Here is a 113,326-nt window from a genome sequence, read left to right on the forward strand (position 1 = left end):
TCAAACGCCTTGCGAACTTGCAGATCGATTGTGGGTGAAAAATTCCCTGGATCCCGAAGTCGAAAAACTACGTATCCCAAAATAGGTGCGGTTTAGGTGCGGTTTACCTTTTTTCTTTCAATAATTCTGGGCCCTGGGGGTACCTGGGCAGTTACATGATTTCTAAAAATTTCCGGAGAAGGCTTCGGCATCCAAAAGGCTCGAGACCCGATCGATCACCGCCGGCGGTTGCCGGCCAGCCCATTGATGGGCAGCCACCCGAAATTCTTCGAACGTCCGATCCATATGCAGCATTAACGCTACCGCCACTTCCAGGAGGTAAGGCTTGGCAACGAAATCGCCATGAACCCGCCAGACGACATGCTGCGCGACACTCAAGAAACCTTCCTCCCGATAGTTGTCCAGAATCGAATGGAAAAAGTCCAGATCATGCATGATCCGCCGCCACGAAACCGACCATCGGGTCGAGGAAGCGCTGTAGAGCGGCTGAACCGCCTGCAAGGTGTCATGGGCCAACTCCGGCGCCGCCTCGCGCAGGGCCCAGAGCCAGAGGAGGGCATTGATTGAAATACGGTAGCGTTTGAGGCGGTTCCTTTTGTTCCAGGCATACCATGGCAACCGCAACAGCGGATCATCGAATTCTTCGGTGGCGAAACGGAGGGATGCGGCAATCTGAGGGATCAATTCCTTGCGATGGCGTATTTCGGTGGGGGACGGATTGGCGCGCCAGGACTGTTCGAGGACCCGGGCCTCATCGGAATCGGCGGGATGTTCCATGAACTTGAGTTCCGTATCAACCTTGAGGAAAAAGCCAGGTGCAGATGGCCACCGAGGCGATGACCGCCACAACGTCGGACAACAGGGCAGCGGCCAGGGTATGGCGCATTCTGCTGACACCGACGGCGCCAAAGTAGACCGCCAGGACATAGAAGGTGGTCTCCGAGGATCCCTGGATGGTCGAAACCAGCATGCCGGTATAACTGTCGGGACCAATGGCGGGATCCTGAAGAATGGAGGTCATCAGACCGTAGGCCCCCGAACCCGACAGCGGTCGCAGAAAGGCCATCGGCAGGGCCTCGGCGGGAAGCCCCCAGGGGGTGGTCCAGGGGGCGATCCAGGAGACCAGGGCATCCATGGCAAGGCTGGCGCGAAACATGCCGATGGCGACCAGAATCGCCACCAGATAGGGGATGATCCGGACCGCTACATCAAATCCTTCGCGCGCCCCCTCGACGAAGGATTCATAGATCGCCACCCGCCGCCAGAGACCGAACACGAGGAGCGACACCATCAAACCGGGAATGATCCATGGGGTAAGTGTGCGTCCATAGGCAATGGTCAGGGGAATCGTTCCCACCAATCCCAGGAGCGCGACCATGGAAACCCAGGGGGAAACGCCCTGTCCCGTTTCCGTGAAGGATGAATCCTCCACCGTTGCGACGGTGGTTGGTTCCGGGCTTTTGGCGGATGATTGGGCAAGGGCGTGGGGGAGTGGAAAGAAACGTTGCAATCCCTTGACGGCGATGATGGCAAACAAGGTGGAACAAAAGGTGGCGAAAAGGGTGGTGGGCAGGATGGCGGCGGGATCGTTGGAATGGACCGAAGCCCGAAGGGCGATGACGCTCGTGGGCAGAAGTGTGACCGAGGATGTGTTGATCGCCAGAAACAGGGCCATGGCGTTGCTGGCGGTTCCCTTGTGGGGATTGAGGCGATCCAGTTCATTCATGGCGCGGATGCCGAAGGGGGTGGCGGCGTTGCCAAGTCCCAGGGCATTGGCCGACATGTTCATGATCATGGCCCCCATGGCGGGATGCTCGGGGGGAACGTCGGGGAAAAGGCGTACCATCAAGGGACGGATCAGCCGGGCCAGGAGGATCAACACCCCCCCTTTTTCCGCCACCTTCATCAGGCCAAGGAACAGCGCCATCACGCCGACAAGTCCCAACGCCAGCGTGACCGAAGAGGCGGCGGTATCGACCATGGCACTCGTCAGGAGTTCCATGGGGGCCTTGCCGTTTCCTTCGACCCACTGCCATTGTCGCACGGCGGCGGTGGCAAAGGCGACGAAAACCAGAAGGGCAAAAAGGGTATTCATGAACCAGGGGCGCCGCTTCCAGTGACGTTACGGTTTCTCTTTATGGGGGCGGTGAAGACTTCGAAGGTGGTTTCTTCGCGGCATCCTGATCGTCATCGGTGATATAAAAAACATCAAAAGAAAAAGGGATCTCAGGGCAATCCTCCGGCATTCCCGCGAAGGGGAGAACTCTTTTTTTTCAATAATTTATCGGTTCGAGACATCAAGGAATACGAGCGCGACAGAAAAATGGTGCCGGGAGAGGGAATCGAACCCACACGGGGTTACCCCCGCCAGATTTTGAGTCTGGTGCGTCTACCAGTTCCGCCATCTCGGCATTGGATGCAGACTAGCAAAATTGAATCCACGTGTCAATAAATTTTGGAAGCAGATGGAAAAAGGCAATCTACTGTTCAGAGGAAGGATGATTTCCGCCATGAAGGGGAGGTGATGGCCCACCATGAAACCGATTCAGCCATTATATGCGAAGATTGCCCCGGAAATCGACCTTAATGAGACACCTTCTCCATGTAGTTTTTCCAGATGACCGCCGGCAGGCTGCCACCGGTGACATCGTCCATGGGGGTGCTGTCATCGTTGCCCAACCAGACCGCCGTGGTCCGTTCGCCGGTGAATCCGACAAACCAGGCATCCCGGAAATTTTGACTGGTGCCGGTTTTGCCATGAATCGAACCCTTGCCAAAGGCTGCTTTGCGTCCGGTTCCGGAACGGACCACCCTGGCCAGAAGGTCCCGGATCCGGGCCAAAGGTTCCGGATCGACGAGGCGTTTGGCCGGAGGGGCCTGACGCCAGTACAGAAGTTCTCCCTGCATGTCCAAAATGCCATGAATGGCGTAGGGGGTGACCTTGTATCCATCATTGGCCAGGATTCCGTACAAGGTTGCCAGTTCGAGCATCGTCATTTCCCCCGTTCCCAGGGCCAGGGTATAATTGGCTGGCATCTGCCGTTCCAGTCCAAGTTGACGCAACCGGCCCATGTAGGTTTCAAGTCCCAATTGTTGCAGAACCTGGACCGCGACCGTGTTGCGCGACAGGATGAACGCCTGTTCCAGGGAAATCTCTCCCAGATATTCGTTGTCGATGTTGTTGGGCATCCATTCGTCGATCTCCACCGGGGAATCGTCCAGAACCGTCTCCCGCGTCATCCCTTTTTCCAGGGCAGTCAGGTAAAGAAACGTCTTCAGGGCCGATCCCGGCGACCGGACCGCCTGGGTGCAACGGTTCAACTGACTTTCCGAAAAATCGACCCCGCCCTGCATGGCCAATACCGCGCCGTCCCGTGCCAGGGTAAGGATGGCCCCCTCATGCACCTGCCTGGATCGTGCCTTGCGCAACTGCCCCATCAAGGCGGCGTGGGCCTCGTCCTGGAGGATGGGGTCGAGGGTCGTCATCACCCGGAAACGCCCCTCTTTGTGTCCCAGAATCCGGTCGAGTTCGGGGATGATCCAATCCCTGAGATACTGGTGTTGAATCGGTTGCCAGGTCAAACCACCCTTCTTGACCCCTCCATCCCGCGCCGTTGCCAATGCCTTGTCGTCGATGTATCCGAGTTGTTTCATCTTTTCCAGGACCAGACGTCCCCGGGCGCGGCTTCTCTCGGGAAATCTTTGCGGATGATAATGATTGGGTCCCTTCACCGATCCTGCCAGAAGCGCCGCTTCCATCAGGTTCAGTTCGTAAGCGTGCTTGGAAAAATAATTTTGCGCCGCCGCCTCGATGCCGTAAACCGTGTCGCCAAAATAGGCATTATTGAGATACATCTGTAAAATTTCATTCTTTGAAAAATAATGTTCCAACTTCAGGGACAATACCGATTCCCGAATCTTGCGGTAGAGGCTGCGCGACGGATTGAAAAACAAATTTTTGACCGTCTGCTGACTGATGGTGCTCCCGCCTCCCAGACGTCGTCCCTGAATGACCGAACGAAACAGGCTGGAAAATATACCCAGAGGATCCAATCCGCCGTGCGTGAAAAACCGCTGATCCTCGATGGCAACGAAGGCCTGCCAGACATGGGGCGGGAGACGGTCGAGAGGGATGGGCACCGTATTGACCACCGCGACCTCTTCGATGTTTCCCTGCTCCTTCTTCACGATCAACTGCAAGGAGCGACTGGTCACCTCGATCTGTTCCCGGTCGGGAAGACGTGCCCAGAGTTCCACAAAGGCCCGATGCCCCGACAGCGTCAGGAGGGTCAGCAAAATCAGCGTGAGCAGCGTCACCAGACATCCCAAAAGCCACGACCTCTTGGAAGATCTCTGAGTCGTCTGGGGCATCGCGAGGGAATCGGAAGGGGGGAGTGGTCGTGAATCGCTGGTGGTTCGGAGAAGGGCCTCCTCCTTTTGCCATTGGGCAGGTCTGAGTTTCCACGCCGCGTCAATCCGATCGATGCGTGCGAGAAGCCCTTTGAGTTCATCGCGGATGAGGGCGATTTCATCATGATCCGCCTGCCGCCACTGCGACAACAGCTGTTCCATGGCCTCGATCCGTTCGCCGACGTCCCGAGCCATTGGGGCGGAAAGGGGACCATCCCCGGAAGGGGATGGTCCGTCGGTTTTTGGACCGATGTCGCGACACTCATCCATCGAAACGGGGGAAATCAGGAAAAACATTAAAAAAAAGAGCCTGCGGCCCAGCCGCAAGCTCCATGGTACATCTCTTCATTTTTTGTCGTTCAAACCATCCACTCAACGGATGGAATCGAACTCGCGGGCCGTGGGGCCTTCGTTGGCGTGAAGTTCACGGACCAGATGAATTTCGACACGACGATTCTTGCCTTGACCGGCGGCATACTGATTGTAGTGACGCGGACGTTGCTCGCCATGGCTGGTGACCACAATCTGTTTGGGATCCACCTTGAATTTCCCAACCAGGATTTTCTTGGCGGCGGCGGCCCTTCTGTCACCCAGCGACGCATTGTAGGAGCTGGTGGCACGGGAATCGGCGTGGCCTTGGATTTCAATGCGGGTGCCACGATTGGCTTTCAATTCCTTGGCGACCTCTTCGAGTTTCTTGATGTCTTCCTTGGCAACGCTGGAGCTGTTGGTCTTGAAGAACAAAACCGCCTTGGCGGGCGAAGAGCAGCCGTCGCTGTTCACCCGGTCACCCCAGGGGGTTTCCGTGGGGCATTTGTCCATCGCATCGACCACCCCGTCGATGTCGGCATCGATGCGGCAGCCACGGGTATCCACCTTGATTCCCGGAGGGGTGTACCGGCAATCGTCACGATGGTCGGCAATGCCGTCCATGTCGCCGTCGGTATCACAGCCCATGAAGTTGACCGTGGCCAAGGGTGAAGTCCCCGGACAATGATCGACGGCATCGCCGATCCGGTCACCATCGGCATCGTGACCCATGGCCATATGATGGCCCAGATGCCCGTCGATCATGGCCATGTGTGCATATGCCGGGGCGCTGATGAAGATCGCAAGCGCTCCGCCTAACAGAGCTTTTTTCATATTTTTCAATTTACCTCTCCCTACTCTCCGAGATTCCCTTGGCCGGCCCCCATGGTGCCGGTTCGGGAATCTTATTAGACCGGGTTGTATCAATACAAGGAAATGTCTTTCCTCAACCTTCGATTCCTTTCCCGGATGCCGCCTGCCGGTCGAGATGCACGAACGGCAGGCGTTGCACCAGGTCAGGGACAAAAAGGCAAGATCACTTCGCGCTTGCCGTCACGCAGGCGGTCCCGCCCAACTGGCCGGGAAAGGTTTTGCTCAAACGATCGCGCACGTTCGTCGCTTCCTCGATATTGGCGAAGGGTCCGACACGAACCTGGGTCGCGACCTTTCCTTCGTTGAGGGAAACTTCGCGCATCAAAACGTTGAGGACATCCGCCTTTTCCAACTGCTCCTTGGCGATCAGGGTATTGGCCTCGTTGGCATAGACGCCGACGTGAACGAAACAGGGACCGTTACCACTCTGGGATGCCTGGACCTCTTCCTTTACCGGGGTCTCGATGGCCGATTGAGCCGGAGCGGCAGCCGCCTTGGGGGCTTCGGGAGGCGTCACCTTGGCGCTTTTGCCACCCTTGGGTTCGGAAGTCACGGGACGCTGCTTTTGCATCGGTACCACGGGGCAGGAGCTCTTGTCGATGGCGCACATCATGTCGGCAAGATACACGTTGCCCTGGTGGTCGAACCCTTCAAGGAACCCGGGATTGAAAAATTTCTTCATGTCGTCGGGGGCTTCGATGGCCAGCGCCAGGTTGCGCAGATAATCCAGCCCGTCGTTGCGGCTCATCAGGCCGTGATAAAGCTTTTTGCCCAGGGTGAGGCCCGCCTCGTGGAGGGCGCGGCGATAGAACCGCATGTACAGTTCCTCGCCGGTGAACACGCGGAAGCCCAGGTCGTCGGCATCCTTGGCAAACAACGGATGGTTGGCGTAGATGAGACCGGGGATCTCCATGTCGCCCAATTCATCCTTGCGATTGTACACCAGCTCGACGCTTTCCATCGACGGGGTGCTGCAATTGACCTTGCTCGTCAGGCTGTCTTCCGGTTTGGTCGGCTTCTTGGAAACGCCCATTTCCTTGAGCTTGTTGAACACATCCACCATCGTGGTGTTGTAATGGCAGACAAATCCAACCTTGAAGGCCTGCCGGTCGGCGGGGGACCCCACGGTCAGGAGTTCATTGAAATATTCAAGCTGCAACAAGGCGTGATCATTGATCTCCTTGGCAAAATTGACAAACCGGCCATTGTGCTCGGTCGATTTGGGAATGTTGGTCTTGAAGAATTCGAGGGGCCATTGAGCAAAATCTTCGCCCACTTCGGAGCCAATGTCGTGGGCCGCCTTGGCAATGTGTTGGCCAAGAACCTTCTCCGCATCCATCCGATCGAAGGAAGTCGTGAAGCAGGAGTTGAACTTCTGCTTCAGTTCGGGCGTCACGCCGAAATAAAACCGACCGATGGGAGAACGAAGATTGGCGCTCGGGGATTCGCCCGTCCGCAGAAAGGAGGCGAATTCCTGGTCGAACTGTTTCTCGCCATAAAGCGCTCCCTGCATGTCGCGCAGACGTCCGCCCCATACTTCACCGGCCTTGCAATAGGAGCCGGTGTCCTGTTTGATGAGAAAAGCCGTGTCCATCTTGGTGGCGACGATGGTGTCCACAACCGGATCGACCGTCCCTTGGACGTCATACGGAGGGGGTGCGCACGCTGCAAGAACAAACAATGGCAGCGCGGCCATTTTCTTGAGTACCGATTTCACTGGTCGTTTCATACTTCTCTCCCGTTTGTAGAATGATCTACTGCCTGTGTGCGTTTGTAATCCCCCGAAGGGGCGGCCCTGCCATTGATTCGTTCCTCCGCCAATATTGATGCAGATCGAATCGTTTTCAATAAAATCAGTCCAAGAAACAACTCCAAAATCCTTCCAATAGCGGCCTCTACACTTAAGCTGCAGTGATGATCGCAATTATTGGAAGCGTTTGCAATTCCATCAGGTACGCGCTCATTGCATGGCGCGAAACATCCGTAAATATTGAAAAGAAATACACACCCTAATGGCCAATGGCATCCCGTATCATTACGACCGCTTTGTCAAAACGACATCCCTCGTCCTGGTGAATAAATACTCAAAAAAGACGGGAGATGTAAATGAAAAATACTTGCTTCGGGTCAAATTTTTTTCTAATTTTCAATAACTAATTCACCTGCATCCACCCGATGCGCATACTCAAACAGGTTCACGATTCCCTGTCAAGGAGGAAATGTTTCCTTTGTGATTCTCCGAATAGAAGGTGAACGTTTGTGGCTTGTTATTTTCAATAATCATCATCTGGATTTCAATAACTCCCGCTTCGGTTTTCATACGGATTGCAACCATTTTCTTTATCCATGAAAAATCAAGAAGAGCATCTTTGCCAGAATGCCCCACATGCTGTACCGGGATATTTTCGGTTTGAAATCCGTCAGGCATGACAAGATTTTTTTCTTTTGACAGCCTTTCATTAATGATGCGATGAAGATGTGACCACAATTTGCAAATGATGTGCAGCATTTGAAAAATCATTCATATGCGTTAAAAAAAAACACAAATAAAATGATAAGAAATAAAGCGTCGATGGTGCATGATCGCTGTTTCTTTCTTTTTAATGATACGATAAAATGCCCGTGGAGGCTTGTCCAAAAGTGGTGGACAACAGTGCATCCATGACTGTCATTCCAGAATTTTTTGGCCAAGAAATGAATATCGTCGTCCATGAACAAAATTTCATGGACATTGAGGAGAAAAAAATGAATTTCTTTTTCAATGTTGGATTTTCAAAAAAAATAATAGGATCTTTTGCCTTGGTCTACTTGGCCTCGGTGGCCATGATCGGCATCATCCTGTTCAATCGGATCGTCGAAGATTATCGTCACGAAAAACTGCTCGCTTCCCAGATCATTCTTTCCCAGGGGGATGCCATTCGCCGTTCCATGGGGGAGGCCTGGAACAAAAAACATTTCAAGGATGAGTTATGGACGAGCGCGGAAATCTGCCGCAAGGAGACCACCCCGCAAAGCCGTCTGGAGTGCGCGAGAAAAACCAACCTTCACGCCATGATCCCGGTGATCGCCATGTTGCGGTCGAGTGAAGTCGCCGCCAAATCGAGCGGATTCACCATTCGCGCCGCCAAACGGACCCGACCGCGGGATCCCGATGCCCAGGCGACTCCGGCGGAACTCCGCATCATGGACCAGATGAAGGAGACTGGCAAAAGTGAACTTTCCATGGAGGATCCAGGCGCCGGGTTGTTCATCGTCGCCAAGGAGATCAAGGCGGAACAGGGGTGTCTTGTCTGTCATGGCAATGCCGGCACCAATCCCAATGGCGATGACAAGGATGTATTCGGTTTCGATCTGGAAAACTGGAAGATCGGTGACCAGGTTGGGGTCCTGACCTTGAGCGTTTCCCTGGATGAACTCGATCAGGCCAAGCGTGAGGCGATCATGAAGGTGTTGGGGTTGATTCTGGCCTCCCTGCTGGTCGGAGGCGGCATCTTCGCCACCATCATCACCCGATATGTACAGACCCCTGTCGAACAGATTTCGCAGGGGCTCAAGCGGTTTTCCAGCGGTGATCTGACCGCGAGGGTCCAGGTTTTCGCCAGAGACGAGGTGGGGCAGGCGGGTGCGGCGTTGAACCAGGCCGCCGAGAATCTGTCGGGGATCATCGGCAGGGTGCTTGATTCTTCCACGAAGGTTGCCAGCGGCAGCGAGCAGCTTTCGGCAAGTTCGGGACAGATCGCCCAGGGGGCGACACGGCAGGCGGCGAGCATCGAACAAACCAGTTCCGCCATGGAACAGATGACGTCCAACATTGCCCAGAATACCGAAAATGCCTCCCAGACCGAAGCCATCGCCAGCAAGGCGGCGAAAGATGCCAGGGAGAGCGGCGAGGCGGTTTCCCAGGCGGTAAAGGCGATGAAGGAGATCGCCGGAAAAATCAATATTATCGAAGAAATTGCGCGCCAGACCAATCTGTTGGCTCTGAATGCCGCCATCGAGGCGGCACGTGCCGGCGAGCACGGTAAAGGTTTTGCCGTCGTGGCGGCCGAGGTGCGCAAACTGGCGGAACGGAGCCAGGGGGCGGCGGGGGAAATCACCCAACTGTCCAACTCCAGTGTCCTCGTCGCCGAAACCGCGGGAGAACTTCTGAGCCGACTGGTTCCCGACATCGAGAAGACCGCCGAATTGGTCAATGAAATCTCGGCCAGTTCACGGGAACAGAATCAGGGGGCGGAACAGATCAACAAGGCAATTCAGGAACTCGATCAGGTCATCCAGCAGAACGCCGGGGCTTCCGAGGAGATGAGCGCCACAGCCAACGAACTTTCCGGACAATCCAACGAACTGATGGAATCGGTTTCCTTCTTCAAGGTTTGATGTTCCAGGACGATTGCATCTCCGGTCCAGGGGGATCATTCCCCCTGGCGGGGGTTCGGGGCCAAGTCCCGGAAGACCGGCAGGCAGTCCACGATGTGTACCGGCGCGTCGCGAACGACCCTCCGCTTCAAACGCTTTCCCTGAGAAAAAAGTAGGCTTTGCGCAAAAATCCGGTTTTCTTTCGTTCTTCGGTTTGCCCCCCTTCGCGCAGGCGCCAATCATTGAAATTTTGCCGGGCATCCAGCAGACCGACGGCGGCGGCCAGCTCGGGACGGGTTGCCAGATCGACGACCGGAGACGGGTGGGAAAAGGATCCCCTGCCGACGGGAGTGGCGAAAATGTCGGCGGCGCTTTCCTGGAACAGATGCATGCGTGCGCCGCCGCCGGTCAGAAGAATGCAATCCATCGGACCGTCCGTGAGTTGCGGATGGATCATTTTTTTCAATTCGAAGAAAATTTCCTCGATCCGGGCGCCGATGACCCGGGAGAGCCTGGGATCGTTCAAGATTTTCAATACCGCTTGAATGTTGGGAGCGCCAGGTTCCAGGCCGATGCTGGCGTGATGGCCGGCATCCGGGCGACCAAAGGAGGTCTTGACCCGTTCCGCCAGTGAGGGAGCCAGATCGAAAACCTGGGAAATGTCGCTGGTGATATGACGTCCTCCCATCGGCAGGCGGGCGGAATGGATGACATGGGTCCCCTTGCGCAGAACGACTCCGGTCGCGGCATGTCCGAGATCGATGAAACAGGTGATTGAATGTCCCGAGCCATCGGCAGTCGCGAGCGCCATGCTGGCGCTGACGTAGGAGGAGCGCAGATCCTCGACGTCCAAACCGGCATGGAGGACAGCGTCCAGCACATGATTGAAGGTCGATTGCTGACAGGTGACGACATGAAAATGTCCTTCGAGTCGATGTCCCGACAAGCCCAGAGGATTTTTGATCTCTTTTTTGTCGAGGAAAAATTTTTTCGGTAATTGATGGAGAAGATGCCGTCCCACCTGACGACTGTTTCGCGTCGAGTCCATAAGTTGTTCCAGATCCGATTCCATGACTTCTCCTCCGGCGATGGGGATGATCCCCAGGGCGGAGAAGGATTCGATATCTTTCGAGGACAGGCCGATCCGGATGGCGCCGATTTTTCCTCCAGCCATGTTTTCCGCCAGGGAAACCGCCTTGCGGATGCTTTGGCTCGTCAGGTCCAGATCGACGATCATGCTGTTGTTGTCGATGCCCAGGGATGGGGTGACTCCGATTCCCACGATCATGCGATGATGCTGGTCTTCGGATACCCTGGCAACGACACATTTGATGGCGTGGGATCCACAATCCAATCCGGCAATGAGGTCGGAATCGTTGGTGTCATGCATGGCTGGCCCCCTGGACAGGTGAACTTGGGATCATCTTTGCGGCATTTTCTTTCCTGACGGATGAGTGACTTTACATGGAAACGGGGTTTGAGGACAGGGGGCAGGGGGCGATGTCCGGATACCCGCTCGTTTTGCCGCGAAGCGAATTCCGGACGATCCCCGTTACGACCGCCTTGTCACGCCACCCAGGACTTCCGCGGCGATAACTTGAGCGAAAAATCACTGATTATTCAAACCTTGAAAAGAGACTGTCCGTTTGTCGCAACGTGGGTAAAGCTGTCGTGAAGGTTTGCCGATACAGTGCTCAAGATGCCGGAATAATGGTGTCCGCCATTATGGACGTCGTGCCAATCAGTTCTACAAAGAGAAGAAACGACCATGACTACTTCAAAGAAAACCCGAACTTCCCTTTCCATATTGGCCTGTGCCTCAATGATGGCCGGGAGTTTGGTCATTCCCACGGAGGTTCGCGCCGATGCCGCGACCGCGACGGTACTCGGGGGGGTGGCGCTTCTCAACTCGTTGTTTCACGCATCGCAGCCGGTCGAACCCGCGGGGGTCGTGGCCGCTCCCGCCGTGGCGGCGGCTCCAGCAATGCCCATGATGGTCGAACAACCCGCCATGGTCGCTCCGCTTTCCTTTGCCGCCCCCGTTCCCGTTCCGGTGATGCAACCCTATTCGGTTCCAATGCCGGTGGCGCAACCGGTTCCGGTGCCGGTGGCGCAACCGTATTCAGTCCCGGTGCCGGTGGCGCAACCGGTTCCGGTTCCGGTGGCGCAACCCTATGCGGTTCCGGTGCCGGTGGCGCAACCGGTTCCGGTGCCGGTGGCGCAACCCTATGCGGTTCCCGTACCCGTGGCGCAACCGGTGCCGGTGCCGGTGGCGCAACCGTATTCAGTCCCGGTGCCGGTGGCGCAACCGGTTCCGGTACCCGTGGCCCAACCCTATTCGGTGCCCGTTCCCGTGGTTCAGCCGGTTTCGGTACAGGTGACCACCCGTGTGGTCCAGCCCGTCGTCTCGGCATGCATTCCGGCGGCGACGGTGGTCTGCCGATAAGTTGGCACTGGGTTTACCATGAGTCGCCGGTGTCCACGGATGGGCGCTTTGCGACAGTTCTTGGCAGGGATGGATCCACCGGGTCCGGAGTGTTCGGGAAAATCACCACGCTTCCCCAACCCGGACGGTACCACGATCGGGAGGAGACGACAGGCCATGACGTCGATCGTGTTCGACGACATAGCCATGGATGATCGCCGGCAGCCAGGGAAAAGAAACGTTGCCGATCGTGATGTTGGCGTTTTGTGGGGATGGATCCCCACCATCCGACATGGATTCGTGATCGAATGCGTGTGGCGGCGGCTCCCGGGTCGTCGCCTTCCCGGCGTTCACGAGTCCCGAAAGCCTCGTTGATTGACGTGCATCGTCCGCGGGCAGGGCAAGATCCAAGGTTTGATCGAGGGACAGGCAGGACGGTAAACCGTTCGCGGCACCGGTGCAGGGGGGCTCGACCGGACCGCCCCGAGCCGTCCACCATGGAATCAACATCAGCCACGGGAGCAAGGAACAAATCAAGGGGAGAAGGCGATACCTTGAACAAGACATGATGAAATCCTTTATAAAACAGGCTTGATGCCGGAAATTTGCAGTGCCGAACGTGTCAATCGCCTCCACGGGTGTTTGACAGTGGGGACCCGGCACGATAACGTGTCAGGGGATTCCCGAGTGAATCAATCAACCCCGATGTCCGGTTCTTCTTCTATGGTGTGATCGGATATCCCATTTCATGACAAAGAGAAGGCAATGAACACTCCATCAAAGACTCGTCGCACCGTCTGGTTGCCGGTGTGTGCCGCCTTGCTGGCCGCAACCTGGGCCATTCCTCGGAACGTACACGCCGACGCCGTTACCGCTACCGTTCTCGGAGGGGCTGCCCTTTTGGGGAACATCCTGCATTCATCGAGCCACCATCACGGCTATTACGCCCCGCCCCTGGCCCATCCGGTCGCCCCCGTGTACGCGGCTCCGGTGGTCCGGCCAATGGCGGTTCCCGTCTATCCGGTGGCGCCCTATTATGTCTACTATCCCTACTGAGTCAACGTCGGGTCTCCTGGATCCAGGGGACTAAAAACGCCCTCTTTTTCTGCTCCGACTCAGGGTTGGACATCATGACCGGCGGACGGATGCCTTTTACGGGGAGGGAAACCTCCCCGTCCGGTTTTCCCCTGAGGAGGTCGGCCTTCGATGCGGGAAGGGAAGCCAACGATCCATGCTGTTTCATTTGCATAAAAGCCAGATGACCATCGAGGAGTTCCTGGCCCATCCCACGGCGCCATTGTTGATTGACGTTCGGGGGAGCCTGGAGTCCGATCCCACCATCCCCGGCTCGAAGCGGGTCTATCTTCTCGACATCGAGGAAAGAACCGAAGCCTTCGAAAATAAATGCGCTCCGCTTCTGGCGGGCCGGTCGCTGCTGCTGTATTGCAGCAAGGGCGAGGGAAGCCATTATCTGTTGAAAAAATTTTCCGGGAAATTTCGTGTTCAGAGTCTCAAGGGGGGGATGATTGGCTATCTGACGACGATTTCGCGGTTGCTTCATGAACATCCCTACCAGGACCCGGCAAACAAGGGCGACAACATGGTCAAGATCCTGGCGGCGTTGACCAATTGCCGCACCAGTCCGGTCACCTTCGCGAAAATCATCGACAATCTGCTGCGTCATTCACCCGATCCCAGGCTCAGGGCGCTGGTCCGTTGACGTTCATGTCCTGGAAGTTCTCTGGCCTCAAAAGGGAATTTCAAAAAGCGGGGGCCGTTTTTCGTCCGCCTCCATGTCCACCACCGCCGCAAGGCGGAATCCGATGTCGGGGCGTTTGGCGGTATGGCGTTCGAAGCCGCGATTGGCGCAGCGGAGCGCCTGCGTTCCATCCTTCCAGCCACCGCCGCGGATCACCCTGAAGGGGCCCTCCCCGGTGATGGCCGGGTTGTGTTCATCGTGGTTGGCATAGGCGTCGGGACGATAGGTGTCCAGGGTCCATTCCCAGACGTTGCCGTTCATGTCGCGCAAACCCAGGCGGTTGGCGCGAAGTCTTGCGACGGGATGGGTTGCGTGTGATCCCTTCTCGGCGCTCCAGGCGATCTGGCCAGGGTCGGCGCGGCCAGCGTAAACGATGTCGTCTCCCCGTTCACGACAGGCGAATTCCCATTCCGCCTCGGTCGGCAGACGGAAGCGGGCCTTTCCCTTGAACCGTTCGTTGAGGCTTTCGCTGATCACCTCGGCATCGATCCATGAGACCTGTTCCAATGGATGGTCATCTCCCTTTTGGAACAATGATGGGTTGACCCGCATGATCGCCTGCCATTGACCCTGGGTCACTTCGGTTTTTCCGAGCCAGAAGTCGGCGACGCAGGCCGAATGGAGCGGGCCTTCATCGTGTTCCCGCCCCTCTTTCCAGGGAGGGGAGCCCATCTGGAAACAGCCGCCGGGGACCCAGACAAATCCGATTCCGGTCACCGAATCGGTCCAGTTTTTTCCAGGAACCGGTTCTTCGTCGCCGCGACGGTCGGCTGTCGGGGGGACCAACCGTTCCCACTCGATGATCATGCTCCCTTCCGCCTCCCGGCATGACGGGAGGGCCAGGCTCCAGAGGAGGGCCAGAAACGACAGTCTCTGCAAAAAAAGGTTCATGGATGTTCCCCGCGAAGACGGGTCAGACGGATGGAGGCGGGTTCGGTCAGGAGTCCGTTCAGGGAGGGACGCCCCGGTTTCAATCGGGAAAGGGCATAATGATACCCCTCATCCAGCGCAACCCAGCCATCCCGGGCGTTTCCCCGGCTGCCATCCGCTTCGCCCAGCAATCCCTTGATCAGTTCGTAGGTGAAGGCCCCCTGTCGTCCGTGGTCGTTGGCGCCGGGATCCCCATTGAGCGCGGCGACGGCCCAGCCTCGGGTATCGGCGAAGAATGCGCGGTCCGGCATTTTTTTCTGCCCCAGGAGCCGGGTGCCGCAGGTCCCCTGGCCATGAAAACAGGTATCCAGAATCACCACGATTTCCCGGTCGGGCAGATCGCTCAGGAGGTTTTTGATCCGGCGCAGGGAAATCGCCGTTTGCGGGTTGATCGCCAACCCTTCGACCTGGGACGGGAGGAGCAGGCCATCGTCGAAGCGCGGCGGCTGACTTGCGACCCATGATGCCCCCAATCCCGAAAAATAAAAAAGCAACAGGGCGTTGGGATGGCTTTTACCTTTGTGCGCCAGCCAGTCCAGGTCGGCCTGGATTGTTTCCAGGGTCGCATCCTCGCCGATGCGCAGGCGGGCATGCTCCGGATCGGGGAAAAAGACTCCGCGTCGGGTCAGCAGGGTATGCATGTTGGTGGCATCCCGGTCGCCGAAATGGCGCGATTCGATATTCTGGTAACGACCGACGCCAACGAAGAGGGCAAAGGCATCCTCGCGTTTGAGCCAGGGATCGAGGGCCGGTTGCGCGGCGATCAGCGAATCCAGTTCCCGGGTTCGGTCGCCAATGTTGCCGCTTTTGGGCCAGGCGCCGTCCGGGAGTTCCATCGGTGGTGGTATGGCTCCCTTGGGATCGATTTCGGCGACCAGCAGTTGTTCCTTGGCCTTGATGAACAGCAATTCTTCGGGATATTCCTTGATCAGAAAATCGACCGCGTTCTTGATGGCGGACAGGTGCTTGCCGGAGCGAAATTCCTGCCATAGATTTTCCACCAGTGCCAGAGCGGCCTGATGTTGCCATTCCTTGGGCAGGCTTCCCGGAAGGTGTTCCCGGGAGAGCCAGTCGTAGGCTTCCAGATAACGGGCCATGCGTGACAGCGCCATGTATTTGGTGTGGGCCAGGGCCATGTTGCCCGGGTACTTTTTGACTCCTTCGAAGGAAAGAAGATGGGCTTCTTCGTCATTGCCCATTTCGAAACGCAGCCAGGCCAGATTGGCATGGACCTTCATCGCCAGACGGTCGGTGGGGGGGCGATCCCGTGTCGTCTTGTAAAGATTTTCCCATAGTTCCCGTGCCTTGGGCAGTTGTTTGTCAAGATACCACGCCAATCCGAGATTGAAATCGAGTTCGGGATCGGTGGGACAGAGATCATGGGCACGGCGGATCGCCGTCAGGGCGAGTTGCCGCTGCGTGTCGAAACGACCGATCCCTTTCAAGGCGATTTCCCGGGCGACGTTGCAGGAACCCGACAGTTCGGCCCCCCCCAATGAAGGATGGCTCAATGCCGTCATGAAACAAACAGCGAAAAAGGCCGTCCTGCGTGTGTACCGGGAGCGACCGAGGGCGCTTCGGTGGGGGACGTTCGCATCCGTGGCAACGGGTTCGGCGGCGATGGTTGACATGCGGTCCAGGGCATTCGTTGGCTGTTGGAACGGAATCAATGGTGTTTCTTAATGCTTGATGATACTCAATGCGAAATTTCATGCAAGATAACGGCCATATTATGGATATCCATGCGAGCCGGTCCGGGAGCAGGGGCGGATCGGGGAAAGATGTCGCTGCGAAATTTTTCTTTCAATGATCTTTTTCTGGGATCCGTGCTTCAAGATCGACAACAACGCTTTCGACGCGGTTGTCCCGAAGGAAAGTCAAGACAGGCCTGGGATTGCGATCCCTTGCCCGAAGGAGACGGACCAGGGAATGGGGGTGGGGCAAAGGGTGGTGGTCCAGGCGAAGGGGTTGATCGCCCGGTTTGAGCCCCCCCCTTTGCGCCGGCGAATCGGGGGTGACTGCGGTGATGACGATCCGCCCCGCCGTCGCCGATGAAGAAACCGCCTCCAGTTGAACTCCGAGAAGTTGCCGCGGTGTTTCCGTGGGAAGGGACGAAGTTCCCCAGACAAAATCGGCCCCCCGGTCCGGAAACGGCTGGTCTCGATCATTCCATGGAAGAACCGTCACCATCTCCGCCGCCAGCCCCATGGATGCCAGTTGATGCGGGATGCCATGTTTCATCAGGAGATGTCCCGAACCCGCCAGGGCGATGACCTGTCCCCGAGGATGACGCCGTACCCAATCGGCGATGGCCCCGGCCATGACCCCGTCCCACAACCGCTGGGCATCGATAAAATTTTCCAGGCTCCCCCCCCGGGCCATCATCGGATGGCTGTCGAACACCGCACGCAACCGTTCCCGATATTCAGGAAGCGCCGGGGCCAGGACAGGCAATCGATCCAGGAGCATCCGGTCCAGACTGTCAAATCCCCGGGTCCGCACCTGCGACACGACAGCGCGATCAATGTTCATGGCCAGCAATGGAACCTTTCGTTCACGGGCCAGACGAAGGATCGGCAGGTAGAGTTCGGCATCAAATCCCCAGGTGAAATACCACGAAACGGCATCAAGAAATTCATCCTCCGCCATTCCTCCCGCAACCCATCGGTCAAGTTGTGGCTGAAGATGGCCGGGAAACATTTCCATGGCCAGTGCCACATCCCTACCCCGATCCAGCATTTCACCAAGAATCAACCTTTGTACCTCGTGATGCCCCGGATCATCATGGGTTTCCCCAACCAGAACGATTCGCCGCGCCGCAAGGCGATCCATCAGTTGAACCTGTTCGATCCGGCGACTCCCCTCGATTTCCAGGATTTCTCCCGTTTCGATAAACACGCCACCCATGCCACCCATCCCCATGATCTGCAACCAGACCATCATCCCCATCAACGGAAGTATCGCCATGACCGCTTATTCCATCCAGGGTGCAAGGCAAGTCCTTGCCAAGGCATGAACCCGGTCTACCACCCGTGGATCGACGAATACCCGGGCCTGACGGCGGCGACTCAAGCCGAGAAAATGGACCAGGGGACTTTCCCGTTCCGCCGGACACACTTTTCCTTCCTGGGTGATGACATGGATGGGATCCGTCCCTTGGGAATGATCCAGAGGATGGATATAAGGGGAACGGTGGATCCGATCGACCCGTACCAACAAACGCAGCGGAATAGCCAAAATCGAGCCATCTTCCTGCGGCGTTGGAATCATTTCCTCCTCATGGTCCCTGAAAAAACGCTCGATCCGTTCCACCAGCGCCGCATCATGGATCAGATCGGTTGCCAATTCCGGCTCGCGACGCATCGGTTCCAGAGTCATCACCCCCGAGACATCCGCGGGGGGGAGAAAACCGAAGGACAACTGTCCCCGCTCTTCAAGCACCGCGGGCATCTTCCATTTCAATCGCCGATAGATCGGTTTCCTGTGACAATACATCCGACAGCGCCGCCGTAACTCCTCCTGGACGGCACTCTGCGGCAGCAACATGGACCACCGTCCCAGGGCATAATCGATCACCGTGTCGTCCAGGGCAAGGAAAACCTCCAAATCCGGGACCCTTCCTTGACGGGCTGACTCCAGAAAAGCGGTCAAAGCGGGCGGGGTCTCGGGAGGCGGTTGACCTTCAATGGCCCAGATCCAGTCGATGAGACCGAAGATATGTATGAGCAGGGTTTCAAAGGCACGAACCGTCTTGTGATCATAGACCTGACGATACATATGATCGCGGGCAAAAATATAGCTTTCCAGGGCTGCCGGTCCCTTGCCCAGATCGACACACAAACACCCCCGACCGTCCAGTGTTCGCACCTTCAGCGAATGCAACAGCCACTCCAGATCGAAACGGCCATAGGAGACCCCGGTAAAATGGGCGTCCCGCAACAGATAATCCATCCGATCGGCATCGAGCTGGCTTGCGATGAATGGCCGGCCCCCCAAATGATCACGGGGCGGTCCGGGATGCCAAATCTCCCGCAAGTCGTCCCGGAACGCCTCCCGGTCGAGCCCCAACCGGTTCCCATGGCGTTCAAACAATTCCTGTACCGGTGCCGCTTCCGAAAGAATACGCCAACCCCATGCCTCATGATCGGGCAGTCCCGGAAGTATCTGCTCGAAGACGTGCGAGTGCGGTCCATGGCCGACATCATGAAACAAGGCCGATACCTTGATCGCCAGAATGTGCGCCGGAGTCAATACGGCACCACCTCCCGCGATCGCCTGCGCGATCATTCGTTTCACCAGATGCAGCGTTCCCAGGGAATGGGAAAAACGGGAGTGTTCCGCCGAAGGGTAGACCTTGGCCGCGGGACCCAACTGCCGGATCCGCCGCAACCGTTGCAGTTGCGGCGTGTCGATGAGGTCCAACAGCAGCCCATCTCCCCAATCCACCGGGGCGCAATCGGGTCCCCAGTCCATGCGATGCAGGATGATCATGTCATGCACCGCATCGCGAAAAACCTTGCGGCTCATGCGGCGGGCAGATCGTTGAGGGTGGCCCAGGCCCTTTGATAACGTTTCATCCGCTCCCAATCCCGTTCCCCGGGAACATGATCGAGCCTGCGGATGTCCATGTTGTCCACCAGGTCCAACAATTTGATCTTTCGTGCCACCGGATCGGGTTTCAAGCGCAGGATATAGGCTTCGTAACTTAATTCGGGCCGGTGGGTCAGAAGGTCCAACACCGAAAGAACCCCGGCGGAAAAACCTTCCCGTTTCAGATCTTCCAAGGTCAACGGAGTGTCTTCCACCACATCGTGCAACAAGGCGATCATGCGTTCTTCCATGTCCCGCACCTGCATCATCAATCGCAGGGGATGCAGGATGTAGGGCTGACCGGCCCGGTCCACCTGTCCCTCGTGGGATTGGGCCGCCAGGGCCAGGGCCTTTTCCAGGGTTGACATGTCCCCACCTCTCAACTGATGGCCAGCATTCGTTCCAGGGCCAGCCGTGCCAGCCGCGCCTCTCGATCGGGAACGGAAATACGATTGACGACCCGTCCCTGGACCAGATGTTCCAGGGCCCAGCATAAATGTTGCGTGTCGATGCGAAACATGGTCGAACACATGCAGATGGTCGGACACAAAAAATGAACTTCCCGATCGGGCAGCTCGTGCTTCAGGCGATTGACCAGATTCAACTCGGTTCCGATGGCAAAGTGGCTTCCAGGAGGGGCCCGGCGAACCACATCCTGAATCTGTTCGGTGGATCCCAGTTCGTCCGCCAGGTCGCAGACCTCCATCGAGCATTCAGGATGAACCACGATGCGCACGTCGGGAATGCGTTTCCGGAACAGTGCGACATGGGCCGGTTGAAACATCTGATGGACCGAACAATAACCATTCCACAGGATCACCCGCGCCTGTCGCAACACCGCTTCCGAAAGCCCACCCAGAGGAAGGCCGGGCTGATAGAGAACGATCTCCTCCAGGGGAATGCCCATCCTCTTGGCGGTATTGCGTCCCAAATGCTGATCGGGAAAAAACAACACCTTGGAACGTTGCAAAAAAGCCCATTTCAATATGTTTGCCGCATTGGACGAGGTGCAGACGGTTCCGCCATGAGCGCCACAAAAGGCCTTGAGTTCGGCGGTTGAATTGACGTAGGTAACAGGCGTCACCTCCCGATTCATGTCGATGACCTGCCCCAATTCATTCCAGGCCGCTGTCACCTGGATCAGATCGGCCATGTCGGCCATGGAACATCCCGCCGCCAGATCGGGCAGAATGGTGACCTGGTTGGAACCGGAAAGAATATCGGCGACCTCCGCCATGAAATGGACGCCACAAAACACAATGGCCTCCGCCTGTGAACGCTGCGAGGCCAAACGTGACAGTTTCAGGGAGTCCCCGGTCAAATCGGCGAAGCGGTAGACCTCTTCCCTTTGATAATGATGGCACAAAATGACCAGCTTCTCTCCCATCCTTGCCCGCGCCGCCTGGATGCGTGTGTCCAGCTCCTGATCACTGCACCGATACAATGATTCGAGCGTGGGTTCAATGGCCTCGGGAGATGAATTCATGTCGATGAACCCTCTTGAAGATCCAACGGAATCACAAATGTCCAAAGAGAATCACGAAAAACATGGTAACAATCCCTGGAGCAAACTGAAAGAGTCCTTGCGCACCCAGGCGCTGTCCCTGGGGTTCGATGTCGTTGGTTTCGCCGCGCCAATCCCGCCACCGGGGACCGACCATCTGCGTCAGTGGATTGCCTCGGGACACCACGGTTCCATGACCTGGATGGAATCGAATCTGGAACGGCGTCTTGATCCGGGACAATTGGTACCAGGCACCGGAGTCGTGATGACCCTGGGAGTGAATTACCGTCCCGCCACCCCATCGACCGACCTTGAGACCGCACCCCATCGCCCGCGGATTTCCGCCTCCTGCCGCATCGATGATTACCATCAGGTGCTCAAACAACGCCTGCGGGACCTGGAACAGTGGCTGGAACACACCTCGGGACATCCCCTGTCGGGACGGGTGTTCGTCGATACCGCGCCGGTCATGGAAAAACCGTTGGCCATGGCATCGGGTCTGGGTTGGCAGGGGAAAAACACCCTGCTGGTCTCGCGACAATGGGGGTGCTGGCTGTTTCTCGGAGAATATTTCCTCCCCCTGGATCTTCCCCCCGACCCCCCCGCCACCGCGCATTGCGGGCGCTGTGACCGCTGTTGCACCGCCTGCCCGACCGGGGCCCTGGATGGTTTTTGGGGAATGGATGCCCGTCGGTGCATCGCCTACCTGACCATCGAATCGCGGGACCCCATCCCCCGCGATTGCCGCCGCGCCATGGGCAACCGGATCGCCGGATGCGACGATTGTCTGAACGTCTGTCCGTGGAATCGCTTCGCCACCCCCGTTCGCGAACCCTGTTTCCGTCCCCGACCTGCCCTGACTGGATCTTCGTTATTGGAATGGGCACACCTGGACGAGGCCTCTTTTCGTCGCCTGTTTGCCGGTACAAGTATCAGAAGAATCGGACGGACCCGCTTCATGCGCAATCTGGCGATTGCCCTGGGCAACTGGGGCACACATGCGGCGCTGACCGGCTTGTCGCCCCTTCTCAAAGAACCGGAGCCATTGATCCGCGGAGCCGCGGTCTGGGGTTTGTCCCGGATCGCCCAAGGATCCAAAGGAGACAGCCTATCCCCTTGCATTCTGGAATCCTTGAGCGCCATGGCACGGACGGAAAAGGACCCCCAGGTGTTGCAAGAAATCCAATGGGCCTTGTCTCCGGAAGAACATCAGGATCACGAATGATCCGCCGCCCTGTTTATCGGTTACAAGGGCACAAGGGCGGCGGATTCTGCCTCGGCCCGAAGGTTATATCTTTTCAAACGCTTCCGGCCCTTCTCCGCAAACCGGGCACCTCTTGGGCGGTGCATCACCTTCATGAATATGGTCGCACACACTGCATTTCCACTTTTTCATGCTCGTCTCCATCATCCAAGGATCGAGAAAACAACAAATATCCGACCAATGTCCCGCGTCGGCATGACTGGACCGAAACGGCAGGAAGCCTGCCACGATTCCAACATAACCGTTTCCTTCCCCGATCACAACATCCTTCGCACTCTTTTGCGGATCACCAATCGTATGCGGCAGGAGTCTTCCATCAACTGAAAATATCCTCTATTTTGTCAGCATCGGGAATTTTCCTGCACCACCTTTTCAACGTCTCCAGATCCGCCCCGGTCAACCTGGAATAGACAAAATCCGGAACCGGTGCAAAACGTTCTTGCAGCAAATCAAGAAATATTTCCTTTCTTTCCAATAGCTTACCTCGTTCCTCGCCAATTTGAATTCCTTTCTTTTGTCCTTCCAGCTTGCCAGCCTCCCAGGTGGATTCCACCATACTGGCCTGGAAATGCAAATCATCCTGATAGCGTTCGTAGGCCAGGCGTTCCGCTTCCGGAAGGTTCAGAACATCCAGCAATTCCTTGGCCTTGGACAAACCACGCGCGGTAAAGTTTTCTCGAATATCACCGGTCTTGAGAAAGTAGATCCACTCATCCAACGTATTACGCGCCACCTCGTCGAAACGGTTGACCTTGATCAGATAGAACTCGGGAAAAATCTCATGAACGCTTTGCCGGTGAAACAGATCTTTTTGCCCTTCGTTGAGTTGCAGTTCATCATGCGTATGCAGACCCATGAATGATGTAGTGCCATGATAGATATAGTCATCACCCTGACCAAGATCAAAATACAAAATACTGATGGAAATCAGCTTCGGAACCTTGGAATAAGGATCTCCGGCGTTCACATGTTCCGTGATGCTCCTGGCCGCACCAAAAATAAGACGCTGAAGATAATCGTATTCCCGTTCGTATTGCAGTTCAATCAAGATCAACTCCCCCCGGTTGTCCTTGACCTTCATATCCACGCGGTTGTACTTATCGAGTGGGTCCTCCTTGTTGCTTTCGCTCTCCAGGATCTCGACGATCCGGACATCCGTCCTGAGCAATTCACTCAGGAATCCTTCCAGAATATCAAAATTGGCCTTGCTGCGTAACAATCGCTTCAAAGCCCAGTCAAAGCTGATCAGACGGCGCCGTTTCATCCTGGTCTCTTCGTCCTTTCGCTTCGTTCGGCCATGACGTCCATGATTTCCCCCGATGGATGGCCAATTCAGGAGAAAAGGGAACGATCTGGTCAAGCGAAAAGTTTAATTCCATGCCCGGAATTGTCCCTCATTCCGGCAAAGTCGTCCACGGAAATCGGTACCGAATGCGGGAGCTATTGTTGCACGATGCCGACTGCCTCCAGATACAGGGTGTCCAGGAGTTCGAACAGGGCATTCTTGACCTGTGTGAACCGTTCCATCTCCGCCATCGCCTGCTTGAATTGCCCCTCGTTGGCGAATCGAACCGCCGCCCGCGCCACTTCATGCACCAACATGTGTTCTTCGCCCACCTTCTTGAATATTTCCATGGCGCCGAAACGCGCCGTTCCCTGGGTATCGTACCACTTGCCAAAATCGCATTCATGACCGCTGGCCACCTGGTCGGCAGTCAGGGAGGACCGACCGCGAATGACCATTTCCATGCGGCCCAACCATTTGAGATGGGCAGTTTTGATCAGTTTCACATCGAACGGTTCGGGAGTCAGCATGATATTCCGCGAAGATTCTTCAAGTTTTCTGCCGGGAATGGCCATGTCATCGATCAAGAGCGCCACATGATGAATGGTGCCGCCGATCAGGTCGAGGTTGCCAAGGGATTGTTGCAGTTTTTCATCGGATTCCTGAAGCGCCCGGCCAACGTCGAGGACCGATTCCGCCACCTGCCGCGACATGTTCTGTATTTCCAGATTGCGGCGCACGACATCCTCGGCGGAATGGGAGGCCTTGGCCGAACCATCGGCGATGGCATTGGTGCTGTTGGCCGCCTCCGCCGAGGCGCGTGCCACCTCTTGCGCCGCCACTTCCATCTCCCGGGCGCTGCGGACCACCTCGGCAGTGGCATCGGCGACATTCTTCATGGACCGGGCAATGCTGTTCATGGTGGCGGTCTGTTCATGCACACTTTGGGTGATTTCTTCGTTGGCTCGATTGATGGCGCCAATGATGTCGCCATTGGTGATGGTGGCGGCGTTCGCCTCGCGAATCCGCATCTGGATGCCATCGATCTGCCTGGAAATCATCCGGGTGGCATCACCGGTCTTCCGGGCCAGGTCCTTGACCTCGTCCGCCACCACGGCAAAACCTTTGCCCACTTCACCGGCTCCGGCCGCCTCGATGGCGGCGTTTAGGGCCAACATGCCGGTCTGGCGGGAAATGTTGTTGATGACGCCAATGACCTTGCCGATTTCCTGGGCAGCTACGGACAACGCCTCCATCACTCCCGCCACCTGATGCGATTGCTGGATGGCCTCATTGGATTTTTCACTGGCGGTTTGACACCTTTCTCGGACCTCGTTCAGCGAGTGGTGCATCTGACCAATATCGGTCACTACTCGTTGCACTGAATCATCGACCGCCTGAAGGTTGCCGTTGACGCCACTGATGTTGGAACTCATCTGTTCGGCAGCGGAGGCCATGGTGGAAACATTGTGCGACGCCTGTTCCGCCCCGGCGGCAATGTTGACCATGTTGGACGAAAGTTCCTGAGTCGCCTGTCGGACCGCCTCGACATGGGTGGTGGTATCGGTGGAAAGATGTCGTATGTGAACGACGTTTTTCCCGACCTGAACATGTTCGCGGATAATATCCTCGGCCAGTCGGTAATTCGCTTGTGAGTCGAAGGTCAACCCGTCCTTGGCCGCGACCAGTTCACTCATGGCGGCCCCCATGGAATGCAACTGCAAAACCTGCATCCGGGCCAGTGTGGCGAGACGATGGGCCATCACTTTGATATCGCGTCTGATTCGCCCCACCTCATCCAGTGTCCCGGCGGGAACGTCTACCGTTTGGCTCATGTCCCCTTCGGCAATGACATGGATGACCTTGGATACCTCCGTCAAAGGATCGCCAACCCAGCGCTGCAAAATCCAGCCGATCAACAAAAGAAAGGCGCCGATAACCCCGACCATGCCGATGAGAATCGACCAATCCGCCATCGCCACCCGTCGATCCACCGGCGCCAGTGAAATGGTCAACTGGAAAATCCCCCGCACCGCATGATCGCTTCCATGACATTGATGGCATGCCTCACGGTTGAGCAACGGTGCCAGAAAGGTTTGCACACGCTGGCCGTCTTTCCCGGTTTCGATAAAGGAAACAGTTTCCTGACTCTGAATGACCCGAGGCAAATGTTGTCCGATCTGGGGATCCTGGCGTGCCTGTCCTTCACCTTCATGTCTGAAGGCCTCTTCGCCGGAAATCTTGAGAATGCGAAACCGTTCCAATCCTTCGACCTGTTTAAGATTGTCCGAATATCCTCGGGCAATCTCCGCCGATCCCGCCAACATGATCGCTTGCAGACCGCGACTGGCGGTCGTGGCCACCTGCCGCATATGATCTTCGTTTTGGAGAATCAAGCTGTCTTTCAGATAGGCACGAAAAAAAACGCCAACTCCCAGCAGACTGACCATGCCGACAAGGCCCGCCATCAACATGACTTTCAGTCCGACCGATTCGTTTATTTTTTCGTATATTTTCATCATATTTGCTCCTGAAATACCCGAGACGGGCCGCATCCACGATCATGGCCCGGAGTCCCGAACATAAATACACGTTCATTCATAATTGTCCGAAGCACGTCAATCTACACTTGTTTGAATGAATGTCAATACGTCCCGAAATTCATGCCTGGGCTTCCGAAGGGGTGCCGTCACACGCCCAGCCGACCGGAATTACCCCTTCACCGATTCGTTCTGGGTGATGAAGGTATGGTAGGGAAGATCGAGGATATGGCGAAAGGTGATGATGACCGCGACCATGAAGGTCAAGAGACAGGCGCCGAAATATCCAAATCCATAATAGGAAAATCCTTGATTCATGGAGATGGTTGTCAATACGGTATTGGAGATCAGGAACAGGAAGCTGACCTGCAACGCCTTGCGACGGCAGTCGAAGTAGGAAAGAAGAATGTTCAGAAATAGAATGGAAACGTGATAAAATGCCCCCAACACTCCCAGGCGATACATTCCCATCTGTTTAAAGTTGATGTTGAACCATTCGAACATGTTTGGCGCGAGGAGGATGGCCAAAAGGCTGACCCCACCCTGAAGAATCAAAAAATTGCGTCCGCTCACATGAACCGCCTGAATCAGCTCCCGATGATTTTTGCAAATAGTGGCGAAATCGACATGTTGTTGAATATCGCGGTAGAATTTAAGATAGTGTTCGTAGAATCGGGTCTCCATGCTCAAAACGAAGGAGGCCATGGAGGGGACGATGGACAGATAGGCCAGAAACATGGCGCTGTCATAATTGGGATAGGAATGGAATCCCCCCGCCACCGTTTCCCGCTCGGGGGAAAACCACATGATCCATTTATCGGCCCATGCGGCCAGATTAAACGTCAATCCGACCAGCGCCAGATCCCAATAACGCCTGAAATATCCCAGAAAACCGAAAAAATCCTTCGCCTCATAGGGATATTCGGCAAAAACCCGGGCAATGATGCCGAAGAAGATGATCGCCAGGCCGGCATTGAAACCGAAAAACATGCCCACCACCCCAAGATCCCTGGCCAGAAACGGGTTGGCCACTGCCCCCAGCATCATTCCCAGGAAAAAGACCCGGATGACCATCTTGTAATCTTTCAAGGCGGTCACAAAAATGGTCACCAGCCAAATGCCGTTGATCAGAAAATAGTTGATGAAGGCGCTGACGGCGGTCATGAACTCCAGTTCGACATGGAAAAAATAAAAATAAAACGCCAGGGGAAACTGAACCGCATAGATCAGCATCAACCCTCCCAGAAGGGTACCGGGGGCCTTCCACACCTCCTTGAGGAAAATAAGATCCGAGACATAACGGGTGACTACCATGATGATGGGACCGGAAATCACCAGGGAAAAGGAAAAATTATAGATGACGGCGATACGAAAGGAAATCTGCTGTTCAAAAGTGGTAAAGTAGGAACCCAGGGAAAGTATTCCGGTCAAGGCGAGAATCGTGAACAACCAGGGACCGGTAGCCACCAGCGCCGAATAGCCGAATCCGCTCAGAAGGCCGATCAGGTTGTCCCTGGTCGTCAGATTGCGCAAGACAAAACCGATACCCGCCATGGTCCTACTCCCGCACCGGTTCGGAATCGGAGGGAAGGTGACACAACCGGGTGTAGAGTTCGCGGTAGGTCTGTGTCAACGTTCCCTGATCGTAATACTTTTTCACCCGCTGGCGGATGGCCTGGGAACACTGGCGCCACCAGGCGGGCTGGGTGAGGAGGCGCACCAGTTCGTGGGCGGTTTCCGAAGGACTCGATACCCGGGTCACCGCTCCGGCCGGTCCCAGGGGAGGATCCTCGTCGGGCATTCCAAGGATCATCTCCCGGCACGCCCCGACATCGGTGGCAACGGTTGGCACCCCGGCCGCTCCCGCCTCCAGAATCACCAGGGGTTGTCCCTCGCTGATGCTGGTCAGGACCAGGACATCGATTCGTCCCAGATAGTCCACCAGATTGACCCGTCCGGTAAATTCGATCATCTCCTGAAGATGAAAATGATGCACCAATCCCAGGCATTCCTCGTAATAGTCTTCATCCTCCTCGGTCGGTCCCATGATCATGGCGCGGGCGTTGGGCACCGACTGGCGCAAAATGGCGCATGCCTGGATGAACCCCTTGATGTCCTTGATGGGAACGACCCGACCGATCAGGGCGATCGTGGGTGGACGGGTCCCCTTGTCGGAAACCAGGTTTTCGAAACGGCGCCAGTCGATGCCGTTGGGAATCACCCGCATCCGGGAAGGATCGGCGCCGTCGGCCTTCTGGAAATCCTGGTTGCCGCCGTAGATGGTGATGATTTCCTCGCAGGCCTGGTAACAGGCCAGGGAATAGGCCTGAAACGCATGGATCCACAACTTGCGGCAATCGCTCTTGCCATGATCCAGTTGCAGGCCGGCGTTCGGATCCTCGTAAAGCCATTCGGCCATGGTGATTTCGATGCGGCGTTCGTTGGTGTAGATGCCATGTTCGCAGACGATGACCGGACGTCCGGTCTCCATGCGGGCCCGGGCAAGACACAGGCCGGCATAACCGGTCGATACCGCATGATAGACCCGCGCCCGCGGAAGATCCCGCAGAAGGATCGTGAACAGATTTCCCGACAGATAACGCCACGTCCAGAAAAAATCGAGAAACGGCCCCCCCGGCAACAGCCGGTCGTACAACCGCAACAGCAAATCCCACCCCGGTCTTGAGTTGAGCAACCATCCCGGCGCCAACTCCCGGCGAAAGGGGGCCAGGGTGGCAACGATGCGCCGCAATGGTTCAATCCCGCCCTCCTCCTGAAAGCCTGCCAATCCAGGCTCCAGGTCGGCAAACAAGGAAGACACGGATTTTCCGCGTCCCAATCCACCACGGGGAGGGGCGAGGAAAAGATGCGTGATGCCCGAGACATTTTTCGGAAGGTCATACCGCGTTTGCAATTTTTGATTGGGAGCAAGAAGGGCCAAAAGATGAAAACTGAATTCGGGCAGACTTTTGATCAACTCGTGTACCCATCCGGAGACCCCGCCCGCCACATAGGGATAGGTCCCTTCGACGATCAGGCAGATGTCGGCGGATGGGGTGGTCGCCACCTTTTTCTTGCCGAGGCCCCCGAGTATTTTCCCGGTCCAGGGAAAAGATGTCCGTGGCAACCCGTTCATGGCGTCGCCAGATGGACATCGATCTGGTCACGGATCCGCGCAGCCCTTTGGTTCAGTGCCACGGGATCGACTTCGAAAAACAAGGTCTTCGCGGACGCTTCGAGCTTCAGTTGTCGGTTGGCGATGTCCCGGGCCAGGGCATCGAGGATGTCTTCCTTGCCACGAATGATCGGAACGATATGGTCACGCGACAGTTTCATGAGTCGGCATTTCCCGGTCAGCGCCAGGACGTTGGTGGCCCGCTTCGCCCCGGTCAGCAACGACATTTCCCCGAAATACTGTCCCTCGCCCAGACGGGCAAGTTCCACCGCCCCCTTCTCGGGATCATCGAGGACCACCACCACCATTCCGGACAGGATGACAAACATTGTATGATCGGTATCCCCTTGATGAACGATGTATTCCCCTTCCGTGAATTCGATAATCCGCGCATTCCGGGCCAGGGCCGACCGCTCGGCGATGCTGATGAACTCGAAAATTTCAACCTTGTGCAAACCATCGCCCGTATATCGTCCCGACCACAGATCGACCGTTTCCCTGATTCTGTCCAGATGTTCCTCATTTCCGGAAAACAGAAGGTAATACCGTTCCGCCAGCCGGTTCAGTTCGTCGAAGCGGTTTAGTTTGTACAAGGTTTCCATCGCCCATGTGACCAACTGGTGGGAAACCTGACCCCGGTCCAGAACGGAGGCAAAAAAATCGGCGGCCTCGGGAAGGGCTCCGGAACGGACCAGCGTCCGCCCCAGGGCCGTGGCAATCCCCAGATCATCCGGGCGCAACGTCAGGCATTCACGATAACTGGCGATGGCCTTGCGGCGGTTTTCCCCCTCGCGAATCGCGTCCAGCAGTCCGGTAAAGGCAAAGTCGTCATAATGCCGCGCCACCTTCGACAGGACATTCCAGTCACGGGGATGTTTTTCGCGTTCGCGTTCCAGGTGCATGGCATCCTTCATGAACCTGTTTTCCACATGGGAAATGGCCGTGGCTGCCTGCACCCGAACCGAATTGTCGGGATTGTTGACCGCCTCCCGCAGGACCGGGGCGAAGGCCGGTTTGAACTGGCGTGTCATTCGGGCGATCATGGTTTGTTTCTGCTCGCGGCTGCCGTAGGAAAGGATGTCCATGAACGGCGTCAAGGCGGCATTGGCCCCTTCCCCCTGGTGTTCAAGGCGGGACATGAGTTCCATCGCGGCATTGATGGAGTCGGCGGGAAAAAGGCTGGCATACCATTCCTCGAACGAGGTCGCCGTCTTGCGATATTCCAGAAACAATCCCAGCGCCAGCAATACCCCCAGTATGCCCACGAACCCCATCGTGCCGACAGCCACTGGAAGAAGATAGAAAAAACCATTGAGACAGGGAGTGTCGCTCTCGCGATCCCGCCGCCAAGCCCAAAGAACAAGCAACGAGACCAAAAGGGCATGCAATCCCATCAGATGTACCGGAATCTTCAAGGGATCCAGGCCAAACTCCCAGAACATTCCCCAAAGAAGGGCCATCTCCAGCAAAAACACCAGCAAGGACAAAAACAAAAAACCCATGGCGCAGGAAAGATCACGCTTCTGGCCGGGATCTTCCTCCAGAGACTCCGCATCCATGGAAAGGTCCGTCGCGGTCATGCCCCTCCATCCTGTCCCTGTTTTTTTGCCTTGTGCAAGGTCTGGGTCGCAATGGTGAACCGTGCCCGGGGTACCGTCGCAAGGACATGTTCCGCCAGGGCCTGATCGAATTTTTTCAGGACGAATTTCATGTTTTCCGCCGGGGTCGCCGGCAGAAGCAGGGCAAATTCGAACCCTGGCGTTTCGTAGTCGAAGGCCATGTCGGTATTGCGCATGACGACGCTCGTCGCCTTGCCGATCAGACCGGGAATCATCCGTTGCTCATCCTGTTTCAAATCATCCGGATTTTCCAGGCGGACAATCATCAGGCTGACCTCGAAGTCGAGTCTCCGCCCCAGATTTGTCATCAAAGCCACCTGACGGGGAAAAAATCCGTAGGAAAACAGGCTGCTGTCCTGATTGATCACGCTGTCCGCCCGCGCCGCCCGCAAACGCAGCGCCAGACCATAGGAAGCCCCGGCCCATTCGCACAAGGCCTTGAAGTTTTCGATGGAAGTGACATTGAACTCCATGAACCCCAGATGTTCAATCTTGATCATCCCGCCGATGTCTCCGGTTTCCCGATGCAACAGGGGACCCGCCAGCACCCCCTGGTCATCGAGGATCTCCCGCTCCTTGGAGTTGTTGACCATGAGAAAACGTTTCTCCGCCACGATCGCCTGAAACAACGGATCCCGTGAAGAAAAGGATTCCTTGAAAGGATCATCCTCCTTCCATCCCGATTTGACCATGGCCACCAGATTCCGGTCTTCAAGGGTGTAGATGGAAAACTTCTCGGGACTGATCACGGAACGGATCATGTCGCGGGCGCCGGAAAGGACCATCGCCGGATCTTCGTTTTCCAACTCCTTGGCTGCCTTGAAGGAGGAGATGACGGTCTTGAGTTGTCCGGCGACCTGAATTTCCAGGCGTTCCTTGGCCTTGCTGACCTGTTGGTAGGCCTTGGTGATTGCCTGGCCCCGTTTTTCGGCGGCGGCCATCGCCTTCCACAAGGTGCTGCGCTCACTGCGGTGCCGATCCTGCAACAACCCCAGAAGCACCGCGCCAACCGCCCAGGACAGGGGTTGAATCGACAGTTCATACAATTGTTCAAAAGCATCCTGGCCATACCGTGCCTCGGGCAGACCGCCGGAGAGCACGAGGATGCTGGAGAAAAATACCGCGAGCAGCCCATGACTGGTGCCATACTGCACACTCATGAGCACCACCGCGATCCAGAACGGATGGGGACAGACCTCCGAAAAACGATCTCCCCCACCCATCGTCAGATCGAACGCCATGAACCCGCCGAAAAACAAGAGCAACTCCGCCCAGGCCGAGGCACGGATTCCAAGCAAAAACAAGGTCTTGCGTCCGGCAAGGTGGGGAAGTACCGGTTCGTCGTCTCCGCCCTTTTTCCCGGGGGGATCGGCAATGGCGGGATTTTTCCTGGATTGTCCCTGTTTGTGCTTCAATAGGTTTTTCAACGATCGTTCGCTCGTCATTTATTTGGGCGGCAGTTGCATTTCCAGAAGGTCATCCTCGACCCGTTTGCCATCGACCTTGTTTCCCGCATCCTTCTGCCGTGCCGCCATTTTTTCCGCCTCCTCCCGCGCCTTGGCCTCCCGTTCCCGGGCTTTGTTGACCTCATCCGCCTTTTTCATCGCCAGGGCGCGTTTCTTGAACAGGGTGGCGCACTGTCGCGATTGCTGGTTCATCCACAGTTCCTCCGGATCGGGAGGTCCCTCGGGAAAGACAAATTCTTGACGTACCCGATCGGCATACGTTTTGACTTCCCCACCCGGTCGTGCAACCGCCACCGAACCGGGTTCGGTCGGCAAATCGCTCTGGGTGATACCGAACATCGCCAGCCGGTCCAGATCGGTCCAGAGTTCCGATGCCTGGGACACGGTATCGTGAACAGCCTTCTGCGCGGTATAATAGATGCTCTCCCGACTCAGGAATCCCGAGCCCATCAAGGATTGGCTCGCCCGCCACAGCACCACCCCATCCTCGATGCGCACCAGTTGCATGTTGAACCCGACCGCCGGTTCCTCGCGCAACCCGTGTTGGTAGGAAAACTCGGAAACGCTCCCTCCAAGGACGGCATCCACGAACAATCCCCGCCCCACGTCACGGGCGATGGTGATGTCCGCCAGACGGTCCATATCCACCTTCAGGCCGATCAGTTGCCGCCGCATTTCGCTCTCTTCAAGGACGCAAAATCCCTGGTTCGCCATCAATTCCGTCGCAAACAACTGTGACACCGACAATCCGGCGGTCGGGCTGTTGCTCAAATTTTCGAACGGCAGCACCGCCACGATCAGCGGATCACCCTCCCTGAGGTCCTGATGGACGTAGGTCCGGTTGACCCCCATGGCACAGCCGAAAAGAACCAATCCAGCCAACGCAGCCCCTGTTTTCATCCAGAATTGGGACGATCCAGAAAACAAACGCAAATGTTTATTCATAGAGATGTCGGAACTCAGAACAGAAATTTGAGTGAATAGTCCAGTTGATCGGTCGTAACCCAATCCCCCAGTTGTCTTGAATAGGCTCTTTGCAAACTCAGTGCCGTTTTCAGGTCGGCCAGAGGCTCATAGATCATCGAAAACGCCATGGAGGGGCCATATTGATCGGTTTCTCGGTCATAAGAATATCCCGCGATCGAACTGTAGGTCAGGTAATCGCTCCACATGTCGAACCATGCGGCGCTGAGAAGATGATTTTCCTTTTCAGTGATGGGAAACAAGGCATATTCGGCGCCCAGGGCATTGATGCGATATTCCTGATGCTGCACCATTTCCTTGTCGAGACTATAGGATAATTCAAGATTGTTGCGGCTGAGAAAAGCATGACGCACACTGCCCAGAATGTGTATGCTTTCCGCCGCCCGATCTTCCCGACTCAGGCCATAGCGGTTGAGCGCCCCGGTCAACGAGGTGCGCAGCCGGTTTCCATGCCAGGTATCCTCCCGTTCCACTTCGATGCGGTCACGCCAACCATTGTCCACCAGGCCATTGGTGGTCCCCCCGAAGGGGCGGTGCCAGTCGCCCTTCACGGTCGTCAAGGCGGTCGGGTGATAAAATTCATGGGCCAGGGTCAATCCTGCCTGATCCTCTCCCGCCAGCACTCCGATACGGGTCACATCGGCGTTGGGCCAATTCAGGGACAGTTCCGCCTCTCCCGCCAACCATTCGACTACCTGATCGGCGGTCAAGCCGTCGGCATCGGTGACATTGTCGATTTCCAGATCGACCCGTCGCATCTTGATGTCCAGTTCCATGGCGTTGCTGGCGACCAGAAGGAGTTCAAGATCCATACTGTCCTGGCGTTCGTCGTCCTTGCTGGAACGTTTGTGGGCGGCACTTGTCAGAAGATAGGGCCCATGATTGTGATGCAACAACGCTTTGGCAAAGATAATGTTTGGTTCGCCGATGGCCTGGGACAATCCCCGGTCATACAGGGCCACGGCCTGACGCCACCGTCCGAGCTGGTCTTCCAGGGTTCCCAACTCTCCGAGAAATTCGACATTTTTCGGTTCCTCCGCGACCAGATCGCGCAGGCGCATGCGGGCGCCATACATCGTCCGGTTGGCAACCATGGTCTTGGCCTTGAGAAACCGCAGGCGGGCATCCTCGATCCGCCGCTGTTCGAGAAGTTCCGGAGTCGGCGGCGGCAGAGTCATGACAATGACGACCTCGGCGCCATTCGCGGTCACATGAAATCCCGTTCCTGCCTGACTGGCCCGCAACAACAGCGCGTCATAACCGTAACGGACGTCCCCCAGCCAGGCAAACAGACCCTGGATGGCCTCATCCAATCCCTGGGGGAGAAAGGGGCGTTCGAACACCATCACCAGTTCCCGCCCTTTGAGACGTTTGGTAAAATTGACCGTTTCCGTCCAGGAAAGAATGAGACGCGCCTCCTGGTCGTTGTGTTCGGAGCGGACGTGAACGGTCGCAACGGGTGGTTGTTGCGGTGGCGCGGTCTCGGGATCGGGAAGAACGGGTTCCATCATCGGAAGGACCATCCCTTCCGCCAATGCCGAATCAACGGTCGTGGCGCCGATCGTCCATGGAATGAACCAAAACAAACTTATGAAAACCATCAGATTGCGCATATCCAACCTTCACGCGGTGGCTCCCCCCGGATGTCGCCAACGCAATAATCGAGCCATGACATCTTGTCCTTCTTTTTTTTCCGGACGCCGCTGCGCTGCGCCACCTGGCCGGTCCGCATGAGAATGGGTACGCGATGATCGACTATGATCAATTGACAAAATCCCTCAAACACCTGGAACTACAGTTCGCCAACCATGCCGCGGCGCGGAATCGTCCCGAACTTTCCACTTTGGATCGGGAAGCCCTCGCCGAATCGGTCATCCAGAGGTTCGAGACCTGTTACGATACCTTGTGGAAAGACCTTAAGCGTTATTTGGTTGAAGTTCTGGGGTTGCCAAAAGTGCCCAACAGCCCGAAACCCATCATTCGCCTGGCGAGTCGGGAACAACCCGTCCCATGAAAGCAATCGCCCCGGGCCGATCCAGATCATCCATTGAAAAAACGATCAATCAGGTTATTCTGGCATTTTGTGGCATTCATCCCCCGCCATTCAACCGGGCCGACACGCCCTTCACGGCAAAGGTTAAAATCCCATGTCCGATCATGCAACAGGGAGACAATCCCTTCCCGGCATCCGCATCGTTGAACAACCGGTCCCGCCTCCCGCCGAAGAGAACGCCACGGTCCGATCGCGTCATGGCGGTCCGGACTGGGATGGCGAAGTGGCACGGGTACGGCGTTGGGCCGAGGAAGGCAACTGGGAGGAGGTTTTCAAACAACTCAAGACCATGTCCCAACGTTTCAAGAACACCGAAATCTACAAGGCCCTGGCCCAGCGAATTTGGGTCGCCCTCAAGACCGAAACCCCCGCCTCCGAATGCGTCCTGGCGTTGTTCCATCTGCTCAACACCCTGGGTCCGCGGCACGAGGTTGCGGGTCCGATTGCGGCGTTGGCCCACTTCATGGCCAAGCATCGCACCCCCGAACATCCCGATCGCGATCTGGCATTGGGACAGGCGCAGCAGATGTTTCATCGTGTTTGCGAGGAAAAAGGGATCGTCGGCGAAGAGGCGTTCAAGATATGGGTCACCAACACCCGCCTGGACGACCCCACCCATTACGTCCCCATCGTCATGCACTGCCTGGAAGTGATGGTCGGGGAGGACTGGTGGTTCGATCGCGAGCTGTTGCAACGCGAACTGGAACAGACGACCCACGCTGGAACCTGTTGAACAATCATCTCCAGACGGCCCTTCAGATGCCGACGGCAAGGTCGATCACGCGGTCACACTGGCGGCTCCAGGGAAAATCGTTCATGAACCGGTGTCCCGCCCCACCCCGACGGGCCGCCCCCTCGGTATCGTCAAAGACCCGTTCCAGTGCCGCGACCGCCTCCTCGACCGACGATTCACCCCAGTCCTCCATGAATTCTCCGGTAACGGGAGAGACCACCGGGGACTGTTGCCGCAGAATCAGGCAACGGTCCTCGTCGGCCAGATCCAGATGCCCCGTATTGGCCGACAGGATGACCGGGATGGCCATCGCCATGCATTCCATGGCCACCAGGTTGGTCCCCCCTTCGCAGCGATTGGGAAACAACGCGACATCGACCTCGCGCAACACCTCGGGCATCCGGGGATTGGCGACGAGTCCGACATCGAGAAAGGAACCGACCGGCAGATTTTGTCCCATCCACCGTTCCAACCCCGTCGTCCCTTCCTCGGGAAAACCCTCGATCCAACGTTCCGGGAACCGGCTGGATGGATCGACCCAACGGTTGCTCCACGCCGTCAGGAGAAAGGCCTCGGGATGCCTGGCATGAAAACGGCGAAAGGTCTCCACCACCAGATCCTGTCCCTTGCGAAACTCCAGTTTGCCGCCGGAAAAGATGACGAAACGGTCCTTGAGCAGGCCACGTCGTCCGGAAGGGTGAAACTGCGTGGTTTCCACCCCCTGCATGACGTAATGGACATTGTCGAGGCCGTATTTTTCCCGCAATACCCGTTCGTTCCAACGCGAGCCGACGATGATGCGGCGACAGTGCCGTGCCTGTTCGATGTTCCCCGGTTCGATACGGGCCGTTTCGAAGAAGGTGATTCCGACGGGAGGCAATCCTTCGAACCGGACGTCATCAAAAGTCAGGCGACCATCGGAATGAATCAGGGGAAGGGTATCGGCGGACCGGATGATGCGCTGGGGATGGAGGTGGCGCACCCGAAGAAGATCGGTCGAATCCTCCAGTACCGGAATCAACAACCGTGCCTGAAGGGGATCCAGATCCATGGCGCCCGGTTTTTGCAGGAGTCGCGGACGGAGTCCCTGCCTGAGCAACGCCAGGACCAGATTCAAGCCATAGACCCCCCAGCCGTGGTAATGCCCCACCGACCAGGACAGTGCCACCCCCCGGACGCCATTGGACATATCCGTCATTGTCCCCCCTCCCGAATGCCGACGAGTTGCCCGCAGGCGGCTTCGATATCCGCGCCGCGCCGGTCACGAATCACCGTCACCAACCCCGAACCGCCGACGATGTCCTGAAATTCGCGGATCCTTTCGGCGGACGAGGGGACGAACGAGGTTCCCGGCCAGGGATTGAAGGCGATCAGGTTGACCTTGGAGGGAATTCCTTTGAGAAATCGCACCAATCCCCGGGCATCCTCATCGCCATCGTTGACCCCGGCAAGCATCACGTATTCCCAGGTGATCCGCCGCCCCGTCTTCAGGGGATACTCCAGGACTGCCTGGCGCAAGGAGGCCAGATTGTATTTTTTATTGATGGGGACCAGACGGTTTCGCAGCTCGTCCTGAATCGCGTGCAATGAAATCGCCAGATTGACCCCAAGCTCCCGCCCCACCGTCGCCAATCGCGACACCACCCCGGCGGTGGACAGGGTGATCTTTCTGGAACCGATGGCCAGGCCGTTGGGATCCATCATGATCCGCACCGCCTTGAAGACAGCCTCGTGATTGTACAACGGTTCACCCATCCCCATGAGGACCACGTTGGTCACCCGCCCCCCCGAAACCGCAAGTTCCGAGCGCGCCAGAATGACCTGATCGACGATCTCCGCCACCCCAAGGTTGCGTTGCAAGGGCCTGGTCCCGGTGTGACAGAAAGGACAGGAAAGAGAACAACCCACCTGAGAGGAAACACACAAGGTTCCACGGTCGGACTCCGGAATGTAGACCATTTCCACGAAGGCGCCATCCGCCAATTCCAACAACCACTTGATCGTCCCGTCCCGTGACAGGCGCCGCGACCGGACCCGGGGACGGCACAGCGAAAATCGCTCGCCCAGCCGCCTGCGAAAATCGATGGACAGATCGGTCATCCCATCGATGCCGGAAACCCATTTGACATGGATCCACGACCAGATCTGTTTCGTCCGATAGGGTTTTTCGCCCCATTCGCCAAGAATGTCCAATAATTCTCCACGAAGGAGTCCTGTCAGACACGGGGTGGAATTCATTCATTCTGCTCCTTGGTTTTGCCGTCTTTTCGCCGTCGCCGCGCTTGTGGATCATTGCTGTGGAAAAAATTTGGACACCATACATGTTCCGCCATCGGTCCCATGGGAAGCCTTCCTGCTTTCGGGCCGCGGTTGTGAATAACTTGCCTGAACCCGCCTCTTTTGGATACACTCGGTCCACCATGGATCATGGGATGGGCGGTTGGGAAACGGCAAGCGTCTCCTGGCCAAGTTCCGTCGAACTTCCAGGCCCCTTTCGGGACGTGCCACGACAGACAGACTTTCTTTACCAGTGAAGGACCCGAACGATGTATTTTTCAACCCGAGCCATTGCCCTTTTTGCCTTTCTTGCCCTCGTTCTGGGATCGGTTCCCGCCACGATCCAGGCTGCGGGCTATCCCAAGGAATTTTCCGCCACCATCCAATGGACCATACCCACCGACCCGAATGTCCCTGGAGCCGCCGCGGGCAGTGAAAAAATCGTGGGCAAGGTGTATTCCGGCAAGGATCGCCTGCGCATCGAATCGACCACGGATGATCGGACCCGGGCGCTGATTCTGCTGACGGCGGAAAAGAAAGCCTGGACCCTGGACCTCAAGGATAAATCCTATCATGAAGGGGCCGGCAAGGTCGCCGTTCTTCCCAAACCCGACATCGATATTCTCCCTTCCGACCCCGACAGCCCCTGCGCCAGGAAAGAAAAAGTCACCTGCACCCGCGCCGGGAGCGATACCCTTGACGGAGTCGCGGTCGAAAAATGGACCATCTCCATCCACCAGAACAATCAGAAAGGGGAAATCCTCCTGTGGATCGATCCGGAACGCCGCCTTGTCCTCAAGCAACAACCCGGCCAGGGACCGCTCCATGCCCGGACGCTCCTTGGCGAGGTCGATCACGGCGGTCGTCCCACGGAAAAATGGACCATCACCGAAACATTCCAGGGACAATCCCATGTCATGGAACAGTGGGTTGACAAGGAACTTCGCCTGATTGTCCGCCAATCGGGACCGGCTGGGGATTTTCTGGTTGTGCAAGACATTGCCATTGCCCCGCAATCCCCCGCCCTTTTTCAGGTTCCGGAAGGATTCAAGCTGGTGAACCCCCCCACGCAACCGCCCCTCCCCGGAAAACGATAGCCCTTGGATTGGATGATTCGTGACGGATCCGGGCCGGGGATTTTGTTTCCCGTGGGGTTTCCGCTCCGGGGCATTGTTTTTGGAAAATGGTCATGACGCCCCCTCCTTCTTTCGTCCACCTGCACATCCATTCCGGTTATTCCCTTCTCTCTTCCACCATCCGCCTGGAAAGCCTCATCCAGCGCGCCATCGAGGAAGGGATGCCGGCCCTGGCCCTGACCGATCAGGGCAACCTGTTTGCCGCCATCCAGTTCTACTCTGCCTGCATCAAGGGGGGGATCAAGCCGGTCATGGGGGCCCAGGTGTATCTTGTCGCCGACCGCCGGGACACCTTGGTTCGGCCCGATCTTGAAGTTCGCCACCAGCTGATCCTTTTGTGCAAGAATGCCCGGGGATGGAAAAATCTGCTCTCCCTGATTTCGATCGGGCATCTGGAAGGAAGTCACGAAAAGCCGCGCATCGATCTGGAAACCCTCCGGCGCCACACGGGCGGATTGCTGGCATTGTCGGCGTGGCGCAAGGGGGAAGTGGGTCACCACCTGGAGGCGGGTCGGAATGTCGAAGCCCAGGAAGCGGCCATCCGTTACCGTGATCTGTTCGCCTCCGAAGATGAAGAAGCCCCCGGATTTTACCTCGAATTGCAACGTCATGGCCTTGCCGACGAGGAATACCTGATTGGGGAAACCATGGCGTTGGCGATGGAATTGAACCTGCCTGTCGTTGCCACCAACGATTGCCATTTCCTCGATCCTTCCGGTCAGCGGGCCCATGATGCCCTGACCTGCGTTGGCCTTGGCTTGACCTTGTATCAGGAAAATCGCGCCATCATCAACAACCGCCACCACTTTGCCGCGATGGCGGAGATGCGTCGTCTGTTTGCCGATATTCCCGAGGCCTGCGACAATACCCTTCAGATTGCTCGGCGCTGCAATGTCCGCCTGGAACTGGGACATACTGTCCTCCCCGATTATCGACCGCCCGAGGGCGAGGACCTTGCCTCATGGCTGCGACAATTGGCCGGAAAGGGGTTGGAGCGCAGGTTGGATCAGGAAACGTTGCCACGGACCCCGGAGGGGCAACGGGAAGAGGTGACGCTTCAGTATCGGCAACGATTGGAATTTGAACTGGATGTCATCATCCAGATGGGTTTTCCCGGCTATTTTTTGATCGTTTCCGATTTTATCCGCTGGGCCAAGAACAACGACATACCGGTCGGCCCCGGAAGGGGATCGGGGGCGGGTTCCCTGGTGGCCTGGAGCCTGGACATCACCGATCTGGATCCCATCCGCTATCAACTGCTCTTCGAACGTTTTCTCAATCCCGAACGGGTCTCCATGCCCGATTTCGATGTCGATTTCTGCATGGATAAACGGGAGCGGGTCATCGGTTATGTCCAGGAACGCTATGGTCACGACCGGATGGCGCAGATCATCACCTTTGGCACGCTCCAGGCACGGGCGGTCATTCGCGATGTCGGGCGGGTCCTGGAATTTTCCTACGGCCAGGTGGACAAGATCGCCAAATTGATCCCCAACACCCTGGGCATCACCCTCAAGGAGGCCATCGCGCAGGAAGAACGTCTGGCGGCGATGATGGCGGAGGATGCCGCGGTCCGGGAACTCATCGAACTGGCGATGCAATTGGAAGGATTGCCCCGCTCCGCCGGTACCCATGCCGCCGGGGTGGTGATGGCCAACGGTCCGCTCACCGACATGGTGCCGCTCTATCGCGATCCCCGCTCCAATATTCCCGTCACCCAGTTCAACATGGCCGATGTCGAAAAGGCGGGGTTGGTCAAATTTGATTTTCTCGGTCTCAAAACCCTGACGGTGATCGATACGGCGTTGAAAATGATCAACGCTCCCCTTCTGGCCTCGGGACGACCTCCCGTGGACATCCGCCACATCGATCTTGAAGATTCAAAAACCTTTCAACTGCTCAAGGAGGGCAAGACCCGGGGAATCTTCCAGCTGGAATCCTCGGGCATGCGGGAAATTCTCAAGAAACTGGCCCCCGACACCTTCGAGGACATCGTCGCCCTGGTCGCCCTCTACCGGCCCGGCCCCCTGGGCTCGGGGATGGTCGATGATTTCATCAATCGCAAGCACAAGCGAACCGAGGTCGTCTATCCCTGGCCGACCCTGGAACCGATCCTCAAGGAAACCTATGGTGTCATTCTGTACCAGGAACAGGTGATGAAGATTGCCCAGGTCCTGGCGGGCTACTCCCTGGGGAGCGCCGACCTGTTGCGTCGCGCCATGGGAAAAAAGAAAAGAGAAGAAATGTTGTCGCAAAGGGAAATCTTTCTCAAGGGAATCGAGGCCAACGCCATACCGCTCAAGACCGGGGATCACATTTTCGATCTGATGGAAAAATTCGCGGGCTACGGTTTCAACAAATCCCATTCCGCCGCCTATGCCCTGATCTCCTATCAGACTGCCTGGCTCAAGGCGCACCATCCGGTTGAATTTCTGGCGGCAACCCTCACCTGCGACATACTTGTCACCGAGAAGGTCACCCAGTTCATCCGTGAATGTCAGGCCATGCAGGTCCCCGTGCTGCCCCCGGACATCAATCGTTCGCACACCACCTTCACCGTCGAGGAGCAAAGAATCCGTTACGGACTCCTTGCCATCAAGAACGTCGGTGCCGGGGCCCTGGAAAAGATCATCGAGCGCCGCGACAAGGAAGGGGCTTTCCGCGGTCTGTACCATCTGTGTGAACATGCTGCCGATGCCGGCGTCAACCGACGCATGATGGAACACCTGATCAAGTCGGGGGCCTGCGATTGCCTGTCCGACAATCGGGCGGCCCTCCTCGAAGCGCTGCCCGACGCCCTGGCACGGGGCATGAAAAAACGGGAAAACCGTGACCTGGGTTTTTTGAGCCTTTTCGCGGCGGAAGAACAGGATCCACCCTTGCCACCAACCCCCCCTCTGGACAATACCCTTTCCCTTCAATTTGAAAAGGAATCCCTGGGATTTCACATGAGCGGCCATCCCATGGATCAATACCTGCCGGAACTCAAGGATTATGGCATCCGCGGCATCCAGTATCTGCACGAGCGGTTTGAATCGGGGAACGACATTCCCGGAACAATCCGCATTGCCGGTCTGGTCGGCGACCGCAAACTCCACCGCACCCGCAAGGGCGACCGGATGGCCTTCGTCACCCTGGAAGATCCCGAAGGACACCAGGAGGTCATCATTTTTTCCGAGGTCTATCAAACCTGCCGCGACCTCATCGAGGGCGATTCCATCCTTGTCGTCGCCGGCACCCTTGGCGCCGACGAGGAAGAACCCAAACTCATGGCCGAAGAGGTGACCGATCTTGACCATTACCGGCAACACCATGCCCGGGAGCTGCGTCTCGACCTGTCCCATTCCTGGCTTGAGGCGGCCAATCTGGATCATTTGTCACGGATTCTCAAGAATCATGCGGGGGGACGGTGCCGCGTCGTGGCCACCCTGAACCTGCCATCGGCCCGCGTCACCACCCGTCTTGGCCCCGAATTCAACGTCGTCCCGTCGCAACGCCTCCTGGATGACCTTGCCCGCATGTGGCCCGGGGAGGGGGCCTCTTTTTCAGGCCAGGTCACCGCCTCCCCGTCCCACTGAACACCAAGGCAGATACCGATCAGACGATCTCTTTGTAAAACAGTCCAGCCACTTTCGAATAAGCCGCGGGAGTAAGGTGAATTTCATTCAACCAATCCGTGCGGTTTGGCATCATCTCACGGATATCGAGCACCCTGACACGATCCGAGCGTAGCTTGATGAGTTCGTCAGCAAAAGCGTCGATCATCCATTTTATGATCGCATATTGGTCTTTCTTATATTTGATTCCTTTTTCCTCCATATAGGGCTTGATCCACGACTTTGTTTTGAACAAACCACCCAGGAAGGCTCCACCAATATTGCTCGGAAGGGGATAGCAATAGGTGTGCGTGATGAGGATACATCTACTGTTGCAATCCATAACATGATCGATCAGTCTCTTGTAAGCCTGGATAATTTTTTCAAGAGTTTTATTGAATTCCTCTTGATTGATCCACCCCAGGGGATTTCCTGGCGTGGTATTCTGATCATGAAGGAATCGATCCATATCGCCCTCGCCGACGATATCATTCCCACCGCCGGAGAAGAGAAAGAAATCAAGCTGTTCATAGTATTTCTCCAGTAGTCGTTTAATTTCACGGAAGCTGGAGCCAGAAAGCATCTTGACCGCTTCATCTCCAGGACTGGATAGTTGCAGCAAATTAAAATAGGACATCGACGACAGACAATCGACGACATTTGATGGTTGCCCAAAAAACACGGCCCTTCTCGGATAGGAGAACCAAGAGTCCCCCTCTGCGATGATTGTTTTACAGTGTGACCGGTATTCCAACAAGCAATCAAATTCTCCCTCTGAAACTGTAAAACGATTGGTTGCAACCAAATGAGTCCGGTTGACTGGATCGATTTCGCATGTCATGGTACCCTCCTCTGAATGTCAATTGTATATTACTTAACTGAAAACCATGGAACAACTACAACTCAAAACTCACACCCCCCCAGAATTCACGGAACTTTTTGTTTTTGCCTTTTTGGTCCTGGGTTTGCGCCAGCGCAGGGTCACCTTCAACTGCGCTTCGGCACCCCCTTCGGAGATGAAGGCAACCCCCACCTTGCCATGAAGTTTCAGGCCAAAGGAGACCCGGCACTCCGAGGGATCGCTGGCGCGAAAACGATCCACCACCCGTTGCACCACCGGTTGCACCGTCTCCAAGGCTTCCATCACGGTGGTGGAAACCTTGTTGCTGAGGGTCTTTTCTCCCCGAAAGACTGGCCCGCTTTCTCCCTGCCCGGAAGGGTCATCCAGCAACACCACCTCATCGTCCGCGACTTCCGCGAAAAAAGTTGAGTTTTCATCCAGCTTTATCTCTACGATTCTGCCCATCAACAGTCCCTTTCGACAAACCAGCATCTGAAAAACGATCATCATCCGCAAAATGAGGCGTTCTGTCCAGGGTTGTTTCCAAATCGAGGCAGAGATATGATTCGCATGAAAATGGGAAGGTTTCATCGTACTGGGAGGGGTTCGGATGCCGGTTTCATCAACGTTGCTTTTGGCCGTTACCATGCGCATAACGGATGGCCAACCCGTCATCACCTTCAATTCCGGGGATCGCTCCCCCTGGTCCAGGAGACCAGAAGAACCACCGCCGGATCACCGCCGCACGGAACCCCTGTGGCAATCATTGAGGGGCGACTGGACGAATCGGCGCAACATTCTGCTTCGGGTGGGCAAGGAACTGGCCGACTGGCTGCTGGATGAGGAGGCCCGCAAGATCCTGCTTGAGGGGCAACACCCGAATGAGGATGCCCCCCGATGGCGCATCGAATGGTATTTGGACGAAAAATTTTCCCAATGGCCCTGGGAAATCGTGGCCCTGGACGGTCCGGGTCACCTGGGGGTCCATCCATCCTTCACCTGCGTTCGCAGTCACGAAGGCGAACCTGAGCATCCCCCACTTCCCACGTCGCTGGTGGTACAACTCCAAGGGGTGCAACTGAAGAAGGAACGGGCCGGATCATGGGCCGTTCTCGATACCGGCAAGGAGTTGGATCGGATTTATAACCAGATCAAAAACTCCAGACACGACGGTCGCTTTCGGGTGGAGATGGATGCCCTGGGTCAATGGGGAACCGTATGTAACAAAATGGAAAGAGATGGCCCACCCCATATTTTTCATTTTGCCGGTCATGGTGTTGAACAGGGTGATGGACTGCTTTTCCTGGACGACCGGGACGGTCCCGACCCCATCGAAACCACCCGCATTGCACAACTTCTGGCCAACCCCCGCCGTGGCCGTCGTCTCCATCTGGTTTTTCTCAACGCCTGCCGCAGCGCCGGAACCGGCACCCCGACATTGCAACCTTTTGGCGGTCTCACCCGGCAGTTGCTCAACAAGGGCATTCCCATGGTCGTGGGATTGCTCGCTCCGGTGGAAGACAACGAAGCCGCCGCCCTGGCCACCGAGTTCTACGGTGCCATAGGAGAAGGCGATTCCGTGGATGTTGCCCTGCAAAAGGCCCGTGAACAGGTTTACATGACCGGCAGTCAGGCAGGATGGGCCTTTTTGACCCTCTCCCTCCTGGGCCCCCCCCTGCCCCTGATGGCCACACCCCCTCGATCAACCTCCACGCCGGGGGCCACGATTCTGGACTTTGGCTTCGATCAACAGGCCAAGGCGCTGAAATATTTTCTATTATTGGAGAAACCCCTCGTCATCGTAGTGCGTGGCCAAGAGGGGACGGGACATGAGCATTTCCTGAAGCAGGTTCCCCATCTGCTCGAAAGCAAGCGGACATTGTGGAAACCTCTGGTCGGTTTTGAATTTCGCATGGCAGGAGATGCGTCACTCCACCGCCACGAACTTGCAGGTACACTGGCCCAGGCCCTGGAAATAGCCGATGACGGCGAACAGAATGTTCTGGAGGCGCGTCTGGCCCGAGGAATTGCCGAACGCTGTGAAACCGGCAAGGTATTGGTGTTCCAAATCAATGCAACCATCCTCCTGGAACAGGACCGCCAAGCTGAAGCGCTTCTGGTTCTGGTGCAACACCTATGGATCGCCATCATGACGCAGGCCATGCGGTTACGTACCCGTCTCCCGGTTTATCTGATCGTGCCCATCGCCACTCCCAAACAGGAAGTGCCGATTTTTGACTGGAAAAAATTGTTGACGTGGCGCAAGAAGAATGAGCAATTGCGCCTTCATTTCCAGGCCAGTGAAAAACGAATGAACAATCTTATCCAGCGACTCAATACACAGACCTCCCCCGAACATGACGTTCGGGTAGAAATTCTGCCCGCCCTGGAACCTTTTACGCACGACGAGGTGGCGCAATTTCTGGACAAGGCCTTGGCCATGGCCGGGAGCGAACACGATGAAGCCCTGGAAAATATCATGGGCATCAACCATGACAACACACGCATTCTTTCCCTTCTGAAGCAAAAAATCGACAACAGGAACGCACGATGACCTCCGCGAAACTGCCTCCATTCGACATCTACCGGGGCGACGGCACTCCGCGACCGGAACTGGCGAAACAGATGCCCGAAAGTGGCTTTCTGTTTGCCGAACAGGGGGCCTACCTGGCCGATGCCGACCTGGTGGAGGCGGTCAACGTCTCCCTGGCGGTGGGACAACCCCTATTGTTGACCGGGGAACCCGGTTGCGGCAAAACCCGCCTGGCCGACAGTCTGGCCCTGGAGTTGGGACTTGGGGAGCCGTTGATCTTCCAGACCCGTTCCACCTCCCAGGCCCAGGAGCTGCTTTACACCTTCGATGCCGTGGGCCGGTTCCACCACATTCAGGTTGGAGACAAACGGGCGGCGGATCCGGTGAACTATGTCCGTTACGGCCCCCTGGGCCAGGCCATTGTCGAAGGGCGGCGGCGGGTGGTCCTCATCGATGAAATCGACAAGGCCCCCAGGGATTTTCCCAACGATTTGCTCAGCGAGTTGGACCGCATGGTGTTCACGGTCCATGAACTGGAGGAGCCTACGTGCCGCAAGGCCGGTTCCCACCGTCCTGTGGTGGTGATCACCAGCAACAGCGAACGCCAGTTGCCCCTGGCCTTTCTCAGGCGCTGCGTCTTTCATCACATTCGTTTTCCCAGCCGGGAACGGCTCGTGGCCATCATTGGCGAACGTTTGCGCGACATGAACCTGGATGGCGGGTTGGTGGAGGCGGCCGTGGACCGTTTTCAGGAGGTGCGTGGACTCTCCGGCCTGGTGAAAAAACCGGCCACCGGCGAACTTCTGGCCTGGCTCACCGCCCTCGCCATCCAGGGCAAAACGGTCGATCATGTACGCAGCCCCGCCCTTGCCCGTCTGCCCCTGTGGCAGGCGCTGCTGAAGGATCGCGATGATTTCCGCCGCCTCCAGGAAGCCGTTTGACGCGCCACTGACCGATCTGCTTCAGGGATTGCGTCATCGTGGACTGGCCATCGGTGTCGATGACGCCCGGCGGGTGGCTCTCGCCTTCCGCCATTCCGGATCATGGTCGCGGCAGCGGCGGCTGCGAGTACTCAAGAGCCTGTTGGCCAGAAACGACCAGGAGCGCCTGATCATCGATCAACTGGCGCCGTTCCTGTTCCAGGATGCCCCCCCCGAGGAAACCTTTGTTCCCATCGACCTGCCGAAGGCCCCGGACGCCAAACCCGTCCCGGAACCTAAAACGCAACCCAGAACGCAACCCAAACCCCACGTCGGTCAACGCAACAAACGACCCCGCCTGGTGCGTTGGTTGGTATTTTTTGCTCTGCTCGCGACGGCCATTGCCTGGGTAGATTCACAGATCCAACGCCCGGCCCCAGAACCACTGCCTTCCGCCCCGGTTCAACCCGGCCCCAATCAGAAAATGCAGACGAAACTTCCAGAAGCGCCGACACCCACGGATCTGGAAATGGATACCGACCCTTATCATCCGCCTCGGGAGCCGTTTTTCCTGGGGCTGGCGGTGTCCCTGCTGTTACTGCTTGCGCCGCTTCCGGGGCTGTTGCGTCGCAAACGGGTTCGACTTCAGAAAAGAAACCTGGAGTCCCTGGAAAAATCCACGGGACACCGCGTTTATCTTCCGGGAGCGTCCGTTTGTGACCACCTGCGGCCACTTCCCATCGGCCCCTTGCGCGAGGCCGCCTTTCATCTTAACGCCCCCTCGGAACCCATACGCGCGCCCCAACTGGACATTCCGAGAAGCATTCTGGCCACGGTGCGCCGGGCGGGCCATCTCACCCTCATCCATGACCAATGGCTGACCCGAAAGCCGGTGTTGTTCATCGAGGATGTCGCCCCCGGCATGGCCCTTTGGCCCGGATATGGCCGCCAGATTGCCCAGGCCCTGGAGCGGCAGGGCAACCGACTGCTGCACCGATTCATGGTGGAAGAACCGGGAACGCTCCATGAAGGGGCCAACCTGGAGGGTGGCATGGCCCTGGAACAGGTTCTGGCGAATCTGGGGGGCCCCACGGTGGTCATTCTTGGCCATGGCGCCTTTTTGGAACATCGACCGGAATACCGACTGGCGAACGCCCCCTGGCTGGGGCTTCTGAACAACGCCGTCTGGCTCCACCCCCAGCCCCCGGAATTATGGACGGAGGGGATCCGCCTGCTTGCCGGGCGGCTGCGCCTGGTGCCTCTGACCATGGACGGGCTGTCGCGGCTTTCCGGGGTCGCCGCCGACAGCATCACCCCCTGGAGGCCACCACCTCCCGCCCTGGATCGTTCCACCCGCCTGGCCAACATGCGCGCCGTGGTCGGGACGGCAGGCTGGCGGTTTTTGCAGGCAGGGGCGGTGCTGGATCGTGCCGGGGTGCTGACCATGGCCCTATGGCGATCGTTGCCTCTTGAAGGCATTGTTTCGTTGGATGCAACCACCCTGGAAAAATGCCTGATTCTGGCCGAGCCCGTGCTGGGACCGGGTGGAAAAGTCCGTTTGCCCCCATGGTTTCGAGAAGCCCTTGTCGCGGAGGTGACACGGGAAGATCCGGCACTCCTGTCCCAGGTGATCCTGTGGGGAGAAAACATTCTTTCTCGCGATCTGCAAACCATCACCGCCAGGGGAACCGCCTGGGTGCAGGCGCGTCTGGCCCGTATGCGTCTCCTGGTCCTGGATCCGGAACACCGCCCGGAAGCGCGGGAGGCGATGCGCCTTTTTTCCAGGGAAGGATTCGGAGGCTGGGCCGAAGCGTCCATGGTCGCCGGGGAGCGCGTTCTTTGGCACAAAATTCCTTTGCAACGGGCCAGGCCCCCTGGACGATGGGCCTACGGGTCCGCGTTGATCGGTGTGATCGGTATGCTCGTCATGGGAACCGGGTTGGCCAAACCGGATCTGGTGGCCCGCTTGTTTCCCCCGGAGCCTGAATTTCGTTTCCTGACCGATACCCCCCCGTGGGCATTACTGACACCGGAAGAACCGTTGCGTTTTTATGATCGCCGGCAACGGAATGGCCCGGTCAGGATTTCCGTGAACGATTGGCCGGAAACCATCTTGCTCGCGCAACGGGATGTCCAGGGCCGGTGGTACTATGAATTGACTCCCGATGAGCGTCTGTTTTCTGACAATTCACCCTCTTATCTGCGTCTGGGGTACGGGGACCTTCGTCATGGCCCGTTCGTCTTCTACAGCCTGTCGGGTTTTCCAGTCAAATTGACCGGTATCCGGAATGACAATCAACAAGGGGTGCAATTTTCCTGGTCCCTGTCGTCCGAAATCACGGATGCCAGCATTCTTTCGTTTCACCTGTACCACTTGGGACGGGAAATTGAAAAACCACCGCCGAGAACACGGACGTTCCAGACTGCGATCTCCGCGCCAAAAGGGGGTTCCTTCAGGCTTCTCGTCAAAGTTCAAGGTCCGGGAACCGCAACCATGATCTTTCCCAGCAACCGGTTTGTCATGGATGAATCGCCAGACATGGAATTTGTCCAGATCCCTCCGGGCTGTTTCCAGATGGGTTCACCAAAGACCGATAAAGACCGGGATGACGATGAAGGTCCGGTGCATAAGGTATGTGTAGACGCTTTCTGGATGGGAAGGTATGAAGTGACGCAAAAGCAGTGGAAAGCCGTGATGGGAACGAACCCATCCTATTTTGCTTCGTGTGGCGATGAATGTCCCGTGGAGCAGGTTTCCTGGGAAGATGCGCAGGATTTCATTCGCAAGCTCGATAAACAACAGGATGGATGTACCTATCGATTGCCGACGGAGGCGGAATGGGAATATGCGTGCCGGTCCGGGGGAAAAAATGAAACCTATTGCGGAGGAAATGATGTAAATCGGGTGGCCTGGGACAGGACCAACTCTGAAAATACGACTTATAGAGTGGGCGGTAAGGCGCCCAATGGCCTGGGCTTATATGACATGAGCGGAAATGTGTGGGAGTGGGTATCGGATTGGTATGACGGAAAGTTCTATGCCAATTCCCCGAGGGACAATCCGAAAGGGCCATCTTCGGGCTCCGCCCGGGTCGGGCGGGGCGGCGGCTGGGACAGCAACCCAGCCAACGTCCGCTCCGCGTATCGCAACTACGACGGCCCGGGCAGCCGCTACAGCGGCCTGGGCTTCCGCCTTTCGAGGACTTGCCCTTAGCCCTTTTACGCTTTTGCCCTTGGTGGTTTTGGGGTTGCTGTTGGTTTTGCCCTCTTTCCTTGCGACCAGCAAGCGGGCGTTTCTCAGCCCGAGGGCTGGTCGCAAGGAAAGAGGGCGGGGAGTCCAGAGGGGCCGTGGCCCCTCTGGTGGGTCCAGGGCGAAGCCCTGGTCGCGACATTTTTTTTGACAGACTGGTTCGTGATCGGTTGGCCGTTATCTTGCAACAAGTAGTTGATACGCCTGGCTTTTTTGGTTCGGTTACCCAGGATTTTTCTATGTCGGGGGTCGAATTGCGAAAGATGGTTAATGGCAGCCGCAGGTGCGGCAGGCGCGGTTTTTTGGCACCCGGATGCGCTGGAAGACAAGATCAAGGGTGTTGACGAGCAGCACTTCCCCGGCGCATGTCGTGCCGATGCCAAGATACTCCTTGATTGTTTCTACCGCCTGCATGGCCCCGATGATTCCGGCCACCCCTCCCAACACGCCCGCCGTGGCGCAGGAGGCGTGACAATTTCTGGATGGTTCCGGGTACAGGCAACGATAACAGGGCGCCTGGGCATCGACGCCATGACGAAAAACCGCCACCTGCCCCTCGAATCCAAGGACTGCCCCGGAGACCAACGGTTTGTGGTGACGCAGGCAGGCCTCGTTCAACGCATAGCGGGTGTCGAAGTTGTCGCTGGCATCCAGTGCCAGATCGCATCGGGGGAGGATTTCATCAAAAGTTTCGGCGGTTGCGCGTCCGGTGACGACATCGATCTGAACGTCGGGGTTCAACCGTCGCAGGGCCCGGGCCGCCGTTTCCCCCTTGGGCTGACCGATGTCGGGGGTGCCATAGAGGATCTGCCGCTGGAGATTGGAAAGTTCCACCCGGTCCGAATCGGCGATGATCAGACGACCGATCCCCGCGGCGGCAAGATACAATCCCGCCGGAGCGCCCAACCCTCCCGCTCCAAGGAGGAACACCCGGGCGTCAAGCAGACGTTCCTGTCCCGCGCCACCCCATTGCGTCAGAAGAATGTTGCGCGAATAGCGTTCGATCTGTCGCTCATCCAGAGTCATGGATCAAGGACTTTCAGTCGGGCATCGGTGTTTTGAGTGCGAGGGCCATTCCAGACGGACGCGGTCGTTGACGCCTGATCGTGCCAGTGGCGCGGGACGGATCATCAAGACACTCCAGAAGCTCGACCCGGGTGGGAAAAAAGAAGGTCCGAGTCCCTTTTTCAGCAGTATTCTTGTCGAAAGCGTCGGAATGTTTCATTTTGGCCCCCGGGGGAGTTGAGATGTAGAAACAGAGTGATCATGCAACACTCCTAAATGAAGCAAGATTTGTGCCGTTTTTTGCAATTTCTCTTCTTCGGGATGTGTCCGTCATGGCGCCATACCGGGAGGAAATTTTTTTTTCGTGATGGGAAGTCCCTTGACCGGCGATTAGCGAAAATCTAAGATTGCCGTTCTGAAAAGGGACTGTCTTGAAGGTGGTTTTTTCGGTCCTGCAGGTCGCTCTTGTCCATTTCCGCGACTTGGATTCCAACGGGCCTGTCCTTTTTCAGTCCATTCCCCGGTAGCTCAGTCGGTAGAGCAGGTGGCTGTTAACCACCTTGTCCGTGGTTCGAGTCCGCGCCGGGGAGCCAATGATGATAACGGCCCGAATGATTTTTTCATTCGGGCCGTTTTTCGTTACAGTCATTTCACCTTCGGGCCAGGATGAAAAAGAAACGCCCCGGATCATGAGTCCATGACGGGGCGTTTCCAAGGATCAAATCAGGTCCATCATTGAGCGGCGTAAAAGCCCCGGATGGACGTTATTTCCAGCCGGATTCCTTCTCGCAGGCCGCCATTTCCGCGGGGTGTTTCTGTTCCCAGGCGGTGATGGAGAGGGTTTCGTTTTCGTCCATCTTGGCGTTCATACAGGTGCAATACTTGCTCATTACTTCGGGGGCAACGTTTTCCTTGGCATTGTCCATCATGCACTTGGCGATCCAGCTGGCATCATCGGCTCCGGCGAAGGCGACCGAACTGGTCATGAAAACACCGGCAAATAGAACGAGGGCAGACTTCAGTTTCATGGAAGACCTCCAATAAGGGGTTTGATTACTCCAAGTGCATCATGCTATACGGTAACCTCCGTAATTTTCAATCAGGAAAATATTTAATGATCATTTAACGGAAAAAATCTTGACGTGCATCTGTTCTTTGTGGTGCGACATGATGCTTTGACGGTGGCATCAGAGATGATCAAGTGCCTGATGAATATCGGCCAGGATGTCCTCGACGTTTTCCAGGCCGATGGACATGCGCACGAGTCCTTCGGTGACTCCAGCTTGGATCCGGTCGGCTGGGGAGAGTTTGCCATGGGTGGTGGTGGCGGGATGGGTGACGAGGGTGCGGGTGTCGCCCAGGTTGGCGGTGATGGTGGCCAGTTGCAGGCTGTCGATGAAGCGGTGGGCCTGTTGACGCGAATCGAGTTCAAGGCACAGGATTCCTCCGGGTCGGCGCATTTGTCTTTCGGCGAGCGCCCGTTGGGGAAAGTCGGGGAGTCCGGGATAGCGGATGCGACCTTGGAGGCGGGGATGGGTGGCAAGGTCCTGGGCGATCCGTTCGGCATTGTCGCAATGTTTTTCCATCCGTAGCGGCAAGGTTTCCAATCCCTTGGACAGCACCCAGGCATTGAAAGGGGACAGGGCGGGTCCGGCATTGCGCAGAAAAGGGTAGACGTGTTTCATCAACAAGTCATGGTCGCCGACGATGGCGCCTCCAAGGACCCGCCCCTGGCCATCGAGGTATTTGGTGGCGGAATGAACCGTGACATGGGCGCCGAGGGCCAGAGGGGTTTGCAGGCAGGGGGTGCAGAAAACGTTGTCGAGGACCAGGAGGATGCCGTGTTGGCGCGCCAGTTGGGCGAGGGCTGCGATATCGACCAGTTCGAGTGTGGGATTGGATGGGGTTTCGGCGAAGAACATCCGGGTTTCCTTGCGGATGGCCTTCTTCCATGAGTCAAAATCGGACAGTTCGACCCGGGTGACGCCGATTCCCAGGCGGGAAAGGAGGGTATTGGCCATGTTGGTGGTCGAACCGAATACCGAGCGGCTGAGAACCAGGTGGTCTCCCGAAGAAAGAAGGGAGAGAAAAACGGTGGCGATCGCGGCCATCCCCGACGCGGTGGCGATGGCTTTTTCGCCCCCTTCGAGAAGGGCCATTTTTTCCTCGAAGGCGGCGACGGTGGGGTTGGTGAAGCGGCTGTAGATGTTGCCTTCCTCCTCGTCGGCGAACACGGCCCGGGCCTGTTCGGCGCTGCCGAAGACATAGCTCGATGTGAGAAACATCGCCAGACTGTTTTCCCGCTCATTGGTGCGGTGGGTTCCGGAGTGGAGGGCGCGTGTGGCGCTGCCCAGGCGGTTCCAATCGGGATTGGTGTTTTTCTTCATCTTCGGGAATCCATGGCCATGGGACGGTTCAGTGCAGGCTGCTTCGGGAACGATACTGGCCATCCAGAAATGAATGAAAGTAGACATTGAGCCGGGGATGGGTCACGGGTTCCGACGTGTCGTCGGGTTTCAGGTTGCGTTCCGCCACATAGGCCTCGCTGTCGCTTTCGTGGACCAGGACCTGATACCACGGTCGATCCTTCGGGGGGCGGGTCCGGGCCATTCGGGCATAACAGGCCTCATCCCCCTGATATTCCGGGTCAATATCGACGATCACCCCACGATACGCATAAAGATTGTGGCGAATGACCTGTCCGATGGAAAACCGGGCGCTTCGTTGATTCATGGAACCGATTCATCTCCCTGGTGCCCTTGTACGACCTCGGTCAATCAATAAATGAAAGGTCCGACCGCCGCAAGGGTTGACACGATCATTCCCAGAACCATGTTGATCGATACCAGGCGTCGGATGCGCATCATGTACATGCCTGCTTCCGGGATCAGTTCCTCCCGGGCCATTTTCTTCATGCGCCGAAACGGAAACAGATAAATCCAAAGAAACAGGCCGATCATGATCCAACCCAGGGTGTGCATCAGGTACACATGCAGGCCAGCCTGTCGGAAGCCACCGATCTCTCCGAAGACCATCCAGTATCCCGTGGCGGGCAGCAGCAGGACGATCACCCGGATCCAGGAGAAAAACCGTTCGAGAACTCCGATCCAAAGGGTTACCGTGTCCGGCGGCGACAAATGTTCCAGGGACGGCCTGAGCATCCTTAGGGCGAAAAACATGCCACCGACCCAGATGATGGCCGAGATCATGTGAATGGAGAGTGGGGTGACCATGGCGTTTCCATCCTTATTGTGCTTTGTGGGCCGGAATGGAACTGGTTTTGTTGCCGATTGTCCAGGTGTACCCGGACGGATGGGGCGTGTCCGGGACAAGTCGCGACGATGCCAATGATAACAGATTTTTCGGGGGGGAAGGAATGGGGATGAACTTTTCAGGGGAATTGGTGTATTTTATTTCTTGGACATGATCCTGCCGCGCATGGTTTGGCGGATTGACAAGGATCTTTGTACCCAGTGGTTCACGACTTTCAGGGGATTTCTACGTGACGACATTGGAAAACTGCGTGGGCAACACGCCCATGGTGGAACTGACGCGCCTGACCCCTTCCAGGGGGATCCGGATCCTTGCCAAACTGGAGGGCAACAATCCGGGAGGTTCGGTCAAGGACCGTGCGGCCTTGGGGATGTTCATGGGGGCCGAACAGCGGGGGGAGATCCGGCCCGGAATGCGCATCATCGAGCCGACGAGCGGCAACACCGGCATTGCCCTGGCGATGATCGCTGCGACCCGTGGCTATCCGATCACCCTGGTGATGCCGGAGAACATGACCATCGAACGGCGGGCGGTGATGGCGGCCTTCGGGGCGCATCTGGAATTGACACCCGAATCCAAGGGGATGGAGGGGACCATCGATCGGGCGCGGGAGATGGTGGCCCAGGGGGAGGGGAAAATGTTCGATCAGTTTTCCAACCCTGACAACTGGCGGGCCCATCAAAGAACGACCGGGCCGGAAATCTGGCGCGATACCGCGGGGCAGGTGAGCCATTTTGTCTCTTCCATGGGGACCACCGGGACCATCATGGGGGTTTCGGCGGCCTTGAAGGAACGCAATCCCGCCGTCCAGATCATCGGAGTTCATCCCGACGAACAGTCGCGGATCCCCGGAATCAGGCGTTGGCCCGCGGCCTATCTGCCCGGGATCTACGATCCGTCGCGGGTGGATCGGGTCTTGGAGGTCAGTGCCCAGGCGGCGCGGGAAATGACCCTGTGGCTGGCGCGCCGGGAAGGGCTGTTCGTGGGACACTCCGCAGGCGGGGCGGTTGCGGCGGCGCTCGATCTGGCCAAAACCCTGGAACCTCCGGCAACCATGGTGGTCATCCTTCCCGATCGCGGCGATCGGTATCTGTCGTCGCATCTTTTTGGATGAGGAAGCCGAACGGGAGTGGCCGATATGGGGTGATGTTGGGATATTGAACATTGTGTCCGGTGGGACTATCCTGCCACATGTGGTCGGAACCATGGAGCGGTCGGAGCCGTTCCATGGTGACGTCCTGGTGTTCCGGTCCGATTTCAGGGGAGAAAAACTTGATGAAAATCGCCGTTGCCTACGCTGAGGCCCAGAGACAGATGGTCCTGGATGTGGAGGTTCAAGAAGGGGTGACTGCCCGGGAAGCGGTTGAACGGTCGGGAATCCTTTCCCGGTTTCCCCAGATCGATGTGTCACGCTGCAAGATTGGAATCTTTGGGAAGATCATCGAACCCGACCATGTCGTGGCCCTGGGGGATCGGTTGGAAATTTATCGTCCTGCCCTGGGAAAACCACCCAGAAAGGAGCGTCCGGCCAAGGGCGGTGACGCAGCGGGAGATGATGCGACAGAATCCAGGGAAGCGGATGCCGAAGGTTCCGTTTCGAAGGTTGACAAGGTTGCCGCCGCAAAACAACGGACCGCTGCCGCCAAGGCCAGAATGGCGGATAAAAATTCCGGAGGCGAATCCTAACGGTATCGAAGTCGTCCGTCAGGAAATCGAAGATGGGAATGGCACTTCTTCTTCTTGTTGAGAAATGCCACGATCGGGAGCCCATGGCAATGAACTACACCATTGAATATGAGCAGGAAACGAACGGTCGCTGGCTGGCCGAGGTGATGGAATTGCCCGGAGTGGTGGCTTATGGTCGGACCGATGAGGATGCCATTTCCCGCGTCGAAGCTCTGGCTCTGCGGGTCTTGGCGGAACGCCTTGAGAACGGTGAAACCCAGGGACGGTCGTTCACGATTTCGTTCGCCGCCGTATGACCATGTGGCCCGCCAGCAAGGCGCGTCTTGTATTGGCCGCATGCTTCGCATCGGCTGGCGGATCAAGCGTCAGAGCGGATCCCATCGCACCTTGGAAAGGGATGGGTGGGCGGACGTTGTGTTTGCTTTTCACGATCAGGAGGAAATTGGTCCTCGCATGTTGTCACGCCTTTCACGCCATACTGGTTTGCAGCCTCATGATCTGTAGCTATAAAATATCCAAGGGCATTCCCGTGCCGATGTCAGCACGCCCAGGGGCGCGGTTCGCAACGGCAAACCGTCGGGACGCTTACAGTGCCGCGCTACAGGCTCCTTCTGGAATATGATGGCGGTCGGTTCTTCGGCTGGCAATGGCAACCCCGTCTGGAAACGGTTCAGGGGGTGCTGGAGGAGCGGTTGGCGGTATTATGCGGTCATGCGGTGCGCGTGATCGGGGCGGGACGTACCGATACGGGGGTCCACGCCCTGGGCCAGGTCTGCCATTTCGATACCTCGTGCGGGCGTTCCGCAGAGGTTTTCTCCCGCGCCTTGAATGCCGCCTTGCGTGAGCGCATCGCGGTCCTGGAATGTCGTGAGGTGGGGCCGGAGTTCCATGCCCGTTATTCGGCCCGGCTGCGGGAGTACCTGTATCGCATCCATCTGCGCGCTGCTCCCTCCTGCCTGGAGCAGGGGCGGATGTGGCATTTGGGACGGAGGCTGGATCAGGACGCCATGATACGGGCCGGGGGTATTTTGTTGGGCAGTCACGATTTTTCCGCCTTCAGGGCGGCCTCCTGTCAGTCGAGAAGCCCGATCCGGGAGATGCGGCGGATTGAAATCATTGAAAAAGATCAGGAATTGCGTATTATTTTTGCCGCCAATGGATTTCTGCATCACCAGGTGCGCAACATGGTGGGAAGCCTTGTCTTTGTCGGTCTCGGACGCTGGTCGGTGTCCCGGTTCGAGGATGTTTTTCGGTCGAGGGATCGCACCCGGGCGGCGCCGACGGCCCCGCCATGGGGGTTGTATCTGACACGGGTGGACTACGAAACGACCGTCATCGAGGGCGATCGCCTGTGAGGTTCGGCGTCCGTTTCCCTTCAATCCGGCCATTTTCGATCGGCAAGCGATTGAAAAAAACGCAATCTGGCCATGAAACTTTCCGGATTGCGCCGGGTGACGGTCGTCCCCTGGCGCGGGAAGCAACGGTCATGGAAACGGCTGAGGCTGAAACGGAAGGCTGCGGCGCGGCAGGCGCAAACAAGCCCATCGTGTTCCTCCCGGTTTCGCGGGCGCACCTGGTCGTAGCCCTGGAGCAGGGCATCGATGTGTTCGGGGTGGGGACATCCCTGATCGTCGAGGCACCACGAACACAGGCAGACGGCCAGATCGTACAGCCAGGGGCCGGCGCAGGCGCTGTAAAAATCGATCATTCCGGTCAACCGGTCGCCGGAAAACAGGGTGTTGTCGGGAAAAAGATCGCCATGACACAATCCCTGGGGGAGGTCCCGGTTGAACCAATGATCGCCCAGCCAGGAGAGTTCCTCCTTGAACCAGGAGACGATGTCCTGATCGATCATGTCGTTGGCGGTGGCCAGGCGATGGACCATCGGCGCCCAGGACTCGGGCCGGAGGCGTCCGGGAGGAGGGGCGGGGAATTCTTGTCCGTGGCGGTGGATCCGGCCCAGCCAGATTCCCACCTGGTGGCATTGTTCCGGGTTGGGGGGATCGGGCGCGTATCCCGGAAGGAGGGAGACCAGAAGGGCGGGACGCCCGGAAAGGGTGAAGCGGGCCTTCCCTTGATGATCCAGGATCGGGCGTGGTACCGGAAGGTTGCGGTTGGCGAGTTGTTCCAGAAGATCGACGACAAAAGGTAGGGCGGAGGCCTCTTCGTGATTTTCCACAAGGGTGAGGATGAAGGTGCCCCTGGGGGTGGTAAGACGGAAATTGCTGTTGATGATCCCTTGCGCAATCGCTTCCAGACGTATGGGGGGTCCGAGGGACCGGGCCAGGGTGAACGATTCGAGATCCTGGATTTGGACGGGCGTGTAAACCGACAAGGGGGTCTCCATGGGGATGGAACAGGCGTTGACGGGGGCATCGACCATTCTGGCCTTGACGGGGGCATCGGGGGCGGTTTATGGCCTCCGTCTGGCGGAAGCCCTGCTGATGGCGGGGCAGGAGGTCGAGGTCTTGCTTTCGACGGCTGCCCGTACTGTACTGGCTCGCGAATGCGGACTCAATGTCCAGGGTGACGGAGAGGAGGTTCGCGCCGCATTCCTGAAATGGATGGGAAATTCCGCGGCGGGGATCGAGTATCGGCGTTTCAGGCATCATGGCCTCATGGACTGGAGTTCGCCATTGGCCTCCGGGTCGGCGGGAGGACGGCGCATGGTGATCTGTCCCTGTTCCATGGGGACCCTGGCGGCGGTGGCCATGGGCCTTTCGGACAACTTGATCGAACGTGCCGCCGATGTGGTGATCAAGGAACGGGGACAACTGATTCTTGTGACCAGGGAGACGCCTCTGTCGGCCATTCATCTGGAAAACATGTTGCGATTGGCCCGCCTGGGGGTCATTCTTCTTCCGGCATCTCCGGGTTTCTACCATCGACCTCAGGCAATCGGCGACCTGGTGGATTTTGTCGTCGCCCGCGTCATGGACCAGTTGGGGGTGGCGCATGGGCTGATCTCTCCATGGGGGGGTGACATGGGGGGGCGTTGAATGGTGGATGAAAACAAAAACCGTTTTTGCCTATTGAGGCCAAGTGGGATAGACTGCACCCCGACATGATTGGCCTGGGGGAGGGTTTCGTCTGGAACGGGAGCGACACGGATGAAGAAAAAAGTTGAAGTATTGGCCCCCGCGGGAAATCTCCCTTCCCTGCGCGCGGCGGTGGATCATGGCGCGGACGCCGTCTATTTCGGCTTTCGCAATGCCACCAACGCCCGGAATTTCGAAGGGTTGAACTTCAGCGTGGACGAGGCCGCGGAGGGAATCGCCCATGCCCATCGTCACGGCGTCAAGGCCAATGTGGTCTTGAATACCTTTCCGCGGGCAGGTGACCCGGATCTCTGGTATCGTTCGGTCGATCAGGCCGCGGCACTCGGGGCCGATGCCATCATCATGGCCAATCTGGCCCTCCTGGAGTATTGTCACACACGCCACCCTTCCCTGCCGATCCATCTTTCGGTACAGGCCTCCGCCAGCAATGCCCCGGCCATCGATTTCTACCAAAAACACTTCGGAATCGAGCGGGTGATCCTTCCCAGGGTGCTGACCGTTGCCGAAATCCGTTCCCTGGGGAGTCGGACCAGGGTCGATCTGGAGGTGTTTGCGTTCGGCGGTCTGTGTGTCATGGCCGAGGGGCGCTGTTACCTTTCTTCTTTTGCAACGGGGGTTTCTCCCAATATCGAGGGGGTCTGTTCGCCGGCGCGCGCGGTCCGTTTCGAAAACACGGGTTCAAACCTCAAGACACGGCTGGGCGGGTTGTTGATCGCCGAATACGGTTCCGATGAGGAGGCGGCCTATCCGACCGTCTGCAAGGGACGATTCGAGGCCAATGGACGGGTCTATCATGCGATGGAGGAGCCGGGATCACTCAACATCCTCGAAATGCTCCCCGAGGTGATCGAGGCGGGAGTCATTTCGCTCAAGATCGAGGGGCGGCAACGGACAAAATCCTATGTGGCCACGGTGACCCGGATTCTCCGCCAGGCGGTCGATTCCTACTATGACGATCCCGGCTCCTTCCGTCCCAGGGGCAAGTGGATCAAGGAATTGAATGCAATTTCCGAGGGGACGACCCATACCCTGGGGACCTATGAACAACGGTGGCAGTGATGCGGATCAGTCTCGGGCCGTCTCCATTCGACTGGGGAAAAAACGGTTTTAAAAACTATTACCGGAAAATGGCCTTCGAAACGCCGGTGGACCTTTTGTATCTTGGCGAGGTGGTCTGTTCCAAAAGGCAATCGCTTTCGGCCCGGGAGATGGTGGAACTGGCCCGGGAACTGGCCCCTTCGGGAAAGGAGATCGTCTTTTCGACGTTGGGCCTGGTGATGAACGCGGCGGAGGAGGAACTGTTGCATCAGGTGGCGGCAGCGGCAGCCTCGGGGGGGTGGTGGCTGGAGGCCAACGACATGGGGGGGATCGCGGTCGGAGAAGGGACCCCGATGGTGGCGGGACCGCACATCACCACCTACAATCCCGAAACGGTGGACTTTCTCAAGAAGGTCGGGGTCCGTCGTGTCGTCTATCCCGTCGAGTTGTCGGCCCAGGCGATCGGGGAATTGATCGCCCGCCAGGGAGATGATGTGGAGGGGGAGGTCTTCTGCTATGGCAAACTGCCGCTGACTTTTTCCGCCCGTTGTTATACGGCCCGGGCCTTTCAGTTGTCGAAGAGCAACTGTCAGTACCGGTGTGGTGATTTTCCCGATGGCCTGGCCATGCGGACGCAGGAAGGGGTCCCCTTTCTGTCGATCAATGGCACCCAAACCCTGTCGCATCGTATCTACAATCTTGTGAACGAGGTCGATCGACTGGAACGGATGGGGGTCGGAGTGATCCGTCTTTCCCCTCAGAGCGAGCGAATGGAGGAGATCGTCACGGTATGGCATGAACGGCTGCAACGGCGCATTGGCGATGAAGAGGCCTGGCGCCGGTTGTTGGAAATCAATGGCGGGGTCCCCTTTTGCAATGGCTATTTCCATGGGCGGTCCGGTCTGGAGTATGTGGAACCGGGGGTGTCTCCTCCGGCAATCGATGCACCGGTCGGTTGAAGGATCGTCCATTCAATCGGGGCATTCATCCATTCAAGGAAAAAAGACGATGCAAATTGACAATGCGATCCTGGATCAGATCACGCAGAATGTCCTGGGGGTGTTCAACATGGTGGGCCAGACGCGGGAGGAGATGACCCGCAAGATTCGTGACCTGGTGCAGGAAGGGGTCGAGCATTTCGACCTGGTGGGACGCGAGGAGTTCGATGCCGCCCGTGAACTGTTGAGCCGGACACGGATGCGGCTGGAGCAATTGGAACGCCAGGTTGCCGAGATGGAAGGACGTTGAGGTTGGCGCAACGGATGCGGTTGGATCCGGCGCTGGTTTCCCCACGCTGGAGGGCTGATCCGTTGGAAGGATTGAAATCATGCTGACCCGGGTGCAGACGGTGGCGTTGGATGGTATTGAGGCCGTTTCCGTCGAGGTTGAGGTCGATTTCAGCCCCGGATTGCCGACGTTGGGGATCGTGGGTTTGCCGGAGGGGGCGGTGCGGGAGGCCAAGGATCGGGTGCGGGCCGCCCTGGGCAATTCGGGATTTCACCTGCCGGCGAAGCGGATCACCATCAATCTGGCCCCTGCCCATCTTCCCAAGGGGGGATCTTCCTATGACTTGCCCATGGCCCTCGGATTGCTGGGGGCCATGGATAAACTCTCCGCCGATTGCCTGGCGGGTACCCTGTTCTATGGTGAGTTGTCCCTGGATGGACGTTTGCGCGGGGTTCCGGGGGTGTTGCCCGTCGCGCTTTTTGCCCGGAGAAACGGTTTTGGCCGGTTGGTGGTCGCCCGGGAAAACGGCAGCGAGGCGGCTTTGACGCCGGATCTGGCGGTCCATGCCCCGGAAACGTTGATGGATCTGGTGCGGCATTTGCTGGGGGAGTCGTTGCTGGCGCCGTTGCCGGCGACCGATTGGCGTGGCTGGCGGGATAAGGACCGAAGTGAGATTCCCGATCTTGCCGAAATCAAGGGACAGGAATACGCCAAGCGGGCCTTGGAAATTGCCGCGGCGGGGGGGCACAACCTGCTGATGACCGGCCCTCCGGGGTCGGGGAAGACGTTTCTGGCCCGGGCCTTTCCGGGGATCCTGCCCGAAATGACGCTGGATGAGGCGTTGGAGGTGACGGCGGTTCACTCTGTGGCGGGACGGTTGTCCGCGGCACGACCGTTCGTGGCGACCCGTCCCTTTCGTTCACCGCACCACACCGCTTCGAAACAGTCATTGGTGGGGGGAGGTGGCCAGCCGCATCCGGGCGAGGTGAGTCTGGCGCACAAGGGGGTGTTGTTTCTTGATGAAATCCCGGAATTCAGCCGAACGGTTCTGGAGGTATTGCGCGAACCGTTGGAATCGGGTAGGGCCCACATTTCCCGGACAAGTTACCGCGCCCGCTTTCCCGCCGATTTTCAGTTGCTGGCCGCCTGCAACCCGTGTCCCTGCGGTCATTTGGGCCATGGGGGACGTCCGTGCCGCTGTTCTCCGGCCCAGGTGATCGGTTATCAATCACGGTTGTCGGGACCTTTGTTGGACCGCATCGATCTTCATGTGGAGGTTCCGCCGGTACCCACCGAGGTGTTGGTGGCGCTCCCTTCGGGCGAGACTTCGGAAAAGGTTCGCCTCCGGGTGGAGGAGGCGCGGATGGCGCAATATGCGCGCAATGGCGCCGGGATACGCAATTCCGCCTTGAACGGACGGGCCCTGGAAAACCATGCCGTTCTGGCGGGACCGGCGCAACGTATTCTTCTGGATGCGGGGCAACGGCTCGGTTTTTCGGCACGCGCCCACGGTCGATTGTTGCGGGTCGCGCGGACGATTGCCGATCTGGCCGGTGCGCGTGATATTGCGGTCGAACACATGGCCGAGGCGATTCAGTTTCGAATGGGCATGGGCCATTGGGGTGGGGCAAGGATGGGATAGCGCGGATGGGTCCGGGAAGGGGTTTCCCCTTCCCGGTGGGGTTTGGCGCGAAGCCCCAAGGTTTCTTCTGAAACCCTGGGGGCAATTTCCCTCGTGGTGTCAGGCGACGGTGACGGCGACCGGAGCGCATTCCCAAATGCCATGCTTGGTGCAGTAGGACATGGCGGTCAGGCTCAGGGTGCCGGCGGCGGCGACGATGTTGAAGGTGACTTCGGCATTGCCCTTGGCCCCGGCCCCGCCCATCATGCCGGAGGTGAAATTGGCTTCGCCGAGAAGGGTGGCGCCGTTATATAGTTGGATCGATTTGATGAAATGATCCGGATCATCCGGGTGGGCATATTCCTTACCCATGCGGACGGTGACCGGAAACTTTTCACCCGCCTTGGCGGACGCGGCACAGTGGATGAATGGGGAATGCCGGTCGATGTAGTCTTTCTTGGCTTCCTTGTCCACGGTGGAAATATCGACGTAGCGATTGACGGTTGGCATGGATGTCTCCTTGTTGGGGCCGGGTTGGGGCTCAGAGTGATTTGGCGTGGGAGGCGAGGTATTCGGCCACCCCCTGGATGGAGGCTTTCATTCCCGGTTTTTTCTTGTCCCATCCGGCGGGGCACACTTCGCCGTGGGTTTCGGTGAACTGAAGGGCATCGACCATGCGCAGCATTTCGTCGATATTGCGTCCAAGCGGAAGGTCGTTGACCACCTGGTGGCGGACGATTCCTCCCTTGTCGATGAGGAAGGAGCCGCGCAGCGCGATCCCGGGACCGAAGTAGAGATCGTAGTTTTTGGTGATGTCCTTGGAAATGTCGGCAACCAGGGGATACTGGACATTGCCGATGCCGCCGTCCTTGACGGGGGTGTTTTTCCAGGCCAGATGGGTGAAGTGGGAGTCGATGGAAACACCGATGACTTCGACGCCGCGATCCTTGAATTCCTTCAGGCGGTGATCGAAGGCGATGATCTCGGACGGACAGACGAAGGTGAAGTCGAGGGGATAGAAAAACAGGACGACATATTTTCCCTTGTAGCTGGCGAGGGAAAAGTCATCCTTGAAGGAATTGTCGGGCATGACGGCGGTGGCGGTAAACTCGGGGGCCGGCTTGGTGACGAGTACACTCATGAGGGGTCTCCATGGAATCGGTCGCTGATGAAGAATGAAATCGGGTTTGGAGCCGGGAATGAACCGACTGGGCCGGGGCTGCTGGACGGCACGTTCCGGCACTTCGGCCTTGACGGCATTAAACCGGTTATTGGGGGTTGCGTCAAGAGGAAAAAATGATATATCGTCAAAATTGTTGGTCAAGCAACTAAGAAGGCGGTCGCCCGATAAAGGGGCTTCAGGAGAGGATGGATTGATCAGCAACCTGGTTGGGATAAGGATTCGATCGTTGAGGTCGCAAAGAAAGCTGACGCAAAAGCAGTTGGCGGATCTTTCGGGAATACCGCGCGCGACCTTGGCGACGGTGGAGCGGGACGATGCCAATCCGAGTCTGGCGGTGGTGTTCAAGATTGCCAATGCGTTGGGGATGACGGTGGATCAATTGATCGAGTCGGCGCAGCGCAAGATTCAGCACTGGCCATCGCGGACGATGGGGGTTGTGGAATCGGGGGATCGGGCCTATCGGGCGGTGACGATTTCGCCGCCCCACGCCTTTCACATTACGCAGTTGATTTTCACTCTGGTGCCGGGGGGGAGTTACGAGGGAAAGCCGCATCCGCCGGGAAGCGAGGAATATTTGCATGTTCTGGAAGGAAACATGGTGTTGGAGGTGGCGGGTGAATCCCTGGCGATGGGGGTGATGGACACGGCGTGTTTCCAGGGGAACGTGCGCCATTTTTATCGCAACCCCCATGAGGTGGGGGCGAAGGGGTTGGTGACGATATTGGAGGGGATCGGTGGGGAAAAAATAGACGGAGCGGATGAAAGTTCTTGACAAGAGGTGGTCTCATGGCCGAGACTCCCTGGTTCCTTATTATGGAGGGGTTCCCGAGCGGCCAAAGGGAGCAGACTGTAAATCTGCCGGCTCAGCCTTCGAAGGTTCGAATCCTTCCCCCTCCACCATCGAAATCCGGGATGTCCCGGAACAATGGTGCGCAATCTGGACGATTTCCAAGAAGAACGGACGCCACGGATTGCGCAAGGGGGGCATCTTCTGATATTCTGCGACGACTCACGATTTTGGTTCGTCCGCATGCGGGTATAGTTCAATGGTAGAACGTCAGCCTTCCAAGCTGAACACGGGGGTTCGATTCCCCCTACCCGCTCCAGGCTGGTCCGAAGCGGTCCCGGAGTGTCAGGCTTGGATATGTAAGGCGGGCCATCATGTCAAGCCCATGTAGCTCAGTGGCAGCAGCACTTCCTTGGTAAGGAAGAGGTCATCGGTTCAATCCCGATCATGGGCTCCAAGATTTTTACGGCAGGGAATCAAGCGGGAGCCTGAGCTTTCGTGCAATTAATCTGAAGCCTCTTAAGGAGGAAGTGGCATGGCCAAGGAAAAATTCGAGCGTACCAAACCCCACGTCAACATCGGAACCATCGGCCACGTCGATCACGGCAAGACGACCCTGACGGCCGCGATCACGAAGACGCTGGCGGCGCGGGGTGGAGCCAAGTTCATGGCGTATGACCAGATCGACTCGGCGCCGGAAGAAAAGGAACGTGGAATTACCATTTCCACTGCCCATGTCGAGTACGAGACGGGAGCGCGCCATTATGCGCACGTGGATTGTCCTGGTCATGCGGACTACATCAAGAACATGATCACCGGCGCGGCCCAGATGGACGGGGCGATCCTGGTGGTTTCCGCGGCGGATGGCCCCATGCCTCAGACCCGGGAGCACATTCTGCTCGCGCGGCAGGTCGGAGTGCCGGCGCTGGTGGTGTACATGAACAAGGCGGATCAGGTGGACGATCCGGAACTCCTGGAACTGGTGGAATTGGAAGTCCGTGAACTGCTGAGCCAATACGAGTTTCCCGGGGATGACATTCCCATCGTCGTCGGTTCGGCCCTCAAGGCGCTGGAAGAGGACAACAGCGACCAGGGGATCGGCTCCATCATGAAACTTCTGGATGCGGTGGACAGTTACATTCCGCAACCGGACCGTCCGCTGGACGGCAAGTTTTTGATGCCCATCGAGGACGTGTTCACCATTTCGGGCCGTGGCACGGTGGTGACGGGAAGGATTGAGCGTGGCGTGGTCAACGTGGGTGATTCGGTGGCCATCGTCGGATTGAAGGATACGCAGATCACGACCTGTACCGGGGTCGAGATGTTTCGCAAGATTCTCGATCAGGGGCAGGCGGGCGATAACGTCGGGGTTCTGTTGCGTGGCACCAAACGGGAAGACGTGGAACGGGGACAGGTTTTGGCGGCCCCCAACTCGATTACCCCGCATACGAAATTCAAGGCGGAATGCTACATCCTGACGAAAGAGGAAGGGGGGCGTCATACGCCGTTCTTCTCGAACTATCGTCCGCAGTTCTACTTCCGCACCACGGACGTGACGGGTGTCCTGAAGCTGCCCGAAGGGACCGAAATGGTGATGCCAGGGGACAATGTGACCCTGGAGGTGGAACTGATCGCCCCGATCGCCATGGAGAAGGGGTTGAGGTTTGCCATTCGCGAGGGTGGACGGACGGTCGGAGCCGGTGTGGTCAGTGACGTGATCGCCTGATCGTGAATCAAGAGACGCATCGGCAGCCGGTTTCTGTTTGAATGGTTGCCGATGCGTGTTGTATTTCAGGGATTGACCGAGGACAGTGATTGCTGGAGCCAGTTGATGCGAGACCTGATCAGCCTTTGTTGCGAGGAATGCAAACGGCGCAACTACACGACCGACAAGAACAAACGCAATACCCCGGACAAATTGGCCTTCCGGAAATACTGTTCTTCTTGCCACAAACACACCCTTCACAAGGAGGGCAAGATCAAGTAAACCTTCCGCCTGAACGGAAACGGGAATGTAGGACAGTAGCTCAATTGGCAGAGCATCGGTCTCCAAAACCGAGGGTTGGGGGTTCGATTCCCTCCTGTCCTGCCATGTTCGGGTGGTCTGGTTCGGAATCGTTCCGGGACCCTATCCGTAAATCCCGATTTCTTGACAGGCCCGCGATTGCATGGGGGACCGAAGGGATGCCCCGATCATGTTTGATTTCGAGAAGCCGACGATCAAGGGCAACCTCGGGAGGGACCGGATACGGGTTTCATTCCGGGTTGTCGGATCGGAGCGTTGAACGTTCCGTTTCAGGGTGGACCTCGAAATTGATAACGATAAAACATTGGTTTGATCGAGTGGCCTGAACCGCCGGCGTTCGGACGAAGGAAAGATGTTCGATGGAACGTGTAGCCCAATTCAAGGCGTATCTTTTGGATGTTCGCGCGGAGGTCCGAAAGGTGATCTGGCCGACGCGCAAGGACACGACGCAGACCACGGTCGTGGTTTTTGGCATGGTGATCCTGGTGTCCCTGTTTCTATGGATGGTGGATGCCATCCTGGCCTTGGTGGTTCAATCGATCATCGGTTGATGGGAGGGGGAGCGCCGGTTGGCGGTCGTATTCTCTCCAGCGGTTGGGTACGCATCGGGCCAATCCACGAAAGAGTTTTCAATGGCCAAGAAGTGGTACGTCATTCACGCTTATTCGGGTTTCGAGAAGCGGGTCAAGTCATCCCTGGAAGAGCGGGTACGTCTGGCCGGGGTGGGTCATTTGTTCGATGAGATTTTGATTCCTTCCGAGGATGTCGTCGAGTTGCGGCAGGGGCGGAAGATCACTTCGGAACGCAAGTTTTTTCCCGGCTATGTCCTGGTCAAGATGGAGTTGAACGACGAGACCTGGCACATGGTCAACTCCATTCCCAAGGTGAGCGGATTTCTTGGAGGTGGCGGGCGTCCGCATCCGTTGACCGACAAGGATGTGGAAAAGATCATGCGTCAGGTGGAAGTGGGGATGGAGAAACCCAAACCCAAGATTGCCTTCTTTGTGGGCGAGAATGTGCGGGTGACCGACGGACCGTTTGTCTCTTTCAACGGGGTGGTGGAAGAGGTGGACGAGGACAAGAGCCGGTTGAAGGTATCGGTGAGTATTTTCGGCAGGGCGACGCCGGTGGAGCTGGACTTTATCCAGGTTGAAAAGCTGTAGGTGGTTCGGGGATGTAGGCGGGTAACGGATTGCGGGTGACGGTGGGTGGATCTGGCGTGAGGACGCGGTGATCCGTCGGGGATGGATGTTCAGGCGAGGATGGTTGCGAGATGGCGAAGAAAATAACGGCCTATATCAAGTTGGAGGTGGCGGCGGGCCAGGCGAAACCCAGTCCACCGGTTGGACCCGCGCTGGGTCAGCATGGTTTGAACATCATGGAATTTTGCAAAACGTTCAATGCGCAAACGCAGAAGCTCGAACCCGGGTCGCCGGTGCCGGTGGTGATTTCGGTCTACCAGGATCGGACGTTCAGCTTTGTCATGAAGACGCCGCCGGCGGCGTTTCTGCTCAAGAAGGCGGCAGGTTTGAGCAAGGGGAGCGCGACGCCGGGGCGTGGCGAGAAGGCGGGTCGGGTGACGTGGCAGCAGGTGGAGGAGATCGCCCGCGTCAAACTGCCCGACATGAATGCGATGGATATCGAGGGGGCCAAACAAAGCATTGCGGGCTCGGCGCGTTCCATGGGACTGGAAGTGGTCTGAAGGGAAGGTAAAGGGATATGGCAAAGCGTGGAAAACGGATGCGGGAAATCCGGGAGCAGGTGGTGCGGACCGATCTCTATCCCCTTCCCGAGGCGGTGGAGTTGCTCAAGAAGGTGAGCCGGGTCAAGTTTGACGAGACCGTGGATCTTGCGGTCAATCTGACGGTCGATCCGCGTCATGCCGACCAGATGGTGCGTGGCACGGTGGCGCTGCCGCATGGGGTGGGCAAGACGGTTCGGGTATTGGTATTCGCCAAGGGGGAAAAGGCCAAGGAAGCGATGGCCGCCGGGGCGGACCATGTGGGGGCTGAGGAACTGGTGGACAAGATCCAGGGCGGCTGGCTCGAATTCGATCGGGTGGTGGCGTGTCCGGACGTGATGGGGGTGGTGGGACGATTGGGTCGTGTCCTTGGCCCCCGTGGTCTGATGCCAAATCCGAAACTGGGGACGGTGACCTTTGACGTCGCCAAGGTGGTCGGAGACATCAAGGCGGGGCAGGTGGCGTTTCGGGTCGAGAAGGCGGGGATCATCCATGCCGGGATCGGCAAGGTTTCGTTTGATGCGGTGAAGCTGGTAGAGAATATTCGGGCGTTGATCGAGCAGTTGCGCAAGTTGCGCCCGGCATCTTCCAAGGGTTCCTACATGAAACGAGTCACGTTGAGTTCCACGATGGGACCTGGCATCCAGGTCGATCTGAACACCGTTTGAAAGCATCATTTTCGTCCATGACTCAGGTGGAACGGTGGATTGTCGATCGACCGTTCTTTAATTGGGCGCAGCCTTGCCTGCCGAGACTAAGAGGATGACGCGATTTAGGCACTCCTTTTGGGATGGACGTTGTCTGTCGGCATTGTCCGACGCCGCACTGCCTGCCTGGGGTTTTTGTTTTCCTTGGAACGATCGCCTTGGTAACGATTGAGATACAAGCGCGAAACACGAGGATTGTCCTTGGACTTTGGGACAGTCCGGATCGATGGAACCTGGAGACGGGAACAGGCCTGGGAGGATCGAAAGGAGGATGATTGGTGAAACAAAATGAGAAGGAAGTCATTGTTGATGAAGTACGTCAACTGATGGATCGATCGGCCATCGTCGTGGCGACGCACTATCGCGGGTTGACGGTTTCGCAGATGGGGACGTTGCGCAAGCGGTTGCATGACAATGGCTGTCAGTATCGGGTGGTCAAGAACACGCTGGCCCGGAGGGCCTCGGAGGGGACTCCGTTTGCGAATCTGACGGAATTGTTGCGTGGCCCGACGGGGTTGGCGTTTTCTGCCGATCCGGTGGCGCCGGCGAAGGTTTTGTCCGGTTTTGTGAAGGATTTTCCGACGCTGGTCATTCGCGGGGCCGTGATGAACGGTCAGGTTCTGGATGACCAGAATGTTGCGAAACTGGCGACGATGCCGTCGCGCGAGGTGCTGTTGGCGAAACTTCTTGGGACCATGAACGCGCCGATTCAGAATTTTGTCGGGGTCCTTGCGGCGGTGCCGGCGGGGCTGGTGCGGGTCCTGGATCAGATTCGCAAATCCAAGGAAACGGCGGCGGTCTGAGCAGTGTCGGAGAATGAACATTGTCAGGCGTTACGCCTGTATCGAAAATGATTTGGAGGGAAACAATCCATGGGAATGTCGAAGAGTGAGTTGGTTGCGGCGATCGAGGGGATGACGGTTCTGGAACTGTCGGAACTGGTGAAGGCGCTGGAGGAGCGGTTTGGGGTTTCGGCGGCGGCACCGGTGGCGGTGGCAGCGGCGGCGCCATCGGAGGCGGCAGCCGCCGCTCCGGCGGAGGAGCAGACGGAATTCACGGTGGTCCTGGCCGATGCGGGTGACAAGAAGATTCACGTCATCAAGGCGGTGCGGACGATCACGGGTCTTGGGTTGAAGGAAGCCAAGGATCTGGTCGAGGGGGCGCCGAAGACGGTCAAGGAAGGGGTTTCCAAGGAAGATGCGGCGAAGTTCCGCAAGGAATTGGAGGAGGCGGGCGCCAAGGTGGAAATCAAGTAACCTGTCTTTCAAGGTTGCATATTGGTCCGTTGAGCCCCTGGGCGGGACAAGGCTTCCCGTGCCAGGGGCTTTGGCACAGGCAATACCCGATGGGAACGCCGATGGCTGGCCGTTTTCCACGTCCGCCATCCCGGCCCGGCATGCGGTAGAAAAAGCCTCCTTAACGCGACGTCCGAGGAGATCCGATGGCCCTCACCTTCACCGAAAAGAAACGGCTCCGTAAAAATTTTGGTCAGATTCCGACCATCATCGACATTCCCAACCTGATTGCCATCCAGAAGCAATCCTTCTCCCGTTTTCTTCAGGAAGAGACGCCGTTGGAGAAGCGCGATGACATGGGTTTGCACGGGGTATTCCGGTCGGTATTTCCGATTCAGGATTATGCGGGGACCATCAGCCTTGAGTATGTCAATTACAGCCTGGGCGAACCCAAGTACGACATGGAAGAATGTCTGCAACGGGGGATGACCTTTTCGGCGCCGTTGAAGGTGGTTTTTCGTCTGGTGATCTGGGAGGAGAATCCCGATACCGGGGCGACGACGGTACAGGAGATCAAGGAGCAGGACGTCTATCTGGGCGAGATGCCCTTGATGACGCCGACGGGTACGTTCATCGTCAATGGGACGGAGCGGGTGATCGTATCGCAGATGCACCGTTCGCCGGGGGTGTTTTTCGATCACGACAAGGGAAAGTCGCACAGTTCGGGAAAATTTTTGTTTTCGGCGCGGATCATCCCCTATCGTGGTTCGTGGCTTGATTTTGAATTCGATCCGAAGGATTACCTGTTTGCCCGGATCGACCGGAGACGCAAGTTGCCGGTGACGACGCTGCTGCGGGCGATGGGGATGACCTCGGAACAGATTCTGGCGCGGTTCTACGATCTTGAATCCTACCGCAAGACGGGGGTGATCTGGGAAAAGAAACTGGACGCCGATCGTCTGATCGGGAGCCGGCCCAATTTTGCCATTGTCGATCCAAACAATGGGGAGGAGCTGGTCAAGCCCAAGCGCAAGGTGACGGCGCGGGCGGTACGCAAGATCAAGGAGTTGGGACTGGAGTGGATTCAGGTTCCGGCGGAGGATCTGGTGGGGCGGCACATTGCGGTCGATCTGAAGGATTCGGCGGGACGGCTGTTGCTGGAGGCGGGCAAGGAAATTTCGGAGGAGGTCCTGGTCGAAATCGATCAGGCGGGGCTGACCGGCATTGACGTTTTGTATGTTGATCATGTCAATATCGGCGCCTATCTGGTCGCGACGCTCAATATTGACAAGAATCAGGGGCAGGAAGAGGCGCTGATCGACATTTACCGGATGATGCGTCCTGGGGAACCGCCGACGGTGGAGGCGGCGACCAATCTGTTCAACAACCTGTTTTTCAATCCGGACCGTTACGATCTGTCGGCGGTTGGCCGGATGAAGATGAACAAGCGGTTGAACGTGGAGTGTCCGCTGGAGACCCGGGTGCTGCGCCAGGACGACATTTTGAGCGTGGTGGATGTCCTTTTGAAATTGAAGGATGGCCATGGGCGTGTGGACGACATTGACCATCTGGGAAACCGGCGTGTCCGTTCGGTTGGAGAGTTGTTGGAAAACCAGGTGCGCATTGGACTGGTGCGCATGGAGCGGGCGATTCGCGAGCGGATGTCCTCGGCGGACACGGAAAGCCTGATGCCGCACGACATCATGAACTCCAAGCCGTTTTCGGCGGTGATTCGGGAGTTTTTCGGCTCGTCGCAACTGTCGCAGTTCATGGACCAGACCAATCCGTTGTCGGAGATCACCCACAAGCGCCGCCTTTCGGCGTTGGGACCGGGGGGGATGACCCGTGAGCGGGCGGGATTCGAGGTGCGTGACGTCCATCCGACCCATTATGGCCGGATCTGTCCGATCGAGACTCCGGAAGGACCGAACATTGGCCTGATCAACAGCCTTTCGACCTATGCCCGGATCAACGAGTTCGGGTTTATCGAGAGTCCCTACCGTCGGGTGGAGGGGGGGCAGGTGCGGGGTGAAGTGGCCTATCTTTCCGCCATCGAGGAAGAGAACTATGTCATTGCCCAGGCCAACGCCCTGCTGGACGAGGAAGGCCGGTTCAAGGGTGAATTGATTCAATGCCGGCACAAGCTGGAGTTTTCGGCGGCCAGTCCCGACCGGATCCAATATATGGATGTGTCGCCCAAACAGATTGTATCGGTGGCGGCGGCGCTGATTCCATTCCTGGAGAACGATGACGCCAACCGGGCGCTGATGGGGTCGAACATGCAGCGACAGGCGGTGCCGCTGATCAAGACCGATGCGCCGTTGGTGGGGACGGGCATGGAGGGGGTGGTGGCCCGCGATTCCGGGGTGACGATCGTGTGTCGCCGGACGGGAGTGGTGGAGGAGGTCGAGGCGTCACGGATTGTCGTCAAGGCGGACGAGGAGCCGGGATCGACCGAGCCGGGGGTCGATATTTACAATCTGATCAAGTTTTCCCGTTCCAACCAGAACACCTGTATCAACCAGACACCGCTGGTTCGGGCCGGGGAACGGGTCAACAAGGGGGACATCATCGCCGATGGTCCCAGTACCGAGTGGGGCGAGTTGGCCCTGGGACGCAACGTTCTGGTGGCGTTCATGCCCTGGAACGGCTACAACTTCGAAGATTCGATCCTGATTTCCGAGCGGTTGGTGCAGGATGACGTGTTTACGTCGATCCACATCGACGAATTCGAGGTGATGGCCCGTGACACCAAGTTGGGGGCCGAGGAGATTACTCGCGACATGCCCAATGTCGGCGAGGATGCCCTGAGGAACCTTGATGAGTCAGGGATCATCTATGTCGGGGCGGAGGTCAAGGCGGGTGATATTCTGGTGGGCAAGGTGACCCCCAAGGGGGAAACCCAATTGACTCCGGAAGAAAAGCTGCTGCGGGCGATTTTTGGTGAAAAGGCTTCGGATGTTCGTGACACGTCGTTGAGGCTGCCACCCGGGGTATCGGGAACGGTGGTGGATGTGCGGGTTTTCTCCCGGAGAGGGCTGGAAAAGGATGATCGGGCCAAGTTGATCGACCAGGAGGAGATTGCCCGTCTGCGCAAGGACATGGTGGCGGAACGACGGATCATCGAGAAGGATGCCGATGCCCGGATCCGTGCCATGCTCGTTGGCAAGACGGTTCGTGGCGGGAGTGGATTTGTTCCGGGGGCGGTGTTGACCGAGGAGATTCTGGACCGGCTGGGCCCCAAGAAGTGGGACAGCCTGGTGCTTGAGGACGACGCGATCACGCAGCAGATCGAGGGAATCCGCAATCATGTGGAAAAGGTTGCCAATCATTTGCAGAAGCGGTTTGACGGCAAGGTGGAGAAACTGGAACGTGGGGATGATCTGCCGCCGGGTGGGCTGAAGATGGTGAAGGTGTATATCGCGGTGAAGCGCAAGCTGCAACCGGGTGACAAGATGGCGGGGCGGCATGGCAACAAGGGGGTGATTTCCAAGATCAATCCGATCGAGGACATGCCGCATCTGGAGGATGGCACGCCGGTGGATATTGTGCTTAATCCCCTGGGCGTCCCTTCGCGGATGAACGTGGGGCAGATTCTCGAAACCCATTTGGGATGGGCGGCGAAGGGGATGGGACGGAAGATTGGCGAAGTGATGGACCAATATGCCCGGTCGGGGGAGAATGCTCCGATGCGGGGGTTCATGGAGAAGGTGTTCGATGGACATCGGGAAAAGGACGACATCAAGCTTTTGACCGATGAGGAACTGGTGGTGATGGGTGAAAATTTGCGCCATGGGGTTCCGACCGCGTCGCCGGTATTCGATGGCGCCATCGAGAGCGAGATCGTCAAATGGTTGAAGATGTCGGGCCTTCCGGAGTCGGGGCAGGTGCGTCTGATCGATGGTCGGACGGGAGAATATTTCGACCGACCGGTGACGGTGGGTTACATCTACATGTTGAAGCTGCACCATCTGGTCGATGACAAGATTCATGCGCGTTCCATTGGTCCTTATTCGCTGGTGACGCAACAGCCGTTGGGCGGCAAGGCGCAGTTTGGTGGGCAACGGTTTGGGGAGATGGAGGTGTGGGCGCTCGAGGCCTATGGTGCCGCCTATACGTTGCAGGAAATGTTGACGGTGAAGTCGGATGATGTTGCGGGACGGACGAAGATTTACGAAGCGATCGTCAAGGGGGATGACACGTTCGAGGCGGGAATTCCCGAATCGTTCAACGTTTTGATCAAGGAGTTGCAATCCCTGGCGTTGGATGTCGAGTTGAAGCCGACCGAGTGATGAATCACCATGGCGGGTCCAGGGGTGAAGCCTTGGAGCGCTTGATCCGTTCGGTGCGGTACGTTCTCGGATTTTCGACAAGATGACGGTATCGGATCATTGGGGAGCTTGATGTGAGTCAAAATCCACAGCAGAACATTTTCAAGATTTTTTCACGCCCGAGTCTGGGGCAGAATTTTGATGGCATTCGCATATCCATAGCCTCTCCGGAAAAGATTCGCGCTTGGTCCTTTGGCGAGGTGCGAAAACCGGAGACGATCAACTATCGGACGTTCAAACCGGAACGGGACGGTCTTTTTTGCGCGAAAATTTTCGGGCCGGTGAAGGATTATGAGTGTCTGTGTGGCAAGTACAAGCGGTTGAAGCATCGGGGTGTCGTTTGCGAAAAATGTGGCGTGGAGGTGATCCAGTCGAAAGTGCGGCGGGAACGGGTGGGGCATATCGAACTGGCCTCGCCGGTGGCGCATATCTGGTTTCTGAAATCGTTGCCGAGCCGGATCGGGTTGTTGCTGGACATGACCCTGAAGGATCTGGAACGGGTATTGTATTTTGAAAATTTTGTGATTCTCGAAGGCGGAATGACTCCGTTGAAGAAGGGGGAACTGCTGACGGAGGAACGTTATCACCAGTTGCAGGAGGAATTCGGCGACGAATTCAAGGCGGGGATCGGCGCCGAGGCGATTCGGGAAATGCTGGCGGGGATGAACATACCGGGGCAGATCGATTCGCTCCGCGAGGAGTTGACGGCGACCAGTTCCGAGGCCAGGCGCAAGAAGATCGTCAAGAGGCTGCATACCCTGGAATCATTTCAGGAATCGGGGAACCGTCCCGAATGGATGATCCTGGAGGTGATTCCGGTGATCCCGCCCGAACTGCGACCGCTGGTTCCGCTGGATGGGGGGCGGTTTGCGACTTCCGATCTCAACGATCTTTACCGGCGGGTGATCAACCGCAACAACCGACTCAAAAGGTTGCACGAATTGCGCGCCCCCGACATCATCATCCGCAACGAGAAGCGTATGTTGCAGGAGAGCGTCGATGCCCTGTTCGACAATGGACGGCGTGGACGGGTGATCACCGGAACGAACAAGCGTCCCTTGAAGTCGCTGTCGGAGATGCTCAAGGGGAAGCAGGGGCGTTTTCGGTTGAATCTTCTGGGCAAGCGTGTCGATTATTCAGGGCGTTCGGTCATCGTGGTGGGGCCAGAATTGAAGTTGCATGAGTGCGGATTGCCGAAGAAAATGGCGCTCGAACTGTTCAAGCCCTTCATTTACAACCGGTTGGAGGAGAAGGGGTTGTCCACGACCATCAAGGCGGCCAAGCGGATGGTTGAGAAGGAACGGCCCGAGGTTTGGGATATTCTGGAAGAGGTCATCCGCGAGCATCCGGTTTTGTTGAACCGTGCGCCGACCTTGCATCGGCTGGGGATTCAGGCATTCGAGCCCAAGCTGATCGAGGGTAAGGCCATTCAACTGCATCCTCTGGTGTGTACCGCCTTCAACGCCGATTTCGACGGCGACCAGATGGCGGTGCATGTACCGTTGTCGGTGGAGGCGCAGATCGAGGCGCGGGTGTTGATGATGTCCACCAACAATATTCTGTCGCCCGCCAACGGCAAGCCGATCATCGTGCCGACGCAGGACATCATTCTCGGGTTGTATTACATGACCTCGGAAAGGATCAATGTTCGCGGGGAAGGGATGGTGTTTTCGTCGCCCCTGGAGGTGCGGCAGGCGTATGATTCCGGAGTGGTGGACCTGCATGCGCGGATTACGTGCCGTTATCGCGGCGAGCGGGTATCGGCGACGGTTGGCCGGATCCTGTTGACCGAGATTCTGCCGGCGCAGTTGCCGTTTTCCCGGATCAACCGCCTTCAGACCAAGAAGGATGTGGCGTCGCTGATTGATCAGGTGTACCGCCTGTGCGGCACCAAGGAAACGTGCATCTTTGCCGACCGGTTGATGAATGTCGGTTTTGCGATGGCCGCCAAGGCGGGAATATCGTTTGGCAAGGATGATCTGGTGATTCCCGAGTCGAAGAAGACGTTGGTGGATGAATCGCAGAACAAGGTCAAGGAGATCGAACAGCAGTATACCGACGGTCTGATTACCGAGGGGGAAAAGTACAACAAGGTTGTCGATATCTGGTCTCAGTGTACCGAGCGGGTTGCCGAGGAGATGATGCGTGCCATTTCATCGGAGGAGGTGAAGGACAAGAGTGGCAAGAGCGTGGAGCAACCCTCCTTCAACTCGATCTTCATGATGGCCAATTCGGGGGCGCGGGGTTCGGCGGCGCAGATGCGGCAGTTGGCGGGGATGCGTGGTCTGATGGCCAAACCCTCGGGAGAAATCATCGAAGCCCCGATCACGGCCAACTTTCGCGAGGGGTTGACGGTGTTGCAATACTTCATCTCGACCCATGGCGCGCGCAAGGGGCTGGCCGATACGGCGTTGAAGACGGCAAACTCGGGATATCTGACGCGACGTCTGGTGGACGTGGCCCAGGACTGCATCGTTCGGGAGATTAATTGCGGGACCGATGAAGGGTTGACTGCCTCGGCACTGCTGGAAGGCAATGATGTGGTCGAGTCTCTGGGTGATCGGATTTTGGGGCGGGTCCCGGTGGCGGACGTGGTCGATCCGGTGACGGATACCCTGATGGTCCGGGCGGGGGAGATCATGGATGAGGAGATTGTCGCCCGGATCGAGCAGTCGAACATCGAAACGGTCGTGATCCGTTCGCCATTGACCTGTCAGACCAAACGTGGCGTGTGCATCAAGTGCTACGGACGGGATCTGGCACGGGGGACGCCGGTTGCCATTGGCGAAGCGGTGGGGGTGATCGCCGCGCAATCGATCGGCGAACCGGGAACCCAGTTGACGATGAGAACGTTCCATATCGGTGGGACGGCCTCGCGGACGGTGGAGCAATCGACCATCGAGTCGGTCAAGGGGGGGGTGGTTCGTTACCATGGCCTGATCACGGTGGTGGACCGCAATGGACAGAACGTGGTGTTGTCGCGCAACGGTGAAATATCGATTCACGAGGTGCGTCATGTGGAAGAGGGGGGAAACGACGATCGTCGCGAGCATGGCCGGGAGCGTGAACGGTATCGGATCCCTTACGGATCACGGTTGACGGTGGCGGACGGGGGGGTGATCGAGGCGCGGCGAAAACTGGCCGAATGGGATCCCTTCGCGTCGCCGATCATCACCGAGATGGAAGGACAGGTGCGTTTTGGCGATCTTCAGGAAGGGGTGACCCTGCGCGAGGTGATGGACGAAACGACGGGATTGACGTCGCTGGAGGTCATGGAATGGAAGAGCCAGGGCCGCAAGACCGACATGAGACCGCGGATTGCCTTGATGAATCCGGAGACGGGGGAACCGTTGATTTCGGCCAATGGCATGGATGTGCAGTATTATCTGCCGGTCGGAGCGGTGATCGTTACGCGGGAGGGTGAACGTGTCAAGGCGGGAGACATTGTGGCCAAGATGCCGCGGCAGATTTCCAAGACGCGCGACATCACCGGCGGTCTGCCACGGGTGGTCGAATTGTTCGAGGCCCGCAAGCCCAAGGAATTCGCCATCATCTGCGAGAACGACGGTATTGTGACCTTTGGCAAGGACCTCAAGGGAAAACGCCGGATCGTCGTGACCCCGGAAGGGGGGGCGGCCAAGGAATATCTGATCCCGAAGGGGAAGCAACTCGCGGTCAACGATGGCGACTATGTTCGTCGCGGCGAACCGTTGATGGAAGGGGCGCTGGTACCCCAGGATATTCTGAAGGTATTGGGGTTGGAGGCGTTGTGCCGGTTCATGGTGAACGAGATTCAGGAAGTGTACCGGTTGCAGGGGGTGAAGATCAACGACAAGCACATCGAGGTGATTGTGCGGCAGATGTTGCAGAAGGTGTCGATCCGTTCGCCGGGCGACACAACCTTTGTCGCGGGAGAGGCTGTGGAACGGACGGCGTTCGACATTGAAAACCAGCGTGTCCGCAAGCGGGGCGGAAATCCGGCATCAGCGACGCCGTTGTTGCTGGGGATCACCAAGGCATCCTTGTCCACGCCATCGTTTATTTCCGCGGCGTCGTTCCAGGAGACGACCCGGGTTCTGACCGAGGCGACGATCTCGGGACGGGTGGATACGCTGACCGGACTGAAGGAGAACGTTATTGTCGGTCGGTTGGTCCCGGCAGGGACAGGCAAGGCCAAGGAGGTCCTGGCACGTGGGGCCATGATGGAGGAGACCGTGCTGTCGGTGACAGAGAATTGAAGAAATTTTCAGGTTTTTTAGGAAATCTTGTGACGAAGTGCTTGACACCTGGGAATTTAAGGTTAATATGAGGGGCTTTTCTGCCATAGGCTAAGTCTACGGAAGGTTCCGAGGGACCTTGGAGTGAATTGAGCAATGCCAACTTTCAACCAACTCGTCCGTCAAGGACGCAAGGCGATCAAGAAGAAAACCAACGTTCCGGCGATGGGTGCCTGTCCGCAGCGCCGCGGGGTGTGTACCCGGGTCTATACCACCACCCCCAAGAAACCGAACTCTGCCTTGCGCAAGGTGGCCCGCGTTCGCTTGACCAACGGCCATGAAGTGACGGTCTATATTCCGGGTGAAAGCCATAATCTCCAGGAACATTCGGTGGTTCTGGTCCGTGGCGGTCGTGTGAAGGATTTGCCGGGTGTACGGTACCACATCATCCGTGGCAGCCTGGACACGCAAGGGGTCCAGAATCGCCGGCAGGGACGGTCCAAATATGGTGCGAAGAGGCCAAAGTAGTCTCTTGGTTCGAGGTTTCAAGCCAAGATCAGGATGTAACGAGTTTGGCAATCCTGGTCTTTTTTTAATTTCAAGGAGTCGGTTGGTATGCCAAGGCGCCGCGAAGTGCCCAAACGCGAGGTCCTCGGAGACCCGGTGTATGGGGATACCCTGGTAACGAAATTCATGAACTGTTTGATGCGCGACGGTAAAAAAGCGTTGGCGGAACGTCTTTTTTACGGGGCGCTGAACGTCATCAAGACGAAGGGTCATGAAGATCCGATGCAGGTGTTCAAAAGTGCCGTGGACAACGTGCGGCCGATGGTTGAAGTCCGCTCCCGCCGTGTTGGTGGCGCGACCTATCAGGTACCGGTCGAGGTTCGTCCCAGCCGACGTCAGGCGTTGGCGATCCGCTGGCTGGTGACCTTTGCGCGGCAGAGGGGTGAAAAGACGATGAGGGAGCGCTTGGCGGCGGAATTGATGGATGCGGCCAACAATCGTGGCGCGACGATGAAGAAGAAGGACGATACCCATCGGATGGCCGAGGCCAACAAGGTGTTTGCCCACTATCGCTGGTGAGTTCCGCGGGAATGTGATTCAAAGGCGGTTTGGCTTGGCAGGCAGGTAGCGCTTACGCTCAAGATTCAGGGGAAGATCGTGGCTCGTGAAATACCACTGAACAGGGTTCGCAACATAGGCATCATGGCGCATATCGATGCGGGCAAGACGACCGTAACGGAGCGTATTCTGTATTATACAGGGAAGTCGCACAAACTTGGTGAAGTCCACGATGGGACTGCCACCATGGACTGGATGGAACAGGAGCAGGAACGGGGGATCACCATCACCTCTGCCGCCACGACCTGTTTTTGGCAGGAGCATCGGATCAATATCATCGATACCCCGGGGCATGTCGATTTTACGATCGAGGTGGAACGCTCATTGAGGGTTCTTGACGGGGCTGTCGCGGTTTTTTGTTCCGTAGGTGGGGTTCAGCCGCAATCGGAAACGGTCTGGCGCCAGGCGGACCGGTACAAGGTTCCCCGTTTGGCGTTCGTCAACAAGATGGATCGCCTTGGGGCCAATTTCAAGCGCGTCCTCAAGATGATGGAGGATCGGCTCAAGACAAAGCCTCTGCCATTGCAGTTGCCGATCGGCGAGGAAGAGAAATTTGTTGGCATGGTCGATCTGGTGACCCGGAAGGCGTTGATTTTCAAGGATGAGACGCTCGGGGCCAAGTATGAGGTGACGGAACCGCCGGCGGACATGATGGAAGAGGTGGAGATCTACCGCGAACGGCTTCTGGAAGGGGCACTGGAGACGGATGATGCCCTCATGGAGCGGTATCTTGAGGGGGAGGAGATCACGGAAGAGGAATTCCGTTCGTGCATTCGCAAAGGGGTTCTGTCGAGTGCCTTCGTCCCTGTGTTATGCGGGTCCGCCTTCAAGAACAAGGGGGTGCAGCCGTTGCTTGATGCGGTGGTTTCCTACTTTCCCGCGCCTGTGGATACGCCGCCTGTGGAAGGGGAACTGGCGAATTCCGGTGAGAAGGTGGAACGGCAACACGGAGACGGCGAGCCGTTTTCGGCACTTGCCTTCAAGATCATGTCCGATCCCTTTGTCGGATCGCTGACCTTTTTCCGGGTTTATTCGGGGATTCTCGAATCGGGTTCCTACGTATACAATTCGGGCAAGGACAAGAAGGAACGGATCGGACGGTTGATGTTGATGCACGCCAACAAGCGTGAGGACATCAAGGAGGTTCGTACCGGAGACATTGCGGCGGCGGTAGGGTTGAAGTATACCACGACAGGCGATACGCTGTGTACCGACAAGAATCCGATCATTCTGGAGCGGATGAAGTTTCCCGAACCCGTGATTGCGATTGCCATCGAACCGAAGACCAAGGCGGATCAGGAAAAGATGGGGATTGCCCTGGGGCGGCTCGCGATGGAAGACCCGTCTTTTCGTGTGGCAGTGGATCACGAGACCAATCAGACCATCATTTCCGGGATGGGCGAGTTGCATCTGGAAATTTTGGTGGACCGGATGCTGCGCGAGTTCAAGGTCGAGGCCAATGTCGGCAAGCCGCAGGTCGCCTATCGCGAGACCATTACCAAGTCGGTCGAGCAGGAAGGGCGGTTTGTCCGGCAATCTGGTGGACGTGGCCAGTTTGGCCATGTCTGGATCAAATTGGAACCTTTGGAGCCGGGGAAAGGGTTTGAGTTTGTCGATGCCATCAAAGGTGGTATTGTCCCCAGGGAATACATTCCGGCGGTGGAAAAGGGGATTGCCGAGGCGATGACCAGCGGCGTTCGCGCCGGGTATCCGATGGTTGATTTTCGGGCAACGTTGTTCGATGGCTCGTACCATGAGGTGGACTCGTCGGAAATGGCCTTCAAGGTTGCCGGCTCGATGGCGTTCAAGGATGGATGCCGCAAGGCGGTCCCGATTCTTCTGGAGCCGGTGATGTTTGTCGAGGTTGAAGTTCCCGAGGATTATATGGGTGATGTGATCGGCAACCTGAACTCACGTCGTGGGCAGATTCAGGGAATGGAAAGCGTTGCGGGGCATCAGGTGGTCTCGGCGATGGTTCCCTTGGCCAACATGTTTGGATATGCGACCGATTTGCGGTCGATGACTCAGGGACGGGCGACGTTCACCATGGAATTTCATCACTATGAGCAGGTTCCCGAAGGGATCGCCGATGAAATCGTGGCCAAGGTGAAAAGTTGAGGGGACGGCAATGGCCAAGGAAAAGTTTGAGCGCACCAAGCCTCATGTGAATATTGGCACGATTGGGCATGTGGATCATGGCAAGACGACGCTGACGGCGGCGATTACCAAGACACTGGCTCGAAAGGGTGGCGCACGGTTCATGGCCTATGATCAAATCGATTCGGCCCCCGAGGAGAAGGAACGGGGGATTACGATTTCGACGGCGCATGTTGAATATGAGACGGAAGCGCGGCATTACGCCCACGTCGATTGTCCGGGCCATGCCGATTATATCAAGAACATGATCACTGGCGCAGCGCAGATGGATGGTGCTATACTGGTTGTTTCCGCTGCCGATGGACCGATGCCGCAGACGAGAGAGCACATATTGCTGGCGCGTCAGGTTGGTGTTCCCGCACTGGTCGTCTATCTCAACAAGGTGGACCAGGTGGATGATCCGGAGCTGCTGGAATTGGTTGAACTGGAAGTACGGGAACTTTTGAGCCAATATGAGTTTCCCGGGGATGACATACCGATTGTCGCGGGGTCGGCATTGAAGGCCCTTGAAGAGGACGAGGGAGAGATGGGGCATGGCTCCATCGTGAAACTGCTGGAAGAAGTCGATGCCTACATTCCGCAGCCGGACCGTCCTCTGGATGGGAAGTTTTTGATGCCGATCGAGGATGTGTTTACGATTTCGGGTCGGGGCACGGTCGTGACGGGACGAATCGAGCGTGGTGTGATCAACGTCGGCGATTCGGTAGCGATTGTTGGTTTGCGGGAGACACAGAATACGACGTGTACCGGCGTGGAAATGTTTCGCAAGCTGCTGGATCAGGGGCAGGCGGGTGATAATGTCGGAGTGCTACTGCGCGGGACGAAACGGGAAGATGTGGAGCGGGGGCAGGTACTGGCTGCGCCGAATTCCATCACACCGCATACAAGGTTCAAGGCGGAGTGTTATATTCTGACGAAAGAGGAGGGTGGACGGCATACCCCGTTCTTCTCCAATTACAGGCCGCAGTTTTATTTCCGGACGACCGATGTTACGGGTGTTCTGGAACTTCCCAAGGATATCGAGATGGTGATGCCAGGGGACAACATTGCGCTTGAGGTGACGTTGATTGCCCCGATCGCCATGGAGAAGGGATTAAGGTTTGCCATCCGGGAAGGTGGACGGACGGTGGGAGCGGGAGTTGTGAGCGAGATTGTTCAATAGCTTTCGCGGTAATCGTGTCGATTCAGGAAACGATCGATTAAAGGTGCCAAAGATGGAAAACCAAAAGATACGAATCAGACTGAAGGCTTTTGACCATCGAATCCTGGATCAGTCCACGGGCGAGATTGTGCAAACGGCACGGCGGACGGGAGCGGAGATTCGTGGACCGATTCCGCTGCCGACAAAGATTAACCGTTATACGGTGCTGCGTTCACCGCATGTGGACAAGAAGTCGCGGGAGCAGTTTGAAATCCGCACCCACAAGCGTCTGATCGACATTGTCAATCCCACGCCGCAGACGGTGGATGCGTTGATGAAGCTTGATCTGGCGGCAGGGGTGAATGTCGAGATCAAATTGTGAGGCTGGCGAATCGACGTGGCGAAAGCGTTGATGAAGCGATGAATGACGGGAAGCGGGAAGAAAGGATGGACTCATGGCCCCGGGATTGATTGGCCGAAAAATTGGGATGACCCGTATTTTCACCGAGGAGGGGCTTTCCCAGCCGGTGACTTTGATCAAAGCTGGTCCGTGTCCAGTGGTTGCGATCAAGGATACGAGCAAGGACGGGTACAGTGCGGTTCAGGTTGGATTCGACGAAGTCAAGCCGTCGCGCCTGAGCAAGGCGGTTCGCGGAATATTTTCCAAGGCCAATGTTCCGGTCAAGAAGGTATTGCGGGAGTTTCGCGTTGACGATAGCGGAAGTTATTCGGTCGGTCAGACGCTGACGGTGGAACAGTTCACGGTGAATGGATATGTGGACGTGACGGGGACGAGTGTTGGAAAGGGATTTGCAGGTGTGATGAAGCGGTGGGGTTTTGCGGGAGGAAACGCGACCCATGGCGCCCACCGGATCCATCGCTCTCCGGGATCCATTGGCCAGAACCAGTCGCCGGGACGGGTTTTCAAGAACAAGAAGATGGCGGGGCATATGGGTCATGCGACGGTGACGATGCAAAACCTGAAGGTTGCCTCGGTGGATCCCGAGAACAATCTGATCGTGATCAAGGGCAGCATCCCGGGTGCAAAAGGATCGGTGGTTTTGATACGACCCGCCGCAAAGAAAACCTGAAATTGAGTTCAAACGCCGGGGCGGACGATGGAATTATCCCTTAAAGATACACAGAACAATCATTTGCGGACCATTGAAGTTTCCGAGTCCTTGTTTGGCCGCAAGGTCAGAAAGGATTTGCTGGCACGAATGGTCAATTATCAGTTGGCCAAACGGCGGTCAGGAACGGCGTCCACGAAGGGCCGTTCCGATGTGCGGGGTGGAGGACGGAAACCTTATCGTCAGAAGGGGACCGGGAATGCCAGACAGGGAACGATTCGGGCACCGCAATTTCGCACGGGTGGGATTGTATTTGGTCCGCTGCCGCGCAGTTATGCCCACAAGATGGACAAGAAGGAGCGGCGTCTGGCTCTGATGACGGCCCTGTCCGCCAAGCATGCGGCAGGGGAGATGGTCATCATTGAGCAAATGGCGTTGACGGAGATCAAAACCAAGGCGATCAAGGCGATTCTGGCGGCGTTGGATGCGGGGCAATCGGCGCTGATCGTGGTGGCGGAGGAGAATCGCAACGTCGAACTGTCGGCGCGGAATCTGCCTGGTGTCAAGGTGTTGCGCCTTGAGGGGATCAATACCTACGACCTGCTGGCGCATGAAAAACTCATCATTACCGAGGATGCCGTGAAAAGGCTGGAGGAGAGGCTGTCGTGAGCGATCCGTATACCCTGTACACCATCCTTGACGCTCCGAGGATTACCGAGAAGGCGACCCTGTGTCAGGAAAAGGACGACCAGGTGATCTTCAAGGTCCAGCGGAGCGCCAACAAGGCCGAGATCAAAGCGGCCGTGGAAAAGATGTTCGGCGTCAAGGTGATCGGAGTCCAGACGAGCAACGTCAAGGGCAAGATCAAGCGGTTCGGCAGGACCGTGGGGCGGCGGAAGGATTGGAAAAAAGCGGTTGTCCGGCTTGAAGCAGGGCAGGGGATCGATTTTTTCCAGAACAAATAAGTCGGATGCGAACATAGGATCGCCGGAGCACAGGTCATGGCATTGAGGACGTACAAACCGACATCGAATGGCAGGCGGGGCTTGGTCACGGTAGACTATTCGGAGCTTTCCACCGAGAAGCCCGAGAGCTCCCTGGTGCGCGGCATGGTCGGCAAGGGAGGGAGAAATTCCCAGGGACGGCTGACGGTTCGTTACCAGGGGGGTGGTCACAAGCGCCGTTATCGCATGGTTGATTTCAAGCGGAACAAGGCCGATGTGCCGGCCAAGGTTGCCCGTCTTGAATATGATCCCAACCGGACGGCGTTCATCGCTCTTTTGCACTATGCAGATGGGGAAAAGCGCTATATTCTGGCACCCCAGCGTCTGAAGGTGGGGGATGAGGTGGTTTCCGGCGGTCAGGTGGAGGTCAAACCGGGCAATGCCATGCCGCTTCGCGGCATGCCGATTGGCACCATCATCCACAATGTCGAGATGAAGCCCGGCAAAGGGGGGCAGATTGGTCGCTCGGCAGGAAACTCGATTCAACTCATGGGCAAGGAAGGTAAATATGCCCAGTTGAAACTTCCTTCGGGTGAAATGCGGATGGTGTTGCTGGACTGCATGGCGACCGTGGGGCTGGTATCCAATCCGGACCATGGGAACATCAAGATTGGCAAGGCGGGTCGCAAGCGGTGGATGGGGATACGTCCACACGTTCGCGGTGTTGCGATGAACCCTGTGGACCATCCGCATGGCGGCGGTGAAGGGCGGACCTCGGGCGGTCGTCATCCATGCACACCATGGGGCGTACCGACGAAGGGGAAGAAGACTCGAGGCAAAGGAAAGAACTCGGACCGTCTGATCATGAGGCGTCGCAAATAGTTTTTCAGTTGGCCAAGGCGTCAGGCCACTGAAAGTCGGAAATCATGGTAATTTGATCAAGGGGTGACAGGTGTCTCGGTCAATCAAGAAGGGTCCTTTTTTCGACGATTATCTGCTGAAGAAGGTGCAGCATCTCCGGAGCGACGGACGCAAGGAGATGATCAAAACCTGGTCACGCCGATCGACGATCATCCCGGATTTTGTGGGATTCACGTTTGGCGTTCACAACGGCAGAAAGTTTGTGCCGGTGCTGGTGACGGAGAACATGGTTGGCCACAAGTTTGGCGAGTTCAGTCCGACGCGCACCTATCATGGGCACACCGCCGACAAGAAGACAAGCCGGTAAGACGGACAGGTTGCGTGAAGGAGAGGCAATGGAAGCTGTAGCCAGAGCAAGGAACCTCAGGGTGGCCCCGACCCGTGTCCGCCTTGTGATTGATCAGATACGGGGCAAGGATGTGCAGTCGGCGATGAACGTCTTGGAGTTCTCGCGCAAGCGGATTGCCAAGGCGGTCAAGGAGGCATTGAAGTCGGCGATCGCCAACGCGGAGAATAATCATGGATTGGATGTGGATACGTTGTATGTGTCGCGTGTCCACGTCGATCAGGGACCGATGCTGAAACGGTTTCTCCCAAGGGCGCGGGGACGTGCGTCGCGGATACTGAAACGGACATCTCATCTGACGGTTGCGGTCAGCGAACGGGAATGACGCACGACCGGGACCAATCGACGAGATGATCATGCGGGGCCCATGGGGCCGCATTTGCTGGAGAGAAAGATAATGGGGCAAAAGGTTCATCCTACCGGATTCAGACTGGGTATTACGAAGACCTGGGACAATCGTTGGTATGCCGACAAAGAGTACGCTGCTCTGCTTCTGGAGGATGACAAACTCAGGACGTGGCTTAAAAAGCGTCTTGAGCATGCGAGTGTCTCCAAGATTGTGATCGAGCGGCCCGCGAAGAAAGCGCGGATCAACATACACTCGGCCCGTCCAGGCATTATCATCGGCAAGAAGGGGACCGACATCGAAAAGTTGAAGGAGGACCTGCGCAAGATTTCGAGCACCGAGGTCCAGATCAACATTGTCGAGGTTCGGAAACCAGAGGCGGAAGCGCAGTTGATCGCCGAGAATGTGGCCCAACAGTTGGTTCGACGTGTTGCGTTTCGGCGTGCGATGAAGCGTGCGGTGACCTCGGCAATGCGATTGGGGGCCCAGGGGATCAGGATCAACTGTTCGGGGCGGCTTGGTGGTGGAGAGATTGCACGGACCGAGTGGTATCGCGAGGGAAGGGTACCGCTGCATACCTTGCGCGCCGATATCGACTATGGTTTTGCCTCGGCACTGACGACCTACGGGATCATTGGGGTCAAGGTCTGGGTTTTCAAGGGTGAAGTGATCGAACGGGAGAAGTGATCGGACGAAGTGAAAAACGTGGCCCGGGGTCAGGCACAAAGCATCCGGCCACAACGGAAACCGGACCAGGAAAAGGTATTTTTCAATGCTGTTACAACCCAGAAAGACCAAATACAGGAAGGCCCACAAGGGAAGGGTTCATGGACTGGCCTATAAATGTTCGGAGTTGAACTTTGGACAGTATGGTCTTAAGGCCCTGACGGCAGGCCGTCTGACGGCACGGCAGATCGAGGCGGGTCGGCGGGCGATGACACGGCATATCAAGAGGGGCGGAAGAATCTGGATTCGAATGTTTCCCAACATTCCCGTCTCGAAGAAGCCAGCCGAGGTACGCCAGGGGAAAGGCAAGGGCAACCCGGAATTCTGGATTGCCCGGATCAAGGCGGGACGAATTCTCTATGAGATGGAAGGGGTGACCGAGGCGCTGGCTCTGGAGGCCATGTCCCGGGCTGCGGCCAAGCTGCCGGTTCCCACCAAATTTGTCGTTCGCGGGAGGATCAGCTGATGAAGGCATCCGAGTTGCGTCAACTGGGTCCTGAAGAGATTGGAAACAAGTTGCAGGGGCTGTACAAGGAAGCGTTCAATCTTCGCTTTCGCCATGCCACGGCACAATTGGAAAACTCTTCCGAAATCAAGAAAGTGCGTCGTAATATCGCCCGGATCAAAACAATCGTCGCCGAAACGAAACGGGCCGAGGTCAAGGAGAATTAGGCATGCCACCACGGGTTCTTCAGGGGGTTGTTGTCAGTGACAAGATGGACAAGACTGTCGTGGTCCTGGTGGAAAGGCGTGTACGGCATCCGTTATACGGCAAGATTGTGCGCCGCTCCAAGAAGTACAAGGCGCACGATCCAGAGAATAAATGTGCCATCGGGGACGTCGTCAGGATCCGTGAATGCCCGCCGGTGAGCAAGGACAAGCATTGGACGGTGATTGAGGAGGCGGTGGCATGATTCAAGTACAGACGATGCTGGACGTCGCCGACAATTCAGGCGCCAAGAAAGTCCAATGCATCAAGGTTCTGGGCGGATCGAAAAGGCGATATGCACGGGTGGGCGATGTCATCACCGTGGCGATCAAATCGGCGATCCCTCGCGGGAAGGTGCAAAAGGGAGAAGTTGCGCAGGCTGTGGTGGTGCGCACCAAGAAGGCGATCATTCGTGAGGATGGCAGCTATATCCGATTTGATACCAATGCCGCGGTGTTGATCAACAAGCAGGGTGAACCGATTGGGACACGCATTTTTGGTCCGGTGACGCGCGAACTGAGAAGCAAGAACTACATGAAAATCGTTTCCCTGGCACCCGAGGTTCTGTAGTGGATGCCGCTTGTCATGAAGGAATGAAGGTGAACATTGATGAAGAACCAATTCAAGACCCGATTGAAAAAGGGTGATCAGGTAATCGTCCTTACCGGAAAGGACAAGGGCAAGCGGGGGCAAATTCTTCAGGTTCTTCCAAAGAAGGAATCGGTCCTGGTCGAAAAGGTCAACATGATCAAGCGACACACCAAGGCGGACAAGACCAGTGGTGGAGGGATTGTCGAGAAGGAAGCCCCGATTCATTGTTCCAATGTTCAGTACTTCGATCCGATTGCCGGCAGGGGATCGGGAATCCGTATGAAGACCTTGGAAGATGGAAAGCGGATCCGGATTTCCAAAAAGTCGGGTGAAGCAGTCTAGGCTGGTTGACCAGCAGTTCGCGCTGAATGGCGCAAATTTTCGCCGGGAAAGTGAACCATGGCAAGGTTGAAGGAACATTACCAAAAGAAGGTTGTCGCTGCCCTGATCAAGGAGTTCGGCTACAAGAACCCCATGCAGGTTCCAAGGATCGAAAAGATTGTCCTGAACATGGGTGTTGGCGAGGCGATTGCCGATCGAAACGCTTTGAATGGAGCGGTGAGCGACATGACTGCCATCGCCGGGCAAAAGCCGGTGATCACCCATGCGAAGCGATCGGTCGCAGGTTTTAAACTTCGTGAGGGACAGCCGATCGGATGTCGGGTGACCCTGAGATCGGAACGGATGTACGAATTTCTCGACCGTCTGATCAACATGGCTCTGCCACGGGTTCGTGACTTCCGTGGCGTATCGGGAAAATCGTTCGATGGCAGGGGCAACTTTGCCATGGGGGTCAAGGAACAGATCATTTTTCCCGAGATTGATTATGACAAGGTGGATGCGGTACGGGGCATGGATGTCGTCATCGTGACCTCGGCAAAGACCGACGCGGAGGCGAAAGCTCTGCTTCGCGGATTCAACATGCCGTTTGTGAATTGACTGTTAGGAAGCAGAAGTCCCATGGCCAAGAAATCAATGGTGGAAAAGTGGAAACGCAAGCCCAAATTCGCGGTGCGGGCCTATAATCGGTGTGCCCGTTGCGGTCGGTCTCGCGGTTATTATCGGAAATTCTCATTGTGTCGCCTGTGCCTGAGGTCCATGGCATCGCGAGGGGAAGTGCCCGGAGTCATCAAGGCTTCCTGGTAGGATCTGCCTGTCGCCTTGACGTGCGTTTTTGTTTGGAACCATAATTAATTGCATTGGAGTGGCAATCGATGGGAATGACCGACCCAGTCAGTGATATGTTGACACGAATCCGTAATGCCCAGATGGCGGGCAAGAAGTTCGTGGATATACCCAGATCCCGGATCAAGGTCAGGATTGGCGAGATACTGGCTGCGGAGGGGTATGTTGGCGCAGTTGAGGAAATGGGGCCGGAAGGTGATGGACGGAGTTTTCGTCTTCTTCTCAAGTATCATCTTGGCAGGCCGGTGATCGAAGAGATCAAAAGAATCTCCCGCCCAGGTAGAAGGCACTATGTTCGTCATGATAAACTTCCGCGGGTCTATCAGGGACTCGGGGTGGCCATCGTATCGACCAGCAAAGGTGTCATGACCAGCAAGGAAGCGGGAAAGCAGGGGATCGGTGGTGAGCTCCTTTGTACCGTTTTTTGATGTAACGGAAGGATTCGATTGCGATGTCCAGAATTGGAAAGAAACCGGTACCGGTCCCCAATGGGGTTGAAGTGAAGATTTCGAATTGCAGTGTCGAGGTCAAGGGAAAACTTGGAACGTTGAAGCAGGACTTTTCTCCCTTGATTGAAATTCGACACGAGGGGGGTGAACTCTTGCTTAATCTTCGGGGCAAGGATAAAAAAGCGGACGCATTGTGGGGATTGACGCGATCGCTCCTCTTCAACATGGTTCGCGGTGTATCGGAAGGATTTACCAAGGTATTGGAGATTCAGGGGGTTGGCTATCGCGCTGCGGTTGGTGGAGGGGCGATTCAGCTGAGCCTTGGGTTTTCGCATCCGGTTGAAATGGCGCTTCCTGAGGGTGTCAACGCCAAGGTTGAAAAAAATACCGTGATCACCTTTACCGGCATTGACAAGCAGCAGCTTGGTCAGGTTTGCGCTGAAATACGGGAATTGCGCCCTCCTGAGCCGTACAAGGGTAAAGGGATCCGCTACCTTGGGGAACACATTCTTCGCAAGGAAGGCAAGAAAAAGTAATAACCTGAAGAGGGTACATCGATGGCAAAGGATCGGCATCAGGCCAGGTGGAAGCGTGGACGGAGAATTCGCAACAGGATCAGCCATGTTCGCAAGGACCGGTTCAGGTTGTCCGTGTTTCGCAGTTCGACAAATATCTACGCTCAGATCATTGATGACACCAAGGGTCAGACCTTGGTTGCCGCTTCGACTCTTGAGAAGGGTGTTCGTGAGGGGTTGAAGAGCAGTGGCAATATCGAGGCTGCAATCGCGGTGGGAAAAGTCCTTGCTGGAAAGGCGATGGAGGCCAACATCAAGCGGGTTGTGTTTGATCGCGGTGGGTATCTTTATCATGGAAGGGTCAAGGCGCTTGCGGATGCGGCAAGAGAAGCTGGCCTCGAATTTTAGGACATGCGGTCGCCCGTTGGGATTGCAATGGCCGGACCTGAGATGATCGCTTCAAGGAAAGTTTAGAAACAATGGCTTCTGGATTGCCTGGGATACTGTAATTGATTAGGAGAAAAAATGTCGAAACCCCGCCGGGCCTCAGCAGAGGAAAAAGTTGAGAACAGGCCAAGTGATGACCTGATTGAAAAGTTGGTCGCCATCAAACGGACTGCGAAGGTTGTGAAAGGCGGAAGCCGGTTTAATTTTTCCGCCATCGTGGTTGTCGGGGATGGAAATGGCAAGGTAGGGTATGGGCTGGGAAAAGCCAAGGAAGTTCCGGAGTCGATCCGCAAGGCGACGGAACAGGCGCGGAAAAATATGAAGAAGGTGGCGATCAAGGACGGTCGAACCCTGTTTCATGAAATTCAGGGGCGCTATGGTGCGGGTCGCGTTGTTGTCCGCCCGGCTGCCCAGGGGACTGGAATCATTGCCGGTGGGGCCATGAGGCCGATCTTTGAAGCGGTAGGGGTCACGGATGTCCTGGCCAAGTCGCTCGGGACTTCCAATCCACACAACTTGATTAAGGCGACCTTTGACGCTCTTGAGGCGATCAAGTCGCCGGCCATGATACTTGCCAAGCGTGGATTGTCTGGCGACGCACTGTAATGGAAAGGGGCTTCGGAGATGTCGGGTACCATCAAGGTTGAGAAAATCAGATCGGTCATTGGTCGGCCGGAGAAGCATCGGAGAATCATGCTGGCCCTGGGTTTGAGAAAGACTCATCACGTGGCGGAGCTGCCCGACAATCCTGCGGTTCGCGGTATGGTCGCCAAGGTGATCCATTTGGTTCGGGTGTTGGAAGAATAGAGGGTGTGAAAGAAGATGAAACTGAACGAACTTCCTCCCCGTCAGGCGGACCGGAAACAGGCCAAAAGGGTTGCCCGCGGCCTTGGGTGCGGCACAGGAAAGACAGCGGGCCGAGGCGTCAAGGGTCAGAAAGCGCGATCGGGAGGCTACCACAAGATCGGGTTTGAAGGAGGGCAAATGCCCCTTCAGCGCCGCCTGCCCAAAGGTGGATTCAAGAACCCCTTTCGCAAGGAGTACGCGATTATCAGTATTGGCGATCTTGAAGTTTTTTCCGCCAACGCTGAAATCAGGCTTGCCGATTTACAGGAAAAGGGGTTGGTTCGCAAGAAGATCGGTGATGGCATCAAGCTTCTGGCGGATGGTGAATTGACAAAGCCGGTACAGATCTTTGTTCACAAGGCTTCGAGGAGTGCCATTGAGAAGGTCGAGGGAATCGGTGGCAAGGTTCACTTCATTGGCGGTGAAACGGACAGGTAGTATCATTTAATGGCTACGACGGACGTTCAGTCACCATTTGCAGGACTTGCCAATCTGGGGCGGATTCCGGAATTGCGTAAACGGATTGTGTTTACGCTGGGCATGCTCATTGTTTATCGCATCGGCGCGCATGTTCCGACGCCCGGAATTGACCCGAATGCATTGGCTGTCTTCTTTTCGCAGCAACAGGGGACGTTGCTGGGAATGTTTAACATGTTTTCGGGTGGGGCTCTTTCCAGGTTGACTGTCTTCGCTCTTGGGATCATGCCCTATATTTCCGCCTCCATCATTCTCCAATTGATGACATCGGTGTTTCCAAAGCTGGAAGCGATCAAGAAGGAGGGGGAATCGGGTCGGAGGAAAATCAACCAGTATACCCGATATGGAACGGTCCTTCTGTCGATCTTTCAGGGGTTTGGGATTGCCTACGGGCTTGAGTCGATGCAGGCTGGCGGAATGAGCGTCGTTGTCGATCCAGGGTGGTCATTTCGCATGATGACCGTGATCACCTTGACGTCGGGGACTGCTTTTATCATGTGGGTCGGCGAGCAGATTACGTCTCGGGGTATTGGGAATGGGATTTCACTGATCATCTATGCTGGAATCGTGGCCAATCTGCCTATTGCTCTGGTGCAAACGCTTCAACTGGCTCGTACTGGTGATCTGCAACCGTTGTTCGTCCTTTTTTTGCTGGTCATGGCGGTTGCGGTGACGGCGTTCATCATCTTCATGGAGCGTGCTCAAAGGCGGATCACTGTTCAATATGCCAGGCGTCAGGTCAGTGGACGAAGGATGGTTGGTGGAGAGAGTTCGCACCTGCCGCTGAAGGTTAATACAGCAGGAGTGATCCCTCCGATTTTTGCAAGTTCGATTATCCTGTTTCCTGTGACTCTGGCGAACTTTGCGCCATGGGACCAGGTCAAGGTATTGGCTGGATATTTTTCGCCTGGGCAGATTCCATACATGCTTATGTATGCAGTCGCGATTTTGTTTTTTTCTTTTTTCTATACGGCGATTGTTTTCAATCCCGAGGAAACGGCGGATAACCTTAGGAAATATGGGGGGTTTGTTCCAGGGATTCGTCCGGGAGTCAAAACAGCGGAATACCTGGATACGATTTTGACGCGATTGACTCTGATTGGGGCCCTTTATATCGCTGCGGTTTGTCTGTTGCCTGAGCTGTTGATCGCCAATTACAATGTGCCGTTTTATTTTGGCGGCACATCCATGTTGATTGTCGTTGGCGTCACCATGGATACTGCGGCACAGATTCAGTCATTTTTGATCAGCCGGCAATATGAAGGGCTTATGAAAAAAGCCCGGATTCGTGGACGTCGCAATTGATATTGGAATGCCTTGGGCATGAGGCAAAACGGAGGAAGTCATGAAAGTCAGGGCGTCGGTCAAGAAGATTTGCAAGGATTGCAAGATGATCAAACGCAAGGGTGTTCAAAGGATCATTTGCACCAAAAGTCCCAAGCACAAGCAGCGCCAGGGCTGATACCATAATCATTTTTTGATGGAAAATCGTCTGGAGGTTACAAGGTGGCTCGTATCGCTGGTGTCAACATTCCTGTCAATAAACGGCTTGTCGTAGCCCTGACCTATATCTATGGGATCGGCAGAAATGCTGCCGAGGAGATCATGGGCAAGGCTGGGATTGACATGGCAACCCGGACCAAGGACCTTTCAGAGGCAGAGGTTGCAAGGATTCGTAGTGTGATTGACGAAGGGTATCAGGTCGAGGGTGACTTGCGTCGTCAGGTAGCGATGAACACCAAACGTCTTATGGATCTTGGGTGTTATCGTGGGCTGAGGCATCGGCGTGGACTTCCCGTCCGTGGTCAGAGGACCCACACGAACGCCCGTACAAGAAAGGGACCGCGCAAGGCCATTGCCGGCAAGGTTCGGTAGCATATATTGTTTTCAGTTTCCTGTTTTTCTTGTCATGGGAGATGAGCAGGGAACAGAAGATCTGTTTTTGAGACCGCAACACGATTGAGGCCAATCAAGAAGGAGATGACATGGCGAAAGGGCAGAAGACCAAGGGCAAGAAGAAGGAAAAGAAGAATATTGCTTCAGGCATTGCCTATATTCGGTCAACATTCAACAACACCCTTATCACCATTACGGACAGCGTGGGTAACGTGATCTCTTGGGGATCGGCTGGTTCTCAGGGATTCAAGGGGTCACGGAAGTCTACGCCGTTCGCCGCTCAAATGGCCGCTGAGGATGCCGGACGTCGCGCTCAAGAACATGGCATGAAAAATTTGGAAGTGCGGCTCAAGGGCCCTGGTTCAGGCCGAGAATCGGCACTCCGCGCTTTGGCAAGCATTGGGTTTGCCATATCATTGGTCCAGGATGTGACGCCCATCCCGCATAACGGGTGCAGACCGCCCAAACGCCGTCGTGTTTGATACACATTCAATGCTCTGAGCAGGGGAACAGGAAGAGACATGTCCCGATATTTCGGTTCCAAGTGCCGCATGTGCCGGCGCGAAAGCACAAAACTTTTCCTAAAAGGGGAAAAGTGCTTCTCCGATAAGTGTGCCATCGAAAAAAGAAACTATGCTCCTGGGATGCATGGGCAAAGGCGCAGAAAGATTTCCGATTACGGAATGCATCTCAGGGAGAAACAAAAGATTAAACGCGCCTATGGGCTGTTGGAATCGCAATTCCGAAACTATTTCATGAAAGCAGAGCGTATGAAGGGGGTTACGGGCGAAAACCTGCTGATTCTCCTTGAGCGCAGGTTGGATAACTGTGTTTACCGCCTGGGCTTTTCTGCGTCACGGTCGGAAGCACGGCAGATTGTCACGCATAAACAAATTGTGGTGAACGATAAGGTGGTCAACCTTCCCTCCTTTTTGGTTCGTCCTGGCGACAAGATTGAAGTTCGTGAAAAGGCCAAGACCCACTTACGCATCAAGGGGGCGGTCGAAACCTCTCACAAGTCACAATCGGTGCCATGGATGGAGGTTGATGCCGCGACACTGACTGGAAGGTTTGTATCTTATCCTGACCGGTCGGATCTCCCGGCGGAGTACAATGAAAACCTGATTGTCGAGCTGTATTCCAAATAAATAACCCGCTGGAGGCGCTGGATGTATCGGAATTGGACGGAGCTGATAAAGCCTCGGAAGGTGGAACTGGTCAGTGAAGGCGATGCACAACGCAAGGCGACCCTTGTCGCCGAGCCGCTTGAGCGTGGTTTTGGTACGACGCTTGGAAATGCCCTGCGGCGGGTACTTCTTTCTTCACTTCAGGGGGCGGCAGTCTCTTCGGTACGGATCGAAGGTGTTTTGCACGAGTTCTCAAGCATTCCTGGTGTCATGGAAGATGTCACCGAGATCATTCTTAATTTGAAGGAACTCGCGATCCGCGTCAACGGCTCTGGAACCAAGAGAATGAGGCTTTTCGCCGACAAGGAGGGAATTGTTACCGCGGGAATGATCGAAACGGGTGCCGATATTGATATTTTGAACCCGAAGCATCATATCGCAACTCTGAACAAGAGTGGCCGTCTGGATATGACCATGACGGTTACAACCGGGAAGGGGTATGTCCGGGCGGCACAGGGGGGCGATGATGATTCGCCTTCCCCTATTGGTGAAATTCCCATGGATTGTAGTTATAATCCAGTCAAAAAAGTTTCGTACAAGGTCGAGAATGCTCGTGTCGGGCAACAAACGGACCATGACAAGCTGATTATTGACATTGAAACCAATGGGGTCGTTTCGCCTGAGGATGCCTTGGCGCTGGCGGCCAAGATCTTGCAAGATCAGTTGAGCTTGTTTATCAATTTCGACGACGTTCCCATGCATGAAGCTGGTGACGCAGAGTCGGGACCAAGATGGAATCCTCATCTTTTCCGCAAGGTTGACGAGCTTGAATTGTCGGTGCGGTCCGCCAACTGTCTCAAAAACGATGACATTGTCTATATCGGGGATCTGGTCCAGAAAACCGAGGCCGAGATGCTCAAGACTCCTAATTTTGGCAGGAAATCCTTGAATGAAATCAAGGAAGTCTTGGAGGAAATGAATCTGAGTCTGGGGATGCATCTGGAGAACTGGCCACCAGAAAATATCGAGGAACTGGCCAAGCAGTTCGAAGAAGAAAATTTTTAGCCGGGGAACAGGTCCATGAGACATCGAAAGAGTGGCCGCAAACTGGGGCGTGAGACGAGTCATCGAAAGGCTATGATAAGCAATCTGGCGATCAGTCTGTTTCGGCATGAGCGTATCGAAACGACTGTGACCCGGGCCAAGGAGTTGCGGATATTTGCTGAACGGATGGTAACCCTTGGAAAAACGGGCAGTCTTCATGCCCGCCGGCGTGCTCTGGGATTTCTCAGGGACAAGGATGTCGTTCACAAGCTTTTTGCTGATATCGCTGTCAGAAACGCGAGCAGGAATGGTGGATATACGCGAATCATCAAGACCAGAAATCGATACGGAGACTGTGCTCCGATGTCATTTATCGAGTTGGTCGAGAAAGTTGCTGTGGCTCAAGATTCCTAGGGAAGACAACCACTTCCTCCAATCGACCGGCCATTGGCCGGTTTTTTTTTACCTGGGGATGGATTTGGAAGCATTGTGCTCGTCCTGGGAGTTCATTGGATGATTGAGGCGAAAGGGAATATTGAAGTGAAACGTGCTGCCACTTGAGCCATCGCTTTCCACCCAAAGGGTTCCGCCTGATTTTTCGACCAGGTGTTTGCATATGGAGAGTCCCAATCCGGTTCCGCACCAATGGGAGGCACTGGGCAGGAATGCGGTCTGAGACGATCCAAGAAAAATTGAACTTTGATTTTCTCTTGGAATGCCGATGCCGGTATCAATGACAATGAAATGGATTGGGAAATAATCTGGTCCGAGGTTGTGTTTTGTTCCCGGCGTTTTGATGATGACGGCGATGAACCCTGACTGGGTAAATTTGATTGCATTATGGATCAGATTTATCAATATTTGCCGCAGGCGTCGTGGGTCACCAAACAAGGTCGAAGGGAGTGGCTCCTCAAATTCTCTGGTCATAATCAATCCCTTGTCCCTTGCCGACCGTTCCATGATATCGAGAACCTCTTCAGTGATCTGGCGGACGTTGAATTGGACGATGTCCAAAGTAAGGCTGTTTGATTCGAGAAGTGAAAAATCGTCGATATTCTCGATCAGGACAAGCATGGCTTGTGTCGTATGTTGTACCTGGGCCAGGAAGTTTGATTCTTCGGAAAGATGGGACTTTTGGACATGGGTTTGCGCAGTTTCCAAGATTGAATTGAGAGGGGATCTCAAGTCGCGGCTTATGTTTGACAACAAAATCCCTCGCGCATGGTTGGCAAAATTGGTTTTTTCCTGAGTTTTCGAAAGGGTGTCGGTGTGGATATGGAGTTGTACCCAGTATCCTGAGAGGATGGTGAAAATCAGGAAACAGATGGCACCTGAGAAAAATTCTGGACTCAATCCTGGAGTGAATTCAGCGATGGGAGGGGCGGGAATGAACAGGGATGCCTGCATTGCGGTATAATGGAGTCCACAAATCGCTGCGGCCATGATCATGCCACTGGTAAGTTTTTGAAGAAGGATATTTTGTCCCTTTTGTTGGATCATTCGAGATGTGAAAATCAACGAAATGAAGGAAGTGAGAACGGCAACCAGAATTGAAAAAATGAAAATGTCTGGCATGTATCGAATTTCCGCCGGTAATCGCATGGCGGACATACCGATATAGTGCATGGTCCCGATTCCAGTGCCCATGATCACACCGGCAAGGAATAATTGTGGCCATGTGGCGGTTTTTTTGATTGCCAGTTGCAGGGCAAGAAATGAACTGGCGATGGCGGGAACGATTGAAATAAATGTTGTCATGAAGTCGTAAGAGATTCCGCATCTTAGATCATAGGCAAGTATTCCGATAAAGTGCATTGACCAGACTCCAATGCCCATGATCAGCGCTCCGACGCCAATCCAGATGACTCTGGAGGATGGTGAAGTTTCTTTTTGTGATCGCATCAGTTCGATGCGAATGGCAATATCGATTGCAGTCAATGAAGTGATGGCTGCGACTGCATAGGATAGAAGAACCAGGCGCCAGTCGTAATTTCCGCTGAGCACGTTGGCTGGCAAGGGGTCGGAGAGGAAAAATTCTGGATACATGATGTGGCTCGTCATGTGGAATCAAGGCAGCGTGTTTAACACAAGATGTGGTGTGTTAGCCTGTTGAATCTGTGAAGATGACATTGGGGTGTCGTCTTTCGAAAATAAATCCTCTTTTTGTTTGTAGACTTTACTATCATTCTTTGAGTAGAGTTGGCAAACTTTTTCATGAAATAAGGAAGAATTGACTCCATGGACCATAATGAGAAATTGGAACGTCTTTCCTGTACGGCTTTGAGAATGTTGGCCGTTGATGCCATTGAAAGGGCCCGATCTGGACATCCTGGGGTGGCTTTGGGTGCAGCGACGATGATGCATGTGTTGTGGGCAAGGGTTCTGAAACATGATCCCTGTGATCCCAGTTGGCTTGATCGTGATCGATTTGTGCTGGCGGTCGGTCATGCATCCATTCTGTTGTATGGGTTGTTGCATCTGTCAGGGTACAAACTTTCGTTGGATGAATTGATTCGGTTTCGACAATTGGGTTCGTTGACGCCAGGTCATCCTGAGCGTGGGGTGACTCCTGGGGTGGAAGTGACAACCGGTCCTTTGGGACAGGGATTGGGTATGGCGGTTGGGCTGGCGATGGCCGAAAAACGCCTGGCGCGAACATTCAACCAGGATGGTGTGGTTCCACTTGTGGATCATTTTACATATGTTTTGTTGTCTGATGGGGACATGATGGAAGGGGTGACCTATGAGGCGGCATCCCTGGCGGGTCACTTTAAACTGGGAAAATTGATTGCACTTTATGACGATAACAAAATATCGATTGAGGGTTCGACGGATTTGACGTTCAGCGAGGATATCGTGGGACGGTTTACCTCGATCGGTTGGCATACTGTGATCGTTAAAGATGGTGAATCAATGGTCGAAATTGAGAATGCACTTGGAAAAGCGCGTGCTGAATTGGATCGACCGAGTTTGGTGATCGTCAATACACATATTGGATATGGAAGCCCGAAGCAGGATTCCGCCGAGTGCCATGGCGCCCCTTTGGGACCGCAAGCAGCAGCGGCTACCCGTGGTTTTTTTGGCTGGCCGGAGGAACTTTTTCATGTTCCTGAGGAAGTGCGTCACTATTGGCAGGAGGTTGGCAAGCGCGGTAGACGGGAACGTGAGCGGTGGCAAATCCGCTTCACGGAGTGGCAACAGAAAAATCCCGTAGTGGGACGGCAATTTGTTGAACGGATGGAAATGAATCTTGGTCACACCTGGCGGGAACACCTGCTTGCCATGACTTTCGTAAAGGGTGATCATGCCACACGGGCGATTTCAGGAAAAATCTTGAATATGCTGGCAGGGCAGATTTCGGCATTGTGGGGAGGGGCCGCCGATCTGGGCTCTTCGGTTTGCACGGATTTGATCGATGAACCGGAACGGATCATTCATTTTGGGGTTCGAGAACATGCCATGGGGGCGATTACCAATGGTTTGGCGGCCCATGGTGGATTTCTCCCTTATTGTGGAACATTCCTTTCATTTTTCAACTATATGATTCCCGCCATTCGACTGGCGGCGATGATGCGTTTGCGTGTCGTTTACATTTTTACGCATGACAGTATCGCTGTCGGCGAGGATGGGCCGACGCATCAACCTGTGGAACATCTTGCGCAATTACGTGCGATTCCCGGATTGGTCTCCATTCGCCCCGGGGATGTCTGGGAGACACGTTCCGCTTGGCGTCTGGCTTTAGAGTTGCCCGGTCCTGTCGCATTGATTTTGACACGGCAGAAGGTTGAGTGGGTGGACGAGGAACCGGTATTCGTTGAACGCGGAGCCTATGTCCGCAGGGACTGTATTGGGGAACCCGAATTGATTTTGATCAGCAGCGGTAGTGAATTGGTCCTGGCCCAAAAATGTCATGCTCTATTGAATCAGGAGGGAATTCGGACAAGGTTGGTGTCGATGCCGTCGTGGGAATTGTTTGAACAACAAACGGAAGAATATCGAGAGGAAATCCTTCCATTCCGGGTGGAACGTCGTCTTGCCATCGAAGCGGCAACGCCCATGGGATGGCACCGGTGGGTTGGAATCAGGGGCAGGATCATTGGCGTGGAAGATTTTGGGGTTTCGGGTCCGTTTGAGGAAGTGATTGCAAGGTTTGGTTTCTCCATGCGAAACATCATGGAAGTCGCACGGTCAATGGTTGGGGGCATCGGGTGCCATGGTTGAATGGAAGGGATGGTCTTTCGTGGGCTGGCCGTGATGGATCATGGTGAGAAGGCTGAGATTTCACATCTGCTGTCGGTCTTGACCTGTCCAGGGAAAGGCTTGGCTGCGTTTCTGATGGTATTGGTCACGCAGGGGGCATTTCCTTGTGATATTTCCGATTCATAAGAAACTTCAAACTTTCGAAAGCTGAAATTTAATTGAGGAAATGGATCGGAGGGGAAACTTGATAAAGAAATACTCTTGACGTTGGATTGTTTTTCGTCATAGAAATTTCCACTTGACTCGCTGTTTTCATGAAAACCCGCTCTGCGACTTTCCGGAATGTTTTTCCGGTCGGTTGTGGTAGTCGAAGTCTTGACCAACTCCTGCAAGATTGGTGAATCATGCCCGTCATTAACGCGATCATTCCGGCACGAATGGCATCGACTCGGTTTCCTGGGAAACCGATGGAGAAGATTCTTGGGCTTAGCATGATCGAACATGTCCGACGCCGTGTCAGTCGCTGCAAAATATTTCACAAGGTCATTGTGGCAACCTGCGATGAGGTGATCATTGATGAAGTTACTCGTCATGGGGGAATTGCCGTGATGACCTCAGACAAACATGTCCGTTGCACGGAAAGGGTGGAAGAAGCGGCAAGGGACCTGACTGCGGAAATCGTGGTTAATGTCCAGGGGGATATGCCCTTGGTACTGCCTGAAATGTTGGAAAAATTGGTCGTTCCGCTTGTGGCTGATTCCAGGTTACTTTGCACGGATCTGATGGCGCCGATTCGTCTTCAATCGGAATTCCTTTCCCGAAACGTTGTCAAGGTGGTATGCAATCGGAGGGGTGATGCAATGTATTATTCTCGAAAGCCCATTCCTGATTCCGCTCATGGTGATGCTTCGTTCGGAACCCCTTTCAAGCAGCTTGGCGTGATCGCATTCCGGAACAACTTTCTGCAACAGTTTGTGAGACTTCCACCGACTCCACTGGAAATTGCTGAATCTGTTGATATGTTGCGCCCGTTGGAGCATGGTTTTCCGGTGCGAATGGTGACTACAGAGGAGATCGTTCTTGGAGTGGATGTTCCTGAAGATTTGATTCGTGCCGAAGTCTTGATGCAACAAGATCATCTGTTTGCTGAATATAGACATCATCATGACTAAAAAACTTGATGTCGCCATTATCGGTTATGGCAAAGTTGGGCGGATTCGTCGTCGATGCTCAGATGACCATCCTAATCTTAATTTGATCGCCCTTTGCGACCTGGGAGATCAATCTGAGAAGGAAATCCAGGGGGTATATTTTTCCAAGGATTGGCGAGAGATCGTAGCGCTTTGCCCTGATCTTGTCTTCGTGTGTACCACCAACGAGTCGATACCAGAAATCACGATTGAGGCGCTGAGACGAGGGATCAATGTCTTCTGCGAAAAACCTCCAGGTCGCACGGTAGTGGACGTGCAGCGGATGGCTGAGGCGGAAGCGAGTAGTCCTGGGGGGAAATTGTGTTTTGGCTTTAATCATCGTTACCACCAAGCGGTGTTGGATGCCAAGGCGTTGATCGATAAGGGACGGATGGGGGACATTCTTTGGATGCGTGGGGTATATGGCAAGGCGGGTGGACCCGCTTATGACCGCAACTGGCGGAATGATCCGGTTCGTTCCGGAGGCGGAATTCTGATTGATCAAGGGATTCACATGATTGATCTGCTTCATTTTTTTTGCGGAACGTTTCCTGAGGTCAAAAGCATGGTAGGACGGACCTATTGGAAGGTGCCGGTTGAGGACAATGCCATGGGGATCATGCGCAACGAATTGGGACAGATGGCCATGATCCACTCATCGGCCACGCAGTGGCGACACAAGTTTATCCTTGATGTCTGTCTGGAACGTGGATATCTGTCACTGGATGGAATTCTTTCCTCGACCATGACCTATGGCGCGGAGTCCTTGAAGGTAGCGCACTGCGTTTACGATTCAGAGGGTTATCCATTGCCGAATCCTCAGGAAGCCATCTATTATTACACCGAGGATCGTTCATGGGCGAAGGAGGTGGATTATTTTGTGCGATGTATCCTGGAATCCCGCCCGGTCGAAAATTGCAACTCAATCCATGCGCTTGCTGCCATGGAAGCGGTACATCGTATTTATTCCCAGGACAACGCAACATTCCAGTTATGAAGACGAAACGGGACAATGAACACAACGACAATCGATTCAATGGCGCGTCTTTCCGTCCAGTCCAACACCCTTGCCGATTTTTATTCCGGGTATGCTTCCTATCTGCATCAATGCCTTGATTCCGTGGATCTAGGGCAGTTGGAGGCAGTTGCGGACAGGTTTCTACAGGCGAGGGATGAGAAAAAAACCATCTATTTTGCTGGGAATGGGGGAAGTGCTTCAACTTCCTCTCATTTCTGCCAGGATCTCGCCGAGGTCGGGCGTAAAATTGGTGTGGAAGGTTTTCGAACTCTGAGTCTTACCGATAATGTTTCTTACATTACCGCAGCCGGCAATGATTATGGATATGAAAAGATCTTCGTCAATCAGATGATGTATCTCTTTGAACCGGGAGATGTCCTTGTGGTCATCTCGGCGAGTGGTAACAGCGGCAATGTGGTCGAGGCGGCACGCCTTGCGCGGGAAAAGGGGGGGACGGTCATTGCCTTGGTGGGGTTTGACGGCGGCAAATTGAGTGAAATCGCCGATCTTGTTCTCAAGGTGAAGACCAATAAGGGAGAATATGGACCGGTGGAGGATGCCCATCTGATCATTGATCATGTAATTACCGGGTATCTGACCATAAAGATGAAGGCGTGATAGAATGTCGAATCATAAGGTTCTCATAGGTACATCTTCGTTTGGCGCGACCAATCCCGCACCGCTGGACATGCTTCGGAATGCCGGGGTGAATTTTACGGTCAATCCCTTTGGCAGGAAGTTGACCAAGGAGGAATTGATTCATCTGTTGGCAGGGATGGATGGACTCATCGCCGGTCTTGAGACGGTTGATCGTGAGGTCTTGGAAGGTTCAACTCTTAAGGTTGTTTCTCGTTGTGGTTCGGGGATGTCCAATGTGGATATCGATGCTGCCAAGGGACTTGGAATTATGGTGTACGGTGTCCCCGATGGTCCAACGTTGGCGGTTGCGGAATTGACGGTCGGTTGTCTGATTACTCTAATCCGTCAGGTTGTTCCCATGGACCGATCCCTGCATCGAAACAAGTGGGACAAGCGGACTGGTCGGCAGTTACAGGGAATGAAGGTTTTGATCGTCGGATATGGGCGGATTGGAAGGACCACGAGTCGGCTTCTCAAGGCCTTGGGGGCTGAGGTGCAAGCCTTCGATCCTGGGATTGATGATGCGGAAGTTCCTTTGGTGACTGATTTCTCCAGGGCGTTGGCGGTAACTGACTGTGTGGTACTGCATCATAGCGGCGAGGCTGAAATTCTCGACCGCGAAGCCTTTGGAAAAATGAAAAAAGGGATGTTCGTCCTGAACGCTTCCCGGGGACAGGCGGTTAACGAAGCAGCGTTAATGGAATCACTTGACAACGGCACCGTTGCCGGAGCATGGCTGGACACATTTGTCCAGGAGCCCTATGACGGTCCACTTTCCCGTTATGAACAGGTAATATTAACTCCGCATATTGCGTCGTATACGCATGAAGGGCGGGTGCGGATGGAGTGCGAGACGGTTACAAATTTGCTGCGTGGGTTGCTGTAGCGATAAATGACCGTCTGAAACATGTTTATCGAAAGTTATCGACGACCTTCATTCCATCGCGGCAACCTGCATCCATGATTCGAAAATCGACACTATAGGCGATGAATCGGTGCCCCTCTTCGATACGTTGGCGTAGTTCGACAGGGTTGGGTTCAATGACATGAATTCCCCCGGGTTTACCCGCCGCCTTGCCTGCCGCCTGGATCCGTTCCAATACCGCCAGATACTGAGGATGGTCGAATTGGCCGGTGATTCCCATGGATCCGGTCAAGTCATAAGGACCTACGAAGTAGGCATCGACTCCGTCAACATCAAGGATTTCCCGCAAATTCTCAACCGCATCGATATGTTCGATCTGAACGATGACCACGGCATGGTCCTCCAACCATTCCCTATAGGGGTGGAAGCGGCAACCGTATCCTTGGGCTCTGGCAAGACCGACGCTTCGCTTTCCCCGGGGGGGATAGCGGACTGCTTGAACTGCGGCTTCGGATTCCTCGGCGCTTTTGACCATGGGGACGATGACGCCGTGGGCGCCGGCGTCCATGAGTCGTTTGATCTGGTTGGGATCATTGGATGTCAGCCGAACCAATGGGGTGACACCGCAAAGGTCGATGGTTCGGATCATTGCCTCCGCTGTTTCGAGATCGATCACACTGTGTTCCATGTCCAGAGCAAGCCAGTCGAATCCGGCTCGAGCCATAATTTCCGCATGAGCGGACAGAGGAAGGGATAGCCAGGAACCGACACTCAGAATTCCACCCTGAAGTTTTTCTTTCAGGTTCATTGATTTTCTCCGGCTTGGTGTGTTATCTGAAGGCTCTGGGATGGGGTCTGATTGATCACGGCGTGATCTTCTCTACGGATTTGGAAGACCTTCTCCTGTCATTTCTTCCCGGCACTATCGCCTTCCTTCAGGGCAAAGTCCAGGGATACAGCTTTCAAGATTCACGATTGTGGTCCTTGTATCTGTCTTTATCCCAGGTATTTGGAGTTCGGGACCAACTTTCATTCCAGCATTGAATATGTGAGGGAAGTGGTTTCAAATCTCAAAGACGCCGCAAACCTTGGGCGACACTCTTAAGGTCTGATGATTCCACAATTTTCTGGAAGGTGACTGAGCGTGAGATCCGCCATCAATCTTGAACATCTGGAATCGTCCAACCTGGGAGCTGACCGGTTGTATGGCGAGTATGTCGCACGCTTGGAAAGGGACATCTCCGATTTTTTTTCGGATCGATCCCGATTGCAGAATGTTGCCTGTCCAGGTTGCGGTGCCGGAGTGGCGCTGCCGGTCTATGAGAAGTTGGGTTTGACATATGAAAAATGCACCGCCTGCGGTTCCATTTTCGTCAATCCTCGTCCGCAGGCCGATTTTCTGGATATTTTCTATGAAAAATCATCCGCCTGTCGTTATTGGCGGTCGGAAGTTCAAAACCTTTCCGAAACTCACCTGAATCATTTGCATGGTCCCAACATTCAGTGGTTATCCGAGTTGGTCGATGAACGGTTCGATACAACACCGACCTTGTTGGACTATGGCAGCAGTTCGCCCTATTTTCTTGCCCGACTTGTGGCAACCTTTACCTCGTCAGAGATCATCTCATTCAGACCGCAACTCTACGAGTGTCAGGGATTGTCTCCCAAGGGTATTCATTTTTGGTCTTCATGGGAAGATTTGTCAACGAAGGCGGATATTATTTCCGCCTTTCATTCCGTAGAACGGATGGTTGATTGCGGGAAGTTTATGCAGTGGGCGGGGAAGAACTGTCGCAAGGACGGTTTTCTGCTATTGACAACGACAACATGCAGCGGATTTGAATATCAGGTACTTGGAAAGTACGCTTCCACGCTCAATCCAATCAACCGGATGAATCTTCTCTCCCTGGAGGCGTTGACGGGTCTCATTGTCGGGGCGGGGTTCGAAATTGTCGAATTGAGTACCCCGGGTCGTCTTGATGTCGAAATTGTCCGTACCACCCTGGACCGGATGGGCGACGGAATCATCGAACCGTTTTGGGAATATCTGTTTCGCCATCGCGACGAACATACCTGGAACAACCTGCAAACATTTCTACAGATGAACCGGTTAAGCTCTTATGTCCGGATCGCGGCCATCAGGAAGTGATTCCTGTCATCGTGGGGAGTGGTGCAGGATCGCCTCTACCCGGGCAATGTCTTCCGGGTGATCGACGCCGATCGATCCGGCCTGGACCGGGACGCAGGCAATGCGTTGGCCGTATTCCAGAAAGCGAATCAGTTCAAGGCTTTCGGCCCGCTCGACCGGGCCACGGGGCCATGTTGCGAATCGAAGGAGCGCCTGGCGGGTGAAGGCATGCAATCCGACGTGCAGGTTGCGTTGGAACGGTTCACTGAAACTCATCGGGATGGGAAGGCGGGAAAAGGCGAGGACACAACGGTCCAGGGTCGGGACCAACTGGACCGAGGATGGGGAGGACTCCTGCTCGGGGGTGGTCCCTTCGATGTAGCCTGTCGCCACCTCGATTCCTTTTTCCCGTGCCGCCAGGAGGCAATGGACCACGGCATCGATCGATCTGGGATCGATGATCGGTTCGTCGCCCTGGACATTGACCAGAATGTCGGCAGGATGCCGGCTGGCCACCTCCGCCAGGCGATCGGTTCCCGTCTGATGGGCGGGCGAGGTCATCTCGCAGGCCATGTCGTGGTCGCGGCAGACTGCGGCGATGCGTTCATCATCGGTGGCAATGACGGTCCGATGGATCAAGGTCGCCCGGGATACCTGGCGCCAGACGCGGACAATCATCGGAACCCCCGCGATCAGGGCCAGGGGTTTTCCGGGAAAACGGTGCGATTGCCAACGGGCGGGAATGATTGCCATCACATCCTTGCCGTGAAACATTGAAGATCCTTCCTTCTGACGCAGAAAAGCCGCAAACAGCAAACGATAATTCTTTCTCATGGCAACCATCGACGAACGACTCCAAGGGCTCGCATCCGTCCGATCGTGAGTTTATGGACAGGGAATCTTCTTTTCCAGGAAAAAAACTGTCGCCAAATCGATGAAAGGGGTCGGTGACCACGAGAAGGTTTGGCGAAAAAAAACGATGCGACGTGCGGTGCGATCAAACAAGTTTCCTTCCGTTCATCGGATGGCATGGACAGTTGCACGGGATTTGTTTAACATTTCCTGGTCGATTATCGAAACGAAAGGATTGCGTTTTCTTTGTGGAGCGGGTTATGTCTGGACATAGTAAATGGGCGAACATCAAACATCGCAAGGGGGCGCAGGATGCCAAAAGAGGCAAGATTTTCACCAAGTTGATCCGCGAGATCACCGTATCCGCCCGCATGGGGGGCGGCGATCAAAATTCCAATCCCCGTTTGCGTGCCGCTTTGCTCGCGGCCCGAGGACAGAATATGTCCAAGGATACCATGGAAAAGGCCATAAAGCGGGGGATCGGCGAAATGGATGGGGCCGAATATCAGGAGGTGCGATTCGAAGGCTATGGTCCCGGGGGGGTGGCGGTCATCGTCGATACCCTGACCGATAACAACAATCGCACGGTTGCCGATGTTCGGCATATTTTCAGTCGCTATGGTGGTAACCTGGGAACATCGGGGTGTGTTTCCTACATGTTCGATCGCCGGGGGCAAATCCTGTTTTCCGGGTTCGACGAAGATCGGCTGATGGAAGCAGCCCTGGAGTCGGGGGCGTTGGATGTGGTGGTCGATGGGGACACCTGCGAAGTGATCACCGAACCGGATGATCTGGAAATGATTCGCGAAGCGCTGGTGGCCCGGAATGTGGGAACGGTACACGAGTCCGGAGTGGTCATGCGTCCCCAGAATACGATCACCCTCGACGAGAAAAATGCCCAGTCGATGGTGAAAATGATGGATCGCCTGGAAGACAATGACGATGTGCAACGGGTTTCGGCCAACTTTGATATTCCCGATGAGATCATGGAACGATTGGCGGTCGATTGAAACAGGAACTGCGCGTATTGGGTATCGATCCGGGATTGTCGGCAACCGGATGGGGGGTCGTGGCGTCGAACGGCAACAGTTTTCGCGCCGTGGCCCATGGGGCCATCCGTTCCCGAACCGACCGATCGTTGCCGGAGCGGCTGGATGAAATTTTTACCGGACTGTCTCTGGTGATCGCGCAACATCGTCCGCAACTGGCGGTGGTGGAGGAGATCTTCGTCGCCCGCAATCCTGCGAGCGCCCTTAAACTGGGGCACGCCCGAGGTGTCGCCATTGCTGCCGCGTGTCATGGTGGACTGTCGGTTTTCGAGTATTCCGCCCTTCAGGTCAAGAAGGCGGTCGTCGGCTATGGTCGGGCGGAAAAGCATCAGGTTCAGGAGATGGTTCGCATGCTGCTCGCGATGCCAAAACAGGCGCCAATGGATGCCGCCGATGCCTTGGCGGCGGCGGTTTGCCATTTGAATCAGGCGCCGTTATTGCGTCTGACAGGGCAGAGGGCCTCATGATCGCCCATTTGCAGGGAATCGTCCTGGAGAAGCGTCCCGAAGAGACGGTGATCGACGTCCATGGCGTAGGGTATCGGGTGCTGATTTCCCTGCATACGTTCGAGCAATTGCCCGAACCAGGGGCCTCCTGTCGTCTGCTGATCCACACCCTGGTCCGGGAAGATGCCTTCCATCTGTATGGATTCACACGCGACGATGAACGGAATCTCTTTAAACATCTGAACAATGTCAACGGGATCGGTCCGCGGCTGGCGCTGGCGGTCCTGTCAGCCATGTCGCCACGATCCCTGGTGACCGCGATCGTGACCGAGGATGTCTCTTCACTGGTCCGGATTCCCGGAATCGGCAAGAAGATTGCCCAGAGAATCGTCATCGAACTCAAGGAGCGACTGGCGCCGCTGGCGGGGGTGCCCGACGAAAACAGGGATGAAACTGAAAAAGAAAACGCGGATCGATCGGGCGAGCCTCGGGAAAAAGAATTGGCAGGGCGGCAGGCTTTGTTGTCGGCGCTGCTCAATCTGGGGTACCGGCGTGCCGACGCGGATCGGGCCATCCAGGAGCTGCCTCCCGAAGCGTGGACCGACTTTTCCCTGGGATTGCGCTCTGCCCTCAAGGTGCTGACTCGATGATCGAGGATTTCCCGGATCGCCTTGTGGCCGCCGCTTCGTCGCCGGAGGAAGGGGCGGGCGAGGGGTCCATTCGTCCGTTGCGGCTGGATGAATTTATCGGTCAGGGGCGATTGAAGGCCAATCTGCTCGTATTTCTCCACGCAGCCCGCGGACGCGGCGAACCTTTGGATCATCTGTTGCTTCATGGTCCTCCAGGATTGGGCAAGACAACCCTGGCCCGCATCATCGCCTCCGAAATGGCGGTCAATCTGCGGGCCACCTCGGGGCCGGTCATCGAAAAGGCGGGCGATCTGGCCGCTCTGCTGACAAATCTGGAGCGGGGTGATGTCCTTTTCATTGACGAAATACATCGTTTGAGTCCAATGATCGAGGAGATCCTTTATCCCGCGATGGAAGACGGTCAACTGGATATCATGATCGGCGAAGGACCTTCGGCCCGTTCGGTCCGGATCGACCTTTCCCCTTTTACCCTGGTGGGGGCGACGACCCGGGCAGGTATGTTGACCAGCCCCTTGCGCGATCGCTTTGGCATCCTGGCCCGGCTCGAATTCTATTCTCCCGATGATCTGGTGACCATCATTCGCCGTTCCAGCGACGTTCTACGGATTGGTATCGTGGAATCGGGCGCCTGGGAGATCGCACGACGCTCCAGAGGGACCCCTCGGATTGCCAACCGCCTGCTGCGCCGGGTGCGGGATTTCGCCGAAGTCCTGGGAAAGAGGACGATCGATCAGGAGGTCGCCGACATGGCCCTGGGTCACCTTGAAGTCGATGCCTTGGGCCTGGATGGGATGGATCGGCGTCTGCTCGCGACCATCATCGACAAGTTCAGTGGTGGACCGGTAGGATTGGATACCCTATCCGCCGCCATCGGCGAAACCCGGGATACCATCGAGGATATTATCGAACCCTATCTGCTGCAACAGGGTTTTCTGGATCGAACCCCACGAGGTCGCCGGGCAACCTTGGCGGCATGCAACCATCTGGGACGTCCGTTCCCGCAACGAATGGGATGATCGTCACATGCCGCCTGTATTCGAATGGCCCGTGCGGGTCTATTATGAGGATACCGATTCGGGAGGCGTGGTCTACCATTCGGTGTACCTCAATTTCATGGAACGGGCCCGAACCGAATGGTTGCGCAGCCTTGGATTCGACCAGTCCCGTTTGGCCCGGGAGCGTGGGCTCGTGTTTGCCGTCAGTCGTCTGAGCGTTCATTTTCTTGCCCCGGCCCGGATGGATGATTTGCTCTTGATTACATTAACACTGGCCAAAAGGGGTGGGGCGAGCTTAAACTTGCAGCAGAGGATCGTGCATCAATCAATGCATCGTCCCTTGATTCAGGCCGAGGTCAGGATTGGTCTGCTCGACCGGGCCTTCAAGCCGGTCCGGTTGCCAAACGACCTGGTCGAGGTTCTGGAAAAATTGGATCGGTAGGGCCTGCGGCGGAAAAATCGTCTTGATGATGCAAGGAAGGGCTTGCGATGGCCTCCCGGATTCTGGTCCATGAGCGTAATCTGTGTGAACATTTCCCGGTATCGGCGGGGGATGAAGTGGCTTGGCTTTTCCTTTCTGGATCCATTCGTAACGAGGACAGTGACCACACATGAATGAAACGATCGCCTCGCATGGCATTTTGGACCTGGTCTCCCAGGCGGGACCGGTTGTAAAGCTGGTGATGCTGATGCTGATGATGTCCTCGGTAGTCTCCTGGGCCATCATTTTCGACAAATGGCGCCGGTTTCGCAGGATCGCCCGTGACTCGGAATCCTTCGAGGAACGGTTCTGGAGTGGCGGCAGCGTTGGCAAACTGTATCAGACCGCGGGCGACGAATGGCCGGGAAGTCCCATGGTGGCGGTATTTTTGGCGGGATTTCGCGAATGGAAACGCTGGGAAGGGGGGGGGACGCCCGCTCGGGACCCGGAGGTGGGTGATCTCTTGACGAATGTCCGAAGGTCCATGACCGTCACGCTCAATCGGGAACTGGACAATATCGGGCACGGATTGACTTTCCTGGCGACGGTCGGATCGACCAGTCCGTTCATTGGTCTGTTCGGAACGGTCTGGGGAATCATGAATTCCTTTCGCGGACTGGCGGGGGCCAAGACCACGACCCTGACCATGGTGGCCCCAGGCATCGCCGAGGCGTTGATCGCCACGGCGATGGGACTGGTGGCGGCCATTCCCGCGGTGATCGCCTACAACAAATATGCCGCCGATCTGCGTCGTCTGCATCAGAGCATGGATAATTTCGGCGCCGAA

115 protein-coding genes, 6 tRNA genes and 1 pseudogene (1 of these 122 cut by a window edge) are annotated in these 113,326 nt (G+C 56.3%); 82 read left to right on the forward strand and 40 right to left on the reverse strand.

The genetic code is table 11. From position 1 onward, the window contains the following. Positions 1-162: 162 nt before the first annotated feature. From HQL76_04110 to HQL76_04140, 7 genes are all read right to left on the reverse strand, one after another. Positions 163-777: a hypothetical protein gene (locus tag HQL76_04110; protein MBF0108342.1), complete on the reverse strand. Its 615-nt coding sequence runs from the start codon at positions 775-777 to the stop codon at positions 163-165. A gap of 16 nt (positions 778-793) precedes the next feature. Beyond that, entirely contained in the window at positions 794-2,095 is a 1,302-nt protein-coding gene (locus HQL76_04115) for a spore maturation protein (GenBank protein ID MBF0108343.1), read from the reverse strand. A gap of 229 nt (positions 2,096-2,324) precedes the next feature. Further along, positions 2,325-2,411, reverse strand: a tRNA-Leu gene (locus HQL76_04120). Positions 2,412-2,583: 172 nt separating this feature from the next. Continuing rightward, a complete protein-coding gene (locus HQL76_04125; protein MBF0108344.1) occupies positions 2,584-4,605 on the reverse strand; it encodes a PBP1A family penicillin-binding protein in 2,022 nt (673 codons plus the stop codon). Positions 4,606-4,782: 177 nt separating this feature from the next. Beyond that, the gene (locus HQL76_04130) at positions 4,783-5,553 is read right to left on the reverse strand and encodes an OmpA family protein (GenBank protein MBF0108345.1); all 771 of its coding nucleotides are present in this window, start codon (positions 5,551-5,553) and stop codon (positions 4,783-4,785) included. A 202-nt stretch (positions 5,554-5,755) separates the two neighbouring features. Beyond that, a complete protein-coding gene (locus tag HQL76_04135; protein MBF0108346.1) occupies positions 5,756-7,321 on the reverse strand; it encodes an SPOR domain-containing protein in 1,566 nt (521 codons plus the stop codon). A 456-nt stretch (positions 7,322-7,777) separates the two neighbouring features. Beyond that, a complete protein-coding gene (locus tag HQL76_04140) occupies positions 7,778-8,101 on the reverse strand; it encodes a hypothetical protein (protein MBF0108347.1) in 324 nt (107 codons plus the stop codon). A 419-nt stretch (positions 8,102-8,520) separates the two neighbouring features. Here HQL76_04140 and HQL76_04145 point away from each other — a divergent pair, with 419 nt between their 5' ends. Next, positions 8,521-9,969, forward strand: coding sequence for a methyl-accepting chemotaxis protein (locus HQL76_04145; GenBank protein MBF0108348.1), 1,449 nt, complete (start codon positions 8,521-8,523; stop codon positions 9,967-9,969). A 127-nt stretch (positions 9,970-10,096) separates the two neighbouring features. On the opposite strand, the gene ftsA is transcribed toward HQL76_04145, so the two are convergent. Beyond that, positions 10,097-11,338, reverse strand: a complete 1,242-nt coding sequence (gene ftsA / locus HQL76_04150; GenBank protein MBF0108349.1) for a cell division protein FtsA — start codon at positions 11,336-11,338, stop codon at positions 10,097-10,099. Positions 11,339-11,716: 378 nt separating this feature from the next. Here ftsA and HQL76_04155 point away from each other — a divergent pair, with 378 nt between their 5' ends. After that, positions 11,717-12,394 carry a hypothetical protein gene (locus HQL76_04155; GenBank protein MBF0108350.1) on the forward strand — a complete coding sequence of 226 codons (678 nt, stop codon included), beginning with the start codon at positions 11,717-11,719 and terminating at the stop codon, positions 12,392-12,394. A gap of 102 nt (positions 12,395-12,496) precedes the next feature. Here HQL76_04155 and HQL76_04160 read toward each other — a convergent pair whose 3' ends face one another. Further along, a complete protein-coding gene (locus HQL76_04160; GenBank protein MBF0108351.1) occupies positions 12,497-12,940 on the reverse strand; it encodes a hypothetical protein in 444 nt (147 codons plus the stop codon). A gap of 198 nt (positions 12,941-13,138) precedes the next feature. Between HQL76_04160 and HQL76_04165 the strand changes: the two genes are divergently transcribed. Both HQL76_04165 and HQL76_04170 read left to right on the forward strand, forming a co-directional pair. Beyond that, entirely contained in the window at positions 13,139-13,429 is a 291-nt protein-coding gene (locus HQL76_04165; protein ID MBF0108352.1) for a hypothetical protein, read from the forward strand. A gap of 175 nt (positions 13,430-13,604) precedes the next feature. After that, positions 13,605-14,093 carry a rhodanese-like domain-containing protein gene (locus HQL76_04170; GenBank protein ID MBF0108353.1) on the forward strand — a complete coding sequence of 163 codons (489 nt, stop codon included), beginning with the start codon at positions 13,605-13,607 and terminating at the stop codon, positions 14,091-14,093. Between the two features lie 27 nt (positions 14,094-14,120). On the opposite strand, the gene HQL76_04175 is transcribed toward HQL76_04170, so the two are convergent. The 6 genes from HQL76_04175 to nadA form a co-directional block, all read right to left on the reverse strand. Beyond that, positions 14,121-15,023, reverse strand: a complete 903-nt coding sequence (locus HQL76_04175; protein MBF0108354.1) for an SUMF1/EgtB/PvdO family nonheme iron enzyme — start codon at positions 15,021-15,023, stop codon at positions 14,121-14,123. Beyond that, on the reverse strand, positions 15,020-16,693 hold the full coding sequence (locus HQL76_04180) for a caspase family protein (GenBank protein ID MBF0108355.1): 1,674 nt from the start codon (positions 16,691-16,693) through the stop codon (positions 15,020-15,022). The genes HQL76_04175 and HQL76_04180 overlap by 4 nt, the downstream gene beginning before the upstream one ends. Positions 16,694-16,865: 172 nt before the next feature. Further along, on the reverse strand, positions 16,866-18,029 hold the full coding sequence (locus HQL76_04185; protein ID MBF0108356.1) for a ChaN family lipoprotein: 1,164 nt from the start codon (positions 18,027-18,029) through the stop codon (positions 16,866-16,868). A 6-nt stretch (positions 18,030-18,035) separates the two neighbouring features. Beyond that, the gene (locus HQL76_04190) at positions 18,036-19,589 is read right to left on the reverse strand and encodes an HD domain-containing protein (protein MBF0108357.1); all 1,554 of its coding nucleotides are present in this window, start codon (positions 19,587-19,589) and stop codon (positions 18,036-18,038) included. Then, positions 19,586-20,020 (reverse strand): GTP pyrophosphokinase, encoded by a 435-nt coding sequence (locus HQL76_04195; protein ID MBF0108358.1) that lies wholly within the window; start codon positions 20,018-20,020, stop codon positions 19,586-19,588. Before HQL76_04195 ends, HQL76_04190 begins: the two co-directional genes overlap by 4 nt. Positions 20,021-20,031: 11 nt before the next feature. Next, entirely contained in the window at positions 20,032-21,138 is a 1,107-nt protein-coding gene (gene nadA / locus HQL76_04200) for a quinolinate synthase NadA (protein MBF0108359.1), read from the reverse strand. A gap of 37 nt (positions 21,139-21,175) precedes the next feature. Between nadA and queG the strand changes: the two genes are divergently transcribed. Beyond that, positions 21,176-22,381 (forward strand): tRNA epoxyqueuosine(34) reductase QueG, encoded by a 1,206-nt coding sequence (gene queG, locus HQL76_04205; GenBank protein MBF0108360.1) that lies wholly within the window; start codon positions 21,176-21,178, stop codon positions 22,379-22,381. Between the two features lie 355 nt (positions 22,382-22,736). Here the strand turns inward: queG and HQL76_04210 are convergent, their stop codons facing one another. From HQL76_04210 to HQL76_04245, 8 genes are all read right to left on the reverse strand, one after another. After that, positions 22,737-23,684: an Rpn family recombination-promoting nuclease/putative transposase gene (locus tag HQL76_04210; GenBank protein ID MBF0108361.1), complete on the reverse strand. Its 948-nt coding sequence runs from the start codon at positions 23,682-23,684 to the stop codon at positions 22,737-22,739. Positions 23,685-23,860: 176 nt separating this feature from the next. After that, positions 23,861-26,227 carry a CZB domain-containing protein gene (locus HQL76_04215; GenBank protein MBF0108362.1) on the reverse strand — a complete coding sequence of 789 codons (2,367 nt, stop codon included), beginning with the start codon at positions 26,225-26,227 and terminating at the stop codon, positions 23,861-23,863. 189 nt (positions 26,228-26,416) lie between these two features. Next, positions 26,417-27,799 carry an exopolysaccharide Pel transporter PelG gene (gene pelG / locus HQL76_04220; GenBank protein MBF0108363.1) on the reverse strand — a complete coding sequence of 461 codons (1,383 nt, stop codon included), beginning with the start codon at positions 27,797-27,799 and terminating at the stop codon, positions 26,417-26,419. Between the two features lie 4 nt (positions 27,800-27,803). Beyond that, positions 27,804-29,381, reverse strand: coding sequence for a GT4 family glycosyltransferase PelF (gene pelF, locus HQL76_04225; GenBank protein MBF0108364.1), 1,578 nt, complete (start codon positions 29,379-29,381; stop codon positions 27,804-27,806). Further along, complete coding sequence (locus HQL76_04230) at positions 29,378-31,000, reverse strand: cyclic nucleotide-binding domain-containing protein (GenBank protein ID MBF0108365.1); 1,623 nt, start codon at positions 30,998-31,000, stop codon at positions 29,378-29,380. The genes pelF and HQL76_04230 overlap by 4 nt, the downstream gene beginning before the upstream one ends. Further along, positions 30,997-32,466, reverse strand: coding sequence for a GAF domain-containing protein (locus HQL76_04235; protein MBF0108366.1), 1,470 nt, complete (start codon positions 32,464-32,466; stop codon positions 30,997-30,999). Before HQL76_04235 ends, HQL76_04230 begins: the two co-directional genes overlap by 4 nt. Before the next feature lie 18 nt (positions 32,467-32,484). Further along, a complete protein-coding gene (locus tag HQL76_04240) occupies positions 32,485-33,405 on the reverse strand; it encodes a hypothetical protein (protein MBF0108367.1) in 921 nt (306 codons plus the stop codon). Positions 33,406-33,464: 59 nt separating this feature from the next. Beyond that, positions 33,465-35,090, reverse strand: a complete 1,626-nt coding sequence (locus HQL76_04245; protein MBF0108368.1) for a hypothetical protein — start codon at positions 35,088-35,090, stop codon at positions 33,465-33,467. Between the two features lie 146 nt (positions 35,091-35,236). Between HQL76_04245 and HQL76_04250 the strand changes: the two genes are divergently transcribed. After that, positions 35,237-35,503: a nucleotidyltransferase substrate binding protein gene (locus tag HQL76_04250; GenBank protein MBF0108369.1), complete on the forward strand. Its 267-nt coding sequence runs from the start codon at positions 35,237-35,239 to the stop codon at positions 35,501-35,503. A 133-nt stretch (positions 35,504-35,636) separates the two neighbouring features. Then, complete coding sequence (locus HQL76_04255) at positions 35,637-36,275, forward strand: hypothetical protein (protein ID MBF0108370.1); 639 nt, start codon at positions 35,637-35,639, stop codon at positions 36,273-36,275. Between the two features lie 22 nt (positions 36,276-36,297). Here the strand turns inward: HQL76_04255 and HQL76_04260 are convergent, their stop codons facing one another. Next, the gene (locus HQL76_04260; protein MBF0108371.1) at positions 36,298-37,473 is read right to left on the reverse strand and encodes a glycosyltransferase family 4 protein; all 1,176 of its coding nucleotides are present in this window, start codon (positions 37,471-37,473) and stop codon (positions 36,298-36,300) included. Beyond that, positions 37,470-38,513, reverse strand: a complete 1,044-nt coding sequence (gene rlmN / locus HQL76_04265) for a 23S rRNA (adenine(2503)-C(2))-methyltransferase RlmN (protein ID MBF0108372.1) — start codon at positions 38,511-38,513, stop codon at positions 37,470-37,472. Before rlmN ends, HQL76_04260 begins: the two co-directional genes overlap by 4 nt. A 308-nt stretch (positions 38,514-38,821) precedes the next feature. On the opposite strand from rlmN, the gene HQL76_04270 reads away from it, so the two are divergent. Both HQL76_04270 and dnaE read left to right on the forward strand, forming a co-directional pair. Next, positions 38,822-39,649 (forward strand): hypothetical protein, encoded by an 828-nt coding sequence (locus HQL76_04270; GenBank protein MBF0108373.1) that lies wholly within the window; start codon positions 38,822-38,824, stop codon positions 39,647-39,649. 92 nt (positions 39,650-39,741) lie between these two features. Further along, positions 39,742-43,266, forward strand: a complete 3,525-nt coding sequence (dnaE, locus tag HQL76_04275) for a DNA polymerase III subunit alpha (protein MBF0108374.1) — start codon at positions 39,742-39,744, stop codon at positions 43,264-43,266. Between the two features lie 19 nt (positions 43,267-43,285). On the opposite strand, the gene HQL76_04280 is transcribed toward dnaE, so the two are convergent. After that, complete coding sequence (locus tag HQL76_04280; protein ID MBF0108375.1) at positions 43,286-44,125, reverse strand: hypothetical protein; 840 nt, start codon at positions 44,123-44,125, stop codon at positions 43,286-43,288. 69 nt (positions 44,126-44,194) lie between these two features. Beyond that, entirely contained in the window at positions 44,195-44,590 is a 396-nt protein-coding gene (locus tag HQL76_04285) for a hypothetical protein (GenBank protein ID MBF0108376.1), read from the reverse strand. Between the two features lie 145 nt (positions 44,591-44,735). On the opposite strand from HQL76_04285, the gene HQL76_04290 reads away from it, so the two are divergent. The 3 genes from HQL76_04290 (at position 44,736) to HQL76_04300 (ending at position 50,792) form a co-directional block, all read left to right on the forward strand. Next, complete coding sequence (locus HQL76_04290) at positions 44,736-46,679, forward strand: CHAT domain-containing protein (protein ID MBF0108377.1); 1,944 nt, start codon at positions 44,736-44,738, stop codon at positions 46,677-46,679. Continuing rightward, a complete protein-coding gene (locus HQL76_04295; GenBank protein MBF0108378.1) occupies positions 46,676-47,599 on the forward strand; it encodes a MoxR family ATPase in 924 nt (307 codons plus the stop codon). The genes HQL76_04290 and HQL76_04295 overlap by 4 nt, the downstream gene beginning before the upstream one ends. Before the next feature lie 1,696 nt (positions 47,600-49,295). Continuing rightward, positions 49,296-50,792, forward strand: coding sequence for a formylglycine-generating enzyme family protein (locus HQL76_04300; GenBank protein MBF0108379.1), 1,497 nt, complete (start codon positions 49,296-49,298; stop codon positions 50,790-50,792). Positions 50,793-51,095: 303 nt separating this feature from the next. On the opposite strand, the gene HQL76_04305 is transcribed toward HQL76_04300, so the two are convergent. Next, on the reverse strand, positions 51,096-51,854 hold the full coding sequence (locus tag HQL76_04305) for a HesA/MoeB/ThiF family protein (protein ID MBF0108380.1): 759 nt from the start codon (positions 51,852-51,854) through the stop codon (positions 51,096-51,098). Between the two features lie 13 nt (positions 51,855-51,867). After that, on the reverse strand, positions 51,868-52,053 hold the full coding sequence (locus HQL76_04310; GenBank protein MBF0108381.1) for a hypothetical protein: 186 nt from the start codon (positions 52,051-52,053) through the stop codon (positions 51,868-51,870). A 297-nt stretch (positions 52,054-52,350) separates the two neighbouring features. On the opposite strand from HQL76_04310, the gene HQL76_04315 reads away from it, so the two are divergent. Next, positions 52,351-52,426 (forward strand) — tRNA-Asn (locus HQL76_04315). Positions 52,427-52,597: 171 nt separating this feature from the next. On the opposite strand, the gene HQL76_04320 is transcribed toward HQL76_04315, so the two are convergent. The 4 genes from HQL76_04320 to HQL76_04335 all read right to left on the reverse strand — a co-directional run bounded on the left by HQL76_04320 (position 52,598) and on the right by HQL76_04335 (position 55,066). Then, positions 52,598-52,861, reverse strand: coding sequence for a hypothetical protein (locus tag HQL76_04320; protein MBF0108382.1), 264 nt, complete (start codon positions 52,859-52,861; stop codon positions 52,598-52,600). Positions 52,862-53,020: 159 nt separating this feature from the next. After that, the gene (locus tag HQL76_04325) at positions 53,021-54,220 is read right to left on the reverse strand and encodes an O-succinylhomoserine sulfhydrylase (GenBank protein ID MBF0108383.1); all 1,200 of its coding nucleotides are present in this window, start codon (positions 54,218-54,220) and stop codon (positions 53,021-53,023) included. A gap of 28 nt (positions 54,221-54,248) precedes the next feature. Further along, positions 54,249-54,566 carry a heat shock protein HspQ gene (gene hspQ / locus HQL76_04330; GenBank protein MBF0108384.1) on the reverse strand — a complete coding sequence of 106 codons (318 nt, stop codon included), beginning with the start codon at positions 54,564-54,566 and terminating at the stop codon, positions 54,249-54,251. A 44-nt stretch (positions 54,567-54,610) separates the two neighbouring features. Then, positions 54,611-55,066 (reverse strand): CopD family protein, encoded by a 456-nt coding sequence (locus HQL76_04335; GenBank protein ID MBF0108385.1) that lies wholly within the window; start codon positions 55,064-55,066, stop codon positions 54,611-54,613. A gap of 269 nt (positions 55,067-55,335) precedes the next feature. Between HQL76_04335 and cysM the strand changes: the two genes are divergently transcribed. The 5 genes and pseudogenes from cysM (at position 55,336) to truA (ending at position 58,147) form a co-directional block, all read left to right on the forward strand. Further along, positions 55,336-56,220 (forward strand): cysteine synthase CysM, encoded by an 885-nt coding sequence (gene cysM / locus HQL76_04340; GenBank protein MBF0108386.1) that lies wholly within the window; start codon positions 55,336-55,338, stop codon positions 56,218-56,220. A gap of 161 nt (positions 56,221-56,381) precedes the next feature. Next, the gene (locus HQL76_04345; GenBank protein ID MBF0108387.1) at positions 56,382-56,792 is read left to right on the forward strand and encodes an RnfH family protein; all 411 of its coding nucleotides are present in this window, start codon (positions 56,382-56,384) and stop codon (positions 56,790-56,792) included. A gap of 89 nt (positions 56,793-56,881) precedes the next feature. Next, positions 56,882-57,088 carry a type II toxin-antitoxin system HicB family antitoxin gene (locus HQL76_04350; protein ID MBF0108388.1) on the forward strand — a complete coding sequence of 69 codons (207 nt, stop codon included), beginning with the start codon at positions 56,882-56,884 and terminating at the stop codon, positions 57,086-57,088. After that, positions 57,085-57,296 (forward strand): annotated as a pseudogene (locus HQL76_04355) (type II toxin-antitoxin system HicA family toxin). The gene HQL76_04350 and the pseudogene HQL76_04355 overlap by 4 nt, the downstream one beginning before the upstream one ends. Before the next feature lie 86 nt (positions 57,297-57,382). Then, entirely contained in the window at positions 57,383-58,147 is a 765-nt protein-coding gene (gene truA / locus HQL76_04360; GenBank protein MBF0108389.1) for a tRNA pseudouridine(38-40) synthase TruA, read from the forward strand. Between the two features lie 20 nt (positions 58,148-58,167). On the opposite strand, the gene HQL76_04365 is transcribed toward truA, so the two are convergent. Next, on the reverse strand, positions 58,168-59,127 hold the full coding sequence (locus HQL76_04365) for a homoserine kinase (protein ID MBF0108390.1): 960 nt from the start codon (positions 59,125-59,127) through the stop codon (positions 58,168-58,170). 28 nt (positions 59,128-59,155) lie between these two features. Between HQL76_04365 and HQL76_04370 the strand changes: the two genes are divergently transcribed. From HQL76_04370 to HQL76_04390, 5 genes are all read left to right on the forward strand, one after another. Beyond that, positions 59,156-59,791, forward strand: coding sequence for a UbiX family flavin prenyltransferase (locus tag HQL76_04370; protein ID MBF0108391.1), 636 nt, complete (start codon positions 59,156-59,158; stop codon positions 59,789-59,791). A gap of 111 nt (positions 59,792-59,902) precedes the next feature. Continuing rightward, positions 59,903-60,910 (forward strand): U32 family peptidase, encoded by a 1,008-nt coding sequence (locus tag HQL76_04375; protein ID MBF0108392.1) that lies wholly within the window; start codon positions 59,903-59,905, stop codon positions 60,908-60,910. After that, positions 60,910-61,848, forward strand: coding sequence for a U32 family peptidase (locus tag HQL76_04380; protein MBF0108393.1), 939 nt, complete (start codon positions 60,910-60,912; stop codon positions 61,846-61,848). The genes HQL76_04375 and HQL76_04380 overlap by 1 nt, the downstream gene beginning before the upstream one ends. Before the next feature lie 49 nt (positions 61,849-61,897). Continuing rightward, entirely contained in the window at positions 61,898-62,137 is a 240-nt protein-coding gene (locus tag HQL76_04385; GenBank protein ID MBF0108394.1) for an accessory factor UbiK family protein, read from the forward strand. Between the two features lie 79 nt (positions 62,138-62,216). Beyond that, positions 62,217-63,758, forward strand: a complete 1,542-nt coding sequence (locus HQL76_04390) for a YifB family Mg chelatase-like AAA ATPase (protein ID MBF0108395.1) — start codon at positions 62,217-62,219, stop codon at positions 63,756-63,758. 99 nt (positions 63,759-63,857) lie between these two features. Here the strand turns inward: HQL76_04390 and HQL76_04395 are convergent, their stop codons facing one another. Next, positions 63,858-64,247 (reverse strand): class II SORL domain-containing protein, encoded by a 390-nt coding sequence (locus tag HQL76_04395; protein MBF0108396.1) that lies wholly within the window; start codon positions 64,245-64,247, stop codon positions 63,858-63,860. A 31-nt stretch (positions 64,248-64,278) separates the two neighbouring features. After that, positions 64,279-64,878, reverse strand: coding sequence for a peroxiredoxin (locus HQL76_04400; GenBank protein ID MBF0108397.1), 600 nt, complete (start codon positions 64,876-64,878; stop codon positions 64,279-64,281). A gap of 268 nt (positions 64,879-65,146) precedes the next feature. Here HQL76_04400 and HQL76_04405 point away from each other — a divergent pair, with 268 nt between their 5' ends. From HQL76_04405 to rplQ, 47 genes are all read left to right on the forward strand, one after another. Then, a complete protein-coding gene (locus HQL76_04405; GenBank protein ID MBF0108398.1) occupies positions 65,147-65,692 on the forward strand; it encodes a helix-turn-helix transcriptional regulator in 546 nt (181 codons plus the stop codon). Between the two features lie 43 nt (positions 65,693-65,735). Further along, positions 65,736-65,820, forward strand: a tRNA-Tyr gene (locus HQL76_04410). Between the two features lie 132 nt (positions 65,821-65,952). After that, a tRNA-Gly gene (locus tag HQL76_04415) sits at positions 65,953-66,026 on the forward strand. A 62-nt stretch (positions 66,027-66,088) separates the two neighbouring features. After that, positions 66,089-66,164, forward strand: a tRNA-Thr gene (locus HQL76_04420). Between the two features lie 78 nt (positions 66,165-66,242). Continuing rightward, a complete protein-coding gene (gene tuf, locus HQL76_04425) occupies positions 66,243-67,433 on the forward strand; it encodes an elongation factor Tu (protein ID MBF0108399.1) in 1,191 nt (396 codons plus the stop codon). 105 nt (positions 67,434-67,538) lie between these two features. Then, positions 67,539-67,694, forward strand: a complete 156-nt coding sequence (rpmG, locus tag HQL76_04430; GenBank protein ID MBF0108400.1) for a 50S ribosomal protein L33 — start codon at positions 67,539-67,541, stop codon at positions 67,692-67,694. Positions 67,695-67,723: 29 nt separating this feature from the next. After that, a tRNA-Trp gene (locus HQL76_04435) sits at positions 67,724-67,799 on the forward strand. Positions 67,800-68,092: 293 nt separating this feature from the next. Then, entirely contained in the window at positions 68,093-68,284 is a 192-nt protein-coding gene (secE, locus tag HQL76_04440; protein MBF0108401.1) for a preprotein translocase subunit SecE, read from the forward strand. Between the two features lie 81 nt (positions 68,285-68,365). Beyond that, positions 68,366-68,896, forward strand: a complete 531-nt coding sequence (gene nusG / locus HQL76_04445) for a transcription termination/antitermination protein NusG (GenBank protein ID MBF0108402.1) — start codon at positions 68,366-68,368, stop codon at positions 68,894-68,896. A gap of 110 nt (positions 68,897-69,006) precedes the next feature. Then, complete coding sequence (gene rplK, locus HQL76_04450; protein MBF0108403.1) at positions 69,007-69,435, forward strand: 50S ribosomal protein L11; 429 nt, start codon at positions 69,007-69,009, stop codon at positions 69,433-69,435. A gap of 17 nt (positions 69,436-69,452) precedes the next feature. Beyond that, the gene (rplA, locus tag HQL76_04455; protein ID MBF0108404.1) at positions 69,453-70,142 is read left to right on the forward strand and encodes a 50S ribosomal protein L1; all 690 of its coding nucleotides are present in this window, start codon (positions 69,453-69,455) and stop codon (positions 70,140-70,142) included. Between the two features lie 317 nt (positions 70,143-70,459). Continuing rightward, positions 70,460-70,984, forward strand: a complete 525-nt coding sequence (gene rplJ / locus HQL76_04460) for a 50S ribosomal protein L10 (GenBank protein ID MBF0108405.1) — start codon at positions 70,460-70,462, stop codon at positions 70,982-70,984. 75 nt (positions 70,985-71,059) lie between these two features. Continuing rightward, the gene (gene rplL / locus HQL76_04465) at positions 71,060-71,437 is read left to right on the forward strand and encodes a 50S ribosomal protein L7/L12 (protein MBF0108406.1); all 378 of its coding nucleotides are present in this window, start codon (positions 71,060-71,062) and stop codon (positions 71,435-71,437) included. 185 nt (positions 71,438-71,622) lie between these two features. Beyond that, complete coding sequence (rpoB, locus tag HQL76_04470; GenBank protein ID MBF0108407.1) at positions 71,623-75,708, forward strand: DNA-directed RNA polymerase subunit beta; 4,086 nt, start codon at positions 71,623-71,625, stop codon at positions 75,706-75,708. A gap of 137 nt (positions 75,709-75,845) precedes the next feature. Further along, positions 75,846-79,985 (forward strand): DNA-directed RNA polymerase subunit beta', encoded by a 4,140-nt coding sequence (gene rpoC, locus HQL76_04475; protein ID MBF0108408.1) that lies wholly within the window; start codon positions 75,846-75,848, stop codon positions 79,983-79,985. A 135-nt stretch (positions 79,986-80,120) separates the two neighbouring features. Next, positions 80,121-80,492 carry a 30S ribosomal protein S12 gene (locus HQL76_04480; GenBank protein MBF0108409.1) on the forward strand — a complete coding sequence of 124 codons (372 nt, stop codon included), beginning with the start codon at positions 80,121-80,123 and terminating at the stop codon, positions 80,490-80,492. 87 nt (positions 80,493-80,579) lie between these two features. Further along, positions 80,580-81,050 carry a 30S ribosomal protein S7 gene (rpsG, locus tag HQL76_04485; protein ID MBF0108410.1) on the forward strand — a complete coding sequence of 157 codons (471 nt, stop codon included), beginning with the start codon at positions 80,580-80,582 and terminating at the stop codon, positions 81,048-81,050. A gap of 78 nt (positions 81,051-81,128) precedes the next feature. Continuing rightward, positions 81,129-83,207 (forward strand): elongation factor G, encoded by a 2,079-nt coding sequence (gene fusA, locus HQL76_04490; protein MBF0108411.1) that lies wholly within the window; start codon positions 81,129-81,131, stop codon positions 83,205-83,207. Positions 83,208-83,217: 10 nt separating this feature from the next. Beyond that, positions 83,218-84,408, forward strand: coding sequence for an elongation factor Tu (gene tuf / locus HQL76_04495; protein ID MBF0108412.1), 1,191 nt, complete (start codon positions 83,218-83,220; stop codon positions 84,406-84,408). A 52-nt stretch (positions 84,409-84,460) separates the two neighbouring features. After that, positions 84,461-84,769 (forward strand): 30S ribosomal protein S10, encoded by a 309-nt coding sequence (gene rpsJ, locus HQL76_04500; GenBank protein ID MBF0108413.1) that lies wholly within the window; start codon positions 84,461-84,463, stop codon positions 84,767-84,769. Between the two features lie 73 nt (positions 84,770-84,842). Next, positions 84,843-85,478: a 50S ribosomal protein L3 gene (gene rplC, locus HQL76_04505; GenBank protein MBF0108414.1), complete on the forward strand. Its 636-nt coding sequence runs from the start codon at positions 84,843-84,845 to the stop codon at positions 85,476-85,478. Between the two features lie 27 nt (positions 85,479-85,505). Beyond that, complete coding sequence (rplD, locus tag HQL76_04510) at positions 85,506-86,126, forward strand: 50S ribosomal protein L4 (GenBank protein ID MBF0108415.1); 621 nt, start codon at positions 85,506-85,508, stop codon at positions 86,124-86,126. Next, complete coding sequence (rplW, locus tag HQL76_04515; GenBank protein MBF0108416.1) at positions 86,123-86,422, forward strand: 50S ribosomal protein L23; 300 nt, start codon at positions 86,123-86,125, stop codon at positions 86,420-86,422. The genes rplD and rplW overlap by 4 nt, the downstream gene beginning before the upstream one ends. Before the next feature lie 36 nt (positions 86,423-86,458). After that, positions 86,459-87,283 carry a 50S ribosomal protein L2 gene (rplB, locus tag HQL76_04520; GenBank protein MBF0108417.1) on the forward strand — a complete coding sequence of 275 codons (825 nt, stop codon included), beginning with the start codon at positions 86,459-86,461 and terminating at the stop codon, positions 87,281-87,283. 70 nt (positions 87,284-87,353) lie between these two features. Beyond that, on the forward strand, positions 87,354-87,629 hold the full coding sequence (rpsS, locus tag HQL76_04525; protein MBF0108418.1) for a 30S ribosomal protein S19: 276 nt from the start codon (positions 87,354-87,356) through the stop codon (positions 87,627-87,629). Positions 87,630-87,657: 28 nt separating this feature from the next. Then, the gene (gene rplV / locus HQL76_04530) at positions 87,658-87,993 is read left to right on the forward strand and encodes a 50S ribosomal protein L22 (GenBank protein ID MBF0108419.1); all 336 of its coding nucleotides are present in this window, start codon (positions 87,658-87,660) and stop codon (positions 87,991-87,993) included. A gap of 72 nt (positions 87,994-88,065) precedes the next feature. Continuing rightward, entirely contained in the window at positions 88,066-88,701 is a 636-nt protein-coding gene (rpsC, locus tag HQL76_04535) for a 30S ribosomal protein S3 (protein ID MBF0108420.1), read from the forward strand. Positions 88,702-88,789: 88 nt separating this feature from the next. Then, on the forward strand, positions 88,790-89,206 hold the full coding sequence (gene rplP / locus HQL76_04540) for a 50S ribosomal protein L16 (GenBank protein MBF0108421.1): 417 nt from the start codon (positions 88,790-88,792) through the stop codon (positions 89,204-89,206). Continuing rightward, positions 89,206-89,412 carry a 50S ribosomal protein L29 gene (rpmC, locus tag HQL76_04545; protein MBF0108422.1) on the forward strand — a complete coding sequence of 69 codons (207 nt, stop codon included), beginning with the start codon at positions 89,206-89,208 and terminating at the stop codon, positions 89,410-89,412. The genes rplP and rpmC overlap by 1 nt, the downstream gene beginning before the upstream one ends. 2 nt (positions 89,413-89,414) lie before the next feature. Further along, positions 89,415-89,654, forward strand: coding sequence for a 30S ribosomal protein S17 (rpsQ, locus tag HQL76_04550; protein ID MBF0108423.1), 240 nt, complete (start codon positions 89,415-89,417; stop codon positions 89,652-89,654). Next, entirely contained in the window at positions 89,651-90,019 is a 369-nt protein-coding gene (gene rplN / locus HQL76_04555; protein MBF0108424.1) for a 50S ribosomal protein L14, read from the forward strand. Before rpsQ ends, rplN begins: the two co-directional genes overlap by 4 nt. 39 nt (positions 90,020-90,058) lie before the next feature. Beyond that, positions 90,059-90,382, forward strand: coding sequence for a 50S ribosomal protein L24 (gene rplX, locus HQL76_04560; GenBank protein ID MBF0108425.1), 324 nt, complete (start codon positions 90,059-90,061; stop codon positions 90,380-90,382). 57 nt (positions 90,383-90,439) lie between these two features. Next, complete coding sequence (gene rplE / locus HQL76_04565; protein ID MBF0108426.1) at positions 90,440-90,979, forward strand: 50S ribosomal protein L5; 540 nt, start codon at positions 90,440-90,442, stop codon at positions 90,977-90,979. Between the two features lie 21 nt (positions 90,980-91,000). Then, on the forward strand, positions 91,001-91,186 hold the full coding sequence (locus HQL76_04570) for a type Z 30S ribosomal protein S14 (protein ID MBF0108427.1): 186 nt from the start codon (positions 91,001-91,003) through the stop codon (positions 91,184-91,186). A 68-nt stretch (positions 91,187-91,254) separates the two neighbouring features. Then, positions 91,255-91,653: a 30S ribosomal protein S8 gene (gene rpsH / locus HQL76_04575; GenBank protein MBF0108428.1), complete on the forward strand. Its 399-nt coding sequence runs from the start codon at positions 91,255-91,257 to the stop codon at positions 91,651-91,653. A 23-nt stretch (positions 91,654-91,676) separates the two neighbouring features. After that, positions 91,677-92,210 carry a 50S ribosomal protein L6 gene (rplF, locus tag HQL76_04580; protein ID MBF0108429.1) on the forward strand — a complete coding sequence of 178 codons (534 nt, stop codon included), beginning with the start codon at positions 91,677-91,679 and terminating at the stop codon, positions 92,208-92,210. A 21-nt stretch (positions 92,211-92,231) separates the two neighbouring features. Further along, entirely contained in the window at positions 92,232-92,597 is a 366-nt protein-coding gene (locus HQL76_04585) for a 50S ribosomal protein L18 (protein ID MBF0108430.1), read from the forward strand. A gap of 117 nt (positions 92,598-92,714) precedes the next feature. Then, a complete protein-coding gene (gene rpsE / locus HQL76_04590; protein MBF0108431.1) occupies positions 92,715-93,242 on the forward strand; it encodes a 30S ribosomal protein S5 in 528 nt (175 codons plus the stop codon). A gap of 18 nt (positions 93,243-93,260) precedes the next feature. Beyond that, entirely contained in the window at positions 93,261-93,443 is a 183-nt protein-coding gene (gene rpmD / locus HQL76_04595; GenBank protein MBF0108432.1) for a 50S ribosomal protein L30, read from the forward strand. Between the two features lie 15 nt (positions 93,444-93,458). Beyond that, on the forward strand, positions 93,459-93,920 hold the full coding sequence (gene rplO, locus HQL76_04600) for a 50S ribosomal protein L15 (protein ID MBF0108433.1): 462 nt from the start codon (positions 93,459-93,461) through the stop codon (positions 93,918-93,920). 9 nt (positions 93,921-93,929) lie between these two features. Continuing rightward, the gene (gene secY, locus HQL76_04605; protein MBF0108434.1) at positions 93,930-95,264 is read left to right on the forward strand and encodes a preprotein translocase subunit SecY; all 1,335 of its coding nucleotides are present in this window, start codon (positions 93,930-93,932) and stop codon (positions 95,262-95,264) included. Positions 95,265-95,304: 40 nt separating this feature from the next. Further along, positions 95,305-95,421, forward strand: coding sequence for a 50S ribosomal protein L36 (rpmJ, locus tag HQL76_04610; protein MBF0108435.1), 117 nt, complete (start codon positions 95,305-95,307; stop codon positions 95,419-95,421). 44 nt (positions 95,422-95,465) lie between these two features. Next, the gene (gene rpsM / locus HQL76_04615) at positions 95,466-95,834 is read left to right on the forward strand and encodes a 30S ribosomal protein S13 (GenBank protein MBF0108436.1); all 369 of its coding nucleotides are present in this window, start codon (positions 95,466-95,468) and stop codon (positions 95,832-95,834) included. Positions 95,835-95,944: 110 nt separating this feature from the next. After that, positions 95,945-96,337 carry a 30S ribosomal protein S11 gene (rpsK, locus tag HQL76_04620; GenBank protein MBF0108437.1) on the forward strand — a complete coding sequence of 131 codons (393 nt, stop codon included), beginning with the start codon at positions 95,945-95,947 and terminating at the stop codon, positions 96,335-96,337. A gap of 39 nt (positions 96,338-96,376) precedes the next feature. Next, the gene (rpsD, locus tag HQL76_04625) at positions 96,377-97,003 is read left to right on the forward strand and encodes a 30S ribosomal protein S4 (protein ID MBF0108438.1); all 627 of its coding nucleotides are present in this window, start codon (positions 96,377-96,379) and stop codon (positions 97,001-97,003) included. Positions 97,004-97,024: 21 nt separating this feature from the next. Continuing rightward, entirely contained in the window at positions 97,025-98,047 is a 1,023-nt protein-coding gene (locus tag HQL76_04630; protein MBF0108439.1) for a DNA-directed RNA polymerase subunit alpha, read from the forward strand. 15 nt (positions 98,048-98,062) lie between these two features. Further along, entirely contained in the window at positions 98,063-98,440 is a 378-nt protein-coding gene (gene rplQ, locus HQL76_04635; protein ID MBF0108440.1) for a 50S ribosomal protein L17, read from the forward strand. Positions 98,441-98,488: 48 nt separating this feature from the next. Here the strand turns inward: rplQ and HQL76_04640 are convergent, their stop codons facing one another. After that, positions 98,489-100,072, reverse strand: a complete 1,584-nt coding sequence (locus HQL76_04640; GenBank protein ID MBF0108441.1) for a hypothetical protein — start codon at positions 100,070-100,072, stop codon at positions 98,489-98,491. A gap of 192 nt (positions 100,073-100,264) precedes the next feature. On the opposite strand from HQL76_04640, the gene tkt reads away from it, so the two are divergent. Beyond that, positions 100,265-102,247, forward strand: coding sequence for a transketolase (tkt, locus tag HQL76_04645; GenBank protein ID MBF0108442.1), 1,983 nt, complete (start codon positions 100,265-100,267; stop codon positions 102,245-102,247). A gap of 38 nt (positions 102,248-102,285) precedes the next feature. On the opposite strand, the gene HQL76_04650 is transcribed toward tkt, so the two are convergent. Continuing rightward, positions 102,286-102,618 (reverse strand): hypothetical protein, encoded by a 333-nt coding sequence (locus tag HQL76_04650; protein MBF0108443.1) that lies wholly within the window; start codon positions 102,616-102,618, stop codon positions 102,286-102,288. A gap of 12 nt (positions 102,619-102,630) precedes the next feature. On the opposite strand from HQL76_04650, the gene HQL76_04655 reads away from it, so the two are divergent. The 4 genes from HQL76_04655 to HQL76_04670 all read left to right on the forward strand — a co-directional run bounded on the left by HQL76_04655 (position 102,631) and on the right by HQL76_04670 (position 105,959). Continuing rightward, positions 102,631-103,398, forward strand: a complete 768-nt coding sequence (locus HQL76_04655) for a 3-deoxy-manno-octulosonate cytidylyltransferase (GenBank protein ID MBF0108444.1) — start codon at positions 102,631-102,633, stop codon at positions 103,396-103,398. Beyond that, positions 103,391-104,413, forward strand: a complete 1,023-nt coding sequence (locus tag HQL76_04660; GenBank protein MBF0108445.1) for a Gfo/Idh/MocA family oxidoreductase — start codon at positions 103,391-103,393, stop codon at positions 104,411-104,413. Before HQL76_04655 ends, HQL76_04660 begins: the two co-directional genes overlap by 8 nt. Before the next feature lie 123 nt (positions 104,414-104,536). Next, positions 104,537-105,052, forward strand: a complete 516-nt coding sequence (locus HQL76_04665; protein ID MBF0108446.1) for an SIS domain-containing protein — start codon at positions 104,537-104,539, stop codon at positions 105,050-105,052. A gap of 4 nt (positions 105,053-105,056) precedes the next feature. Next, entirely contained in the window at positions 105,057-105,959 is a 903-nt protein-coding gene (locus HQL76_04670; protein ID MBF0108447.1) for a hydroxyacid dehydrogenase, read from the forward strand. Positions 105,960-105,984: 25 nt separating this feature from the next. Here the strand turns inward: HQL76_04670 and HQL76_04675 are convergent, their stop codons facing one another. Next, positions 105,985-106,746 carry a 2,4-dihydroxyhept-2-ene-1,7-dioic acid aldolase gene (locus HQL76_04675; protein MBF0108448.1) on the reverse strand — a complete coding sequence of 254 codons (762 nt, stop codon included), beginning with the start codon at positions 106,744-106,746 and terminating at the stop codon, positions 105,985-105,987. Between the two features lie 336 nt (positions 106,747-107,082). On the opposite strand from HQL76_04675, the gene HQL76_04680 reads away from it, so the two are divergent. Then, positions 107,083-108,087, forward strand: coding sequence for a methyltransferase domain-containing protein (locus HQL76_04680; GenBank protein MBF0108449.1), 1,005 nt, complete (start codon positions 107,083-107,085; stop codon positions 108,085-108,087). 6 nt (positions 108,088-108,093) lie between these two features. On the opposite strand, the gene HQL76_04685 is transcribed toward HQL76_04680, so the two are convergent. Next, positions 108,094-108,900: a 3-deoxy-manno-octulosonate cytidylyltransferase gene (locus HQL76_04685; protein ID MBF0108450.1), complete on the reverse strand. Its 807-nt coding sequence runs from the start codon at positions 108,898-108,900 to the stop codon at positions 108,094-108,096. 278 nt (positions 108,901-109,178) lie between these two features. Here HQL76_04685 and HQL76_04690 point away from each other — a divergent pair, with 278 nt between their 5' ends. From HQL76_04690 to tolQ, 6 genes are all read left to right on the forward strand, one after another. Then, positions 109,179-109,928, forward strand: a complete 750-nt coding sequence (locus HQL76_04690) for a YebC/PmpR family DNA-binding transcriptional regulator (GenBank protein ID MBF0108451.1) — start codon at positions 109,179-109,181, stop codon at positions 109,926-109,928. An 8-nt stretch (positions 109,929-109,936) separates the two neighbouring features. After that, positions 109,937-110,434, forward strand: coding sequence for a crossover junction endodeoxyribonuclease RuvC (ruvC, locus tag HQL76_04695; GenBank protein ID MBF0108452.1), 498 nt, complete (start codon positions 109,937-109,939; stop codon positions 110,432-110,434). Next, entirely contained in the window at positions 110,431-111,063 is a 633-nt protein-coding gene (ruvA, locus tag HQL76_04700) for a Holliday junction branch migration protein RuvA (GenBank protein ID MBF0108453.1), read from the forward strand. Before ruvC ends, ruvA begins: the two co-directional genes overlap by 4 nt. After that, positions 111,060-112,079 carry a Holliday junction branch migration DNA helicase RuvB gene (gene ruvB, locus HQL76_04705; protein ID MBF0108454.1) on the forward strand — a complete coding sequence of 340 codons (1,020 nt, stop codon included), beginning with the start codon at positions 111,060-111,062 and terminating at the stop codon, positions 112,077-112,079. The genes ruvA and ruvB overlap by 4 nt, the downstream gene beginning before the upstream one ends. Positions 112,080-112,086: 7 nt before the next feature. After that, positions 112,087-112,500 (forward strand): tol-pal system-associated acyl-CoA thioesterase, encoded by a 414-nt coding sequence (gene ybgC / locus HQL76_04710; GenBank protein ID MBF0108455.1) that lies wholly within the window; start codon positions 112,087-112,089, stop codon positions 112,498-112,500. A gap of 169 nt (positions 112,501-112,669) precedes the next feature. Continuing rightward, positions 112,670-113,326 carry the 5' portion of a protein TolQ gene (tolQ, locus tag HQL76_04715; protein ID MBF0108456.1) on the forward strand. Its footprint extends 57 nt past the window's final position, so only the first 657 of its 714 coding nucleotides appear in the window; it begins with the start codon at positions 112,670-112,672; its stop codon lies beyond the right edge, outside the window.

The organism is Magnetococcales bacterium (genome assembly GCA_015228815.1).
GTDB lineage: Bacteria > Pseudomonadota > Magnetococcia > Magnetococcales > UBA8363 > UBA8363.

What these genes read in the sequence shown, in the direction of transcription:
- HQL76_04240 (MBF0108367.1), bottom strand. Translation starts at nt 33,405, where the DNA reads ATGAAAACAGGGGCTGCGTTGGCTGGATTGGTTCTTTTCGGCTGTGCC.
- secY (MBF0108434.1), top strand. Translation starts at nt 93,930, where the DNA reads ATGGCTACGACGGACGTTCAGTCACCATTTGCAGGACTTGCCAATCTG.
- HQL76_04655 (MBF0108444.1), top strand. Translation starts at nt 102,631, where the DNA reads ATGCCCGTCATTAACGCGATCATTCCGGCACGAATGGCATCGACTCGG.
- tuf (MBF0108412.1), top strand. Translation starts at nt 83,218, where the DNA reads ATGGCCAAGGAAAAGTTTGAGCGCACCAAGCCTCATGTGAATATTGGC.
- hspQ (MBF0108384.1), bottom strand. Translation starts at nt 54,566, where the DNA reads ATGAATCAACGAAGCGCCCGGTTTTCCATCGGACAGGTCATTCGCCAC.
- HQL76_04675 (MBF0108448.1), bottom strand. Translation starts at nt 106,746, where the DNA reads ATGAACCTGAAAGAAAAACTTCAGGGTGGAATTCTGAGTGTCGGTTCC.
- rpsE (MBF0108431.1), top strand. Translation starts at nt 92,715, where the DNA reads ATGTCGAAACCCCGCCGGGCCTCAGCAGAGGAAAAAGTTGAGAACAGG.
- HQL76_04110 (MBF0108342.1), bottom strand. Translation starts at nt 777, where the DNA reads ATGGAACATCCCGCCGATTCCGATGAGGCCCGGGTCCTCGAACAGTCC.
- HQL76_04270 (MBF0108373.1), top strand. Translation starts at nt 38,822, where the DNA reads ATGTATTTTTCAACCCGAGCCATTGCCCTTTTTGCCTTTCTTGCCCTC.
- queG (MBF0108360.1), top strand. Translation starts at nt 21,176, where the DNA reads ATGTCCAAAGAGAATCACGAAAAACATGGTAACAATCCCTGGAGCAAA.
- rplC (MBF0108414.1), top strand. Translation starts at nt 84,843, where the DNA reads ATGGCCCCGGGATTGATTGGCCGAAAAATTGGGATGACCCGTATTTTC.
- rplX (MBF0108425.1), top strand. Translation starts at nt 90,059, where the DNA reads ATGAAGAACCAATTCAAGACCCGATTGAAAAAGGGTGATCAGGTAATC.
- rpsG (MBF0108410.1), top strand. Translation starts at nt 80,580, where the DNA reads ATGCCAAGGCGCCGCGAAGTGCCCAAACGCGAGGTCCTCGGAGACCCG.
- HQL76_04320 (MBF0108382.1), bottom strand. Translation starts at nt 52,861, where the DNA reads ATGAAACTGAAGTCTGCCCTCGTTCTATTTGCCGGTGTTTTCATGACC.
- HQL76_04230 (MBF0108365.1), bottom strand. Translation starts at nt 31,000, where the DNA reads ATGACCGCGACGGACCTTTCCATGGATGCGGAGTCTCTGGAGGAAGAT.
- pelF (MBF0108364.1), bottom strand. Translation starts at nt 29,381, where the DNA reads ATGAACGGGTTGCCACGGACATCTTTTCCCTGGACCGGGAAAATACTC.
- rpmJ (MBF0108435.1), top strand. Translation starts at nt 95,305, where the DNA reads ATGAAAGTCAGGGCGTCGGTCAAGAAGATTTGCAAGGATTGCAAGATG.
- HQL76_04190 (MBF0108357.1), bottom strand. Translation starts at nt 19,589, where the DNA reads ATGAGCCGCAAGGTTTTTCGCGATGCGGTGCATGACATGATCATCCTG.
- HQL76_04630 (MBF0108439.1), top strand. Translation starts at nt 97,025, where the DNA reads ATGTATCGGAATTGGACGGAGCTGATAAAGCCTCGGAAGGTGGAACTG.
- HQL76_04125 (MBF0108344.1), bottom strand. Translation starts at nt 4,605, where the DNA reads ATGGCTCGGGACGTCGGCGAACGGATCGAGGCCATGGAACAGCTGTTG.
- ruvB (MBF0108454.1), top strand. Translation starts at nt 111,060, where the DNA reads ATGATCGAGGATTTCCCGGATCGCCTTGTGGCCGCCGCTTCGTCGCCG.
- rplA (MBF0108404.1), top strand. Translation starts at nt 69,453, where the DNA reads ATGGCAAAGCGTGGAAAACGGATGCGGGAAATCCGGGAGCAGGTGGTG.
- HQL76_04155 (MBF0108350.1), top strand. Translation starts at nt 11,717, where the DNA reads ATGACTACTTCAAAGAAAACCCGAACTTCCCTTTCCATATTGGCCTGT.
- HQL76_04690 (MBF0108451.1), top strand. Translation starts at nt 109,179, where the DNA reads ATGTCTGGACATAGTAAATGGGCGAACATCAAACATCGCAAGGGGGCG.
- rpoB (MBF0108407.1), top strand. Translation starts at nt 71,623, where the DNA reads ATGGCCCTCACCTTCACCGAAAAGAAACGGCTCCGTAAAAATTTTGGT.
- HQL76_04345 (MBF0108387.1), top strand. Translation starts at nt 56,382, where the DNA reads ATGAAAATCGCCGTTGCCTACGCTGAGGCCCAGAGACAGATGGTCCTG.
- HQL76_04670 (MBF0108447.1), top strand. Translation starts at nt 105,057, where the DNA reads ATGTCGAATCATAAGGTTCTCATAGGTACATCTTCGTTTGGCGCGACC.
- tuf (MBF0108399.1), top strand. Translation starts at nt 66,243, where the DNA reads ATGGCCAAGGAAAAATTCGAGCGTACCAAACCCCACGTCAACATCGGA.
- HQL76_04295 (MBF0108378.1), top strand. Translation starts at nt 46,676, where the DNA reads ATGACCTCCGCGAAACTGCCTCCATTCGACATCTACCGGGGCGACGGC.
- HQL76_04585 (MBF0108430.1), top strand. Translation starts at nt 92,232, where the DNA reads ATGGCAAAGGATCGGCATCAGGCCAGGTGGAAGCGTGGACGGAGAATT.
- HQL76_04480 (MBF0108409.1), top strand. Translation starts at nt 80,121, where the DNA reads ATGCCAACTTTCAACCAACTCGTCCGTCAAGGACGCAAGGCGATCAAG.
- HQL76_04260 (MBF0108371.1), bottom strand. Translation starts at nt 37,473, where the DNA reads ATGACGGATATGTCCAATGGCGTCCGGGGGGTGGCACTGTCCTGGTCG.
- HQL76_04250 (MBF0108369.1), top strand. Translation starts at nt 35,237, where the DNA reads ATGATCGACTATGATCAATTGACAAAATCCCTCAAACACCTGGAACTA.
- ruvA (MBF0108453.1), top strand. Translation starts at nt 110,431, where the DNA reads ATGATCGCCCATTTGCAGGGAATCGTCCTGGAGAAGCGTCCCGAAGAG.
- rplQ (MBF0108440.1), top strand. Translation starts at nt 98,063, where the DNA reads ATGAGACATCGAAAGAGTGGCCGCAAACTGGGGCGTGAGACGAGTCAT.
- nadA (MBF0108359.1), bottom strand. Translation starts at nt 21,138, where the DNA reads ATGAATTCATCTCCCGAGGCCATTGAACCCACGCTCGAATCATTGTAT.
- HQL76_04395 (MBF0108396.1), bottom strand. Translation starts at nt 64,247, where the DNA reads ATGCCAACCGTCAATCGCTACGTCGATATTTCCACCGTGGACAAGGAA.
- HQL76_04685 (MBF0108450.1), bottom strand. Translation starts at nt 108,900, where the DNA reads ATGAGAAAGAATTATCGTTTGCTGTTTGCGGCTTTTCTGCGTCAGAAG.
- rplN (MBF0108424.1), top strand. Translation starts at nt 89,651, where the DNA reads ATGATTCAAGTACAGACGATGCTGGACGTCGCCGACAATTCAGGCGCC.
- HQL76_04175 (MBF0108354.1), bottom strand. Translation starts at nt 15,023, where the DNA reads ATGAACCTTTTTTTGCAGAGACTGTCGTTTCTGGCCCTCCTCTGGAGC.
- HQL76_04335 (MBF0108385.1), bottom strand. Translation starts at nt 55,066, where the DNA reads ATGGTCACCCCACTCTCCATTCACATGATCTCGGCCATCATCTGGGTC.
- HQL76_04350 (MBF0108388.1), top strand. Translation starts at nt 56,882, where the DNA reads ATGAACTACACCATTGAATATGAGCAGGAAACGAACGGTCGCTGGCTG.
- HQL76_04215 (MBF0108362.1), bottom strand. Translation starts at nt 26,227, where the DNA reads ATGATGAAAATATACGAAAAAATAAACGAATCGGTCGGACTGAAAGTC.
- pelG (MBF0108363.1), bottom strand. Translation starts at nt 27,799, where the DNA reads ATGGCGGGTATCGGTTTTGTCTTGCGCAATCTGACGACCAGGGACAAC.
- rplV (MBF0108419.1), top strand. Translation starts at nt 87,658, where the DNA reads ATGGAAGCTGTAGCCAGAGCAAGGAACCTCAGGGTGGCCCCGACCCGT.
- HQL76_04130 (MBF0108345.1), bottom strand. Translation starts at nt 5,553, where the DNA reads ATGAAAAAAGCTCTGTTAGGCGGAGCGCTTGCGATCTTCATCAGCGCC.
- HQL76_04160 (MBF0108351.1), bottom strand. Translation starts at nt 12,940, where the DNA reads ATGTCTTGTTCAAGGTATCGCCTTCTCCCCTTGATTTGTTCCTTGCTC.
- HQL76_04165 (MBF0108352.1), top strand. Translation starts at nt 13,139, where the DNA reads ATGAACACTCCATCAAAGACTCGTCGCACCGTCTGGTTGCCGGTGTGT.
- rpmG (MBF0108400.1), top strand. Translation starts at nt 67,539, where the DNA reads ATGCGAGACCTGATCAGCCTTTGTTGCGAGGAATGCAAACGGCGCAAC.
- rplD (MBF0108415.1), top strand. Translation starts at nt 85,506, where the DNA reads ATGGAATTATCCCTTAAAGATACACAGAACAATCATTTGCGGACCATT.
- HQL76_04570 (MBF0108427.1), top strand. Translation starts at nt 91,001, where the DNA reads ATGGCCAAGAAATCAATGGTGGAAAAGTGGAAACGCAAGCCCAAATTC.
- HQL76_04210 (MBF0108361.1), bottom strand. Translation starts at nt 23,684, where the DNA reads ATGAAACGGCGCCGTCTGATCAGCTTTGACTGGGCTTTGAAGCGATTG.
- HQL76_04195 (MBF0108358.1), bottom strand. Translation starts at nt 20,020, where the DNA reads ATGTCAACCCTGGAAAAGGCCCTGGCCCTGGCGGCCCAATCCCACGAG.
- rplF (MBF0108429.1), top strand. Translation starts at nt 91,677, where the DNA reads ATGTCCAGAATTGGAAAGAAACCGGTACCGGTCCCCAATGGGGTTGAA.
- HQL76_04180 (MBF0108355.1), bottom strand. Translation starts at nt 16,693, where the DNA reads ATGTCAACCATCGCCGCCGAACCCGTTGCCACGGATGCGAACGTCCCC.
- rplK (MBF0108403.1), top strand. Translation starts at nt 69,007, where the DNA reads ATGGCGAAGAAAATAACGGCCTATATCAAGTTGGAGGTGGCGGCGGGC.
- HQL76_04380 (MBF0108393.1), top strand. Translation starts at nt 60,910, where the DNA reads ATGCGGATCAGTCTCGGGCCGTCTCCATTCGACTGGGGAAAAAACGGT.
- HQL76_04375 (MBF0108392.1), top strand. Translation starts at nt 59,903, where the DNA reads ATGAAGAAAAAAGTTGAAGTATTGGCCCCCGCGGGAAATCTCCCTTCC.
- ybgC (MBF0108455.1), top strand. Translation starts at nt 112,087, where the DNA reads ATGCCGCCTGTATTCGAATGGCCCGTGCGGGTCTATTATGAGGATACC.
- rpsH (MBF0108428.1), top strand. Translation starts at nt 91,255, where the DNA reads ATGGGAATGACCGACCCAGTCAGTGATATGTTGACACGAATCCGTAAT.
- HQL76_04660 (MBF0108445.1), top strand. Translation starts at nt 103,391, where the DNA reads ATGACTAAAAAACTTGATGTCGCCATTATCGGTTATGGCAAAGTTGGG.
- HQL76_04145 (MBF0108348.1), top strand. Translation starts at nt 8,521, where the DNA reads ATGGGGGAGGCCTGGAACAAAAAACATTTCAAGGATGAGTTATGGACG.
- HQL76_04185 (MBF0108356.1), bottom strand. Translation starts at nt 18,029, where the DNA reads ATGGCGATACTTCCGTTGATGGGGATGATGGTCTGGTTGCAGATCATG.
- tkt (MBF0108442.1), top strand. Translation starts at nt 100,265, where the DNA reads ATGGACCATAATGAGAAATTGGAACGTCTTTCCTGTACGGCTTTGAGA.
- rpsJ (MBF0108413.1), top strand. Translation starts at nt 84,461, where the DNA reads ATGGAAAACCAAAAGATACGAATCAGACTGAAGGCTTTTGACCATCGA.
- HQL76_04135 (MBF0108346.1), bottom strand. Translation starts at nt 7,321, where the DNA reads ATGAAACGACCAGTGAAATCGGTACTCAAGAAAATGGCCGCGCTGCCA.
- HQL76_04115 (MBF0108343.1), bottom strand. Translation starts at nt 2,095, where the DNA reads ATGAATACCCTTTTTGCCCTTCTGGTTTTCGTCGCCTTTGCCACCGCC.
- rplE (MBF0108426.1), top strand. Translation starts at nt 90,440, where the DNA reads ATGGCAAGGTTGAAGGAACATTACCAAAAGAAGGTTGTCGCTGCCCTG.
- HQL76_04290 (MBF0108377.1), top strand. Translation starts at nt 44,736, where the DNA reads ATGCCGGTTTCATCAACGTTGCTTTTGGCCGTTACCATGCGCATAACG.
- HQL76_04285 (MBF0108376.1), bottom strand. Translation starts at nt 44,590, where the DNA reads ATGGGCAGAATCGTAGAGATAAAGCTGGATGAAAACTCAACTTTTTTC.
- HQL76_04305 (MBF0108380.1), bottom strand. Translation starts at nt 51,854, where the DNA reads ATGACTCTGGATGAGCGACAGATCGAACGCTATTCGCGCAACATTCTT.
- secE (MBF0108401.1), top strand. Translation starts at nt 68,093, where the DNA reads ATGGAACGTGTAGCCCAATTCAAGGCGTATCTTTTGGATGTTCGCGCG.
- rpsD (MBF0108438.1), top strand. Translation starts at nt 96,377, where the DNA reads ATGTCCCGATATTTCGGTTCCAAGTGCCGCATGTGCCGGCGCGAAAGC.
- rpmD (MBF0108432.1), top strand. Translation starts at nt 93,261, where the DNA reads ATGTCGGGTACCATCAAGGTTGAGAAAATCAGATCGGTCATTGGTCGG.
- rpsC (MBF0108420.1), top strand. Translation starts at nt 88,066, where the DNA reads ATGGGGCAAAAGGTTCATCCTACCGGATTCAGACTGGGTATTACGAAG.
- HQL76_04300 (MBF0108379.1), top strand. Translation starts at nt 49,296, where the DNA reads ATGCGTCTCCTGGTCCTGGATCCGGAACACCGCCCGGAAGCGCGGGAG.
- rplL (MBF0108406.1), top strand. Translation starts at nt 71,060, where the DNA reads ATGTCGAAGAGTGAGTTGGTTGCGGCGATCGAGGGGATGACGGTTCTG.
- ftsA (MBF0108349.1), bottom strand. Translation starts at nt 11,338, where the DNA reads ATGCATGACACCAACGATTCCGACCTCATTGCCGGATTGGATTGTGGA.
- dnaE (MBF0108374.1), top strand. Translation starts at nt 39,742, where the DNA reads ATGACGCCCCCTCCTTCTTTCGTCCACCTGCACATCCATTCCGGTTAT.
- rpmC (MBF0108422.1), top strand. Translation starts at nt 89,206, where the DNA reads ATGAAGGCATCCGAGTTGCGTCAACTGGGTCCTGAAGAGATTGGAAAC.
- HQL76_04325 (MBF0108383.1), bottom strand. Translation starts at nt 54,220, where the DNA reads ATGAAGAAAAACACCAATCCCGATTGGAACCGCCTGGGCAGCGCCACA.
- HQL76_04140 (MBF0108347.1), bottom strand. Translation starts at nt 8,101, where the DNA reads ATGCTGCACATCATTTGCAAATTGTGGTCACATCTTCATCGCATCATT.
- HQL76_04170 (MBF0108353.1), top strand. Translation starts at nt 13,605, where the DNA reads ATGCTGTTTCATTTGCATAAAAGCCAGATGACCATCGAGGAGTTCCTG.
- rlmN (MBF0108372.1), bottom strand. Translation starts at nt 38,513, where the DNA reads ATGAATTCCACCCCGTGTCTGACAGGACTCCTTCGTGGAGAATTATTG.
- HQL76_04640 (MBF0108441.1), bottom strand. Translation starts at nt 100,072, where the DNA reads ATGTATCCAGAATTTTTCCTCTCCGACCCCTTGCCAGCCAACGTGCTC.
- nusG (MBF0108402.1), top strand. Translation starts at nt 68,366, where the DNA reads ATGGCCAAGAAGTGGTACGTCATTCACGCTTATTCGGGTTTCGAGAAG.
- HQL76_04280 (MBF0108375.1), bottom strand. Translation starts at nt 44,125, where the DNA reads ATGACATGCGAAATCGATCCAGTCAACCGGACTCATTTGGTTGCAACC.
- HQL76_04245 (MBF0108368.1), bottom strand. Translation starts at nt 35,090, where the DNA reads ATGGTTTTCATAAGTTTGTTTTGGTTCATTCCATGGACGATCGGCGCC.
- HQL76_04390 (MBF0108395.1), top strand. Translation starts at nt 62,217, where the DNA reads ATGCTGACCCGGGTGCAGACGGTGGCGTTGGATGGTATTGAGGCCGTT.
- rpsQ (MBF0108423.1), top strand. Translation starts at nt 89,415, where the DNA reads ATGCCACCACGGGTTCTTCAGGGGGTTGTTGTCAGTGACAAGATGGAC.
- HQL76_04255 (MBF0108370.1), top strand. Translation starts at nt 35,637, where the DNA reads ATGTCCGATCATGCAACAGGGAGACAATCCCTTCCCGGCATCCGCATC.
- HQL76_04400 (MBF0108397.1), bottom strand. Translation starts at nt 64,878, where the DNA reads ATGAGTGTACTCGTCACCAAGCCGGCCCCCGAGTTTACCGCCACCGCC.
- rplO (MBF0108433.1), top strand. Translation starts at nt 93,459, where the DNA reads ATGAAACTGAACGAACTTCCTCCCCGTCAGGCGGACCGGAAACAGGCC.
- HQL76_04310 (MBF0108381.1), bottom strand. Translation starts at nt 52,053, where the DNA reads ATGAAACATTCCGACGCTTTCGACAAGAATACTGCTGAAAAAGGGACT.
- rplB (MBF0108417.1), top strand. Translation starts at nt 86,459, where the DNA reads ATGGCATTGAGGACGTACAAACCGACATCGAATGGCAGGCGGGGCTTG.
- rpsK (MBF0108437.1), top strand. Translation starts at nt 95,945, where the DNA reads ATGGCGAAAGGGCAGAAGACCAAGGGCAAGAAGAAGGAAAAGAAGAAT.
- HQL76_04385 (MBF0108394.1), top strand. Translation starts at nt 61,898, where the DNA reads ATGCAAATTGACAATGCGATCCTGGATCAGATCACGCAGAATGTCCTG.